92 protein-coding genes are annotated in these 81,418 nt (G+C 56.0%); 50 read left to right on the top strand and 42 right to left on the bottom strand.

What is annotated here, in order from left to right:
• Together P1U45_RS15900 and P1U45_RS15895 are read left to right on the top strand one after the other, a co-directional pair.
• On the top strand, nucleotides 1-528 hold a 528-nt coding region (locus P1U45_RS15900), incomplete at its 5' end, for a VIT1/CCC1 transporter family protein (RefSeq protein WP_301059935.1).
• Nucleotides 529-825: 297 nt separating this feature from the next.
• Nucleotides 826-981: a hypothetical protein gene (locus P1U45_RS15895; RefSeq protein WP_022696001.1), complete on the top strand. Its 156-nt coding sequence runs from the start codon at nucleotides 826-828 to the stop codon at nucleotides 979-981.
• A 3-nt stretch (nucleotides 982-984) separates the two neighbouring features.
• On the opposite strand, the gene P1U45_RS15890 is transcribed toward P1U45_RS15895, so the two are convergent.
• Entirely contained in the window at nucleotides 985-1,170 is a 186-nt protein-coding gene (locus tag P1U45_RS15890) for a hypothetical protein (protein ID WP_022696002.1), read from the bottom strand.
• Between the two features lie 111 nt (nucleotides 1,171-1,281).
• Between P1U45_RS15890 and P1U45_RS15885 the strand changes: the two genes are divergently transcribed.
• Complete coding sequence (locus P1U45_RS15885; RefSeq protein WP_301059934.1) at nucleotides 1,282-2,220, top strand: GNAT family N-acetyltransferase; 939 nt, start codon at nucleotides 1,282-1,284, stop codon at nucleotides 2,218-2,220.
• Here the strand turns inward: P1U45_RS15885 and P1U45_RS15880 are convergent.
• Nucleotides 2,192-2,962, bottom strand: coding sequence for a CPBP family intramembrane glutamic endopeptidase (locus P1U45_RS15880; RefSeq protein WP_301059933.1), 771 nt, complete (start codon nucleotides 2,960-2,962; stop codon nucleotides 2,192-2,194). The genes P1U45_RS15885 and P1U45_RS15880 overlap by 29 nt on opposite strands.
• Nucleotides 2,963-3,031: 69 nt before the next feature.
• Nucleotides 3,032-3,169, bottom strand: a complete 138-nt coding sequence (locus tag P1U45_RS15875) for a hypothetical protein (protein WP_301059932.1) — start codon at nucleotides 3,167-3,169, stop codon at nucleotides 3,032-3,034.
• Between the two features lie 126 nt (nucleotides 3,170-3,295).
• Between P1U45_RS15875 and P1U45_RS15870 the strand changes: the two genes are divergently transcribed.
• Complete coding sequence (locus P1U45_RS15870) at nucleotides 3,296-4,174, top strand: rhamnogalacturonan acetylesterase (RefSeq protein WP_301059931.1); 879 nt, start codon at nucleotides 3,296-3,298, stop codon at nucleotides 4,172-4,174.
• A gap of 6 nt (nucleotides 4,175-4,180) precedes the next feature.
• Here the strand turns inward: P1U45_RS15870 and P1U45_RS15865 are convergent, their stop codons facing one another.
• The gene (locus P1U45_RS15865; protein WP_293608835.1) at nucleotides 4,181-4,561 is read right to left on the bottom strand and encodes a cytochrome c; all 381 of its coding nucleotides are present in this window, start codon (nucleotides 4,559-4,561) and stop codon (nucleotides 4,181-4,183) included.
• A gap of 131 nt (nucleotides 4,562-4,692) precedes the next feature.
• Between P1U45_RS15865 and purD the strand changes: the two genes are divergently transcribed.
• The gene (purD, locus tag P1U45_RS15860; protein ID WP_301059930.1) at nucleotides 4,693-5,976 is read left to right on the top strand and encodes a phosphoribosylamine--glycine ligase; all 1,284 of its coding nucleotides are present in this window, start codon (nucleotides 4,693-4,695) and stop codon (nucleotides 5,974-5,976) included.
• Here the strand turns inward: purD and P1U45_RS15855 are convergent.
• Nucleotides 5,940-6,377 carry a hypothetical protein gene (locus P1U45_RS15855; RefSeq protein WP_293608833.1) on the bottom strand — a complete coding sequence of 146 codons (438 nt, stop codon included), beginning with the start codon at nucleotides 6,375-6,377 and terminating at the stop codon, nucleotides 5,940-5,942. The two genes, purD and P1U45_RS15855, sit on opposite strands and share 37 nt — an antisense overlap.
• Entirely contained in the window at nucleotides 6,374-6,925 is a 552-nt protein-coding gene (locus tag P1U45_RS15850; RefSeq protein ID WP_301059929.1) for a heme NO-binding domain-containing protein, read from the bottom strand. The genes P1U45_RS15855 and P1U45_RS15850 overlap by 4 nt, the downstream gene beginning before the upstream one ends.
• A 180-nt stretch (nucleotides 6,926-7,105) precedes the next feature.
• On the opposite strand from P1U45_RS15850, the gene P1U45_RS15845 reads away from it, so the two are divergent.
• Nucleotides 7,106-8,194, top strand: coding sequence for a phosphotransferase family protein (locus P1U45_RS15845; RefSeq protein WP_301059928.1), 1,089 nt, complete (start codon nucleotides 7,106-7,108; stop codon nucleotides 8,192-8,194).
• A gap of 149 nt (nucleotides 8,195-8,343) precedes the next feature.
• Nucleotides 8,344-9,117 carry a monofunctional biosynthetic peptidoglycan transglycosylase gene (mtgA, locus tag P1U45_RS15840; RefSeq protein ID WP_301059927.1) on the top strand — a complete coding sequence of 258 codons (774 nt, stop codon included), beginning with the start codon at nucleotides 8,344-8,346 and terminating at the stop codon, nucleotides 9,115-9,117.
• Here mtgA and P1U45_RS15835 read toward each other — a convergent pair.
• Entirely contained in the window at nucleotides 9,114-9,908 is a 795-nt protein-coding gene (locus tag P1U45_RS15835; protein WP_301059926.1) for a DUF1206 domain-containing protein, read from the bottom strand. The two genes, mtgA and P1U45_RS15835, sit on opposite strands and share 4 nt — an antisense overlap.
• A gap of 130 nt (nucleotides 9,909-10,038) precedes the next feature.
• On the opposite strand from P1U45_RS15835, the gene P1U45_RS15830 reads away from it, so the two are divergent.
• The 5 genes from P1U45_RS15830 to P1U45_RS15810 all read left to right on the top strand — a co-directional run bounded on the left by P1U45_RS15830 (nucleotide 10,039) and on the right by P1U45_RS15810 (nucleotide 15,139).
• Nucleotides 10,039-10,983 carry a hypothetical protein gene (locus P1U45_RS15830; RefSeq protein ID WP_301059925.1) on the top strand — a complete coding sequence of 315 codons (945 nt, stop codon included), beginning with the start codon at nucleotides 10,039-10,041 and terminating at the stop codon, nucleotides 10,981-10,983.
• A gap of 128 nt (nucleotides 10,984-11,111) precedes the next feature.
• Complete coding sequence (locus P1U45_RS15825) at nucleotides 11,112-11,636, top strand: DUF1993 family protein (protein WP_293608825.1); 525 nt, start codon at nucleotides 11,112-11,114, stop codon at nucleotides 11,634-11,636.
• Nucleotides 11,637-11,746: 110 nt separating this feature from the next.
• Nucleotides 11,747-12,862 carry an FAD-dependent oxidoreductase gene (locus tag P1U45_RS15820; protein ID WP_301059924.1) on the top strand — a complete coding sequence of 372 codons (1,116 nt, stop codon included), beginning with the start codon at nucleotides 11,747-11,749 and terminating at the stop codon, nucleotides 12,860-12,862.
• A gap of 79 nt (nucleotides 12,863-12,941) precedes the next feature.
• Entirely contained in the window at nucleotides 12,942-14,222 is a 1,281-nt protein-coding gene (locus P1U45_RS15815; RefSeq protein ID WP_301059936.1) for an amidohydrolase family protein, read from the top strand.
• Nucleotides 14,223-14,245: 23 nt separating this feature from the next.
• Complete coding sequence (locus P1U45_RS15810; RefSeq protein ID WP_301059923.1) at nucleotides 14,246-15,139, top strand: alpha/beta hydrolase; 894 nt, start codon at nucleotides 14,246-14,248, stop codon at nucleotides 15,137-15,139.
• 3 nt (nucleotides 15,140-15,142) lie between these two features.
• Here P1U45_RS15810 and P1U45_RS15805 read toward each other — a convergent pair whose 3' ends face one another.
• The 3 genes from P1U45_RS15805 to P1U45_RS15795 all read right to left on the bottom strand — a co-directional run bounded on the left by P1U45_RS15805 (nucleotide 15,143) and on the right by P1U45_RS15795 (nucleotide 17,753).
• Nucleotides 15,143-16,243, bottom strand: a complete 1,101-nt coding sequence (locus tag P1U45_RS15805) for a DUF2855 family protein (protein ID WP_301059922.1) — start codon at nucleotides 16,241-16,243, stop codon at nucleotides 15,143-15,145.
• Nucleotides 16,244-16,354: 111 nt separating this feature from the next.
• Nucleotides 16,355-17,290 (bottom strand): pseudouridine synthase, encoded by a 936-nt coding sequence (locus tag P1U45_RS15800; protein ID WP_301059921.1) that lies wholly within the window; start codon nucleotides 17,288-17,290, stop codon nucleotides 16,355-16,357.
• A 52-nt stretch (nucleotides 17,291-17,342) separates the two neighbouring features.
• On the bottom strand, nucleotides 17,343-17,753 hold the full coding sequence (locus P1U45_RS15795) for a DUF4345 family protein (RefSeq protein ID WP_301059920.1): 411 nt from the start codon (nucleotides 17,751-17,753) through the stop codon (nucleotides 17,343-17,345).
• A 134-nt stretch (nucleotides 17,754-17,887) separates the two neighbouring features.
• Here P1U45_RS15795 and P1U45_RS15790 point away from each other — a divergent pair, with 134 nt between their 5' ends.
• The gene (locus tag P1U45_RS15790; protein ID WP_301059919.1) at nucleotides 17,888-18,055 is read left to right on the top strand and encodes a hypothetical protein; all 168 of its coding nucleotides are present in this window, start codon (nucleotides 17,888-17,890) and stop codon (nucleotides 18,053-18,055) included.
• A gap of 15 nt (nucleotides 18,056-18,070) precedes the next feature.
• On the opposite strand, the gene P1U45_RS15785 is transcribed toward P1U45_RS15790, so the two are convergent.
• From P1U45_RS15785 to P1U45_RS15765, 5 genes are read right to left on the bottom strand one after another with little or no spacing between them, the layout of a single operon-like run.
• Complete coding sequence (locus P1U45_RS15785) at nucleotides 18,071-18,550, bottom strand: hemerythrin domain-containing protein (protein ID WP_301059918.1); 480 nt, start codon at nucleotides 18,548-18,550, stop codon at nucleotides 18,071-18,073.
• 56 nt (nucleotides 18,551-18,606) lie between these two features.
• Nucleotides 18,607-19,566, bottom strand: a complete 960-nt coding sequence (locus P1U45_RS15780; protein ID WP_301059917.1) for a lysophospholipid acyltransferase family protein — start codon at nucleotides 19,564-19,566, stop codon at nucleotides 18,607-18,609.
• A complete protein-coding gene (gene lpxK, locus P1U45_RS15775; protein WP_301059916.1) occupies nucleotides 19,563-20,552 on the bottom strand; it encodes a tetraacyldisaccharide 4'-kinase in 990 nt (329 codons plus the stop codon). Before lpxK ends, P1U45_RS15780 begins: the two co-directional genes overlap by 4 nt.
• Nucleotides 20,549-21,826 (bottom strand): glycosyltransferase N-terminal domain-containing protein, encoded by a 1,278-nt coding sequence (locus P1U45_RS15770; protein WP_301059915.1) that lies wholly within the window; start codon nucleotides 21,824-21,826, stop codon nucleotides 20,549-20,551. Before P1U45_RS15770 ends, lpxK begins: the two co-directional genes overlap by 4 nt.
• Complete coding sequence (locus P1U45_RS15765) at nucleotides 21,823-22,566, bottom strand: lysophospholipid acyltransferase family protein (protein WP_301059914.1); 744 nt, start codon at nucleotides 22,564-22,566, stop codon at nucleotides 21,823-21,825. Before P1U45_RS15765 ends, P1U45_RS15770 begins: the two co-directional genes overlap by 4 nt.
• An 87-nt stretch (nucleotides 22,567-22,653) precedes the next feature.
• Between P1U45_RS15765 and P1U45_RS15760 the strand changes: the two genes are divergently transcribed.
• The 6 genes from P1U45_RS15760 (at nucleotide 22,654) to P1U45_RS15735 (ending at nucleotide 28,043) form a co-directional block, all read left to right on the top strand.
• The gene (locus tag P1U45_RS15760) at nucleotides 22,654-23,373 is read left to right on the top strand and encodes a protein tyrosine phosphatase (protein WP_301059913.1); all 720 of its coding nucleotides are present in this window, start codon (nucleotides 22,654-22,656) and stop codon (nucleotides 23,371-23,373) included.
• A gap of 79 nt (nucleotides 23,374-23,452) precedes the next feature.
• Nucleotides 23,453-23,731, top strand: a complete 279-nt coding sequence (locus P1U45_RS15755; RefSeq protein WP_022696031.1) for a hypothetical protein — start codon at nucleotides 23,453-23,455, stop codon at nucleotides 23,729-23,731.
• Between the two features lie 92 nt (nucleotides 23,732-23,823).
• Nucleotides 23,824-25,164 carry a TldD/PmbA family protein gene (locus P1U45_RS15750; RefSeq protein WP_301059912.1) on the top strand — a complete coding sequence of 447 codons (1,341 nt, stop codon included), beginning with the start codon at nucleotides 23,824-23,826 and terminating at the stop codon, nucleotides 25,162-25,164.
• Nucleotides 25,151-25,969 carry a 3'(2'),5'-bisphosphate nucleotidase CysQ gene (locus tag P1U45_RS15745; RefSeq protein ID WP_022696033.1) on the top strand — a complete coding sequence of 273 codons (819 nt, stop codon included), beginning with the start codon at nucleotides 25,151-25,153 and terminating at the stop codon, nucleotides 25,967-25,969. Before P1U45_RS15750 ends, P1U45_RS15745 begins: the two co-directional genes overlap by 14 nt.
• 39 nt (nucleotides 25,970-26,008) lie before the next feature.
• The gene (locus tag P1U45_RS15740) at nucleotides 26,009-26,263 is read left to right on the top strand and encodes a DUF4170 domain-containing protein (protein ID WP_293608810.1); all 255 of its coding nucleotides are present in this window, start codon (nucleotides 26,009-26,011) and stop codon (nucleotides 26,261-26,263) included.
• A 55-nt stretch (nucleotides 26,264-26,318) separates the two neighbouring features.
• Entirely contained in the window at nucleotides 26,319-28,043 is a 1,725-nt protein-coding gene (locus tag P1U45_RS15735) for an ABC transporter ATP-binding protein (protein ID WP_301059911.1), read from the top strand.
• A gap of 778 nt (nucleotides 28,044-28,821) precedes the next feature.
• Here P1U45_RS15735 and P1U45_RS15730 read toward each other — a convergent pair.
• Nucleotides 28,822-29,511 (bottom strand): DsbA family oxidoreductase, encoded by a 690-nt coding sequence (locus tag P1U45_RS15730; RefSeq protein ID WP_301059910.1) that lies wholly within the window; start codon nucleotides 29,509-29,511, stop codon nucleotides 28,822-28,824.
• Between the two features lie 149 nt (nucleotides 29,512-29,660).
• Between P1U45_RS15730 and pyk the strand changes: the two genes are divergently transcribed.
• Both pyk and P1U45_RS15720 read left to right on the top strand, forming a co-directional pair.
• The gene (gene pyk, locus P1U45_RS15725) at nucleotides 29,661-31,088 is read left to right on the top strand and encodes a pyruvate kinase (RefSeq protein WP_301059909.1); all 1,428 of its coding nucleotides are present in this window, start codon (nucleotides 29,661-29,663) and stop codon (nucleotides 31,086-31,088) included.
• Between the two features lie 80 nt (nucleotides 31,089-31,168).
• Nucleotides 31,169-32,401, top strand: coding sequence for a serine hydrolase domain-containing protein (locus P1U45_RS15720; protein ID WP_301059908.1), 1,233 nt, complete (start codon nucleotides 31,169-31,171; stop codon nucleotides 32,399-32,401).
• A 39-nt stretch (nucleotides 32,402-32,440) separates the two neighbouring features.
• Here P1U45_RS15720 and P1U45_RS15715 read toward each other — a convergent pair whose 3' ends face one another.
• Together P1U45_RS15715 and ubiA are read right to left on the bottom strand one after the other, a co-directional pair.
• Nucleotides 32,441-33,400, bottom strand: a complete 960-nt coding sequence (locus P1U45_RS15715; RefSeq protein WP_301059907.1) for a fatty acid desaturase family protein — start codon at nucleotides 33,398-33,400, stop codon at nucleotides 32,441-32,443.
• An 81-nt stretch (nucleotides 33,401-33,481) separates the two neighbouring features.
• Complete coding sequence (gene ubiA / locus P1U45_RS15710; protein ID WP_301059906.1) at nucleotides 33,482-34,414, bottom strand: 4-hydroxybenzoate octaprenyltransferase; 933 nt, start codon at nucleotides 34,412-34,414, stop codon at nucleotides 33,482-33,484.
• 90 nt (nucleotides 34,415-34,504) lie between these two features.
• On the opposite strand from ubiA, the gene P1U45_RS15705 reads away from it, so the two are divergent.
• On the top strand, nucleotides 34,505-35,302 hold the full coding sequence (locus tag P1U45_RS15705; protein ID WP_301059905.1) for a 16S rRNA (uracil(1498)-N(3))-methyltransferase: 798 nt from the start codon (nucleotides 34,505-34,507) through the stop codon (nucleotides 35,300-35,302).
• 46 nt (nucleotides 35,303-35,348) lie between these two features.
• Here P1U45_RS15705 and P1U45_RS15700 read toward each other — a convergent pair whose 3' ends face one another.
• Nucleotides 35,349-36,668: a dicarboxylate/amino acid:cation symporter gene (locus tag P1U45_RS15700; protein WP_301059904.1), complete on the bottom strand. Its 1,320-nt coding sequence runs from the start codon at nucleotides 36,666-36,668 to the stop codon at nucleotides 35,349-35,351.
• 115 nt (nucleotides 36,669-36,783) lie between these two features.
• The gene (gene carA, locus P1U45_RS15695; RefSeq protein WP_301059903.1) at nucleotides 36,784-37,980 is read right to left on the bottom strand and encodes a glutamine-hydrolyzing carbamoyl-phosphate synthase small subunit; all 1,197 of its coding nucleotides are present in this window, start codon (nucleotides 37,978-37,980) and stop codon (nucleotides 36,784-36,786) included.
• A gap of 158 nt (nucleotides 37,981-38,138) precedes the next feature.
• Between carA and P1U45_RS15690 the strand changes: the two genes are divergently transcribed.
• Nucleotides 38,139-38,624 (top strand): GatB/YqeY domain-containing protein, encoded by a 486-nt coding sequence (locus tag P1U45_RS15690; RefSeq protein ID WP_293608800.1) that lies wholly within the window; start codon nucleotides 38,139-38,141, stop codon nucleotides 38,622-38,624.
• A 7-nt stretch (nucleotides 38,625-38,631) separates the two neighbouring features.
• On the opposite strand, the gene P1U45_RS15685 is transcribed toward P1U45_RS15690, so the two are convergent.
• Nucleotides 38,632-39,402: a formyl transferase gene (locus tag P1U45_RS15685; RefSeq protein WP_301059902.1), complete on the bottom strand. Its 771-nt coding sequence runs from the start codon at nucleotides 39,400-39,402 to the stop codon at nucleotides 38,632-38,634.
• Between the two features lie 98 nt (nucleotides 39,403-39,500).
• Nucleotides 39,501-40,439 carry a homoserine O-succinyltransferase gene (metA, locus tag P1U45_RS15680; RefSeq protein WP_301059901.1) on the bottom strand — a complete coding sequence of 313 codons (939 nt, stop codon included), beginning with the start codon at nucleotides 40,437-40,439 and terminating at the stop codon, nucleotides 39,501-39,503.
• Nucleotides 40,440-40,612: 173 nt separating this feature from the next.
• Here metA and P1U45_RS15675 point away from each other — a divergent pair, with 173 nt between their 5' ends.
• Nucleotides 40,613-41,632, top strand: a complete 1,020-nt coding sequence (locus tag P1U45_RS15675) for an adenosine deaminase (RefSeq protein ID WP_301059900.1) — start codon at nucleotides 40,613-40,615, stop codon at nucleotides 41,630-41,632.
• Between the two features lie 2 nt (nucleotides 41,633-41,634).
• Here the strand turns inward: P1U45_RS15675 and P1U45_RS15670 are convergent, their stop codons facing one another.
• Complete coding sequence (locus P1U45_RS15670) at nucleotides 41,635-42,036, bottom strand: VOC family protein (protein WP_301059899.1); 402 nt, start codon at nucleotides 42,034-42,036, stop codon at nucleotides 41,635-41,637.
• Complete coding sequence (locus P1U45_RS15665) at nucleotides 42,033-42,599, bottom strand: pyridoxamine 5'-phosphate oxidase family protein (RefSeq protein WP_301059898.1); 567 nt, start codon at nucleotides 42,597-42,599, stop codon at nucleotides 42,033-42,035. The genes P1U45_RS15670 and P1U45_RS15665 overlap by 4 nt, the downstream gene beginning before the upstream one ends.
• A 168-nt stretch (nucleotides 42,600-42,767) precedes the next feature.
• Between P1U45_RS15665 and P1U45_RS15660 the strand changes: the two genes are divergently transcribed.
• Nucleotides 42,768-43,796, top strand: coding sequence for an acyltransferase (locus P1U45_RS15660; protein ID WP_301059897.1), 1,029 nt, complete (start codon nucleotides 42,768-42,770; stop codon nucleotides 43,794-43,796).
• Nucleotide 43,797: 1 nt separating this feature from the next.
• On the opposite strand, the gene P1U45_RS15655 is transcribed toward P1U45_RS15660, so the two are convergent.
• Nucleotides 43,798-43,941: a hypothetical protein gene (locus P1U45_RS15655; protein ID WP_301059896.1), complete on the bottom strand. Its 144-nt coding sequence runs from the start codon at nucleotides 43,939-43,941 to the stop codon at nucleotides 43,798-43,800.
• 174 nt (nucleotides 43,942-44,115) lie between these two features.
• Between P1U45_RS15655 and dnaG the strand changes: the two genes are divergently transcribed.
• The 8 genes from dnaG (at nucleotide 44,116) to P1U45_RS15615 (ending at nucleotide 53,861) form a co-directional block, all read left to right on the top strand.
• Entirely contained in the window at nucleotides 44,116-45,999 is a 1,884-nt protein-coding gene (gene dnaG, locus P1U45_RS15650) for a DNA primase (protein ID WP_301059895.1), read from the top strand.
• Between the two features lie 51 nt (nucleotides 46,000-46,050).
• Entirely contained in the window at nucleotides 46,051-48,024 is a 1,974-nt protein-coding gene (gene rpoD / locus P1U45_RS15645; protein WP_293608793.1) for an RNA polymerase sigma factor RpoD, read from the top strand.
• 49 nt (nucleotides 48,025-48,073) lie between these two features.
• Nucleotides 48,074-48,754, top strand: a complete 681-nt coding sequence (locus tag P1U45_RS15640) for a hypothetical protein (RefSeq protein WP_301059894.1) — start codon at nucleotides 48,074-48,076, stop codon at nucleotides 48,752-48,754.
• A 157-nt stretch (nucleotides 48,755-48,911) separates the two neighbouring features.
• A complete protein-coding gene (locus P1U45_RS15635) occupies nucleotides 48,912-49,724 on the top strand; it encodes a hypothetical protein (protein WP_301059893.1) in 813 nt (270 codons plus the stop codon).
• Nucleotides 49,725-49,814: 90 nt separating this feature from the next.
• Nucleotides 49,815-50,597: a transglutaminase family protein gene (locus tag P1U45_RS15630; protein ID WP_301059892.1), complete on the top strand. Its 783-nt coding sequence runs from the start codon at nucleotides 49,815-49,817 to the stop codon at nucleotides 50,595-50,597.
• Nucleotides 50,598-50,668: 71 nt separating this feature from the next.
• Nucleotides 50,669-52,099 (top strand): coniferyl aldehyde dehydrogenase, encoded by a 1,431-nt coding sequence (locus tag P1U45_RS15625; RefSeq protein WP_301059891.1) that lies wholly within the window; start codon nucleotides 50,669-50,671, stop codon nucleotides 52,097-52,099.
• Nucleotides 52,100-52,283: 184 nt separating this feature from the next.
• Nucleotides 52,284-53,450: a flagellin gene (locus P1U45_RS15620; RefSeq protein WP_301059890.1), complete on the top strand. Its 1,167-nt coding sequence runs from the start codon at nucleotides 52,284-52,286 to the stop codon at nucleotides 53,448-53,450.
• 45 nt (nucleotides 53,451-53,495) lie between these two features.
• Nucleotides 53,496-53,861: a hypothetical protein gene (locus tag P1U45_RS15615; RefSeq protein WP_301059889.1), complete on the top strand. Its 366-nt coding sequence runs from the start codon at nucleotides 53,496-53,498 to the stop codon at nucleotides 53,859-53,861.
• On the opposite strand, the gene P1U45_RS15610 is transcribed toward P1U45_RS15615, so the two are convergent.
• Complete coding sequence (locus P1U45_RS15610; RefSeq protein WP_301059888.1) at nucleotides 53,858-54,379, bottom strand: thioredoxin family protein; 522 nt, start codon at nucleotides 54,377-54,379, stop codon at nucleotides 53,858-53,860. The genes P1U45_RS15615 and P1U45_RS15610 overlap by 4 nt on opposite strands.
• 158 nt (nucleotides 54,380-54,537) lie before the next feature.
• Between P1U45_RS15610 and P1U45_RS15605 the strand changes: the two genes are divergently transcribed.
• The 3 genes from P1U45_RS15605 to P1U45_RS15595 all read left to right on the top strand — a co-directional run bounded on the left by P1U45_RS15605 (nucleotide 54,538) and on the right by P1U45_RS15595 (nucleotide 56,440).
• Nucleotides 54,538-55,002 (top strand): DUF3775 domain-containing protein, encoded by a 465-nt coding sequence (locus tag P1U45_RS15605; RefSeq protein WP_301059887.1) that lies wholly within the window; start codon nucleotides 54,538-54,540, stop codon nucleotides 55,000-55,002.
• Nucleotides 55,003-55,068: 66 nt separating this feature from the next.
• On the top strand, nucleotides 55,069-55,545 hold the full coding sequence (locus tag P1U45_RS15600) for a DUF3775 domain-containing protein (protein ID WP_301059886.1): 477 nt from the start codon (nucleotides 55,069-55,071) through the stop codon (nucleotides 55,543-55,545).
• Between the two features lie 55 nt (nucleotides 55,546-55,600).
• Nucleotides 55,601-56,440, top strand: coding sequence for an aldo/keto reductase (locus tag P1U45_RS15595; RefSeq protein ID WP_301059885.1), 840 nt, complete (start codon nucleotides 55,601-55,603; stop codon nucleotides 56,438-56,440).
• A 58-nt stretch (nucleotides 56,441-56,498) separates the two neighbouring features.
• On the opposite strand, the gene P1U45_RS15590 is transcribed toward P1U45_RS15595, so the two are convergent.
• Nucleotides 56,499-57,353: a neutral zinc metallopeptidase gene (locus P1U45_RS15590; protein ID WP_293608781.1), complete on the bottom strand. Its 855-nt coding sequence runs from the start codon at nucleotides 57,351-57,353 to the stop codon at nucleotides 56,499-56,501.
• A gap of 194 nt (nucleotides 57,354-57,547) precedes the next feature.
• Here P1U45_RS15590 and pepF point away from each other — a divergent pair, with 194 nt between their 5' ends.
• The gene (gene pepF, locus P1U45_RS15585) at nucleotides 57,548-59,473 is read left to right on the top strand and encodes an oligoendopeptidase F (protein WP_301059884.1); all 1,926 of its coding nucleotides are present in this window, start codon (nucleotides 57,548-57,550) and stop codon (nucleotides 59,471-59,473) included.
• A gap of 41 nt (nucleotides 59,474-59,514) precedes the next feature.
• On the top strand, nucleotides 59,515-59,931 hold the full coding sequence (locus P1U45_RS15580; RefSeq protein ID WP_293608779.1) for a secondary thiamine-phosphate synthase enzyme YjbQ: 417 nt from the start codon (nucleotides 59,515-59,517) through the stop codon (nucleotides 59,929-59,931).
• Here P1U45_RS15580 and P1U45_RS15575 read toward each other — a convergent pair.
• The 3 genes from P1U45_RS15575 to P1U45_RS15565 all read right to left on the bottom strand — a co-directional run bounded on the left by P1U45_RS15575 (nucleotide 59,928) and on the right by P1U45_RS15565 (nucleotide 61,386).
• The gene (locus P1U45_RS15575) at nucleotides 59,928-60,677 is read right to left on the bottom strand and encodes a Sir2 family NAD-dependent protein deacetylase (protein ID WP_301059883.1); all 750 of its coding nucleotides are present in this window, start codon (nucleotides 60,675-60,677) and stop codon (nucleotides 59,928-59,930) included. The genes P1U45_RS15580 and P1U45_RS15575 overlap by 4 nt on opposite strands.
• A gap of 69 nt (nucleotides 60,678-60,746) precedes the next feature.
• Nucleotides 60,747-60,899: a hypothetical protein gene (locus P1U45_RS15570; RefSeq protein ID WP_293608777.1), complete on the bottom strand. Its 153-nt coding sequence runs from the start codon at nucleotides 60,897-60,899 to the stop codon at nucleotides 60,747-60,749.
• Nucleotides 60,900-60,909: 10 nt separating this feature from the next.
• Nucleotides 60,910-61,386: a GAF domain-containing protein gene (locus P1U45_RS15565; RefSeq protein WP_293608776.1), complete on the bottom strand. Its 477-nt coding sequence runs from the start codon at nucleotides 61,384-61,386 to the stop codon at nucleotides 60,910-60,912.
• 268 nt (nucleotides 61,387-61,654) lie between these two features.
• Here P1U45_RS15565 and P1U45_RS15560 point away from each other — a divergent pair, with 268 nt between their 5' ends.
• The 10 genes from P1U45_RS15560 (at nucleotide 61,655) to bla (ending at nucleotide 71,193) form a co-directional block, all read left to right on the top strand.
• On the top strand, nucleotides 61,655-62,191 hold the full coding sequence (locus P1U45_RS15560; protein WP_301059882.1) for an SPOR domain-containing protein: 537 nt from the start codon (nucleotides 61,655-61,657) through the stop codon (nucleotides 62,189-62,191).
• A gap of 155 nt (nucleotides 62,192-62,346) precedes the next feature.
• Entirely contained in the window at nucleotides 62,347-62,997 is a 651-nt protein-coding gene (locus P1U45_RS15555) for a hypothetical protein (protein WP_301059881.1), read from the top strand.
• The gene (locus P1U45_RS15550; protein ID WP_301059880.1) at nucleotides 62,997-64,226 is read left to right on the top strand and encodes a hypothetical protein; all 1,230 of its coding nucleotides are present in this window, start codon (nucleotides 62,997-62,999) and stop codon (nucleotides 64,224-64,226) included. The genes P1U45_RS15555 and P1U45_RS15550 overlap by 1 nt, the downstream gene beginning before the upstream one ends.
• Nucleotides 64,213-65,172 (top strand): MoxR family ATPase, encoded by a 960-nt coding sequence (locus P1U45_RS15545; protein WP_301059879.1) that lies wholly within the window; start codon nucleotides 64,213-64,215, stop codon nucleotides 65,170-65,172. The genes P1U45_RS15550 and P1U45_RS15545 overlap by 14 nt, the downstream gene beginning before the upstream one ends.
• Before the next feature lie 3 nt (nucleotides 65,173-65,175).
• Complete coding sequence (locus P1U45_RS15540; RefSeq protein WP_301059878.1) at nucleotides 65,176-66,483, top strand: DUF58 domain-containing protein; 1,308 nt, start codon at nucleotides 65,176-65,178, stop codon at nucleotides 66,481-66,483.
• 2 nt (nucleotides 66,484-66,485) lie between these two features.
• Entirely contained in the window at nucleotides 66,486-67,478 is a 993-nt protein-coding gene (locus P1U45_RS15535; RefSeq protein WP_301059877.1) for a stage II sporulation protein M, read from the top strand.
• Nucleotides 67,478-68,401: an RDD family protein gene (locus P1U45_RS15530; protein WP_301059876.1), complete on the top strand. Its 924-nt coding sequence runs from the start codon at nucleotides 67,478-67,480 to the stop codon at nucleotides 68,399-68,401. Before P1U45_RS15535 ends, P1U45_RS15530 begins: the two co-directional genes overlap by 1 nt.
• Before the next feature lie 43 nt (nucleotides 68,402-68,444).
• A complete protein-coding gene (locus P1U45_RS15525; protein ID WP_301059875.1) occupies nucleotides 68,445-69,365 on the top strand; it encodes a DMT family transporter in 921 nt (306 codons plus the stop codon).
• Entirely contained in the window at nucleotides 69,362-70,126 is a 765-nt protein-coding gene (locus tag P1U45_RS15520) for an N-acetylmuramoyl-L-alanine amidase (RefSeq protein WP_301059874.1), read from the top strand. Before P1U45_RS15525 ends, P1U45_RS15520 begins: the two co-directional genes overlap by 4 nt.
• A gap of 89 nt (nucleotides 70,127-70,215) precedes the next feature.
• Nucleotides 70,216-71,193: a subclass B3 metallo-beta-lactamase gene (gene bla / locus P1U45_RS15515; RefSeq protein WP_301059873.1), complete on the top strand. Its 978-nt coding sequence runs from the start codon at nucleotides 70,216-70,218 to the stop codon at nucleotides 71,191-71,193.
• Here bla and P1U45_RS15510 read toward each other — a convergent pair.
• The 8 genes from P1U45_RS15510 to P1U45_RS15475 form a co-directional block, all read right to left on the bottom strand.
• Nucleotides 71,190-71,567 (bottom strand): VOC family protein, encoded by a 378-nt coding sequence (locus P1U45_RS15510; RefSeq protein WP_293608765.1) that lies wholly within the window; start codon nucleotides 71,565-71,567, stop codon nucleotides 71,190-71,192. The two genes, bla and P1U45_RS15510, sit on opposite strands and share 4 nt — an antisense overlap.
• A gap of 82 nt (nucleotides 71,568-71,649) precedes the next feature.
• Nucleotides 71,650-72,450, bottom strand: coding sequence for a crotonase/enoyl-CoA hydratase family protein (locus P1U45_RS15505; protein ID WP_301059872.1), 801 nt, complete (start codon nucleotides 72,448-72,450; stop codon nucleotides 71,650-71,652).
• 71 nt (nucleotides 72,451-72,521) lie between these two features.
• Nucleotides 72,522-73,055: a hypothetical protein gene (locus P1U45_RS15500; protein WP_301059871.1), complete on the bottom strand. Its 534-nt coding sequence runs from the start codon at nucleotides 73,053-73,055 to the stop codon at nucleotides 72,522-72,524.
• 11 nt (nucleotides 73,056-73,066) lie between these two features.
• A complete protein-coding gene (locus P1U45_RS15495) occupies nucleotides 73,067-73,711 on the bottom strand; it encodes a hypothetical protein (RefSeq protein WP_301059870.1) in 645 nt (214 codons plus the stop codon).
• Nucleotides 73,712-73,792: 81 nt separating this feature from the next.
• Complete coding sequence (locus P1U45_RS15490) at nucleotides 73,793-74,446, bottom strand: hypothetical protein (RefSeq protein ID WP_301059869.1); 654 nt, start codon at nucleotides 74,444-74,446, stop codon at nucleotides 73,793-73,795.
• Between the two features lie 73 nt (nucleotides 74,447-74,519).
• Entirely contained in the window at nucleotides 74,520-75,677 is a 1,158-nt protein-coding gene (locus P1U45_RS15485; protein WP_293608759.1) for an acyl-CoA dehydrogenase family protein, read from the bottom strand.
• A gap of 59 nt (nucleotides 75,678-75,736) precedes the next feature.
• Nucleotides 75,737-76,927 (bottom strand): acyl-CoA dehydrogenase family protein, encoded by a 1,191-nt coding sequence (locus P1U45_RS15480; RefSeq protein ID WP_293608758.1) that lies wholly within the window; start codon nucleotides 76,925-76,927, stop codon nucleotides 75,737-75,739.
• A gap of 128 nt (nucleotides 76,928-77,055) precedes the next feature.
• Nucleotides 77,056-78,039: a nicotinate-nucleotide--dimethylbenzimidazole phosphoribosyltransferase gene (locus P1U45_RS15475; RefSeq protein WP_301059868.1), complete on the bottom strand. Its 984-nt coding sequence runs from the start codon at nucleotides 78,037-78,039 to the stop codon at nucleotides 77,056-77,058.
• A 157-nt stretch (nucleotides 78,040-78,196) separates the two neighbouring features.
• Here P1U45_RS15475 and P1U45_RS15470 point away from each other — a divergent pair, with 157 nt between their 5' ends.
• On the top strand, nucleotides 78,197-78,394 hold the full coding sequence (locus P1U45_RS15470) for a DUF1289 domain-containing protein (RefSeq protein WP_293608756.1): 198 nt from the start codon (nucleotides 78,197-78,199) through the stop codon (nucleotides 78,392-78,394).
• Between the two features lie 15 nt (nucleotides 78,395-78,409).
• On the top strand, nucleotides 78,410-78,934 hold the full coding sequence (locus P1U45_RS15465) for a TIGR02281 family clan AA aspartic protease (protein ID WP_293608755.1): 525 nt from the start codon (nucleotides 78,410-78,412) through the stop codon (nucleotides 78,932-78,934).
• 7 nt (nucleotides 78,935-78,941) lie between these two features.
• Here the strand turns inward: P1U45_RS15465 and P1U45_RS15460 are convergent, their stop codons facing one another.
• The 4 genes from P1U45_RS15460 to P1U45_RS15445 form a co-directional block, all read right to left on the bottom strand.
• Nucleotides 78,942-79,766 carry a sulfite exporter TauE/SafE family protein gene (locus tag P1U45_RS15460; RefSeq protein ID WP_301059867.1) on the bottom strand — a complete coding sequence of 275 codons (825 nt, stop codon included), beginning with the start codon at nucleotides 79,764-79,766 and terminating at the stop codon, nucleotides 78,942-78,944.
• Between the two features lie 76 nt (nucleotides 79,767-79,842).
• Nucleotides 79,843-80,862 carry a tRNA dihydrouridine(20/20a) synthase DusA gene (gene dusA / locus P1U45_RS15455; protein ID WP_301059866.1) on the bottom strand — a complete coding sequence of 340 codons (1,020 nt, stop codon included), beginning with the start codon at nucleotides 80,860-80,862 and terminating at the stop codon, nucleotides 79,843-79,845.
• Between the two features lie 113 nt (nucleotides 80,863-80,975).
• Nucleotides 80,976-81,164, bottom strand: coding sequence for a YqaE/Pmp3 family membrane protein (locus P1U45_RS15450; protein WP_022696089.1), 189 nt, complete (start codon nucleotides 81,162-81,164; stop codon nucleotides 80,976-80,978).
• A gap of 73 nt (nucleotides 81,165-81,237) precedes the next feature.
• Nucleotides 81,238-81,411, bottom strand: a complete 174-nt coding sequence (locus tag P1U45_RS15445) for a DUF1328 domain-containing protein (RefSeq protein WP_022696090.1) — start codon at nucleotides 81,409-81,411, stop codon at nucleotides 81,238-81,240.
• Nucleotides 81,412-81,418 lie beyond the last annotated feature (7 nt).

Raw genomic sequence — 81,418 nt, 5'->3', positions numbered from 1 at the left:
GGTGCGCTCTCTATGGCGGCGGGCGAGTATGTGTCTGTCGCCTCGCAGGCCGATATTGAAGAGGCCGATCTCGAAATGGAGAAGGAGGCGCTGCGGACTAATCCGGAGGGCGAGCTGCATGAGCTGGCGGCGATCTATGAGGATCGCGGGCTGAAGCCGGAGCTGGCTATGGAGGTCGCCGAGGCGCTGACCGAGCATGACGCGCTGGAGGCGCATACGCGCGACGAGCTGGGCATTGTGGATGTGCATAAGGCGCGCCCTGTGCAGGCGGCTCTGTTTTCAGCTGTCAGCTTTGTTGCGGGCGGCGTGCTGCCAATGCTGGCGGCGCTGTTCTCTCCGGCAGGGCTGGCGAGCCAGGTGGTGGGTGCGTCCACGCTGCTCGGGCTGGTGATTATCGGCTATCTCTCTGCGAAGGCGGGGAATGCGAACCCTGTGAAATCCATCGTGCGTCTGGTGGCGCTGGGCGTGGGCGCGATGGTCGCAACTGGCGTTATTGGCTCCCTCGCTGGCGGGATTAGTTTGCATTAACTTAGCGCTCACGCCGCGCGGCGGCTCCGCGGGGGCGGGCTGACGCCCGTCGGCCAGTCGGCCTCTGGTGTTTCTTGTCATTGTGCTCGGTGATGTTTCTTCGCGTGCCGCTCAGATCACCTGCGCCTGCACAGTCGTTTGTGTGGTGCTCCACACGAGCAACGCGACGGCGCAGGGCGAGTGAGTTTACGAACGACAAGCCCGAGCACACCAACCAAAACAGCGCCGAGCATAAACCATCCTTGACTAATTATCGATAATCAATTATTGTTTAACGATAAATTTAAGGATGATGAAATGCTTCTCTTTTTGCTCTGGTGGCTGGTGGATGACCATCTCGCAGAGGCTCTGAATGCGCCGGGTCTGGGCGAGCTGCCGATCTGGGTGCCCCTGATTATCTCGCTGGCGTTCTCGTGGACGTTTTCGGGCAAGATCCGTGACCGCAGAGGCTAGAGGCTAGCCCGCAATACACCACAATCCCGTGCAGACGCCGAAGATGAGCTGCACAGCGAGGTCTAACAGGCCACCAATCACCAGAATAGGCAGGCCCACCCACAGAAAGACCAGCCAGACCGCCATAAGAGTAATGCGCGGCTCTGGTATGGTTTCACCGGAAATCGTCTGAAGCTTTGACTTGGGCATGTGTCTATATGCTCGCCTTGTGAGGTGTTACCGGTCACGAGCACACTTACTGAAGCTCGCCGATGCGCTCATAAACGAAAAACTAATACTAGCTGCTTAATTCTTTCTTTCATGAGCAAGCACTGGTCCATCTCCGTTGATCAGACACCCCGCGCCCGATGGGATGCGGCGCTGAATGCTGTGCCGGCGCCGTATCAGCAGGACTGGTCCTACGGTGAAGCGCTGGTTCGCACCGGGGCAAAGGTCATCCGCATTGCTCTGAATGATCCGAGCGGCAATATTTGCGGCCTTGCCCAGTTCATCCTGCGCCCGTTCGCCATGATAGCGCGCTTTGCTCTTTGTACGTACGGCCCGGTCTGGGTGCGTCCGATGACCGAGCCGGAAAAGCAGGTCGCGCTGCGAACGCTGCGTCGCGAGCTGAAACTTCGCTGGCCGCGCCTTGTGGCGATCACCGTTGACGAGCCAATGGAGATGCCAGGCTTTAAACGCGTCATGACCGGCGATGCGACGGTGCGGATCGAGCTGACCAAATCCGAAGACGAGCTGCGTGCCGGCCTTGATGGCAAATGGCGTAACCGTCTCGTCGCCGCTGAGAAGTCCGAGCTGAAGTTTACCTCATCGGGCCATAAGCCGGGCCAGTATCAATGGCTGCTGGACGAAGAGCTGAAACAGCGCGCGAAGAAGAAATATCACGGCCTGCCTCCGTCGCTCGTCGAGCGCTGGCAGGAAGACAAGCAACGCGCCAAAGGTGGTGATAAGCGCGGCGGACTGCGGATTTATCGCGCTGATCTCGGCAAAGAGTCCGCCGCTGCGATGATGTTCCTCGCGCATGGCGCTATGGCGACCTACCACATTGGATGGAGTTCGGATGAGGGGCGTAAAGCCGGCGCTCATAACCTGATCCTCTGGAACGCGATGATGCGCCTGAAAGAAGAGGGCTATTCGGTTCTTGACCTTGGCGGTGTGAACACAGCCTCTGGCGCGGGCATTGCCCGCTTCAAGCTTGGCGCAGGCGGCAGCCTTATTCAGCGCCCGGGTGTGTTTGTGTAGCCTCTTCCGGCTTCATCAGACCAAGCCCGATCGGCAGAATAACAAGCCCGCGAATATCGACCAGAACATGGATCAGGACCACGAGCCACAGCTGAGCGGTCAGCACGTAGATCGCGGTCAGCACGAAGCCGATAATTGTTGTCGCGATTATGCCACCAACGCCCTGATAGGCGTGTCCCACCCCGAACATCAACGCTGCAATCACATAGGATAGAATGAAGTTTCCGGTGATGTAGTAGAGCGCAAGCGGCAGCAGCAGGCGAAAGGCGATCTCCTCGACAATGCCTGCATTCAAAGACAGCAGATAGCCCCAGCCAGCTTCCTTCTGGTTACGCGCCATAAGGGCGACCGCGCCGCCTTTCGGCAGGTCTTCGATTTTCTGGATAAAGGGAATTACGGTTGTGGCCGCGAGCGGGATGAAGAATACCGCCGCTACGATCCAGCCTATACGTGCCAGTTCGCCGTGCGTGCTGCCCATGAAGGACAGTGTTTCCATGCGGGCAGCATTCAGCATTTCGGGGTAATTCATCAGCCCGTTCAGGCTGGATAGAGCGGCGAGACCAATAATGGCCGCAACGCCATACTTCATTGAGGACTCCAGCAACATTTTGCCGAAGTATCTGCGCCGTTTGGCGCTGTCGGTTTCCTCAACGAAAGCAGGAAATGTTTTGAAGTCGTCCCATACCTGGTGGGCAAGAAACGCGATGCTGATCAACAAAATGATCCAGCTTGTCAAAACCATAAATATCGCCCCTCAAAATCTATAAAGTATGGTCTTCATGTAGGAGCGATATATCGATTTACAATAAGTCTATGCGGCGGCAACTACGGCCACGCCAATACCAAGCGTGAGAATAGCGATTGCTGTAGAAACCGTCAGAACAAGAAACATCCCTGGCACTCGTTCACCTTGGCGGGCTTCGTTTGTTTCAAGATTTGTGCGGCTCATAATAACTCCTTTTGTCGGTTCATAATGTATACGCACGAAGCACCTCTCCGGTTTCATTTTTCTCCTGAAAACCGATGTTGACACCGGTGTCATTCACGCAATTATAGAGACAAACGGGAGGATTTCATGAAGCTGATGACGTCGCGATATATTCTAGGCGCTCTTATGAGCATGAGTGCAGCTTGTGCGCAGGCCGATGGCCCGGGGCCGGCGTCGCCTATGCCTCAACTTCCGGAGCTTTCCGGGCGTATTATCATTGCCGGCGATTCAACAGCCGCTGACTATCCTCTCGAACGTGCGCCTCAGATCGGCTGGGGGCAGGTGCTTGATTACTATCTGCCAGATGATGTCGAGGTGCTGAATCTGGCCGTGAATGGGCGCAGCACGAAAAGCTATATCGATGAAGGCCGCTGGGACGCGCTGATGGATGAGGTCGGGGCAGGAGATATCGTTCTCATCAGTTTCGGTCATAATGACTCGCGCGATGATGCGCCGGAACGCTACGCCGCGCCTGAGGGAGCGTACCGTGAGAATCTGATCCGGTTTGCAGCCGAGGTGCAGGGCGCTGGTGGCGAGCCCGTTATTCTTTCATCGGCGGCGCGCAGGCTCTGGGAAGGGCCAGCTATGGTCGAAACGCACGGGCTATACCGACAAAATGCGTTCAATGCTGCGATTGAGGCTGGTGTAGATTACATCGATCTGGCCCAGCTTTCCCTAAACTATTTTGAAACGCTGGGCCGCGTCGCCACGAAAGACGATTTTCTCTGGCTCACTGCGGAAGAGGTCGCAGAGCGTCTGCCAGCCTATGTCGAGCGCTATCCAGATGGCATTGAAGACAACACCCATTTCACTGAGACAGGCGCGTGCGGCGTCGCGCGCATTATCGCTGAACGTCTCGGCAATGAGTTTGGCCTGTACGGTGACACGGCGATCAGCGATGAACCTGCTGATGAAGCGGGTCGACCGGCTGATGTGTTGGCGTGTGCAGCTGTAGCCTGGGAGTAGGGATGGTTACTCGGCTGGTACTTCTGTCTGGATAGATTGCAAATAGGCGATCAGCGCTTCCGTCCCCAGCGGGCCGAAATCAAAATCCGGCATGTCCAGCGCGCCAACATGGATTCCTTCGCGGAAATCATCGCCAATGGCTTCAGCATCGAATTCTACAAACACGGTGCGAAGCGGCGGCGCGTCCTGACGCGGGCTGTCACCTTCAGCGCCGATTGCATGGCAGGCTGTACAATTTTCTTCGACGATTGCGCGGCCCTCGGAAATCAGATCGGCACGTTCTTCAGCGATCATTGCGTCAACTGGCGCTGTTGATGTCTCTTCCGATTGCGAACAGGCTGCCAGAGCGATGACGGCGACAGGAAAGAGAAGCGCTGCAGATTTCATATGACCATGCCTTTTGAGGTGAATCTCACTGCAGTCTATCACAGAGGCAATCAGTTCATGCAAGTCAGCAGAATGCGCATCAGGCCTGTAAATCGCTTGACGGGACGTGAGCAGTTTTACATGTGGGGCATATGAATATTCTGGTGATCGGATCGGGCGGCCGCGAACACGCCCTTGCCTGGAAAATCAATCAGTCTCCGCTGGTTGATGAAGTATGGTCTGTGCCCGGTAATCCGGGCATGCACAATGTCGGGCCATGCTTCGACGTGAAGGCGACCGATCTGGATGGTCTTGAGAAGCTCGCAAAACAGCTCGACCCTGATCTGATTATTGTTGGTCCGGAACAACCTCTGGCAGACGGTCTTGCAGATCGCCTTCGAGGCGCTGGCTATGATGTGTTTGGCCCGAGCGCAGCTGCAGCGCAGATTGAAGCGTCCAAAGGTTTCTCCAAAGACCTGATGGCAAAATACGACATTCCGACTGCGCGGTATCAGCGCGTGAAGACGGTCGAAGCGGCTTCAGCCTTCCTCGATACGCTGGAAGCGCCATACGTGCTCAAAGCTGATGGTCTGGCGGCCGGTAAAGGTGTTGTTATCGCCGAGAGCCGCGCGGACGCTGACGAGGCCGTGAAAACCATGCTGGATGGCCAGTTTGGTGATGCGTCTGCTGAGCTCGTCATTGAAGAGTTCATGCAGGGCGAAGAGGCGAGCGTGTTCGCGATCACCGACGGTGAGAACTTCATCTGTCTTCCAGCAGCGCAGGACCACAAGCGTGCCTTTGATGGCGATAAGGGACCGAATACAGGCGGCATGGGGGCTTATGCACCTGCGCCAATCATGACTGATGCGCTCATGGCAGACGTGGAGGAACGTGTGGTCGTTCCATCGCTCAAAGGTCTCGCCGCAGAGGACGCAAAGTTTCAGGGCGTGCTCTATATCGGCCTCATGATCACTGAGGAAGGCCCGAAGGTCGTTGAGTATAACTGCCGCTTCGGTGATCCTGAGTGTCAGGTTCTCATGATGGGCCTTCAGGGCGATATCGTGCCGCTGCTTCTGGCAAGCTCTACGGGTGGATATTCCGCGCGTGATTTTGCTGCGCTCGCCCCGGCAGGCGGATTTGATCCTGCGGTTACGGTGGTCATGGCGACAAAGGGTTATCCGGAAGCCTATGAGAAGGGCTCTGAAATTCAGGGCGTTGAAACGGCTGAACTGCTTGAAGGCGTGAAGGTTTTCCATGCCGGTACGGATGTTGCGCCGGATGGAGCTCTGATTGCCGTTGGCGGACGTGTGCTGAATGTGACCGCGACGGCGCCAACGATCGATGAAGCGTTCAAGCGGGCTTATTCTGGTGTGAATGCGATTGACTGGTCGGAAGGGTTTTACCGCTCTGACATTGGCTGGCGCGTCAGACGTTGAACACCGATCGGCATATCGACGTCCTCGCGTCGGTTTCCAAAGCCCTTTAGCGCGCTTTCGATGAGCGAGGTCATGGTCTGAACGGCGTTTCGGATCTGGCTGCACTTGTCCAGCACCCGATCGCGATTGTCTCCGTCCGCGATTTTTTCGATACGGGCTGCGACGCCGTCAACGACGGTGAGCGGCGTACGGAATTCGTGATTGATGGACGTGATCAGCGCGTACTGAAGCGTGACGAGCTGTTTTTCTTTTTCGAGGGCCGCCGCCAGATTTCTGTTCGCCTCGTATAGCTCACGGCTGCGAGCTTCAAGAAGTTGTTCTGCCTCTTTCCGTGCGGCTTTCTCGCGGTTGTATCGGGTGCGAGATACCGTGTCAGGGATGGCAGACGGCGGTTGGGTCATTTCACCGCCTCCAGCGTGATCGTGAATTCTGAAATCGTCAGATTGCCGTCCTGCGACACCTTGCGAGTGATCGTGCCAGTCTCTCCATAATGGTCGAGCGTGGCTTCGATCAGACCTTCGCAGAAATCGACCAGACCGCGGCGCGAACGGTAGGTGAGGACCATCACGCCGGGTTGCGGAAATGCCGATACAAAAGTCGGCAGGTCGACATCCTGATGCAGCTTTTTGACTTCGACGTGGATTTCTTCTTCCACGGACTCAAGGAGCTCAAAGGCCGTTCGCTTCGTGATGAAGAAATGCGTGTAACTGCTGGAGAAATGTTTCAGCATCCAGTGGCCAAAGGCTTTTTGAAGCGCTTCGACGCTAAGACCGGTTTCGCCGGAGAAACCCTGAACAAGTGCGATGAGATCGGAGCTCGGATAATTGCCAACGGCGCTGTAGGCACCACCGCCAGAGAGCGGGCATCCCGAAATAACGTGATCAACCCGGTCTTCACCGACCGCTTCGTCAGCCATTGCCAGAAGCTCTGTAAAAATGAGTCCTTTCACGGTTCTCTCCGCCTGCTCCTGATGACGTAGAGTAATGTGAAAGCGTTAAAATACTCGCTCTTGTCGTTAGTGAATTCGGGGATGTGATTCAACTATACGCAATGGATTGCGTTAAGCACAGTAATCGCTAAGTTCACGCGCGAAGAATTAAAACAGTCAGTCAGCAGGGGAGACGCGCACATGTCAGTTCATGGCGCATCAGCACAAGAGATGTTCAGCGGCACGAAAGAAGTCGCAGACACGCACAAATTCAACGAAGACAATCTCTATCAGTGGATGACGGAGAATGTTGAAGGCTTTGAAGGCCCGATGGATGTGCGCCAGTTCAAAGGCGGCCAGTCCAACCCGACCTTCAAGCTGATTACTCCGAAAAAAGCTTACGTTATGCGTCGTAAGCCGCCGGGCAAGCTGCTGCCGTCTGCGCACGCAGTTGACCGTGAGTTCCGCGTGATCAATGCACTTTATCCGCTGGGTTTCCCTGTCGCGCGGCCATATGGCCTGTGCGAAGACGAGAGCGTTGTCGGCACAATGTTCTACGTGATGGACAATGTAGACGGTCGCATTCTCTGGGATGGCACGCTGCCGGATTACGAGCCTGCGCAGCGCCGCGCGATCTACGAAGCCAAAGTGAAAACCTTCGCTGACCTCCACAATGTGGACTGGAAAGCGGCAGGTCTGGAAGGCTTCGGCAAGGAAGGCGACTACGTTGCTCGCCAGATCCACCGCTGGACGAAGCAGTATGTCGCGTCTGAAACGGCAACCATTCCGGAAATGAACAAGCTGATCGACTGGCTGCCGAAGAATATTCCGGCTGGCGAGACGACGACGATTGTTCATGGCGACTACCGTCTCGACAATATGATCCTCCACCCGACAGAGCCAAAAGTCATTGCGGTTCTGGACTGGGAGCTGTCCACGCTTGGCGATCCATTGGCAGACTTCACCTATCACCTGATGAACTGGGTGATGCCGAGCTCTGATAGCCGTGGCGCGCTGGCAAACATCGAAGATCTGAACGCGTACGGCATTCCAACGATGGAAGAATATATCGACATGTATTGCGCGCATCGCGGCCTGAACGGCATGCCGGACGTGCACTATTACTTCGCGTATAACGGCTTCCGTCTGGCGGGCATCGTTCAGGGTATTGTCGGCCGGGTGCGTGATGGAACCGCGTCCAACGCTAACGCTGCGCAAATGGAAGAGCGCGTGCCTCTGCTCGCGAAATTCGCATACGGCGAAGCGCAGAAAGCTGGCCTTACCGACTAAGCCCGCGCCACAATCAAAACCTCTGAAGCCCCTCTGCCAGCGCGGAGGGGTTTTGTGTTTCGGGGAACTTTACCGGCCACGCAGGCGTCTTATTTCCGCCCAGATGGCAGCGCATATGCGCGCATCGTTTAATGCGGATGAGGCACGGTTTGAACGGGATTGAAGAGAGCGTGGCGACGTCGCCTGCGCGAACCTCGCAGACAGAATACTGGCAGGACGAAGACTTTGCACGCATGCGGGCAATTGCCTGGCGTTGGGCGAAGCGTATCGGCCTTTGTGTGCTTTCGCTCGGTTTGCTCATCCATTTGTACGCGCTGCTTCTGGCACTCGTCTTGCCGCCCACCACGCTCAATATGACTGGCTCGGCGCTGGTCGGACGCGACGTGCAGCATCGCTCTGTACCGCTCGAGGAAATCTCTCCGCATCTGGTGCGGGCCGTGATCGCTGCGGAGGATTCCCGCTTCTGCAGTCATGGCGGCATCGATATGGACGCCATCAATCAGGCGCTTCGTGAACGTAGTGCAGGTGGACGCCTGCGCGGTGCATCGACCATATCCCAGCAGACCGCTAAAAATGTCTTCTTCTGGAATGGCGGCGGCTATGTCCGTAAAGCCGGTGAGGCGTGGATGACCCTCGTGATCGAGACGATCTGGGGCAAAGAGCGCATTATGGAAACCTATCTCAACATCGCAGAATGGGGGGACGGGATTTACGGCGCCGAGGCTGCCGCGCAGGCGCGCTTCGGAGTGTCGGCAGCTGAGCTGTCACCATATCAGGCAGCGCTTCTGGCGGCGGTTCTGCCCAACCCGAATAGCTGGCGCGTCGACCCGCCGGGCAATTATGTCTCCGGCCGCGCCTCAACCTTGCAGCAGCGTATGGGCACCGTACAGCGCGACGGACTGGCAAGCTGTGTTCTCGATTAAAGGCTAATCTTCATGTATCTCGCTTCGACCAGCGAGTAGAAGCCATAGCTTGCAATAGAGGCCGCACTGAGCGCGTAGAGGATCAGCCCGAAAGGCTGGTCACGCAGCCATCCCAGCAGACCCGCAATGCCGCGCGCTTCATCCGCGTCGCCAACCCATCCTGCCCAGATGAGAAACACGCCGACCAGCATGATCAGCAGTCCGCGTCCGGCAATTGCCGAAGAAACGAGGGCGCAGACGACCTGGCTATCAGATGGCATATTGAGATCGTGCTTCCAGGCATGGGTCACGGCCCGCCAGACCTGCGCTACGCCAATCGCCAGCACGATCAGCCCGCCCAGCATCAATAGGTATTTCCCGAACATCTGAGACAGCGTGTAGCTGGCGAGTGTCTCGGTCGTGCCGCCGCCGCTCTGGTCGTCGCGATCAAGCACGACGAGCAGGGCTGCAAAGCCGACGGTCAGGTAGCTCAGTCCTGACGACATCATCCCGAGTCTGGCGAACCAACCCATAAATTCATCGCCTTTGTCGGACGTGTCGAACACGGCCTGAATGCCGCGCCAGAGGGCGTAGAGGAACAGGCCGGCAGCAATCATGGCCAGCAGCAGAAGGCCGGGCACATGCTGCTCGATCTCGCGGAAGGTGTCGCCCGGAGAATAGCCTTCATCACGTGTGCCCGGCGCGATAATAGCGGCCACCAGCAGGGATGCGATCAACGCATAGACAATCGCACGGGCAAACAGGCCAGCACGCGCCATGATTTCAAATGAGAGGTTGAGACGAGCGTTCATTAAAATGATCAACGCCTGAAGCTCACAGTTTGTTGCACGTGCGAGACGTAGTTTCGTGAACCTGCTTGATCTGGTGGAGTGAGCCAAGTATCGCTGACGCAACGAAATCATGCATAAAAGGATCACGGGGATGTTTGACACGCCAATCACTCAGGACGGAAACGTCATCTCAGGCCCGCTGCGCGCGCCGAAACAAATGCTGGAAGAGCAAAGCTATGACGGCTCCGGCGCTGGCTCTATTCACGATGATTCCATGGCTGAGAAGCTGGGCTTTAAAGCAGGCCCAATTGAAGGCCCGACGCACTTTTCCCTGTTCGATCCGCTGCTCGTAAAAATCTGGGGCAAGGACTGGTTCGAGAAGGGGTGTTTCTCCTCTCACTTCAAAAACATGGTTGTTGAAGGCGAAGAGACGCAAGCCTTTGTTGAGCTGCCATCTGACGAAAACCAGACACGCCTTCGTTGCTGGGCGGAGAAAGCTGACGGCACGCAGGTGCTGGAAGCAAGCGCCACACTGGGAGGCGGTAAAACCCTGCTGGAAGAGCGTCTGGAAAACCTGCGCCCACTCGACCACTTTATCATTCTGGAAGACATGCATGTCGGCATGAAGGGCGCTGTCGATGAGATGGCGACCATGGGGCCGGAGCAGCATATGGGTAAGCTCTACCCGTTCTCTCTGAAGCAAAAGCTGGCCGCCATCACCGAGAATTCACCAGCTTACTCTGATGATGCCGCATCTCCATGGGGCCGCGCGATCATCCCGACAGAGATGATGTCGGTTCTGGCTGAGTATACAGTTCACGACGCGAAGTTCCCGATCAAGCGTCCGGCAATCGGCCTCTTCGCTGACCTTGAAGTGCGCTACATTAACGGGCCGCTTTTTGTTGGAGAAGAGTATCTCATCCGTCGCGAGATCGTCGCTATGTCTGGCAGTAAGCGGACTGAGAGCTATTGGACGCGCTCTCAGATCTTCGACAAGACGGGCACGACCCAGATTGCCGAAACGCTGCTGAACCATGCGGTCATGAAAAACTCTTATCCGGATTACGAAAAAGAGCTGGCGGCGAAAGTCGGCTAGGGGCTGATTTATCTGAAATTTGAGAAGGCTCCGGTTTGTGCCGGGGCCTTTTTTGCATCTGTACGGTTATACCGTTTGCGCTCTCGCAGTTCATGCCCAAGTATGAGTGAGACTTCAGGGAGACACAAATGTCATTCACGCTTTATGATGCCACCATTCCAGGCTTTATCCGCACAGCAGAATCTATTGCCAACGTTCTGAAAAAGGGCCGGGAGCACTATCACCAGCACGCGCTCGATCTGGATGGCGCGGTGAATGAACGCCTTTGCGGCGACATGCTGCCGCTGTCCTTTCAGGTAAAATCTGTGCGCACGCACTCCATCGGTGCGATCGAAGGCATTCGCGCTGGCACATTCAGCCCGATCCCGCCAATGTCCGACCCTGATTATGTCGGCCTCGAAGAGATTGTCGCCAACACGATTTCAGACCTGAAAGCCATGGACGCAGACGAAGTGAATGCGATGGCGGGTAAAGATGTGGTCTTCTCTATGAAGGATGTGACCATCCCATTCGTGGCTGAAGACTTCCTCATGTCGTTCTCCATTCCGAACTTCCATTTCCACGCGACAACGACCTACGACATTCTGCGTATGAAGGGCGTTACGCTCGGCAAGCGGGACTATCTCGGCAAGCTCGCGATCAAGCAGGGCTGATCGAATTTCCTGCATAGAGGCCGGCTTTTAACGCTGGCCTCTATGGCTGCTTGACTGCACCGCGATTTGCGCGCTCCATTTCTTCGGATGCTTTCGGGGAGGAGTGTGACATGCGCAGACGTCAGTTTCTGACCGGATTGGGTGCAGCTTCGCTGGCAGGCTGTTCCGCCAGCGTATCGCTTCAAACCGGCTCCCCCCCGTATTGGGCGGATTTTCCACCTGTTCTGTCCCGCATGGACCGTGTGACGCGTACGGTTGTCGGCCTGCGCCCGTATCGTCCTCAAGGCTATCGCCTCGACTGGGAAACGTTGGGCGATAAGACGGTGGTGCACTCTTACGGACATGGCGGCTGCGGCGTGACAATGTCCTGGGGCACGGCTGTGGTGGCTGCGGACTATGCGAGCGAGGCAGGCCATGAGGATGTGGCTGTGCTCGGTTGCGGAGTGCAGGGGCTGACAGCGGCGCTGACGCTGGCGCGGCGCGGGCATAATGTCACGATTTATGCGGCAGACCTTCCACCTTACACGACGTCCAACATTGCGGGCGTCCTCTGGATGCCGACCACCTATTTTGACCGGCGCGTTGCGACGCCCGATTTTCTTGCATGGGACCGAGAGCTGATACGCAAGGCATGGCTGGGCTTCATTCCATATGTGAACCGGCCGGGCTATGGCGTGTACTGGGCAGACCATCATTCACTCGGCATGCAGCAGCGACGTGACTGGACCGAAGGACTTCCCGGCGGTGATGACATTTATCCCGAACTCACGCGAACCACTGAAGGCAATCTGTTCGGATACGCGTATCAGCAGCGATTTAAGGCGATGATCATCGATCCGGATTATTATCTGGACGCCATCCTGCAGGACGCGCAGCTGGCCAGTGCGCGCATCGTCCAAAGGGAGTTTGCTGACCTCTCCGAGGTGATGGCACTGCCAGAGCAGACCATTGTGAACTGTACCGGCCTTGGGGCAGGGGCGCTGTTTGGCGATGAGGATATCTTTCCGGTACGCGGCCAGCTGACCCATTTGCTGCCGCAGCAAGAGATCAACTACTCCTATGTCGCACCGACGGATAATGGCGTGCTCTACATGTTCCCGCGTAAAACGGGCATCGTGCTTGGCGGAACATCCGATTATCGCGAATGGGATCGCACGCCGAACCCCGCTGAAATCACGCGCATGGTTGAAGGTCATGCCGAGCTGGCAAGGCGGCTTCGTATTTAACTTGCCCCTGTCTTCTGATTGACCAGTATGGGTGGCCATGCTCCAATTCGTGGAAGATCAGGGGAAGAATCCAGTGACCATGAAATCTATCGCCGCTGCGCTGCTGTTTGGCAGTGCGATTGCCGGCGCCGCTCAAGCCGATACAATTTACATTCACGCCGGACATTTGCTTGCAATTCCAGGTGAAGGGTATCTGGAAGAGCAGACAGTGGTCATCGTTGATGACCGGATTGTCGCCATTGAAGACGGCTATGTGACGCCTAATCCGGGCGAGCGACTGATCAATTTGACTGACAGCTATGTCATGCCCGGCCTGATCGATTCTCACGTGCACCTACTGTCTGAGTTCAGCCCGACAGCGCGTCTGAATGCGCTGACTTATTCAGAAGTGGACGAGGCGTTTGATGGTGCCATGCATGCGCGTCGCACTCTGCAGGCTGGTTTCACAACGGTGCAGGATGTGGGCGGCACGCCTGAAGCGATCTTCTCTCTGCGCGATGCGATCATGAATGGCCGCGTTCCTGGCGCACGTATTCGGGCATCAGGTGCCTCTATCACACCGACCGGCGGTCATGGCGATGTGAATGGGTTCTCGCCCGCTCTTATGCAGATTTTCCAGAGCGATTTTGTGTGTGACGGCGCGGATGATTGTCGCCGCGCAACGCGTCTTGCCGTTCGCGGCGGCGCCGATGTCATCAAGATTACGGCGACAGGCGGGGTGCTTTCCAACACCCGTGCGGGTCTCGGCCAGCAGTTGTTCGACGATGAGCTTGTGGCGATTGTGGAAGCTGCCGAAAGCATGGGCCGTCGCGTGACAGCGCACGCGCATGGTGTGGACGGGATTAACGCAGCTCTGCGTGCCGGTGTGCACTCCATTGAACACGGCACCTACCTGAATGACGAGACGATCGAACTTTTCCTCGAGCATGATGCCATTCTGGTGCCGACCGTGATTGCGGGTGTGACCGTGACCGGCTGGACGAATGAAGAATGGTTGCCTGCGCCATCGCGCGAGAAGGCGGCGATTGTCGGTCCGCTGATGATCGACATGCTACGCCGCGCCCATGAGGGCGGTGTGCGCATCGCATTTGGCACAGATACAGGTGTCTCCCGTCACGGGGAGAATGCGCTTGAATTCGTCTATATGATCGAGGCTGGCTTTGAGCCGGAAGAGGCCATTCGCGCGGCGACAGTTATCGCGGCCGAGCATATTCAGCTGGAAGACGAGATTGGCACAATCGAGGCTGGCAAGTCGGCGGATATTATCGCGGTTACCGCAGATCCCCTGTTGAACATTGAGGAATTGCTGGACGTAGATTTTGTCATGGCTCGTGGAGAGGTGTACAGACTTCCTGAATAACAAAAAGAATCAGGGAGCAGTAAATGCCTCACATCACGGCCAACGGGACCGGGATCGAATACGAAGAATTCGGTTCCAAATTCGGTACGCCTTTCCTTCTCATTTCCGGCTATGGCGGCCAGATGATCAACTGGAGCCAGGAATTCGTCGACGGTCTCGTCGATGAAGGCTTCCGTGTCATCCGGTTCGACAATCGTGATATCGGCTTGTCCCAGCAGTTTGACGAGCTGGGCATTCCGGACATGAAGAAAATCTTTGGTGGCCTGAAAGACGGCACGGCAAAGGATCACGCGCCGTATCTTCTGGAAGACATGGCAGCCGATGCGGCAAGCCTTCTGGAAGCGCTCGACGCTAAGCCCGCTATCGTGATGGGTGTCAGCATGGGCGGCATGATCACGCAGTTGCTGGCGCTCAATCACCCGGACGCCGTCAAAGCGATTATACCGACAATGACATGGTCCAGCGATCCTACACTGGAAAGGTCTACGCCGGAGGCGAATGCCGTGCTTACAGAGCGCCCGAACCCGCCATCGCGTGAAAACATCATCCGCAATGCGATCAAAGCCAATCGTGTTATCGGGTCAGGCCCGAGCCTGCAGGCTACTGATGAGGAACTCGCAGAGAAGGCTGGCGCTGCGTATGACCGCGCTTACCGTCCGGCAGGTCTGTCACGACAGTTTGCGGCCATTCAGGCGCAGCCGTTATGGCATGAACGCCTCTCCGAGCTCTCTGTGCCGACACTGGTTGTTCACGGTGAGGTCGATACGCTGATCCTGCCGCAGTGCGGACAGGACGTTGCGAAACGCATGCCAAATGCACGCTATGTCGAGATTGCTGACTGGGGCCATGACATGCCGCCAAAGGCTGTGCCTGTCGTGCTGGCCGAAGTCATCCCATTCGCGAAAGAGCACGCTTAGAGCTCAGACCTCAAAGCTCAGAACGAAACCCTCGCTGGCGAGTGTCTTGCCGGCGAGGACGCGGTCATAGCATTCCTGTACGGCTTCAGAGCCAAGCGCACGCACAGTCTTGATCCAGCGAGAGGCGTGGCCGTAGAACTCCAAAAGCTCCTCTGCCAAATCGACGCGGAGGTCGCGTGCATTGATGCCGAGATCATTATCTTCCAGATAGCGCGACGTCACAAACTCCATCGCTTTAGGTCCGGGCTGCATTTCAGGGGTGGAGGCAGCCATTGCGGCCTTCCAGTCGGTTTCGCCAGCGCGGATGCAATAGGCGAGATTGTCCCCGTAAAAATCGTGTAGCTCCTGACACAGCGCATCACGGCCTGAGAAGTCGATAAGGACTGACGTCTGCTCTGGCTTGAGCGTATCTTTGGCCTCATCGTAAAGTACGACGCCGTCATAATTCTGGCTGTTCTTTGCAAAGGCACGGCCTGCATGAGAGGTGAGGCCAGTTGTCTTAATGCCGCGGCGACGCAGCAGCCATGACAGCGCCATAGCGGTTTTGCACGATGCACTGGAGATGACGATGTGACCTGCGCCGTAGAAATCATTCAGCTCTAAATGTCGTACCAGAAGAAAGGCTGTGAAAAAGAGCGGGCGAAACAAGAGCTGCTGGTTCTCATAGTCCGCGCGATAGGTCGGGTCGGCGCCCAGCCGGTGATACCGATTATAGGTTTCGGGCAGCATATCTCTGTGCGCAGTTCCATCCAGAAAGCCGTTATCGTCGATCTTGTCAGGGGCAAACACCCATTTGCTGGCAGTCGGCACGAAGCCGAAAAAGCGCTCGCCCGGTTCAATGTCGTCGCAGCGGCTTTCTTCTACGGTGAGGAACCCCCAGGCCGGAATGCAGCCCCAGCCGGGGTTCGCGGCGGGAAAGAATTTCCAGTATTTGCGGCTTTCACCATGCAGCGCATACGCGATATTGGAGGCAGTGAAGGCAAAGTTCTCAATGCCCATCAGCACTTCGCCGTCTCGCAATTCTTTGACGGTGCGATCGGATATTCTCGTATGTGCGAGATCGCTTTTATCGACCTCAAGGCACAGAATATGGTCAGACGACATCGCATTAACTCCTGCGGTGCAGAGAACCAAACCTCTTCACCACAATAACTTGGGGTATCCCGTCTGCCAATAAAAGCGAAATTTTATCGATCTGTGCCCGTACCAGGGGAATTAGCGGCGCGGTGGACGCTTTTTCTGACCGCCCGGACGACGCCCTGGACCTCCGCTACGTGGGCCGCCACGAGAGCTGTTCGGGCGCTGACCGCGTTGCGGACGCTCTGGTGCCTGAGACATGCGCTGGGTGCGGATTTCTTCACCGAGAATGCGCGTCAGCTGTTCTGCGGGCACTTCTTCCAGCGTTCCTGATGCCAGTTCAGCCAGTTCAAACGGACCGTATTTAATACGGATCAGGCGGTTTACGGTCAGGCCTACAGACGCGAGCGCCTTACGGACTTCGCGGTTTTTACCCTCGCGCAGAATAACGTGCAGCCAGTTATTCGTGCCGGTGGTGCGTTCCAGCGTGGCATCGATTGAGGCGTATTCAATACCATCGACTATCACGCCTTTCTTCAGCTCTTCGAGGGCTTCAGGTGTGACGCGGCCATGCGCACGGGCGCGGTAGTGGCGCTCCAGACCTGTGGCCGGCAGCTCCATCTTACGCGCCAGCTCACCGTCATTGGTCAGCAGGAGCAGCCCTTCGGTTGTGAGGTCGAGACGACCGACAGTCACGACCCGTGGCAGGGATTTCGGCAAATGGTCGAAAATCGTCGGGCGACCTTCAGGGTCACGCGTCGCTGTGATGAGGCCAGCCGGCTTGTGGTACATCCACATGCGTGTTGCCTCTGGCGGGCGCACGATTTTGCCACGGACTTTGATCTGGTCACGCGCCGTCACTTTGACGGCCGGGCTGTCCAGACGTTCACCATTCACCATGACCTTGCCCTCGGAAATAAGGGTTTCTGCTTCCCGTCGGGAGCAGATGCCAGCATGTGCGAGGTATTTGGCAATGCGTTCGCCGTCTTCCCATTTTGCTTCTGGGGCGGCTTTAGCTTTGTTGCGCGCGGGTCCGATGTTTCGACCCCGGCCCGTCTCCCGACGCTCCGTCATCGCGTATCCTTTCAATATAAGGAGCGCCCAATAGCATGGCGCGCACGAAAGGTCATCCTGTTATGTGGATGAGGCGCAACATCATGACGAATGGCAGAATGATAAGGACGCTGAAGCCAAGCTCGAAGCCGACCCAGATCCAGTTCTGACGGGTGTTGGTGCCTTCATCGCGCCAGATCGAGAGCATACGGCCAATGCCTGAGCCAGCCCATGCCGCGGCGAGCGGGATAACGATGATGGGCGCAATCATCTGGTCGAGATACCAGAGAAGCACCAGCGTGGTCAGATGGCTGAAGAAAAACAGACCTCCCAGTGTGCCGCGAAATTCCGATGCGCCTTCAGCGTGGCCTTCGATTGGTGTCAGCCCGACCGTTCGTGAAATCCAGTCGGGTTTCAGCATGGCAAACAGCCCCATCCAGGCGCCAAAAGCGAGCGTCAGCGAAGAAATGACTTGAGCAATCATGCGGTCCACCCCGTGAAATGATCTTATAAGAGTGGGGCGATACGGTTCAAAGTCAAAACAGACCTGTGTGATCGTGATCTCGCGGGCGGTTTCGACTTGTGGTAGGTTGGTTTCGGGGAAGGAGCCGCAGACTTATGACAGAACGTCAGACGGAGACGACTTCAGCATTAATCAGCACCGAAAAGCCTAAGCTCAGAACGCTGGGGGCGCGCATTGATGCCTATCCGCTTTCGGTGCTTGTGTTTGCAGGGGTGATGGCAGGCGTCGCGTTCGGAACGGCTGGATATTTCCTCTTCCGCTAGGCCTGCCTTCAGAGCTTATTCGTCAGGAGCAGCGTCAGTTTTTTCGTCGACGAGCTCACGTTCGCGATCTTTGCGACGCATGAATTCCTGACCGTATTTGCCGTGTGCGTCCTTGCCGAGCGCTTCTTTAGCCGCCAGGAAGATGTCTTCTTCTTCCTCGTCGATATGGTGCTCATAGCGGTGGCGCATGGTTTTGAATTTTGTCAGCCAACCGGGTGAGCTCATGTCCGTTTCATTCAGCTCGGCCATCATCTCGTCCACCTCATGGTGCTCGGCGACGGAGTGACGGGCATGTGGCTGACCGTCTTCTGTTTTGATGAGAGGTCCGTAGAACGCTTCTTCTTCGGCAGCCGCGTGTGCGCTCACCTCATAGAAGAATTCTTTCCAGGCTTTCTGGCGTGCCTCGCTGTCACCGGACGTGTCAGCAATCTCGTCCATGAGTTTGCGGTGTTTGTCGTGGTCGTTCTTCAGAAGGTCGTAGATTGTCTTGGTCATAAGGTCCTCTTTGCGTTGCTAAACCTACGCAGGAGGAACAGGCCGGTTCCAAGAAATCAGGCGACACCGGCCTCGCGCCAGGCTTCCTTCGGCCAGCGGCGGTGCATCCAGAACCACTGGCCCGGTGTTTCGCGGACGCGCGCTTCCATGAAGGCATTGATCTGCTCAACCGTCGCGTGGATATCCGCTTCCAGATTGCCGGTTTTTTGCGGGACGATAGTGTCGTGAATGGTGACGCGGAAACGGCCAGGGCCTGTGCGTACGGTTGAGAATGGCACAATCGGCACGTCGTATTTGATGGCGAGACGGCTCGGCCCTGGCGCAGTCATGGCCTCAATTCCGAAGAACGGAACGGCGATGCCCTGATTGAATTTCTGATCATTCATCAGGCCGACGGCTTTGTTGTCCTTCAGCGCCTTCATGACTTCGCGCGTACCAATACCCTTTGGCGTCAACACGGCTGTGCCATAGTCATGGCGCACCTTGTTCAGCTTGCGGTCAATGTGCGGATTGTTCAGCGCGCGATAGGTGATGTAGGCATCGTCCACGCGGTTACAGATCGTGGCTGCCATAACTTCCCAATTGGCGAAATGCCCGGACACCATCACGGCGCCCTTATCAGAATCGCGAATGGCGTCGAGGTTCTCAAGGCCGACAATCTCGACGCGGCCATTTTCCTCATAAGGGTCAATCTTCGGCAGGTGAGGGAGTTCGCCAGCCGTGCGGCCAAAGCATTCCCAGGCTTCCATCGCAGTCGCTTCGACTTGCTCTTCACTCCATTCGGGGAAGGCCATGCGCAGGTTCTTCAGTGCGGTCTTATGCGTGCTGGTGAGCGGGCCGAGCTTTTTGAAGAACCAGCCGCCAAAGTTCGAGGCACGGTCTACGCCCATCATTTTGAACGGGCCCCAATAGATCACATCCCATGCAATCGACTCGATTTGCCAGAGCAGCTTCTGGCCGAAGCTTGCGCGGTTCTCGACATCTTTGGAGCGGATATATTGCTGCTCGTTGCTCATGAATCTTTCCTGATGAGCGGCTCAAATAGGCGCTCTAGCGGTGCAAGGTCAAACTCGGCATGAACCGGATGGGTTAAGATGTCGTCTCGCTGCGCTTTTTCCAGACGTACATAATCTTTTTCAGTTGTGATGAGGCGTGCGCCGCGTTCGCTGGCTAGACCATGCAGGAAATCAATGTCGTCCTGCGAGAATGAGTGATGGTCCGGATAAGGCACTTCGTCGACGACATTGCCGCCTTCACGGGTCAGCGTGTCGAAGAATTTAGCGGGGCGTCCAATACCGGCAAATGCGAGAAGCGGGCCATCTGCGACCGGGCCGTTGGAGACGGTGTGGCCCTGAACAACCGGACCTTCGAAGCTTTTAAGTTCGTCGAACAGGCCTTTAAGCTCCCCCATGACGATCACAGCATCAGCGCGTGACAGGCCGCGTTCGACAGGCTCTCGCAGCGGGCCTTTCGGGAAGACAAAGCCATTGCCGCAAGGATTGCCGCCATCGATCACCACAATGGAGAGATCTTTGGTGAGGGTCGGATTTTGATGACCATCATCCATGAGGATGATGGCGACGCCATCGGCGCTCATGGCTTTACCGGCTTCGACCTTGTCCTTGCCAATCCATGCTTCACCGGAACAGGACAGCATCAGCGCTTCATCACCGACATCGATGGCGGTGTGCGCGTTGAAGTCGACCTTTAGCGGGCCTTCCAGCTTGCCCTTATATCCGCGTGAGAGGGAGGCCGCGCGCAGGCCTTGTGCCGAGAAATAGTCGCGAAGCGCGGCAACGATCGGTGTTTTACCTGACCCGCCAAGCGTCAGATTGCCGACACAGATGACCTTGGCAGAGACGACTTCCGGCTCAGTCTTCTCGATGCGGCGCGCACCCGCCCAGCTGTAGAGAGCCGATAGCGGCGTCAGCAAAGCGCGCGTGAGCGGGGCAGCGCTGCGTGCGTATTTGTCTGTCTGGTGCCAGAAGGCGGGTTCTCTCATGACGCAGCTGCGATCTTCAGATGTTTGAGCGCCGCTTCTTTGGCGAGGCGAAGCGGTTTGTCTCCTGAAAGATAGGAGGCAAGCTTGCCGGTGTCAGGTTCAAAAGTGTGCTCACCCTTCAGCCATGGCAGCGCCGCGGCTGCGAGCGACTGTGCGTCGCTGACAAATTCGGCAGCGCCTGCCGCTGTCATGTCCGCGAATTCGGCCTTGAAATTGTCTGTCTCCGGCTCGGAGATGACATAGCGTTCCAGCTTGAGCGCTTCGATCGGGTTATGGCCCAGAATACCAGAGCCCGGCTTGCCGCCGCCCAGAAACACGACGTTTGCAAGCCGCATCCAGAGGCCCAGCTCGCCCAGCGTATCGCAGAGCCATATCTGGTCACCTTCTGACGGCGCGCTCTCCTGGAAGCGGTGATAGAATGGATAGCCGCCAATGACCGGCATAATGTCGCCAGCACGTTCAGGGTGGCGGGGCGCGATGATCAACAGCGCGTCTGGCAATTCCTTGAGGATGTCCTCAAAGGCCGCGACGACCATCTCTTCTTCGCCCGGATGAGTAGACAGCGCCGCGAAGACCGGACGATTCCCGATAACAGCGCGCAGCCGATCAAGCTCTGCCTCGTCTGCGGCGAGTTCTGGTGCGGCGTATTTCAGATTGCCCGCGAGCTTCAGCCGCTTACCGGTGAGGTGGTGCAGCCCGTCCATCGTGCGCTGGTTGGCTGGCAGGATTGGCTCGAACCCGCCCAGAAGTTTTTTGGCAAGTTTGGGATAGCGTTCCCAGCCCTGAAGGCTTTTCTTCGTCATGCGGGCATTCACCAGCATGCGGGGAATACGTTTTTTATCGAGCTTGCTCAGCATGTTCGGCCAGATGTCACCTTCGGCGACTATGGCGAGGTCTGGCTGCCAGTGTTTCAGAAAACGTTCTGTCGCGAATGGCGTATCTATCGGCGCCATCTGATGGACAAGGTCTGGCAGGTCTTTACGCGCGATGAGGCCTGCGGACGTCTGGGTTTGTGTGGTGATGACCGCATGTAAGTCAGGCGCACTTTCTTTCAGCGCTTCATAAAGCAGGGTCAGCACCTGGCTTTCGCCAATGCTCGCGCCATGCATCCAGACGAGCTTTCCGGCCGGACGCTTACGGCTCGCATAGCCGCGTCGTTCCTGCAGGCGGTCCGGATTCTCTTTGCCCTTTTTGACACGGCTGTTGAGAATGAGCGGCAGGAAAGGATCAAGGCCGGCTGTCAGCGTGCGATAGGTGACGAGCCCGAGCGTCATGCTGTTTCCTCGCTCAGCGGCTCCGGTGGCTCATAAGTGCCGCCGACAAGTTCTTCTGCGCGCTGTGTCGCGGCATTGAGCGCATCTTCCATGCGCTGGCGGATGTCTTCAGCTGGAACGCCGCGCGGCGCTTCGATAATGTCGCCAATCACAATCGCGCCCCTGGTGAACGGGAAGGGGATGACGAAACGGTCCCAGCTATTGAGGCGTTTGGCCGGGCTGGCGGCGAGGGCATAAGTCACGATTTTCGCGCCGCGGCGCTGGGCAAGAAGAGCCGCGCCGAGGCTTGCGCGCTGACGCGGGCCGCGCGGGCCGTCAATCGTGATGCAGACAGCGCCGCCTTCTTTCAGGAGTTCGCCGGTCTCACGAATGGCCGCTGCGCCACCTTTGTCCTTGTCTTGCTTCTTCTTGTTGCCGCGCGAGCCACGAATGACTTTCAGGCCCAGCTTTTCAGCCGCACGCGCTACGAATTCACCGTCGCGTGACATGGAGATCATAATCGCGAGCTTGCCATCGCTGCCGGCACGATGACGCATATATCGCGTCCAGCCGACGGGCAGGAGGAGAATACGCGAGTGCCAGCTGGCCGCGATCAGCCCCTGATCACCGTCCCAGAGTGGCTCAACTTTTTCGAGCCCTTCGACATGCCAGCGATTGGTCCGACCGATCAGTGCCATATAGGCCCAGATCAGGAAGGCCAGTGTCGATTGCACGGGGCCTGAACGCAGAATAGATTTCATGGCTTCCGCCTTACTCTGTGTTTCATGTCTGCGCAAATGGGGAAAAGGTAGATTTACGTTGAGAATTCGGTGAGGTAAGGGCCAGTCATGTTTAATAAAACACCCGAACAGAAAGCCCGTCGCCGCGCCCGTGAGGCCGCGAAAGGCCCGATTGATCTCTCAACGGAAAAAGGCCGCAAGCGCGCCAATAACGAACTCTACTGGGGTGACCACGGTTTTCTGCGTTTGCGCTTTCAGAACCTGCACCAGATTTCAGATGAGATGTGGCGCTCTAACCAGCCCTCTCCCAAGCAGGTGGCAGAACATGCCTGTGAACGCGGTATCAAGACAATTCTGAACCTGCGCGGCGAGAGTCCGAAAGGCTATTATCTGCTGGAAAAAGAAGCCTGTGAGGCTAACGGCATCACGCTGGTCGACTTTCAGGTTTTCTCTCGCAATACGCCGACCAAAGAGCGGATTTTTGAGGCGAAGGAACTGTTTGATAGCATCGAGTATCCGGCGCTGATGCACTGTAAGTCAGGTGCGGACCGGGCGGGCGTAATGTCTGTGCTCTACAAACTGCTCCGCGAAGCAACGAGCCTTGAAGAGGCGCGCGATCAGCTCTCTCTTAAATACCTCCATGTGAAGCACGGCAAGACCGGTATTCTGGATGCGGTGTTCGAAATCTACGCCGCCTTCAATGAGCGTCAGCCGACGCCATTCCTTGAATGGGTGGAGAAGTATTACGACCCTGAGGCGATTAAAAAGGCTTTCAAAGAGTCCGGTCGGGGCAATTTGCGAATTGACGAGCTGCTCGGTCGCGAATAGGCGCAGAATTTGCAGGGGCAATTATTGGCTAGTGCCTTAGCTTCGGCTAGGCTCTGTTCTGGGAAGTGGGAGTGGCACAATGAAATACTTCGTAATCAACAGCTTTCGCCTGATGGTCTACCTCGTCTATCCGGCATTTATTCTTTATGCGGGCGCAACCGGCTACATCAATGGCGATGTGTTTGCAGACCGTCTGGGATCTGACATCTTTCTGAACAAATATGTCTCCGCCGGTTTCGGCCTGTTCCTTGGCTGGGTCATTGCAACGCTGGCAGCTGGTCTGATCATCACGCTTCTGGATATCCGCGATGATGTGAACGACATGCTGCGCATCGTCGAGCAACACGAAAAAGAATAATCTGATCTTTCAGACGACAATTTTCTGGCCTCATCTGTTTTTCGCAGGTGGGGTCAGTTGCATTTTGGGGTGACGCAGGTCATCTGAATTCTATGAACGATACGAATTACGAAGAGACACTCAATCGTGTGATTGAGAAAGCGCTGGCCTCTGGTGCCACATCAGCAGATGCCAGCATGGACCGGTCCCGCGGCGTTGATGTCACTGTACGCGAGGGCAAGCTGGAAACGATCGAGCGTGATGAGTCGACCGGTGTGTCGCTCCGCTGCTTCGTTGGTCAGCGTCAGGCGCATGTGTCCGGTTCGGACCTCAGCACTGATGGTCTGGAAGCTCTGGTGGATCGCTGCGTCAGCATGGCGAAGATCGCGCCTGAAGATCAGTATGCAGGCATTGCAGCACCTGAAGAGCTGGCGCACGACCTTCCTGAGATCGAGCTCTGGGGCGATGACCCTGTCGAGCCAGAAGTTCTCGAGGCCGAAGCAATTGAAGCTGAAGCGGCGGCACGCGCTGTTCCCGGCATTAAAGATGTTCCAGGCTCAGGCTCCAGCTGGTCGGCTGGTGAAGTCTGGCTGGCGGCGTCTAACGGTTTCCGCGCGCACAAATCGTCTTCTCTCTCCGGCGTTGGTCTGTCTGCGATTGCAGAACGCGACGGCGTTATGGAGCGCGACTATGAGAGCTACACGTCTCGTCGCCGCATTGACCGCCCGACACCGGCTGAAATCGGCCGCGTTGCGGGCGAGCGCACGATTGCCCGCCTTGGCGCGCAGAAGATCGATAGCCAGAAAGCCGCTGTCTTCTATGACAAGCGCGTTTCGGCCAGCCTGATCGGCGCATTCATCGGCGCGATTTCTGGCGCAGCGATTGCTCGTGGTACGTCCTTCCTGAAGGACAAGCTGGGCGAACAGGTCTTCGCTAATGGCATTGAGCTGATTGACGATCCTTTCCGCGCCTTCGGTATGGGGAGCCGCCGTTTCGATGGCGAAGGCCGTCCGGTTCAGGTGACGAAGATTGTGGAAGACGGACGTCTGACAACATGGCTCTTGAATGGCCCGTCTGCGCGTCAGCTGGGGCTCAAGCCGAACGGGTTTGCGTCTCCGGGCTTTGGTGACCCGCCGAGCATTTCGGTTTCCAACATGCACATGCCTGCGGGCAGCCAGTCACCGGAAGAGCTAATCTCTTCGGTTGGTAAATGCCTTCAGGTCACTGAAATGTTCGGGCCGAGCATCAACCCGAATACGGGCTACTATTCTGTTGGCGTATCGGGCGTCTGGCATGATGGTGAGGGCAACAGCTTCCCTGTGTCTGAAATCACTGTGGCGGACAATCTGATCGAGATGTTTAAACGCCTTGTGCCAGCGAGCGATCTTGAGTTCCGCAATCGTACGAACACGCCCGGCCTGCTTATCGAGGGGATGACGATTGCTGGCCGCTGACCTGCAGGCTGATCTAAATCTCCTGCGGGACGCCGCCCTCGAGGCCGGCAATATCGCCATGACCTATTTTCACTCGGATCTGAAGATCTGGGAGAAAGAGCCCGACCATCCGGTTACGGATGCCGATCTGGCGGTGAATACATTTCTGGAAGAAAAGCTGCGCGGCGCGCGGCCTGATTATGGCTGGCTGTCCGAGGAAACTCAGGACGGCCCGGAACGCCTGAGCCGCGATTGCGTGTTCGTCGTCGATCCGATTGATGGCACGCGTGCCTTCATGGAAGGCAAGCCGCATTTCTGTATCGCGCTGGCCATTCTGGAATTCGGAGAGCCTGTGGCCGCCGTCATTTATGCGCCGGTCTTCAATGAGTTGTTTGTTGCGGGCAAAGGCCTTGGCGCAACGCGCAATGGCGAGACCATCACCTCCAGCCCGAAGCCGGAGCTGGAAAAGGCGCGCATCATTGCCGATCCTCGTATGTTTTCGCCCGATCATTGGGATGTGCCATGGCCCGAACTCGTCTTTCCTGACGTCACGCCGAACGCTACGGCTTACCGGATGGCGCTGGTTGCGGATGGTCGCTGGGACGCTGTTGTCGTTCTCCGCGAGAAGTTCGACTGGGATGTCGCGGCTGCTGCATTGATCATCGCAGAGGCGGGTGGCCGCGTGAGTTGTCATATTGGTGACGATTTTGTGTTTAATCGGAAAGTCGCATCCCAACGGAGCTTGATTGCTGCGGGGCCGGTGGTACACGAACTCATTGTGCAGCGGGTCAATCATCTGGTCCTGCCGGAACCCGGCGACTCGTGATACCGCCGCGAACAGAATTAATGCCTGGAGACAGACACTATGACCGACTCAGCTACTAGCCAGCAACAGCTTCTCCACATCGTAATCGGTGGTGAGCTGAAAAACGTAACCGACATTGAATTCGAAGATCTGTCTCAGATCGATTTCGTCGGTGCTTTCCCGAACTACAAAACAGCGTATGACGCATGGAAATCTGCTGCGCAGCGTACAGTAGACTCTGCTGAAACACGCTACTTCATCCTGCACGCCCACAAGCTGCTCGACCCGGAAACGGGAGCGCACCATAGCGTCTGAGGTAAAAAGAAAGGCGGGTCTGACCCGCCTTTTCCGTGAATTCTTCACCTCTCATATGGGGTGGTTTGTAACCGGTACTCTGGCTGCCGTTGTGACGTCTCTTGCAGGCGTCACGCAGATGGTTCTTGTCAAATTTGTGGGTGATACGCTTCAGGCGCTGATAGGCGCGGAGCTGGACCCGGAGAGCCTGATTTACCGCTTCGGCATGCCGGGCGTATCTCTGATCATCATTCTGACTGCAGGCATCATCATCGCATCCATCCTTCGGGCGGGATCGCTTTACGGGATGACCCTGTTCAACAATACCGGCGTTCAGAAATCGCTGGTGGATGTTCAGAATGCGCAGTTTGCGAGCCTGACGCGCGGCGACTTTGCGCGCCTCAGCTCTGCTGCCAGCGGTGATTTTGTGTCCCGCTTTATCAACGACACCAATGCCATGCGTGATGCAGGCCTTCGCGTTGCCAATAACTTCACCAAAGGTGTGGTGACGGTTATTGGCGCATTCGTGTCTATGCTTCTTATCGACTGGCAACTCACCCTGATTATGCTGGTCGCTTATCCAATCGCTTTTGGCCCTGTCATCGCACTCGGCAATTCCGTGCGCAAACGTGCAAAGCAGGCGCAGAAACAGGTTGGCGAGGTGACCTCGCTTCTTTCTGAAGGGTTTCAGTCTGGCCGCGTGGTGAAAGCCTACGGCCTTGAGGACTATCAGACAGACCGTGTCGGTCGTGGCTTCATGGAACGCGCGGCGCTTTATCTAAAGGTTCTTCGTGATAAGGCGGCTGTTGACCCGATCCTTGAAGTGACGGGCGGCGTTGCGATTGCCGGCGTGCTCGGCTTCTCCGCATGGCGCATCTCCATGGGCGATTCCACGCTCGGTGATTTTATCGGCTTTCTCGGTCTGATTGGTCTGGCAGCTCCTGAAATCCGTGCGCTTGGCACGTTGAATGCTGTCGCTCAGGAAGGCGGCGCAGCGGCTGACCGCGTGTTCGAAGTCCTTGATGACGAAGCTGTGGTTCGTGATGCGCCGGATGCGCGCCATCTGAACGAGGTGAAAGGCGCGATCAGCTTTAACAATGTCGAGTTTGCGTATCCGGATGGGTCGCTGGCGCTTAAGGGCCTGAGCTTTCAAGCTCATCCGGGTGAAACAGTGGCGATTGTGGGTCCGAGTGGCGCAGGTAAGTCGACAGTCTTTAACCTGTTGCTTCGTCTCTATGATGCGAGCGCTGGCGAGGTTCTGATCGATGATGTGCCGGTGACCGCAGTCAAAGGCGCAGACCTTCGCGCCAACATGTCGCTCGTGGCGCAGGATGCTGCGCTGTTTGATGATACGATCGCGGCAAACATTGCGCTGGGGCGTCTTGGCGCGAGCCGTGAAGACATTGAGCGGGCCGCTGCGCTCGCCAATGCAACTGACTTCATCGCGGCGCTTCCGGACGGCTATGAAACGCAGGTTGGCGAGCTGGGGCGTAACCTCTCAGGCGGCCAGCGCCAGCGTATCGCGCTTGCCCGTGCAATACTGCGTGACGCACCAATCCTGATGCTGGACGAGGCGACGTCTGCGCTGGATGCAGATTCTGAAGCCAAGGTTCAGGCAGCGCTTGCGGATTTCTCCAAAGACCGCACCACGCTTGTTATCGCGCATCGTCTTTCAACCGTGCGCAATGCGGATCATATTGTCGTGGTGGAAGATGGCCGCGTCGTTGAAAGTGGCGGCCATGATGAGCTCGTCTCAAGCGGCGGGGTTTATGCCCGCCTTGCAGAGCTTCAGCTGAATTGACATTCTTATTCAACAGTCTCTGCTCGACGTACATATTTGCTCGCAGGAGGTACACTGATGATTGTAAGCGCTGAAGTGGTGCAAAGCCTCGAAGACTCCAATGAATGGATCGTCGAGGCTTTAACCGAAGAAGGTGGTATTCAGAGAACGATTTTCATCGACTCAAGCGCTCGAGAGAGAGCAGAAAATTACGCAGCCATCATGATGTCTCAATATCAACTACATCAACGCAGGTTTGAGGTCGGGAGTGCCGAGGGTCGGTGTGCCATTCCGCTTCGAGTGTTGAAATAGAATCAATGTCTGCGACGAACATGCAGCGCCACTCACCGCCTTGCGGCAGTCCGCTGCTCGAGCCTCCCCCAAACTGGTAGGTAAGAACCTTCTCTTTGTTTTGCTTCCAGCCAATCGTATGAACGCACACTTCTCGAGTATGGCCTTTGTAAAAAAGACTCACAGGCGTTCGATTAGCTACAGCATCGCGTAGCAAGTTATAGTTTGGAGAGTTTTGAAAGCTTGGAACTGTAAGCATAATTGCTAGTTTCCTTAATCAGGCTGGAAAAAGCAATTTGACTCGAGCGTTGAGCTACCAATATATGAGTCATGAAAATTACCTCCATGCCGTATGGTTTGGACTAGAGGGTCGGGTAAGTGTTGGTAGCGCTCCCGACCCTCGCGATTTCGACCTAAATTGATCGACCTAGGGACATTGGGGACGGCGCAGCATCGTTTCAACCGAGTGCGTTCATTATTTCTGTTTAGAAGTAACTTTTTCGTAACTTTATTGAAAGTTCGCCGATTCCAGCGGGTACTCATTCGCCGCGGTACGCAGGAATTTAGCGAGCTTTTCAGCCTCTTCCGCGCCTTGAACGGCAACCTTGCGATTGGCGATGTATGTCGGCACGCCTGAAATTCCCATCTGACGGTAGGCCGCTTCTTCGCGCATGACGTTTTCAAGGTCAGCGTCGCGCGAGAGAAGGTCTATCAGCAAATTGCGATCCATGCCGACGGATGCACCGATATCAGCCAGCACGTCTTTATCACCAATGTCGCGGTGGTCCGTGAAATAGGCGTGGAACAGGGCTTCCTTCATGCCATAGCCAAGGTTCTGGCCCTGAGCCCAACGCAGAAGACGGTGCGCATCCAGCGTGTTCGGTCGCACTTCAATGCCTGAGAATTTGAACGGAATGCCTTCTGCCTCGCCATACTGTTCCAGCATCTGACGCATGGCAGAGAAACGGTCTTTCTGCTCGCTCTTTTCGCTATCGCCTACGCCGCCAAACTTGGCCGCCATATACTCTTTATAGGGCATGCCTTCGCGCGGAACGGTAGGGTCCAGCTGGTAAGGACGGTAGATGACTTCGACAGGGAATTCATCGCCAATCAGCGCGATAGCTTCGTTGAGACGGCGCATGCCGAGCCAGCACCACGGGCAGACAAGGTCTGAGACCATTTCGATTAGTACACTCATGGCGTTAGACTACCTCTGAAAGCTGGCAAGTGTCACGGGCTGTCCGCTTCTGCATAGAGGATATGCATCTGGTAGCGTTATCACTTTACCGTGTGACTGTTATGGTGAGGAATAAGGTTCACCATAAGAGCCGATCGGGAGAAAATTGAATGCACCAGCGTCTCTGCAAGATTGTTTCGACTATTGGACCGGCGACGTCTTCGCCCGACATGCTACGCATGATCCATGAGGCGGGGGTGAATGTCTTCCGACTGAATATGAGCCATGGCCAGCACGATAAGCTGCGCAACGTGGTGAAATCTATCCGTGAAATGCAGGTCGAAACGGGCGTTGCGACGGCGATCTTTGCGGATTTGCAGGGGCCTAAGATCCGCACGGGCACGTTTGAAGACGGCTCGATCCAATTGCGATACGGGCAGGGATACCGGCTGGTGAACGCAGCCTCGACGACCGAAGAGGGCGTTATTCCTGTTCCGCATCAGGAAGTGTTCGATGCGCTGGACGAAGGCGCGGTGATCAAGCTCGATGATGGCAAGCTACAAATGACGGTAACAGGCCGGGATGGTGACGTTTTGCTAGCGCGGGCCGATGCGATGGGCACGCTGTCTGATCGTAAGGGGATTAATATCCCAGACCGCAGCCTGCCTATTTCTGCGCTCACAGAGAAAGACCGCGAAGACCTTGAGTTCGCGCTCTCCATGAAGGTGGATTACATCGCGCTCTCCTTCGTCCAGCGGCCGTCTGACGTTCATGAAGCGCGTGAGCTGATTGGTGACAAAGCGGGCATTATCTCCAAGATCGAAAAGCCTTCCGCGATTGAGCATCTCGATGAGATTATCGAAGCCTCTGACGCCATTATGGTGGCGCGCGGCGATCTGGGCGTTGAGTGTCCGGTCGAGGATGTGCCCATCATGCAGCGCCGCATCATTCGTGCCTGTCGCCGTGTAGGCAAACCGGTCATCGTTGCAACGCATATGCTGGAATCCATGGTGGAATCCAAAGCGCCAACACGGGCAGAAGCCTCTGATATTTCTTCGGCGGTGAACCAGGGCGCTGATGCCGTGATGCTGTCTGCAGAAACGGCGGTAGGCAGCCACCCGCAAACCGCAGTGGCGATTATGGACCGGGTCATCTCAGCGACCGAGCGCGATCCTGAGACAGCCTGTTACGCCATTTTCCATAGTGAAGAAGATCATTCGACCACAGCAGATGCCGTGAGCCTTTCTGCGCGGCGGATTACCGAAGTGCTCGAATGCCGTTTCGCGGTAGCCTACACCAACACAGGCTCAACGGCGCGCCGCCTTGCGCGGGACCGGCCATATGCGCCGATCCTTGCTGCAACGCCGAATGTGGAAGTCGCTCAGTCTCTGTCGCTTTGCTGGGGCGTGACGGCGAAAGTCACCGAAGATATCTCCGACTTTGGCGAAATGATCGCGCGCGCCGATACGCTGGCATCCGAGGCCAGCGGTGAAAATGGCGAACGGATTGTCATCCTGTCCGGCTTCCCGTTCGGCCGGTCGGGTAAGACCAACACGCTGAAGATCAGCCGTATCGGCGCCATTGAGGATGATAGCTAAGGCTAAAATTCAAAACGGGTGATTGCGTTTTTCACTGAGGGTGCGAGGTTACGCGCAGAAAAATACTCAGGGAGAACGCAATGCCATTTGATCAGGTCAGCCAGCCGGAAACGCTAGGCCTTTCAAAAGAGCGACTGGACCGGATACCGGCCTTCTACAAAAAGAACTATCTCGACTCCAAACGCCTGCCGAACATCTCGACCATGGTCGCACGCGGCGGTGAGATCGCGCATCTGTCATGTCAGGGCGTGAAGAACTGGGATACGGGCGAACCGGTTACGGCGGACACGATCTACCGCATCTACTCCATGACCAAGCCGGTGACATGCGTTGCGGCGATGATGTGTTTTGAAGAAGGCCTTTTGCGCCTTGAGCATCCGGTGTCGCGCTACATTCCGAGCTTTGCCAATCTGAAAGTCTGGGCAGGCGAGGGGCAGCTGAAAGACCCTGATCGAGAGATGACTGTGAAGGACCTGTTCCTCCACACATCCGGCCTGACCTACGATTTCCTCGGCCTTCACCCTGTCGAGAAGCAATACATCGACAAAAAGGTCATTCGTCAGAATTACACGCTTGCTGAGATGTGCGAGGTCCTCTCCGAAATTCCACTGGTCTTCTCACCGGGTGACCGCTGGAACTATTCTGTTGCGATTGATGTTCTGGGCCATCTCGTTGAGATCGTATCCGGCATGTCGCTGGACGCATATTTCCAGACGCGCATTTTCGAACCACTCGGCATGGTCGATACCGGTTTCACTATTCCGACAGAAAAGCTGCCACGCTTTGCGGCCTGCTATGCGCGCAATCCTCTGACTAAGGAAATCACGCTGGCGGATAAAGGTGATGGTAGCTCGTCTTACTGTCGTGAGGGTAAAGACCCGCAACGCCTGTTCAGCGGCGGTGGCGGCCTCGTCTCTACGATTTCTGATTACTATAATTTCTGCCGCATGCTCTCGAATGGTGGTGAGCTGAATGGCACCCGCCTGCTCAGCCCTAAGACAGTCGAGTACATGATGATGAACCATCTGCCAGAGGGTAAAACCATGGCCGGTATGGGCGATACCATGTTCTCCGAGAGCAACATGGCTGGCAACGGGTTTGGCCTTGGCGGGGCTGTGACGGTTGATGAGATCCTGATGAACCAGCCATGCTCTGAGGGTACGTTCAGCTGGGGCGGGCTTGCATCCACCTTCTTCTGGATTGATCCAGTAGAAGACATTATCGCGATCCAGATGACGCAGATGATGCCGTCATCATCCTATCCGATCCGGCCGCAATTCCAGCAATTCGTTTATTCGAGCATTATCGAGTAGATACAAAAACGCTCCTTGTTTCAGCAGGGAGCGTTTTTCTTATGAGGCTGTCGCAGCAGGCTTGGAACTGGCGATGGTCAGAACCTGCCAATAGCCTTCTTTCACTTCCATATCCTCAGCAGTACCCTTCTCGGTGAGAATGCGGTGTGCCTCTGCCAGCCTGTAGCAGGGAATGTGCATGAACATGTGGTGCTCGCAGTGATAGGCGACCCAGTAAGGCGCAATGAAGAGGCGTTCCAGGAAGTTGGTGCGCGTCGTACGGGCGACCCGCATCGGATGGTTTGAGCCATCTAGACAGGCATGTTCTGCAATATTGCGAAGTCGCGTGACGAGCTGGTTCCACGTCGCGAGCGGCAGCAGCCAGAGCGCGGGATACGCCCACCAGCCAATTGCCAGCGTCATGACAATCGCGATCAGCGCATTCGAGATCAGAAACGGGATGACAGCTTCACGCGCAGACTGGGCGCGGTTTTCGCGGCCCTTCTGGTTTTTGATGCCGATCCCCATCGCGTTCATGAACTGGTTTGAACGCTGTTTGTAAAAGGTCTGGCCCGTCATATCGCGAAGGATTTTCCGCCAGAGAGATTTCCGCGTAATCGGAAAAGGAGCGGACAAGATAAGGTCCGGATCCTTTTCCGACTGCGCGTACTTATGATGGCTGATGTGGTAATCCCGATAGTTGCGCAGATGCGCGCCCACAGGGGCTGCACAAAGCCACTGACCCACCCAGTCATTAAGCTTGTGATTCGTCGCGAGACCGCCATGGGCTGCCTCGTGCATGAGAATGGCCAGACCAAGCTGGCGCGCGCCGATCAGCATGACTGCGAGAACAAATGTCACCGGGTTCGGCCAGACCGCAAACATCGCCATGGCGGCGATAATAATGGCCCAGGCATGGACGATTGTACCAAGACCCAGAAGGTCCGAGCGTTTGCAGAGGCGCGTCCACTCATCCTGAGTGAACAGCTCCAGCGGCTTCATCTTAATAGGCGTGCTCATGGTGCGAAAATACCAGCGCCCGAAACGCGCCGCAATCGTGACGCGGCGTTAGCTATTTTGCATAGGGTTTTAAGAGGGCGCTCAGCCGAGCATTGAAAGCGTTATGGTGACCACAATCCCGAACACGATGAGAAGGCCCGCATCACGGTTGGATTTGAACAGTTGCAGGGCTACTGCATCACCCTTGGTTTTAAGCATAACCAGCTGCCAGATGAGATGACACATGAAGGCGATAGTGATCATCACGCCGGGCACGCGCGGTCCGCCGTAAGACAGGGCAATGCCGATCAACAGGGCACACAGGCCATAAATGCCAGCAACCGCCGGAAGTGTTTTGTCTCCGAACAGGCGCGCGGTGGATTTGATGCCGACAATCGCATCGTCTTTCACATCCTGACGCGCATAGATGGTGTCATAGCCAATCGTCCATGCGATCAGGCCCAGATAGAATAACGCTGCCCAGAAATAGTCGTTGCCGCCAGCGGTAAAATACCCGACTGGAAAGCCCCAATTAAAGGTGATGCCGAGCCATGCTTGCGGCCACCACGTAATGCGTTTCATGAATGGGTATGCAACCACTAGCGGGATCGAGAGAAGAGCCACGATCTTAGCGGCAAGCGGTAGGAAGAGCAGAAAGACCAGCCCGACAGCCAGTTGCGCCGCTAGCCAGATATAGGCCTGCGTGCGCGTCACTGCGCCGGATGGCAGAGGGCGCTCTGCCGTGCGGGCAACCTGCCGGTCGAGGTCTTCATCAGCCAGATCATTAATGGTGCAGCCTGCGCCGCGCATGGCGATCGCGCCAATACCAAACAGAATGCCATAGAGCAGGTTTGTAGCGCGCCAGCCGACATCAAGCCCAGCAAAGGCAACACCCATCCAGCATGGAATCGCCAGCAGCCAGAAACCGATAGGGCGATCAAATCGCGAAAGACGCGCAAAGCCCTGAAGGGACTGCGGAAGATAGTCCACCCATGATGGTGGCGCGTCTGCTGGTCTTGCGGTCTGTGCGGTCATGCCCATCGAATCCGAAGTGTCTGTGAGTCCCAAATCACACTATAGCTGTTTTTCTTGCCCTTTATGAAGAGGAATGCCAAACCTTCTGCCATGACTACCCGGCCACGACTTTTCGTACCGACTGACCTTGTTCCTGGCGGGCCAGTTGCACTGGATGAAGCGCAATCGAAATACCTCTTCCGTGTAATGCGTCTGGAGGTGGGAAACGAGGTGCGTGTCTTCAATGGGCGGCATGGCGAATGGCTTGCTCGTGTCACTGAAATCCTTGGAAAATCGGCCGGAATTCTGAAAGTTGAAGAGCAATTGCGCGGACAGCACAAGCTGACCGACCTTCAGCTTTTGTTTGCACCGCTCAAGAAAACGCGGACGGATTTCGTCGTTGAAAAAGCGACTGAGCTGGGCGTGGAAGTTATCCAGCCGGTAATTACAGAATTTACCCAGTCGGAACGTGTGCGGACCGACCGTATGGAACGTCTTGCAATGGAGGCTGCGGAGCAGACCGAGCGGCTCAACATGCCGCGCGTATGCGATTCCAAACCTCTCATGCTGGCGCTATCTGATCTACCGGATGACCGCCGCGTGTATTACTGCGATGAACGCGGTGACGATGAGGCGGCTGAATGGGGCGGCGAAGATAATCGTGCGCGTCCGATGGCGGATGTTCTGAACGAACACCATGTCGGCTCGGCGGCTATTCTGATCGGACCTGAGGGCGGGTTCTCACCTAAAGAGCGCGAAATCCTGCGGAAGCTGGATGGCGTTTATCCGGTGTCTCTGGGGCCGCGTATCCTGCGGGCTGAAACGGCGGCAGTTGCAGCGCTGACCCTGTATCAGGCGATTTGTGGGGATTGGCGCGCCGCCGGAGATGGAACCGGTACAGACGAATAGTCTGAAAGGCCCTGTCCGCGACGGCGCTCCTCCCAAGCTTTTTGCCCTAGCGTGTCGCCTCGTGGCGGAACACGTCTTCGTCGAGTTCACCTTCCCATTTTGCAACGGCAGAGGCGACGGCAGCGTCACCAGTGACGTTTGTCATGGTGCGCATCATGTCGAGCAGGCGGTCAAACGGGAAGATCATGGCGATGATCAGCAGGGACTGTTCCTCACTCACGCCGATGGATGAGAGTACGGCCGAGGCAAGCAGGAGGCCCGCGCTTGGGATCGCCGCCGCGCCGATGGAGGTGAGCGTCGCGCCCAGAGCCACGGACAGATACATGGCCGGTGTCATGTCGATACCGAGCGCCTGCGCAGCGAAGAGAGCCACCATGCCAAGATAAATCGCGGTGCCGTCCATATTCACAGTCGCGCCAACCGGCAGCACGGATGCAGCGACAGACTTCTTGATACCGAGGTTTTCAGAAACGTTCTCGATCGTTACCGGCAGTGTGCCCGCGCTGGATGCCGTGGAATAAGCAACGGCCTGAGCATCACGAATACCGCCGAAGAAGCGCATGAACGGAAGGCCCAGCATGCCTTTCACAATACCAAGGCCATAAACCAGAACGATGTGAACAATACATGCCAGGTAGAGACCGATGGTGAGCAGACCTAGATTAGCGAGGATCGCCAGGCCCTTGGTTGCCATAACCCAGCTCATCAGGAAGAAGACGCCGAAAGGCGCAAGTTCCATCACCATCACGGTGACCTTCATCATGACTTCAGCGGCTGATTCGATCATGGACTGAACCGGCTTGGCTTTCTCTTTCGCCATCAGGCAACCAACACCGAAAATGATCGCGAAGAAGATGATGCCCAGGACGTCTTGTGCAGCGAGGGCTTCAGCAGGGTTGGTCGGGATGATTGCCAGAAGTTTGTCCGCAATGCTTGCATCCGCCGCGGACGCTGCCGAAATCCGGTCACTGACAGCGCTCTGAGAGCCTGAATCTGCAAGGATCTCCACGCCATTGCCCGGCTGGAAAATCGTACCCATTAGCAGACCGATTGATACCGCAATAAAGGTAGTTCCCAGATAGAGAGCGATGGCTTTCCCGCCAAGGCTGCCGAGCTTTTTCGGGTCGCCCATCGCCGTGACGCCGGCAACGAGCGTGGTGAAAATCAGCGGAACGACTAGCATTTTAATCAGACGTACAAAGCCGTCGCCGAATGGCTTGAGCCATGTATCAGCGAAATTCGCTACGGCTGCGGAGTTACCCGTCCATTCGCCTGCGGGGTAGTAAAGCAAAAGGCCCACTAACAGGCCGAGCACAAGGCCCAGCATGACCCGTTTCCAGAGTGTGATTTCGAACCAGGCTTTCATCAGTCTACCCCTCAGAAGTTTGAGGGGAGCCTAGAGCGTCTTTTAGCGAAAGCAACTCACTTCAAAGCGAAGTTCGCCCTGATGCGCGCCTTGCCTGTTGATTGGTCCGTTATGCTTAAGCGGTCTCTTTTGCGCCGTGTGAAGACATAAGGTCAGCAAAGCGACGGAAGAGATAGAAGCTGTCCTGTGGGCCAGGAGAGGCTTCAGGGTGGTGCTGAACCGAAATGATCGGCTTGTCCGCAACGCGCAGACCAGAGTTCGTGCCATCGAACAGAGACACGTGAGACTGCTCGACGCCTTCTGGCAGGGTTGCGGGATCAACTGTGAAGCCGTGGTTCATGGAGACGATCTCTACCTTGCCGGTTGAGAGGTCTTTCACCGGATGGTTCGCGCCATGGTGACCCTGAGCCATTTTCATGGTTTTCGCGCCGAGTGCGAGCGCCAGCATCTGGTGACCGAGGCAAATGCCGAGAATCGGAAGGTCTGATGCGATGAGCTTCTGAATTTCCGGCACCGCGTAAACGCCTGTCGCGGCTGGATCGCCCGGGCCGTTAGACAGGACGACGCCGTCCGGCTTGAGCGCCAGAACGTCTTCAGCTGTCGCATTGCCCGGCAGAACCGTGCAGCGTGCGCCGACTTCAGACAGATTGCGCAGAATGTTTTTCTTCACACCGAAGTCGAGCACAACAACGTGGAAGTCACCGCTTTCCAATGCGGTGAAGCCCGAATCCCATTTCCAGTTTTGTTCAGCGTGCGCGTATTCCGCGTCAGGGCCTACGACCTTGGCCAGATCAGCGCCTTCCATGCCTGCAAATCCGGCAAGTTCTGCCTTCAGATCAGCAATTGAGACTGTTTCGTCTGGTGAAATGTGCGCAATAATGCCGTTCACCATGCCTTTTTCGCGGATGAGGCGGGTGATTGAACGCGTGTCCACGCCAGAGAGGCCAACAATGCCTTTCTTGGTCAGCCAGGCATCGAAATGGTCCACAGCGCGCCAGTTTGATGGCGGCGTGATTGTGCCGCGGAAGATTGCGCCGCGCGCAGCTTTCTCTGCATTTACAGAGCTTTCTTCCTGATCCTGATCGTTCGCGCCAACATTACCAATGTGCGGGAAGGTGAAAACAACCATCTGCGAAGCGTAAGACGGGTCCGTCAGGATTTCCTGATATCCGGTGATCGCCGTGTTGAAGCAGACCTCTGCGATGGCTGTTCCAGTCGCGCCATTGCCGCGCCCGAAGTAAACCTCGCCGCTCGCCAGAACCAGCGCGCCGGTCGCTTCAATCTGTTCTTGATTCTCGGTGAGGAAAGGCATAATAGGGCTTCCTTGTTCAAAAGGGGCGGTGAGGACCGCCGGGCAAACGCGCGAGGAAGTATCTTTCGCGGGAACAATCGTCAAGCTGGTAACGTAGTATAATATCAACGAAACTGCCGTTTACTGAGATTGAAAGCCAAGAGAAGCACTGATTCCATATGACGGATCCAAAAACACACACGCCGAAACTGCGCGCACTGTTGGAAGCTGACCTTTCACGCGCCGAAACCGACGATAGTGATTCTGTAGAAGCAGCGACGCTGCGCCTTGCCATGTGCGCGGTTCATGACCGTGACGCGGATGCGCGCGCGCACGACCAGTGCGAAGGCTGCGACGACTCAGTTATCCGCGATGTACTGTCTTTGATGGTCCGCCAGCGTGAAGAATCTGCAGACCGTTATGAAAATGCAGGCCGGATCGAAATGGCCGACCGCGAGCGCGACGAACTCGAAATCCTTCAGCGCTATCTGCCTAAGACCATCGCAGGCGAAGAACTCGAAGAAGTTGTTCAGGATGTGATTGGCGACCTTGAAGCGCGAAGCCTGAAAGACCTCGGTCGCTGCATGACCGAACTCAAATCCCGCTATCCAGACCAGCTCGACAGCTGCGAGGCGGGTCGCAAAGTGCGCGCAGCCCTCGGCTGATAAGCGCCTACCAGACGCCCTTCGTCAGACCATTCCAGATATAGCCGCCAAAGGTTGGCGCGTAATACTGCTTTGACGGCATCTCGACCTTGTAAGGCGTGAGCGTGCCATTCACCGCATCATCCATCGCCTGCATGACAATATCGCGCGATCCCGCAGCGATCCGCCAGATATAGGTGTGGAAGTTGTCATCGGCCTGAGCCTGTACCTGCGACTGATAGAGAATATCGCCCGTATCGACGCCCTCATCGACGATATGGACTGTCGCGCCGAAGTGCTCGGGCTCGCCATTAGCCAGCGCGAAATAGCCTCCAAACATACCGCGATATGCCGGATTAATGCCTGAATGGTAATTGATGAATGGCGCTTTGATGGCGTTCAGCGTTTTCTTCTTCAGCATCCGGCAATTGATGACGAACACGGCTGTCGGGTCAAAACGCTGCAAGGCTTCAATGGCTTCGGCGTCATTGGCGCTGGAGACGCGGATGAGGTTCTCAATCTTCGGCATGGCTGGCTGAAGGTTTTCCTCATCGATCATCCGGTTGATGACGTCATGTGTGCGGCGCTTGGTGAGTTTGATTGGAAGGCGTGCGGCCTGCATGCTGGCAACCGTCATCGGGCCGAGAATGCGGGCGCGTCGTTTCCAGAATGTTTTCGCCGGTTCGCCGTCTTCCAGAATGACGGGAAAGTCCCCGAACTTCTCTCGAAGCGCGTTGATCATAATCCACGCATGTGGGGCATCTGCACATAAAGCGACGATTTTTGGCTGTACGGTCATGGCACATCTCCGGCTGTTCAGGGCCGGAGATGCAGAAACCGTGCAAATTCGTCAGTTATACGGTGCACCTGTGGATAACAAGCGCGTGATCGCGGAGCCTAGTAGCCCGGATCGTGTTCTTCCTGACCGATAAGATCGGTGCTGTATGGCGTGGTCTGGTACATATTGTTGATCCAGTTGCCGAACAGCAAATGCGCGTGAGACCGCCAGCGGTTGAGTGGCGGTTGCTTCGGATCATCATCCGGGAAGTAGTTGTGCGGGATCTGCATATCGATGCCGGCATCAATGTCGCGGAAATACTCTTCCGCGAGCGATGTGGAATCATACTCAATATGGTTGAACACGTAGAGACGGTTACATTTGCGCTCATGCACGATGCAGAGGCCTGTCTCATCTGAATTCATCAGAACTTCCAGCCCGTCGACTTTCTCAACGTCTTCTGCGCGGCACTCGGTCCAGCGTGAGACCGGGATCATGAAGTCGTCAGAGAAGCCGTTCATGTAAGGTGAGGACGGCACCAGATTGTGGTGGCGGTAAACGCCGAACAGCTTCCGGTCGAGCACGTATTTCGGCACGCGATGGAAGTGCCAGATCGCAGCCATGGCGCCCCAGCAAATGTTCAGCGTCGAATGGACGTTGGTGGCTGTCCAGTCGAAGATTTCCTTCATCTCGTCCCAATAGGTGACGTCCTCGAATTCGAGCGTTTCGACCGGTGCGCCGGTGATGATGAAGCCGTCAAACTTCTGGTCCCTGATCTCATCCCAGGTCTGATAAAAGGACAGGAGATGCTCTGCCGAGGTGTTCTTCGGTGTGTGGCCACCAACCCGAACCAGTGTGAATTCGACCTGCAGCGGCGAGGCGCCGATGAGGCGTGCCATCTGAAGTTCGGTGCGGATTTTGTTCGGCATCAGATTCAACAGGCCGATGCGCATAGGTCGGATGTCCTGACGATCGGCAAAGCGTTCAGTCTTAACGCGCACGCCTTCTTGCAGAAGGTGTTCGCGTGCAGGCAGGCCATCAGGAATACGTATTGGCATTTTTTAATCTGGTCCGAACTTAAAAATCTCCGTGCAGGGCACGATGTACTCTTAAATGGTGTGTTTGCCATGAATGCAAACAAAAGCAGGGTGTGCGGCCTCAATTCGCCGCGAGGCCAGACGCTCAAATCTGTGCTAGACTAGGGGCGAGATACGAAAATGGAGGCCTGAACATGAGCGAACTGAAAGAACTGATTGCAGAGCTTCCCAAGGCTGAACTTCACCTTCACCTGGAAGGCTCTCTCGAGCCGGAGATGATGTTCGAGCTGGCAAAGCGGAACGGCGTCACGCTCAAATATGGCTTGGTTGAGGAAATCCGCGCAGCCTATGATTTCTCCAATCTGCAGGACTTTCTGGACCTTTATTATCAGGGCATGGGCGTTCTGCTGAAAGAGCAGGATTTTTACGACCTGACCTCGGCCTATCTGACGAAAGCTGCTGCGGATAATGTGCGCCATGTTGAAGTGTTCTTTGACCCGCAGGCGCATATGGAGCGCGGCATCAGTTTTGAAACAGTCCTTAGCGGCATCACGCGCGCGCTCGAAGACGGACATATCCGTCATGGCATCACCAACAAGCTTATCATGTGCTTCCTGCGCCATCTGAGCGAGGAGGAAGCCTTTGCGCTGCTCGAAGTGGCGACGCCTCATCTGGCAAAGATTGATGGGGTCGGCCTCGATTCTTCAGAGCTTGGGCATCCGCCGAGCAAGTTCGAACGCGTCTTCAAAGAGGCGCAGGCGCTCGGTCTGAAACTTGTCGCGCACGCTGGAGAAGAGGGGCCGCCTGAATATGTCTGGGAGGCGCTCAACCTTCTCAAGATCGACCGGATTGACCATGGCAATGCTGCCGCCCGCGATGATGAGCTGATTGATCATCTGATCGAGACAGGCATGACGCTGACCATGTGCCCGCTCTCCAACCAGCGCCTGTGCGTTACGCCGGACCTGACCGAGAATCCATTGGCGCATCTCCTCCGCTCAGGGGTGCGGGTCACCGTGAATTCTGACGACCCGTCCTATTTCGGCGGCTATGTGAACGACAATTACATAGCGATTGCCGACGCGCTCGACCTTTCTATGCCGGAGATCGTCATGCTCGCGCGAAACAGTTTTATCGGCTCGTTCCTGAGCGACGTCGATAAGGAAGCTGCGCTAGACCAGATTGATGCTGTTTATGAGCAGCACCGGCACTAGCCTCAGGTCGCGGCGGTAAACTCGATGCGGATGCCGCCAGGCATGGCGCAGATGAAATGATTGATTGCCGCGCCTGACACGATCGGTTCTGGCGCAAACTCAATGCTGACATCATCGCGCTCGGCGAGCTGTGAGTGAAGTGCGGTGAGGTGATATTTGTCGGCGACTTTCAATGCCAGATGGTGAAGGCCGATATTCGATTTCCGGTCGAACTGCGTTGCGGTGTTCGGCTCGGCAATCTGCCAGAGTGTGAGCATGGTGGTTCCGTCTGATACAAACACAGACGGGTAATCCGGCTTACCGCCCACTTCTTCAAAGCCGAGAGCTTCTACAAAAAAGCCGGTCGCAGCTTTGAGGTCTGGTACGGAGAGGCCGACATGATGGACGCCAAGTGTTGTGCTCATTCTGAAGTTTCCTTTTGGGCTTTGAGTTCATCCGCCGTCCAGCGCGGCGTGATGTATTGCGGGCAGTTCCAGTCGAAGGCGACGATGTTGATGAGGAAGGCGCCAACGGCTTTGTCGCGGTGTGCGGGCAGGGCGATCTGGGAGACGAAATCCGGGGCATCCTGCGCCGTCACATAGGCGCCGCGTCCGGCAATTTTCAGCCGGCGGCGGTTCGGGTAGTCCATGAGGAAGAGTGAAACTCGATCATTTACGCGCACATTGCCAGCCGACATGAACTGGCGGTTGCCGCGCAGATCCGCAAAGCCGATACGGTTCTGGGATATGACTTGCAGAAAACCGGTCTCCCCGCCGCGATGCTGCACATAGGGCCATCCTTCATCGGTAACGCTGGCCATGTAAAAGCTGTTGCGCTGCATGATGAAGGTTGCCTCTCTGGAGGTAAGGCGATCATCTCCGTTCGTCGCGTTGGCTTCCATGTTGGCATAAAGCTCGCGCGATCCATCAAAGGTCTGAAGGGCGCGTGCGGTCGGGCTGAGCAGGGTTTTGAGATAGTTGGCTGTCATGAGCGACAGATAGCTCTTTAGAAAATTATAGGTAATTCCTAAAAAATGACACTCAGTGTTCCGGAAGATGGAATAATGTATGCGGAGACTATACGGCAGGTGAGTTGCCGATTGCCGCGGCTGTGCTCATAGTTGGCGGATCAGCGGGATGGCGTCTGAGAGGTTAGGGTGCAGAGTAGTTTCAGGTTTCTTCTGGCGTGGCTTGTTGTGTTGGCCCATCTCACAGAAGGCGCGCGATATACCAGCCATACCGGCATTTTCGCCGTGTTCGGCTTCTATCTTCTGTCCGGCTATCTGATCACGCTGATCCTGAATACAACATACGAATTCAGGTTCGCGCCTTTCGCGATCAATCGCTTTTTACGCCTGTTTCCGGTCTACTACATCATAGCGGCGGCGACGCTGATTATGATCTTCCTGCTTCCGGAGGCTGAAACCTGGAAACCTGTCTGGCGGATTAGAGACACGCTTGGTGCGTGGCTCGGAAACCTGTTCATTTTTCCGTTCGAATTTCTGGACCAGCGCTTCCGGCTCGTGCCGCCTGCATGGTCGGTTGGTGTCGAGCTGATCAACTATTTCCTGCTGTGGCTGCTGATTTCACGTTCTGCGCTCTTCACAGCGCTCGGCTTAGCGGCGGGCGTCGGCTATCATGTGTGGACCTTCCTCACCAATCCGGAATGGCTGGCGCGATATGACCCGTTTGTCGCCGCTATTCTGCCGTTCGCGCTGGGCGCTGCGCTTTTTCATGCGAGAGGTTACGTTGAGCGCTTGTCGCCGGTGCAGGCCGTGTTGGCAGCTGGCGCGGGCGGAGTGTTCTGGGTTGGGAATATGATTGCTGCAGGCATCGTGGATGGCCGTTTCGCGGATAATTTCGATCTCTATTTCTATCTGAACCTGCTTTTCATGATCGTGATCATGGTCGGGTTCAGCCATTCGTCTTTGAATACGCGCGCGACCGGCATTAGTAAGATGCTGGGCGATCTCGCCTATCCGATCTTCCTGCTGCACTGGCAGGTCGGGTTTCTGGTCAGCCAGTTTGTGTTTGATGGCAAAGCACGAGGGTTCGACATACTCGCGGTGAGTATCCCGTTCATTCTGATCCTGGCGTTTGGCGTAAACTGGCTGGCGGCACGGTTTATCGAGCCGATCCGGGGAAAAATCAGACCGGGTCGCGCTGTTTCAGAAAACGTCGGGTGATTTAGAGTGTCAGTGGAACGCTGACAGCCACCTGTACAGCGCTCGCTGCAGGGTGACTGTGGTGATGATGTTGCCAGTAAGAAGCGCCTGCCAGAACAGCAAAGCAGAGAACAAGACCGAATGCGTAGCGAATAAGACCGCGCATGGAACACTCCAGGAAGGAAGCGGCAGGAAAACCCCTGTCTGATTTACAGAATATGGGAGGCGTTTTCGGATTGCGGAAGACGAGGCGTATAACTATTTCGCGCATCCACAAAAGAAAGCATTCGTAGGCTGCAAGCTATCTGGATTAACCGCCCATAAACTGTAATATCACGCAATGGTCGGCCATCGCTTCAATGAACAGTTCCTCAACGAGCTGAAATCCCGCATTCGGATTTCGGACGTGGTCGGTCGCAAGGTGAAATTGGTCAAAAAGGGCAAGGAATGGTCCGGCCTTTCGCCCTTCAGCGCCGAGAAGACACCGAGCTTCTACGTCAATGATCAGAAGCAGTTCTTCAAAGACTTCTCCTCCGGCAAATTCGGCGATGTGATCACCTTCCTGCAGGAGACCGAGCGTGTCTCGTTCGCTGAAGCCGTTGAAAAGCTCGCCGCTGAAGCGGGTATGCAGCTGCCGAGTGATACACCGCAGGCCAAAGCAGAACGCTCGCGCCGTGGCCGCCTGATTGATGTATGCGAAGCGGCAACCCGATATTTCGAAGAACAACTGCGTGGTCCGGACGGGGCGCAGGCGCGGTCTTATCTGGAAGGGCGGGGGCTGCAGCCGTCCAGCTGGCAGAAATATCGCCTCGGCTTTGCGCCGGATAGCTGGCGGGCTCTGCAGGAATATCTGGCGAAAACCGGTGCCAGCCAGAAAGATATGCTGGATGCGGGCCTCATCATCCAGCCTGATACAGGCCGCGACCCGTATGATCGGTTCCGCGGGCGCGTCATGTTTCCAATCGAGGACACGACGGGCAAGGTGATCGCCTTTGGCGGCCGTGCCATGGAAAAGGACGCCAAGCCGAAATATCTGAACTCGCCGGAAACAGAACTCTTCCATAAAGGCGCGCAGCTCTACCGTTATAAAGCCGCACGTGAAGCCGCAGCCATGGCCAATGTTGAAGGCCTCGTGGTCTGCGAAGGCTATATGGATGTCATCGCGCTTGGCGAGGCGGGCATTGATTATGCCGTGGCGCCGCTTGGTACCGCGCTGACTGAAGATCAGCTCTCTCTCCTCTGGAAGGTGGGCGGCGAGCCGGTGCTGTGCTTTGACGGCGATGCGGCTGGTGTGCGCGCCGCGCACAAGGCGATTGATCGCGGCTTACCGCATCTGGAGCCGGGCCGGTCACTCTTCTTTGCGCTTCTGCCTGACGGGCTGGATCCGGACGATTTTATCCGCGAGCGCGGCAAGGATGCGATGCACGAAGTTCTGAAGAACGCCAAACCATTGGTCGATCTTCTATGGGGCCGCGAACTGGAGCAGAGCCCGTTAGACACACCAGAACGTAAAGCAGGGTTTGAGCAGCGTCTTGACGATGCGGTTGCCCATATCCAGCATGCTGGTGTGAAGAAGGCGTATGGCCGTGAGCTTCACCAGCGGCTGCGTGATTACCTCTTCCAGATGCGCCGGCCGGGGCGGCAGGGTGGTAAATCACAATTTGGTCCGGGTGGCGGTAAATCCCGGAAACCGGAACTCAATCTTAACCCGCGCGGTGTGAGAATCCTCATCAGAATGATTGATTCGCCGGAACTTTTGAAAGCCGGACTGGAGCGTTTGGCGGTGGCCAGATTCCCCGATCCGGTGGTCGCAGGGCTGCAAGATGCAGTTTTTGACCTATTTGAAAGTGGTGAAGAGGTTGACCGAACGGGCTTGACAAGCCATCTACGTTTATTCGGGAAGGATAAAGCTATCCAACTCCTGCGAACACAACCGGCTGGAATTCCCCTGAACCCCGCATCTCCAGAGGGTCAGGAATGGCTAAGTGCCCTTGAGCGGTTTTGCGCAGTGGATGAACTTTCCCAGGATGAGCAACAGCTTCGGTCTTCTGGAGCTGACTCTAATGTTCTGGAACGCAGGCGGGTTGTTGAAAAACTCCGTCTGAAGACCGATATTCGCGATCTAACGCGCGGGGAGGAAGACTCTGCGCCGGAAGCGAAGTCAGATTTACACGCCGCCATCCGCCGCATGGATGAAGTGGCTAGGAAAAAATGGGGCTCTTAAAATCCCCGGTGACTGGCGTGCGCACCCGGTCACGACCTGGAGAGACACTGCATGAGCAAGGCTGCTGCTGCCAATAAGGAAGAAACTGAGAACGAAACACAGGACGGCCCGGTCCTTGATCTCAGCGACGCCAGCGTCAAGAAATTCATCAAGAAAGCCAAAACCCGCGGCTACATCACGCATGATGAGCTGAACAAGGTTCTGCCTTCCGACGAGGTGAATCCGGACCAGATTGAGGACATCATGTCCCAACTGTCCGAGATGGGCATCTCTGTCGTTGATTCTGAGGAAGAAGGCGAGGAAGAAACCGAGAAAAAGACAGAACTCGCCACGGTAAGCGGTTCTAAAGCGGTTACCACCACCAAAGGTAATGCGCGCGGTTCTGACCGTACGGACGATCCTGTGCGCATGTATCTGCGCGAAATGGGCTCTGTCGAGCTTCTCTCACGTGAAGGCGAGATCGCGATTGCGAAGCGCATTGAGGCGGGTCGCGATGCGATGATCCGTGGCCTCTGCGAAAGCCCGCTCACGTTTGAAGCTATGATGGTCTGGCGCGACGAGCTTGTTCACGAGCGCGTTCTTCTGCGTGACATTATCGACCTTGAAGCGACTTATGGCGCGGAAAACCCGCCGCCAGAGCCGGAAGAGGAAGAAGAGGACGAGGAAGAAGAAGAGTCTGAAAATTCTGAAGACGGCGAAGAAGGCGAGGACGGTGAAAACCGCCGCCGCGACGACGATGACGATGATGATGAAGGCGCGGCTATGTCCATGTCTGCCATGGAGGCTGAACTCCGTGACGGCGTCACATCCAAGCTCGACGAGATCGCCCGTGAGTTCAAAACCTTCCAGGCCCTTCAGGAAAAGCTCATTGGTCTTCGTATGGAAGGCAAAGAGCTCTCGAACAAGGATCAGGAGAAACTAAGCTCCATCCAGAACGAGATCATCGAAAACCTGAAAACCATGCACCTCAACAATGCGCGTATCGAAGCGCTGGTTGAGCAGCTCTATGCCATTAACAAGCGCCTGATGGGCCTTGAAGGCAAGCTGATGCGTCTGGCTGACGCGCATGGCGTTCCGCGTCGTGATTTCCTTGAATCCTATCTCGGCCACGAACTCGACCCTGATTGGTCTGAGGATGTGCGCGGCAAGTCCAAGAAGTGGGAACGCTTCGTGGCGGCTGAAGCCGAAAAGGTTGAAAATCTGCGCGGCGAGATTTCTGACACGGCTCAGGAAATCGGTATCCCGATTGATGACTTCCGCCGTATCGTCTCCACCGTTCAGAAAGGTGAGCGCGAGGCGCGCATTGCGAAGAAAGAGATGGTCGAGGCAAACCTGCGTCTCGTGATCTCCATCGCGAAGAAGTACACGAACCGCGGCCTGCAATTCCTCGACCTCATTCAGGAAGGCAATATCGGCCTGATGAAAGCGGTTGATAAGTTCGAGTATCGCCGCGGCTATAAATTCTCCACTTATGCGACATGGTGGATCCGTCAGGCGATCACACGGTCTATCGCCGACCAGGCGCGGACAATCCGTATTCCGGTGCACATGATCGAGACGATCAACAAAATCGTCCGGACACAGCGCCAGATGCTGCACGAGATTGGTCGTGAGCCGACACCGGAAGAGCTGGCTGAAAAGCTTGGTCTGCCGCTTGAGAAAATCCGTAAGGTTCTCAAGATCGCGAAAGAGCCGATTTCTCTCGAAACGCCGATTGGCGACGACGAGGATTCAAACCTTGGCGACTTCATCGAGGACAAGGCGGCGCTTCTGCCTGTGGATGCGGCGATCCAGTCTAACCTGCGTGAAACAACCACGCGCGTTCTGGCGTCACTCACACCTCGCGAAGAGCGTGTCCTGCGTATGCGTTTCGGTATCGGTATGAACACCGACCACACGCTGGAAGAAGTTGGTCAGCAGTTCTCGGTCACTCGTGAGCGTATTCGTCAGATTGAGGCGAAAGCGCTTCGCAAGCTCAAGCATCCGAGCCGCTCGCGCAAACTGCGCAGCTTCCTCGATACCTAAGAGATTTTGAAAAAGGCGGCCTTCGGGTCGCCTTTTTTTGTGGGGGCATGTGGGCTACGAAATCTATATTCATAGAAAGCCCAATTACTGGGATGAGCAGGACTTCGGCGCGATTACGCTCGAAGACTTGTGTGAAATTCATGCTCGCCACCTCGAGCTTGAGTTTATGGACGGGGTAGATGCGTCCCCTCGTGTTGTTACAAATCCGGAGACAGGTGAGGAAATCCGACTAGCTGCTAACGGGTTTCCCTGGATCGAAGGCTTCTGGTTGTCCGAGGATGGCGTGCTTCGCGCAAAATATCGCGACGATCAGACCATAATTGATGCGTTGCGATTAGCGGTTCTACTGGATGCACGTGTTCAAGGGGATGATGGTGAGTTTTATGACACGCTGGCTGATCTTTCCGTTGGTGAAGAACCTCAGCAACCGGAGGCTAGGGCGAGATCATTCTGGCTTTCGCCTCCAAAATCAGAAGGTTTCCGCGTCGTCTGGTTTGGTTTGATCATTGCCCTCTGGACGCCGCCGTTGATCGCGTGTGCGCTTATCTTCATGCTGCTTCATCAGGCGCCGGACGGTGAAAACCTTTCAAACGATCTGATGCTCAAGGTGCTGACGGTGTCTGCGTTGCTGGCGCTATATATTGCGGCGATGTTCATTTTGAAATTCGGAGACAAAGTGCTGGTCTCCGTATGGAGGTATATCTCTGGCGAGGACATTGAGAATCCATGAGAAAATACTGCGTGCGCAATATCTCGCAGGGCTTCTGAATGCCAAAGTGCAGGATGATGGGGGCAAGTTCTATCGCGCTGGCGCAGATAGCGTGGAGCATTTCAAGGTATAACCACTCCAGCTTGCAGCTAGATCGAGGCTGTGCAAGCATGCCGACATGACGACGGGCGGGCCTTCGGGAAACAATTTGATCTACATGCCGGCATGGGTGCGTATCAGCACACTGCTCGGCTTTCTTTTTTTCATTGTACTTGGACTATGGCTGATCGCAGATGCTGTTATCTGGCAGGTGGTGATCGATAGTCCTGCCGTACCGCTTTCCTTTCTGAGCCTTGTTGTTCCCGCATTCTTTGCTTTTCTCGTGGCGGCATTTGGACGCCGCTTCATGCCGGAAATTCAGATCGCCAAGCGCGTCGAACGCTTTTTCACGGTAGAACTGCCAAACGAGTTCAAGATTAATTTTCCATATCAGATGGAGGGGATCGGAAAGGCGGTCGACTACAAGGAATACAATCTGCGTCCGCAGAAACGCGGCGCTGAATACTGCCTCAGCGACGGCGAACGCCAAACATGGATCAATATCTGGTATGATCTGGTGGATATGCACGTGCTGTTCCGGATTTGTAAGGCGCCGGATGTGGAGGCGGAAGCTTTTCGCGAGGAGCTGGAGAGCGCTCTTGATGACTGGCGGCAACGTTTCGACGAGAAAAGCTGGCGCTGGCGCTGTAAAACCGTTCCGAACAGAGCCGATCCGGACAGGCAGATGGTCGAAATCTGGTTTACTAAACCCATGCAGCAGAGCTGGATTTATGACACCTATTTGCAGACGGTCACCAAGCAGGAGATCGGTCAGATTGCGCTAACGTTCATGCAGGAAATGAAGCGTTGGGGCGGTGACTGGTGTGTGCAGCCATTCTGGCTTCAAGGGAAGGGAAAGACTGCTCCTGACGCGGCTGATTTACCCTCTTAGTCGAACTATGGTTGCGTGTTGCACCATAACGTGTTGATAGCGCGGGAGTAGATTTCCCGAACTTAATGCAAACTCTGTCTGGAGCTATCCATGCGTGTGTCGATTGCGGCAGACCTCGATTATTTTTTTCCTGAACCAGCCGATGTGTTGCTGGCGGTGGAAGCCATTCCGATGAAAGATCAGAAGCTTGTCCGGGACAAGTTGATGGTTGCCGGAGAAGCGACCCCGCTGCGTAGCTTTCAGGAGCATGGCACGCCGGGGCGCAGCCAATGGACTGAAGCGAACGATCGGGTTCAGATCCGATACGAAGCGCTGGTCGATGTAGAACGCCCGCCGCTTTCCATAGCGGGCCTGGATGTGCCGCCGCGCCGTGAGCTGCCGCCGGATGTTGTCCATTATCTGTTTCCGAGCCGCTATTGCGAATCCGACAAGCTGGAAACCTATGCGATGAGCAAGTTCGGCCATCGCAGCGGCGGGGACCTCGTGCTGGAAATGACCGACTGGATCCGTCACAATTTTGAATATGTGCCGGGTTCGTCTGATAATTCCACAACGGCAACAGACAGTTTTCTACGGCGACAGGGCGTCTGCCGCGACTATTCTCACGTGCTGATCACACTCGCCCGTGCGATGGGTGTGCCTGCGCGCATGGTGTCTGTTTATGCGCCGGGGCTGAACCCGCCTGATTTTCATGCGGTTGTTGAAGTCTGGCTGGATGGGAACTGGCACCTGATCGATCCGGCAGGCATGGCTGCTGAAGAAAGCCTTGTGCGTATTACCTATGGCCGTGACGCGACGGATATCAGCTTCATGACAATTTTCGGCTATGCCGAGCTTCAGAGCCAGTCTGTGCTGGTGGCTGAGGTCGCCTGACCTAGCGTCATACTTTTGCTGACGCCTGCGTCAGGTTAAGCTCTCTCCAAAAGATCATGGGAGAGAGACAAATGGCTTCAGGAAATCCAGCGCGGATGCGCGAAATCCTCGATAAGCAGAAGGCCGCGCACATTCGTGAGGGCGCGCCATCTGCCGAATTACGTATGGACCGGATCGACCGCTGCATCAGTCAGCTCATCAAATACAAGGATGAGATAGCTGATGCGCTTTGTGAGGATTTCGGTCATCGCTCTAAAGACCAGACGACCTTTACTGATGTCGTGTCCTCTCTCGGGCCGCTCAAGCATTCCAAAGCAAACCTACGCAAATGGATGAAGCCGGAAAAGCGGAAGGTGGAAGCGCCGCTGAACCTGCTTGGTGCAAAAGCGCGGCTTGAATATCAGCCGAAGGGCACTGTTGGCGTCATCTCGCCATGGAACTTCCCTGTGCAGCTCACCTTTGCACCACTGGCGAACATCCTGGCAGCGGGCAACCGTGCCATGATCAAGCCCTCCGAGTTCACTGAGGCGACCTCTGCGCTGATGGAGAAGATGTTCTCTGAAGTGTTCGACGAGGAAGAGATTACCGTGATTACCGGTGGGCCGGAAGTTGGCGGCGAATTCTGCGCTCTGCCGTTTGACCATATCATCTTCACAGGCGCGACCTCGATTGCCCATCACGTTATGCGTGCGGCAGCTGATAACCTGGTGCCACTGACGCTGGAGCTAGGCGGTAAATCACCCGTCATTATCGGCCGTTCGGCAGATATGGAGAAAACGGCTGCGCGAGTCATGAATGGCAAGGCGCTGAATGCGGGCCAGATATGTCTGGCGCCAGACTATGTGTTCACGCCGGAAGAGAGCGTGGGTGCATTTGTTGATGCCTCGCAAAAGGCTGTCGCGAAGATGTTCCCGACCGGTCTGAAAGACAATGACGATTACACCTCGGTCATCAACCAGCGTCACTATGATCGCCTTCAGGGCTATCTTGAGGATGCTAAAGCCAAGGGCGGCGAGATTGTCGAGATCAATCCGGCGGGCGAGAACTTCTCCCAGCAGCCGCACCATAAAATCCCGCCAACGCTGGTTTTGAACCCGTCCGACGATATGGACATAATGAAGGACGAGATTTTCGGTCCTCTGCTGCCGGTGAAAACCTATAAGGGCGTTGAGGATGCGGTGTCCTACGTGAATGCGCATGACCGTCCGCTAGGGCTTTACTATTTCGGCGCCGACAAGGCTGAAGAAGCCAAAGTGCTGAACAGCACGACCTCTGGCGGCGTCACCGTGAATGACGTTATTTTCCACGTCGCGCAGGAAGATCTGCCGTTTGGTGGGGTGGGGCCATCTGGCATGGGCTCTTACCATGGCCATGACGGCTTTAAGGAATTCTCGCACAAGAAATCGGTCTACACGCAGACCGGAAATGAAATTCTGGCGATGTTCCGTCCACCCTACGGCGATACCTTCCGCAAGCAGCTTGCGGGGCGTCTGAAAGGCTAGGTTTTTAAAACCGAAATGAATTCAGCAGACTGAACAAATTCAGAGATCGATGAAATTTTATCGATCTCTGGAACACAGAGTAAAATTCTTGGTCTTATAGGTGAGAGTAGGGGGGGACTCTAATTGGGTTCTCAGGACAATTTTTGCACGTTCCAAAACGGAACGTGGTTAAGGGCGAGGCAGAATGCTGAGCGTAAACACCAATTACGGTGCCATGACGGCACTGCAGAATCTATCTGCGACGTCTGCGGAGAAATCCCAGATACAAAGCCGGATTAATACCGGGCTTGCCGTGGCAAGCGCGAAGGACAACGGCGCAATCTACGCTATCGCGAAAGGCCTCGATGCCGACATGGTTTCCGCCAGTGTCGAGCAGTCCCAGCTGGACCGTGTTTCCTCAACACTCGATGTGACCCTGTCTGCGATTGATAGCATTTCCGATCTCATGATCGATATGAAGGAAAAAGCGCTCGCCATGACCGATGAGTCTATGACGTATGAGCAGCTGAAGGCCTTCAACGAAGATTTCAACGCGCTGTTTGATCAGGCGCAAACGGTTGCGCGCAATGCAGCTTTTAACGACATTAATCTGCTGGACGGTTCAACACTGACGCTGGAAACGACGTCGCTCAGCGTCATTGAAGGCTTCGACCTAGCTGACATTCTGGAGAATGGCATCACGCGCACCGGTGATTTCACCGGGGTGGTGAACTCTAACCACAGCGGAACGGTTACGGGTAACTTTTCAGGCGTCGTAAACGGCAGTTTCAGCGGAACGACCTATGGCGACATGACCGGCGTCGTGAATGGTGACTATAATGGTGACATCTATGGTGACTTCAACGGTGTTGTGAACGGCAACATAAACGGCACGATTTACGGCTCGAATAATGGCTCGGTAAACGGAAGCGTGACGGGATCTGTACATAACGGCTCGGTCACACCGCCTCAGGAAGTGACAATTGAAGCGGCGGATGAAACGGCGGCGGATTATCTCGGCCGGACATATGGCGGCGTGAAGGGCTATGAAGAAGATATGTTCTCCTTCGATCCGAAGCAGGACCTTCATTACCATTATACGGGCATGGTCGCCTCCATCGAGAACACGATTTCAGGCCTAGCAAATTACTCGTCCAAGCTCGGCTCGCTTGCCAAAGCTGCCGACATTCAGAACAATTTTCTGCAGATCAAGAATGACGTTCTGATGAAGACAAAAGGCAATATGGTCGATGCGGATATGGCCCGCGAGAGTGCGCGTCTTTCTGCGATCCAGACCAAAGAACAGCTTGGTGTTCAGGCGCTCTCAATCGCCAATCAGGCTCCAAACATGGTGCTCCGTCTGTTCGGCTAATCAAATCAGATTGACCGGCTCACCAAATACGCTTATCGTTTATCGATGACAAACAAGTATGATCTCGAGCCGGGTGACGTCGTCTCCGTGCGATTTGCGGTTGTTCTGCGCCATTATGGCGTCGTCACCTTTGGTGGCCGCATCGTATCCAATAATGGCGAACGCGGCGGGGTGATTTCTCAGACATTCGAAGAGTTTGCGCAGGGGCGTGAGGTTCAGGTCGATCCGCGGCGCAGCTCTGCGGACGGGTACCATGCCCATCACAACGCTCATCGCAGGTTAGGCCATGATTATCATCTGGCCGGTTCAAACTGTATCGACTTTGCGCGTCACGCAACGCGCCGCTCACCGACTGTCAGCCAGTACGCGCGCGGCACGTTCGAGACGTTGAAGGATATGTTCCGGCGTTAGGCGATTTCGCAATACTGGTTCGCGAATGAGACCATAGCCTCTTCGTTATAGCCGCGGCCTTCTTCCAGTTCGCCTGTGCCATGTGAAGCGACGAGCTCGCCTTGCGCATCCAAAACGAAGAAGTGTGGATAGCCCTGACGTTCAGGGTATGCCGAGAGGAATTCCTCATTCTCGTTCTCGTCTGAATAATTCACTTTCAGAACCACGAAAGCGCAGGCGAAGGCTTCATGCGTCGGCTGGTTGGTTTCGATGTAGGCATCGATCAGATGGCACCAGGAGCACCATTCGCCGCCAACATCCATGAGGATGTATTTACCTTCAGCCTGAGCAAGCTCCATCGCCTCTGCTAGATCTGCGACCGGATCATCTTCCGGGCTGAAGTCCTCATTAATGTGGGTGATCGGCGTCGGCGTATACGCGGCCTCTGCTGACGTCTCCGCAGGCGTATCCGAACCGCCGCAAGCCGCGATCATGAATAGCGGCGCGATGAGGGCGGAAAGAAGTGTTAGTCGACGCATGATAGCTCTCCGAAAATTCTACAGCCAATCAGTACGATGTGCGCGGCCATGAAGGGAAGGGCATTCTAAAATTAATGGGGGCTGCGACCAAATACGCCATGAAGATAGGCGCTGAATGGGTGTTATTGTATAGTCACAATAAAAGAAAGGAGACTGCCGTGAAGACGATTGATACCGGACCTAAGGTCGAGGAGCTGGGCGTCTCGGAGAATACGCTGGCTGCAATCATTCTTGAGGCCCGCACATTCGATGCGACCATGCCTGAGGTAGATGAGGATGAGGGCTCTAACGATGTCGATGATGACGAGATTTCTGTCCTTGAGGATCAGGACGACAATCCTGCCCTTCAGGTGCTGATGGAAGCTATTAAGAGCCTCTCTATGGAAGAGCAGGAAACGCTGGTTGCGCTTGTCTGGCTGGGACGTGGTGACTTCGACGCGGATGAGTGGGATGAGGCACGCGCTATGGCCGCTGAACGCGATAATGGCGATGTCGCAGGCTATCTGGCGGGCATTCCCATGCTCGGCGATTATCTGGAGGCTGGCGCCGATGCGCTGGGCATAAACCTATCGGAGACAGAAGCGCAGACCATGTCGCATCCTCAGAAGCGTGCCGAATTTTAGGCGCTGTCCTGAAACAATTTTTGCTCCTGCACGTTGGTTTCGCAGACGACAAAGCAGGAGCAAATTATGAAAACCATTGAAACCGGCCCTTTGATTGATGACCTCGCGATTTCTGAAGACGCGCTGGCCGGTATCATTCTCAGAGCCAAATCCTTTGGCGCGATTGTACCGGAAAGTGATCCGCGCGAGTCGTCTAACGGGTCTGATGACCGCATGATTGATGCGCTGGAAGACCAGCCAGACAATCCGGCACGCATGTCACTTGAGAAGACGATCAATAATCTGAGTGACGAGCAGCGAAACACCCTCGTAGCGCTTACCTGGGTAGGTCGCGGTGATTATTCTGCCGCTGAGTGGAAAGAAGCGCTGAGCATTGCTCAGGACCGCGATGGCACGGCAACGTCGCATTATCTTTCCGAAATTCCGATGCTGGCGGACCATCTTGAAAACGGCGCTGCCGAGCTCGGCATCAATGTGACCGATGCGAAAGCTGAAATCCTGACACACGATCAGAACCCGGACCCGATGCGCGCTGTAAAATAGGCTGCGCATCGAAATCCGCATCCCCCCAATTATTCAGACAGAAAGGAACGTGTTTATGACACTGACCACGAAACATTTTGACGTTGAAATTCCATCCATTGGCTTTGGTACCTGGCAGCTGAAAGGCGACACGGCGACTGAAGCTGTGAAGACTGCGCTGGAAACAGGCTACCGCCACATCGATACAGCGCAGGCTTATGAAAACGAGAAAGCTGTCGGCGATGGCATCCAGGCCGCAGGCACGGCGCGTGAAGATTTCTTCCTGACGACCAAGGTCTGGACCGACCAGTTTAAAGACGGCGACCTCCAGTCTTCGACCAAGGAAAGCCTGAAACGCCTTGGTGTGAACGAAGTCGATCTTCTTCTGCTGCATTGGCCAAATGATGATGTGCCAATGGAGGAAACAATTGGCGCGCTGAACGATGCACGCAAGCAGGGCCTGACGAAGAATATCGGCGTCTCAAACTTCACCAAGGATCAGTTTGATAGGGCCGTGGAGCTGTCTGACGCGCCAATTCTGGTCAATCAGGTTGAGTATCACCCGTTCATCGACCAGACGAAGCTTCTGGCCGAAGCAGGCCATAAAGGCAGCGCGCTGACGGCGTATTGCCCACTGGCGCAGGGACGTGTCTTCAAGAATGAGACGATCAAGATGATTGCTGAGCGCTACGGCGTGACACCTGCGCAAATCGTGCTGCGCTGGTTTGTGCAGCAGCCGGGCGTTGTCGCCATTCCGCGGTCTTCAAATCCGGAACACATCCGCCAGAATTTCGCAATCGATGAAATTCACTTGGACGGCGATGAGATGGCGCGTATCTCGGCGCTGCGTATGCACCATGACCGTATTGTCGATCCGGACTTCGCGCCGGTCTGGGACAATCCGCTCGCCGCTTAGTCTGCATAGACGACGACAAGAAAAAGCCTCCCATTTGGGAGGCTTTTTTTGTGTGAGCTTAGAGCTCCGAGAAGGTGTCACACTGGTTTGGATCACCCGAGTTGTAGCCTCGCATCAGCCATTCCTGACGCTGCGCCGAGGTGCCGTGCGTGAAGGCTTCGGGCGTGACGCGCTGGCCTGCATTGCGCTGGAGTGTATCGTCGCCAATGGCATTGGCTGTTTGCAGGCCTTCTTGCAGGTCACCGCGTTCCAGCGCGACATTGCCATTCGAAACACGTGAGGCGTTCGCCGCCCAGACACCAGCATAACAATCAGCCTGTAGCTCCAGCATGACGAGATACTGGTTGGACTCCGCCTCGCTGCGAGCATTCTGCTGGGCCTGACGTACCCGCTGTGATGCGCCGGTCAGCGTCTGAACATGGTGGCCAAATTCGTGAGCAATCACATAGGCGCGGGCAAAGTCTGCGCCCGATGCGCCGAGACGCGTTTCCATTTCCTGCCAGAAGGAGAGGTCGAGATAGACCGTCTGGTCAGCTGGGCAGTAGAAGGGACCCATAGCCGCCTGACCATAGCCACAGCCGGTATTGGTGCCTTGCGTATAGAGCACCGTGTTTGGCGGCTGGTAGTCGGACAGGAAGAGCTGCCAGACATCATTCGCGTTGGTGCCGACGACATCTACAAACATGCCAGCATCGTCCTCAGGTGTTCCGCTTGTGCCTTGCTGCTGTTCTGAGGAGCCTGCGCCACCGAACTGGCTGGCCATCTGCATGGTCTGTTCCGGGCTGATACCGAAAACGAAATAACCGATCAATGCGATGGCGATCACGCCAATACCGCCGCCCGCTGCTGCGCCGCCGCGCATGCCTCGCCGGTCTTCAACCCGACCGCTCGTCCGTCCATCTTTCCAGCGCATATCCCGCTCCCACTGCTCACATGCCGTCTGGGATATAGTTAGCGGAGCTTCTGAGTGTGGTCACCAAGGAAATACCGGTGCCCGTCAGATGACCGAAAATATTAAACTGAAGACAGGTTGGCGTTCTGCGCTTGGCAGGAAATTCCATTCATGGTGAAAAGATTTATTGAATAACGGAAAGTTGGGGCTTTCGAATGGCTGATTTCAAAAACTTACTGAAAATGGGTGTCTGCTCAGTCGCGGTGTTCGCGGTTGCCGGACTGTCTGGTGTGTCTCACGCAGAACCGCTTCCTCAGGACGAGGGCGCAGCGGCGGAAACGACCGAAACATCTGAAACATATGTCTGGGATCTGACGGACCTGTATGAGTCGCCAGAAGCCTGGGATGACGAGTTCACAGCGATGCAGGCGCAGGTCGCGACACTGAGCGAGCTTCAGGGCACGCTGGGCGAGAGCCCGCAAAGCCTCGCACATGCGATGCGCTCTATGTCGGACACCGCTAAAGAAGTTATCCGCCTTTACGTCTATTCGTCGCTGAGCCGCGATGAAGACCAGCGTGTGCCGGAAAACCTTGAGCGTTTTGGCCGTGCGATGTCGCTCTATCAGGCCTTCTCCGAGGCGATAAGCTGGCTATCACCTGAAATCCTCTCTATCGGTGAGGAGCGCATCCGCGAGTTCATGGCGGCAGAACCTGCGCTCGAGCCGTTCCATTTCCAGCTGGAAGACACGCTGCGTCAGGCACCGCATACGCTCGATGAAGATGGTGAAGCACTTCTCGCGCTTGCTGGCCTCGCGCTGTCCCAGCCGAACGAAATCTACAGCCTGTTTGCGAACGCCTCTATCCAGTGGCCGATGGTGACCCTCTCTGATGGCACCGAAGTGCGCCTCAATCAGGCAGCTTATTCGCGCTATCGCTCCCACCCGAACCGCGAAGACCGTCAGTTGGTCTTCGACACATTCTGGGGCGCATGGAATGACTATGAAGCGGGTATGGGCGCTACGCTGAACTCGCAGGTTCTGTCCTCTGTCTTCCGTGCACGTGCCCGTAATTTCGATAGCGTGCTCGAGCGCAATATGTTCGACGACGCGCTGCCGCCTGAAATCTACACAGAACTCGTAGATCAGGTGAACGCGGCGCTGCCAGTCTTCCACCGTTATCTGGAACTGCGCGGACGTATGCTCGGCGTGGACGACCTTCGTTATTACGACATTTATCCGCCAATCATCGAAGCTGACACTGGCGTGTTCGACCTCGCACGATCTGAAGAGATCACATTCGAGTCTCTGCGCCCGTTCGGTGAGGAATATCTGAGCCTGCTGCGTGAAGGCCTTGATGGCGACTGGATGCACTCTCACCCGCAGGAAGGCAAAGAGACGGGCGCTTACATGTCCGGTTCAGCCTATGACGTGCACCCGTACGTGTTGTTGAACCATAATGACGACTTCAACTCGCTCTCCACATTCTCTCACGAATGGGGGCATGCGGTTCACACCCAGCTGGCGCGTCAGAACCAGCCGTTTGAAACAGCGGGATACTCGACATTCATCGCGGAGATGGCATCCACGATCAACGAAATCCTGCTTCAGGAATACATGATTGAGAATGCAGAGACCCGCGAAGAAAAGCTCTTCTATCTCGGTCAGGCACTGGAGAGCCTGCGCGGTACCTTCTTCCGTCAGACCATGTTTGGTGAGTTCGAACTCGCAATTCACGAAGCTGCAGAGGCGGGCGAACCGCTGACGGGTGCACGCTTCTCTGAAATCTATCTCGACCTTCTGCGCCGGTATCACGGCGAGGAACAAGGCGTGATGACGATTGACGAGCCATACGGCATTGAGTGGGCCTACATTCCGCACTTCTATTATGAGTTCTATGTCTACCAGTATGCGACATCGATTTCGGGAGCTGTCTGGTTTGCAGAGCAGTTCCTTGCTGGCGATGATCAGGTGCGTGAGAACTTCCTGAATGTCATGCGTGCCGGTGGCTCTGATTATCCGCACCAGATCCTGCTCAACGAAGCTGGTCTCGATATGACCCAGCCTGACCCGTATGAAGCCGTTGTGCGCCGTATGAACGATATTATGGATCGCATGGACGCGCTTCTGGCTGAAGAAGACTAAGAGCGTTTCGCGATCATAAGGCCCGGTGTTAGACAGATTGCATGCAGACTGTTCTGACCCTTCCGACCCGTGGACCGGGCCTTTATGAGTTTACCGATCAGGCGGCCGTTTTCCTGCGTGGGCAGGGCGACGGCCTTCTGACACTGTTTTGCCAGCATACTTCGGCCTCGCTGACTATTCAGGAAAATGCCGATCCGGATGTGATCCGCGATCTGAATGCCTTTTTCGAGCGGCTCGTGCCGGATGCCGATCACCCTCAGATGAGTTTCTTACGTCACCGCGCCGAGGGGCCTGATGATATGCCAGCGCATATCAAATCGGCGCTCACGCAGGTGAACCTCTCTATTCCTGTACAGTCCGGCAGGATGATGCTGGGCACCTGGCAGGGCATTTATCTGTTCGAGCATCGCAACGCGCCGCATACCCGCCGCGTGATCGCTCATTTCCGCGAAGACTAGGCTTCCAGAAGCTCAATGACCTCTGACAGAAGCGGGCCGATCTCGGTATTCAGAACGAGGTCGGCATACGGGTCCTGATCGGTGGGTTCGCGATTGATGATCGCGTATTGCGCGCCCGTCTGCTTGGCGATGATCGGAATATTCGCCGCTGGATAGACGACCAGGGATGAGCCGATAGCCAGACACAGATCTGCGACTTCAGCTTCGGCTTCGGCGAGCGCCATTTTCTCTTCCGGCATGGCCTGACCGAATGAAATGGTCGCCGATTTCAACAGCCCCTCGCAGAATAGACATGTGAGGTCTTCATCAGCCTCATGGCGCGGTTTCAGAGCATCAAACTCATAGCGTTTGCCGCAATTGAGGCACTTGGCGTAGCTGGCATTGCCGTGAATTTCGATGACCTTGTCATCATCAATGCCTGCATGCTGATGCAGATTGTCGACATTCTGCGTCACGACGCATGAGACCTTGCCCATATCCACCAGTTTGGCGACGGCGTAGTGGCCGGTATTCGGTTTGGCGCCGGTCCAGCCTGCGGTCTTGTTGAAGACACGTCTCCAGGATTCGCGGCGCTGATCGCGTGAGGCGACAAAGTCCTGAAAATAGATCGGAGTCATCTTGCTCCACACACCGCCGGGGCTTCTGAAATCTGGAATACCGCTTTCCGTGGAAATGCCAGCGCCCGTGAAGATGAGAACGCGGTTCGCGCTTTTGATCATTTCAGCGAGTCGGGCAGCATCTGACATACAAGGCTCCTTCGACGTTGAACGCCTTTAAGTGTGTCAGCGAGTAGGGCGGGCACGCAAGGGCGCAGCCTATTTCTTTTTACGCGGCTGGTGTTCGATCGTGTTTGGATCGTCGAGGCGGCCGTTCAGCTTTCTCTGCTTTTCTTTCCAGCGTTCACGCCGGCCCATCTGGTAGAAGAACCAGCCGATAATGAGCGCAGGAAGAACGATGACGAGCAGCATGGCCTGATCTTTACGCGGTCAGGAGACCGGCGCAAATCGCTTCCAGACCCGCCTTGTCGATTTCGTCAAATGCGTCAGGCTGTTCAGAGTCGACGTCGAGCACGGCTGCAAGCGTGCCATCTGAGTTGAAGACGGGAACAACGATTTCAGAATTCGTGCGGCTGTCGCATGCAATATGGCCCGGGAAAGCATGCACGTCTGGCACAAGCTGGGTCTCGCCGCTTGCAGCACATGCGCCGCAAACTCCGCGCGTAAATGGAATGCGTAGGCAGCCAAGCGTGCCAACATAAGGGCCGACGACCAGCTCTTCAGATTTCAGCGGATCGACCACATAAAAACCCGTCCAGAAAAAGCGTGGACGGAAGGCCTCAGCCAACAGGCAGGAGGCTGTTGCAAGGCGCGCAGGCAGATAGGTTTCGCCAGAAACGACAGCGAAGATTTCTTCGCGAAGTTGCTCATAGCGTGTCTGGCGTTCCTGATCGGTCATAGCGGGCCTTCCTGAGTTATCGCGTGCATTTGTATCGAAACGCGGCGCGCTTCAAGGGGCAGATGTATTTGCATGCGATTTTGTGAGCGGAAGATGCATCATGGCATCATTCCGCAATGTTGAATGAAGGGTTTAAAACCGACCGCCCAATTTGAACGACCACCTAAACGGCGCTATTAACCTAAAACAGCTATCACGGTGTGGAGGTGAGAGCGCACGGAGTATGCGCTTCATGTGATAGCTCAGAAGGGTGGGAGGCTTATCTGCCATGAAGATTTTAGCCATGAGTGTGTGCGTTGCTGTTTCAGGCTTAGCGATGACGGCATCAGCCCAACGCGCCGAGATTGAGTACCGTGATCTGCCAGAGGCTGTTGAACTGGCGGATGCCCAGTCGGTGATGGGCCAGCGCTATGACTCCTATATTTCCGAGCTTCCGCGCCGCGCTGCACCGCGCGCAATGCCGACATCTTCGCTGACGTCCACCGGCGTTGTCAGCGAGCCGTCTCCGGCAGCACCTGTGCGAGAGACGCAAATGGCGGCTTATGCACCAGCTCCCGCTGCACCTGCACCGGTGAGCATGGCGTATACCATTCAGGCGGGCGCGTTCTCTTCCTATTCGAATGCAGACTTGCAGGCGGTTGCTCTGCGCCGCTTTGGCGAAACCCGCATTGTTGAAGGTGTCACGAATGGTCGTTCGATCTACAGGGTGATGCTGGGTGGCTGGGTTAGCCGTGAACAGGCGGCCCCTATGCTGGACCTCATCAAGGCCCGCGGATTTGACGGCTTTGTCACGCGCGCCAGCTAGGCGCATCTTACCAGTCCGGTTTTATATAAGGCCATGCCTTCTGGGTGTGGCCTTTCGTGTTTTCCGCGGTACGAAAAGTTTGCGCAATATTGCCTTGCTTTGAGGTTGCTTTTCGCCGTTTTCCACGCTCAAACTGAATCCGCTGGGGAGACTATATGCCGGACGAAACCGAAAGCTTTGACGAAGCCTATGCTGCGATGCGCAGTGATGGCGGCTATCAGTTCGAGCTTCCCGTTGATCCGATAGATGTGACGCCTGAAGCAGTCGACCCGGACCGAAACTCGGGCTGGCGCTTTTTCGATGCTATCGGAGACATGATTGCCGCGCTCGGTCCGCTTTGGCGGGTGCTGTTGATCGGCGCTGCCGTTTTGCTGGTGGCCTACATCATCTATTCTATTGTAAAAGGCGTCATGGACCGCCGCCAGACCATTGGCGACAGGAAACCGGCCAATGCGCGTGATGAACTCGCCGATGTGGATTTGCGTCCTGATGAGTCGTTCTCGTCTGACCTTCTGAAACGAGCGGATGCATTGGCTGATACAGGCGATTTCGATGCAGCTGTAAGGCTCATGCTGCACTCATCCTTTCAGGAGATGCAGAAGCGTGTACGTGACCGGATTGGCAAGTCGCTGACGGGGCGGGAAATCGGTGAACTGGGCCAGATGCCCGAGCCATCACGCCATGCTTTGAGGCGACTAATTCTCTCGGTAGAGCGCAGTGCATTTGCCGGTCAGCATCTCACGTCGGAAGACTATCAAGCCGCCCGTCAGGACTATGACGTCTTCGCACAGAGAGCAGCATCCTGATGAGTTCGGCTTCAGATAACGCCACGCCGATTATTTCCGCGAAAACGGCGCTTATTGCCGTGCTCATCGCGGCGATCAGCTTTGCGTCAGTGATCGTTCTGTCTGCGTTCGCGCCCGAATTCCGGGACCGCCGCGCAGCTGGCCTGCATGCGTATTCTACCTCCGCGCTGGGCTATAACTTCGCTTCAGAGCTGCTAGCGCGCGAGGGCTATGACGTCGATATCAGCCGCGATACCGGCGTTCTCAGGGGCGGAGCGCGTGAAGGGCTTCTCATTCTGACGCCGGCCAGCGTTTATGACGCGAGTGACCTTGATGAAGTAGAGTTCGACCGTAATGGCGAACCCACCCTTGTCGTTTTGCCGAAGAGAAACGGCCTGCGTGACCGGTCAAACCCGCGGCATTACCGGCAGACATTCCCCCTGCCAGTCGATCGCCTTGTCGGCCTGCTGGCACCATTGTCCGGGGATATCAGTCTTGAGCGTATAGACGCGCCGGACGAAGTTGAGATGATGGGATCAACTCTGCCCGTGGTTTTCTCGGACACTGTTCAAGTTTTGCATCCCCAGGGCCTCGAGCCGGTCATCACGCTTGATGGCGGCGTTCTTTTGGGGCGTGTGCCCAGCACGCGAATATACCTTTTATCTGATCCTGAACTCATGAACACGCACGGCCTCGCACACCGCGAAAATGCCGAAGTATTCGTTCGGATGATCGCGCATTTCTCTACCAAGTCCGACCTGCGCACCGTGATTTTTGATACAACGATCCACGGTTTCCAGCGCTCGCGCGATCTGCTGCGCCTGATCTTCGAGCCGCCGCTGCTCGGTGCAACACTGTTCGCAATTGCGACGATGATCCTGCTGGGATGGGCCGCGTTTATGCGCTTTGGCAGGCCACAGGCTGAGCCACCCGTTGCGGCGACAGGGCGGCAGTCGCTGATTGAGAGCACGGCGGGGCTGTTCCGTCAGACAAATCGCGAGCCGGCTCTGGCGGGCGATTATGAAAAGCTTGCACGGCGTATGATCATCCGTGAGCTCGGTTATCCGGAAGACCTGCCGATAGAAGAGATGGATCGCATCCTCAAACAAAGAGAGGCGCGCGTGCGGGCTAAGCACGCGGAAGCGCCGCCATGGCCGGATCCGGCCAAAGTCAGAACACACAGTCAGTTGATGAACTTCGTGAAGGATTTTCACGTCTGGAAAAGGGAAATGAGCGATGAACGCGAATGATATCCAAGCGCTTGGCGAAAAGCTGAAAGCCGAAATCGGCCGCGGGATTGTCGGTCAGTCGGATGCGGTCGACCTCATGTTGATAGCGCTATTCTCTAAAGGTCACCTTCTTCTGGAAGGGCCGCCTGGTACGGCGAAAACCTTCCTTGCGCGGTGTTTTTCGGCCTGTCTGGCGTTGGATTACGGACGCATCCAGTTCACGCCAGACCTGATGCCGGGCGATGTGCTCGGTACAAACTTCTTCAACTTCCAGACCAGCCAGTTCCTGCTCACAAAAGGACCGATCTTTACGGAAGTTCTGCTCGCAGACGAGATCAACCGGACACCGCCAAAGACACAGGCGGCCTTGCTGGAAGCCATGCAGGAGCGCCGCGTTACTATCGATGGCGAAACCCACCTTCTAAGCGACCACTTCATGGTGGTGGCGACGCAAAACCCGATTGAACAACAGGGCACTTATCCGCTGCCGGAAGCCCAGCTCGACCGTTTCCTGTTCAAGCATGAAATGGCGTATCCGAGCGCGGAGGAAGAAATTCGTATTGTTCAATCTCACGCCAAAGGCGTTGGCATGCCGACCATGGAAGAGCTTGGCATCAAGCAGGTGGTCACCAAGGAGGAACTCAGTGCGGCATCAGCCTATATCGGCTCGGTTACGCTCTCCGATGAAATCATTGAGTACACTGTCCGTCTTGTACGCGCGTCGCGTGAGCGACCAAACCTGCTGGATGTCGGCGTCTCGCCGCGCGCTGCGGTGAACCTTGCGGTGGCGTCACGTGCGAAGGCGGCTCTGGCAGGGCGCGATTATGTCATTCCGGATGATGTGAAACAGCTCGCCGCGCCTGCCATGTGTCACCGCGTCGTGCTGTCTGCATCTGCCGAGATTGAGGGGCGAACAGCTAAGAGCGTGATTTCCGACATCGTCTCAGAGACAGAGGCGCCGCGCTAATCCATGGCAAGCATTCGTCCATCCCAGCTGGCAATCATGCTGACGGGCGCGGGTATCCCGCTGCTCCTGATCATTGCGTGGCTTGCGCCAGCACTGTGGGTGGTGAGCTTTGCCGGCATTACGGCGATCGTGTTGCTCATTTCGATTGATGCTATGGCGGCACGTTCGTCTCGTGCACTAAATGTGGAAACGAATGTTCCGCCCGTCTTCTTTGTGGGCACAGGTAATCCGTTTGCACTGAAGATCAGCGATCCGAAGCGTGACTATCTGCCTTCAATTCAGGTGCGTCCTGAATTCAATGAAGCGGTCTTTCAACCGGAAACGGTGATGCTGAGTGCAGAGGGGCTGGCCGAGTTCGAATTACATATGCTGAGGCGCGGTGAGGCACGGCTGGATGGTCTCTGGATGCGCTGGTCTGGCCCGCTCGGGCTGGCGTGGAAACAAATGAGATTGCCTGCCGAGCTGGCCCGGCCAATCAATCCGGATATTCGTACGCTGCAGTCCGATGCCCTTCGCTGGATTGCCCGCGAAGCTGATTTTGGGATCAAGGCGCAGTTTGATCGCGGTGATGGCTCCGAGTTTGACGCCATGCGCGAGTTCGTGCCGGGCATGGACCGGCGTAGCGTGGACTGGAAAGCATCGGCCCGTCACATGGCGCTGATGGCGAAAGAATACCGCACGGAACGTAACCACAATATTGTTCTGGCGTATGACACCGGCCGTTTGATGTGTGAACCGTTGGGCGACATTTCTCGCCTCGATCACGCTGTTCATGCGGGAATGCTGCTCTCGTACGCATCACTGCGCGGAGGTGATCGCGTTGGCGTTTACGGATTCGATACGCAGCCACGCGTGATGACAGGACTGGTGCGCGGCAATGCAGCGTTCAGCAAGCTTCAGTCGGAAATGGCGCGGCTCAGCTATTCTACGCTGGATGCGAACTACACGCTGGGGCTTACGCGTCTTTCTGCGGGGTTAAATCGTCGTTCGCTCATCGTGCTGTTCACCGATTTCATCGATACGGCGCAGGCCGAACTCATGGTCGAGAATGCAGCGCGTCTGGCTAAGCGCCACCTTGTGGTATTCGCCGTATTCAAGGATGAAGACCTTGAAGCGCTCGCGGTGAAAGAACCTGAAACGCCTGAAGATGTGACCCGCGCGGTGATCGCAGACAATCTCATTCAGGAGCGGCGTACCGTTATCAAGCGCCTGTCCCGTCTCGGCATTGATGTACTGGAAGCACCGGCTCACCAGTTCTCGTCTGCGCTGCTGAACCGGTATCTCACTATTCTGCAACAGGAGCGGATCTGACCATGTCCGAGCTTGATCTCAAGAGCTATCGCTTCCGTGCAGAAAGAGAAGACGACTGGCGCGCACTGGAAGGCCTTCTGGAGCGTATTCAGAACTCTGGCGTGAACGCGCTGAAGCCTGACGAACTGGTGGCTCTGCCGCAATTGTATCGTACCGCGGTGTCCTCGCTCTCGACGGCGCGGGCGGTCTCACTGGACCGGAACCTTATCACCTATCTGGAGACGCTCTGTACGCGCGGCTATCTCTTCATGTATGGGCCGCGCGTTTCCTTCTGGGAGCGGTTTAGCAGTTTCTTCCGGCGGGACTGGCCTGATGCGGTGCGCAGCATGGTCGGCGCGACCATTCTCTCAGCGGCGATCATGTTCGGCTTCGCGCTCATCGTCATGCTGCTCGTGCTGTCGGACTCAGAGTGGTTCTACCCGTTTGCTGCATTCCTCGATGAACGCACCCCCGAGGCTTCGCAGGAAACGCTACGTGCCACCCTCTATACCGAGGATGAGGACATAGCGGGCATGTTGAGTGTGTTCGCCTCTCAGCTGTTCACGCATAACACGATGGTGGCGCTGTTATGCTTTGCGCTTGGCTTTATGGTCGGCATACCGACAGCCATTTTGCTCGCCTATAATGGCTGTATTCTGGGGGCATATGTCGGGCTCTATGTGAGCAAAGGGCTTGGCTTCGAGATTATAGGCTGGCTCATGATCCATGGCGTGACTGAGCTGTTTGCGATTATTCTGGCGGCTGCTGCGGGTTTCGTTATTGGCAAAACGCTTGCCTTTCCCGGCGAGAAGCGACGCGTGGACGCGATGGCAGACGCCGGTAAACGCGCGGGCAATGTCGGCATGGGCGTTGTCGTTATGCTGTTCCTCGCCGCCTTGCTTGAAGGCTTTGGGCGGCAGCTGATCAATGATGACCTGACGCGCTATATGGTGGCTGGTGTCTCGCTTCTGAGCTGGCTCAGCTATTTCTACCTACGTCCGGGGGCGAAACGCTGATGGCGACAGCGAAGGCAGAGAAAGCCCGGCCGCAGGGTTATCAGACGAATGCGCATGACGCCCGTATGTGGCGTGAGGTGACGACCCCGGAAGGCGCCGTTATTCGTCTTCGGCTTGCTGACGCCGGCGAGCGGGCAGGGGCGCTGTTCATTGATGCGGGCATCATGCTCGTTACGCTGATCGTCGGCGGCCTGATCCTCGCCTTTGGCGTTCCAGACGGCTATTTCGGCGACTGGTCCGAAGTAGGGCAGATCCTGTTCAACCTCTTCTTTTTCATTCTGCGGGCCTTCTATTTCACCATTTTCGAAATGGGCCGGCGCGCCGCGACGCCGGGAAAGCGCATTATGAAGCTGCGCGTGGTGGCGCGTGAAGGTCGCCAGCTGACCGCGAATGCCATTTTTGCCCGCAATGTGATGCGCGAGCTGGAAGTCTTTCTGCCGTTCACCTTCCTGCTGACAGGAATGGGAGGCGATACACTCAATGGCATGATGACCTTGCTTGTTCTCGTCTGGCTTGGCGTGTTTGTCTTCATGCCGGTGTTTAACCGCGACAAACTTCGTGGAGGTGATCTCGTCGCTGGGACATGGGTTATCCGCAATCCGAAACCGGAGCTGGCGAAGGATGTGACTTCTACAAGCGCGAATGCAGACGACGAAGCCTTTGTCTTCACGCAGGAGCAGTTGCAGACCTATGGCGAGCACGAATTGCAGGTGCTGGAAGACGTTTTGCGCAGTGGAACAGGCGAGGTGAAAGCTGCCGTAGCGTCACGTATTCGCGCACGCATCGGATGGGAAGCGGCACCCCTGGAAAGAGACGGTCCGTTTCTGGAAGCCTTCTATAAACAATTGCGTAAAACGCTTGAGACGCGCATGCTGTTCGGGAATCGCAAAAAAGATAAATACGACACCGGCGAGTCTTCCTGACCTCAATTTTCACTCAGTCGGTAGCTTCTGGAGATGATCAGACATGCCGATCCGTGATTTCGGACTGCTCTTCCTTGTGTGCATGGTCTGGGGACTGAATGTCATCGTCACGCGATGGGTGTTCCTGAATTCTGATGTACAGCCGGTGTTCTATGCGGCGCTTCGCTTCGGCCTTATCGCTTTGGTTTTGCTGCCAATTCTGTTCAGGCGCGTGCCCAAAAATCTGGGTAAGCTGTTCCTGATCGCGACATGTATGGGCTCGGCCCATTTTGCGTTGCTATTTATAGGCCTCGCCAATGCAAGCGGAAGTGCGGCTGCGGTTGTCGGTCAGCTGGGTGTCCCGTTTACGACCATTCTGTCTATCATTTTCCTCAGCGAGAAAGTCCGCTGGAGACGTGGGCTCGGTATCGCACTGGCCTTCCTCGGAGTGATTGTCATCACGGTCGATCCGGCGAGCTTCAATATGGAAGTCGGTCTGTTCTTTGTGATTGGATCAGCATTTGTTGGCGCTATGGGTGCGATCATGATGAAGCAGATCACACCGATGCCGGCGATCCATATGCAGGCATGGATGGGCGCAATGTCCTGTTTGCCTCTATTGGTTGTTTCAGCCTTGCTCAATGGCTTTGAGGGCGGGGTCACAGGCCAGTTTCAGGCCTTTATGGATGGTGGCCTTCTGATCTGGCTGGCGACGCTGTTCGCCGTATTTGGCGTGTCTATCTTCGGGCACGGCTCTTTCTACTGGCTCATCACCCGCCATGAAATGACGCTTCTCTCGCCACTTACGCTCATGACGCCGATCTGGGGCGTGGCCTTTGGTGTTCTGATCCTTGGAGAGACAATCACTGTCAAATTTCTGATCGGCGGTGTGGTTTCCCTGCTGGGTGTTCTGATCATTGCCTTGCGCCCGAACAGCAAATTCCCTTTAGCTTCGGTAGCTAAGAAACTACTGAGTGGCACATGAAGATCATCGAGGCTCCGTCACCCAACCAGAATAAGCGCCGCTTTCCGGTGGATATGCTGGTGCTGCACTATACCGGCATGGAGGATGGCCCGTCCGCACTTGATCGTATGCGGGACGAGAAGGCGCAGGTTTCCGCGCACTATATGGTGGATGTGGACGGGTTTATCTATCAGCTCGTGCCGGAGGATATGCGTGCATGGCATGCGGGCGTGTCGAACTGGCAGGGCGATGGGGACCTCAATTCGCGCTCCGTGGGGATCGAGATCGTCAATGGTGGTCATAATGTGAAACTACCAGATGGCAGCCTTCAGCCTTATTCGCGCGTGCAGATCGAAGCGGTGATCGAACTCAGCCGCGCCATCATCGAGCGCCATAAGATTCCGATGAACCGCGTCGTCGGCCATTCCGACATTGCGCCTGACCGCAAGGATGATCCGGGCGAGCATTTCCCGTGGGAAGAATTCGCGGCACGCGGCGTAGGCTTCTGGCCTGAGCTGCCGAAAGAGGGGGAGCCGACAAAGCTTTCAGAGAAAGACGCGCCGATAAAGCTCGGCGCCAAGGGTAAGGGCGTGACGGGTCTCCAGGAGGACTTGCTGGCGATTGGTTATCCGATCGAGGTGTCTGGCGCATTTGATGAGCAGACGGAGAAGGTCGTAATGGCGTTCCAGCGTCGCTGGAACCAGGGCGATGTGTCCGGCGTGGTCTACCCGCTCACATTCGAGCTCATTCGCCGTGTTGCGGCATTGGCATCAGCGCGCTGATTGCCTGAAAACAACCTTTGAGCCGGCGGAATACGAACAACAAAAAGTCCGCATTCAGGCTGCATATGCGCAAAACGGAGGACGCATATATGAATCGGATTTCTATACTGGCGCTGGCCATGATGATGGCTGCCTGCGCGCAGGACGCACCCGAGCCACAGCCTGTCGAAGATGCTGAGATTCTGGTCCCGATATCTGAAGGTGAGGGCGATGATCTCGCGCCTCTGGCTTCACCGGACGAAATCGAGTTTGCCATCCAGTCACCTGTGCTTGATGCGATGCGCGTATTCGCGCCACCGCACGCGCCGTTCACCGTGATCGACAATATCCATCACGTGGGCGGAGCCAGCGTGAGTGCTTATCTCATCACGACAGATGAGGGGCACTTTCTGATCGATGGAATTTTGCCGCAAAGTCCGCCAATGATCCTCCAGAACATTGCTGCGCTTGGCTATGACATCGCCGATGTTCGCTATCTTCTGAACAGCCATGCCCATATTGACCATGCAGGCGGCCTTGCGGCTCTGCAGCAGGCTTCGGATGCAGTAATGGTCGCCAGCGAAAAAGACGCGCCAATCCTTGAAGCGGGCGCTATCGATTTCGGGCCAACTTCCACAATGCCATTTCCGCCCGTTCGTGTGGATCAAATCATTCAGGACGGCGATCAGCTAACGCTCGGTGATACAACGCTGACGGCTGTTGTCATGCCGGGGCATTCGCCGGGCTGTACCTCATGGCTGATGGATGTGACCGATGAAGACGGAAACCCGCACACGGCATTCTTCCACTGCAGCACCAGCCTTGGTGGGCAGCGCATCGCGCCGGAAAGCTATCCGGGCATGGTTGATGACTATCGCGCTTCGTTCGAGCGGGTGCGTAGCATTGATGCTGATGTGTTTCTTGCGTTCCACTCAGGCATGTTCGGCATGCTGGACCGTTATGAGCGCCTGTTAGCAGGCGAAGAGCTTGCCTTCGTCGAAGCGGGCGCGCTGCAGCGCTTCAATGCTGCGTCGGAGGCTCAGTTCAATGCTGCCCTGAGCCACCAACAGGAAGAGCAGGGCGGTTAAACCGTCTGAACGAAAGCGTTCAGCTTATTGCCATCAAGATCGCGAAAATATGCGGCATAGAAATTGTCGCCGCGTGGTCCGGGCTTGCCTTCGCAGCTTCCGCCCTGAGCGATGGCAATGTCATACAGTCGGTCGACTTGCGCCGGATCTTTGGCGGCCAGCGCGATCATCATTCCATTGCCCACAGTCTGTGGCTCACCGTTATAGGGCAGGGTGATGCCGATACCCGGTTCATGGTTCGGACCGACCCATGCAATGAAGGAATCGTCCAGAGAGCCCAGAAAATGTTGGGCCTCAAGCTCGTCCGCGAGTGCCTGGTAAAACGGGTAAGCGCGCTTCAGGTCAGATACGCCGATGGTTGCGTAGGCGATCATGTGATGTCCTCCTCTGTATGATCTACAGAGGAGGTTTAGCGCGAGACTGCTGACAGCATTCTGTCAGTAGCGTGTCAGGAAATCAGTTCCCGGTGAAGTTTGGCGCACGCTTTTCAAGAAGCGCTGTAACACCTTCAATATGGTCGTCTGTATGGTGCTGCAGCGCCTGCTGGGCGGCCGACATTTCCATAATGGTCGCATAATCTGCGTTCTGCGCCTTGCGGAGCAGCATTTTTGCAGCGCGCAGCGCCATAGGTGGCTGCGCAGCGACTTTCTCTGCCAGCTCCATAGCTGCGTCCATCAGAGCTTCGTTGGAGACTTTCTGCGATGCCCAGCCCCATTCGATCGCGGTATCAGCATCGTACATTGTGCCGGTGAAGATCATCTCAGACGCACGGGACAGGCCAACAATACGTGGCATCAGCCAAGAGCCGCCATCACCCGGGATCAGGTTGATACGAAGGAAAGACATGCCGAAACGAGCGCTGTCAGCAATGATGCGCATGTCCGCCATACAGGCAACGTCGCAGCCAAGGCCAACAGCAGGGCCGTTTACCGCCGCGATGAGGGGCAGTTCGAAGTTCCAGAGCGAGTTCACGATCTTGTGGATGTTGCCGGTATAGCCTTCTTTGACTTCAGCCGGTGTGCCACCAAATGCGCCTGTGCGCTCTTTCATGGCTTTCAGGTCGCCGCCCGCTGAAAAGGCACGGCCCGCGCCAGTGAGAATGCAGCAGCGCAGCTCTTTGTCAGCTGCCAGTTCCTTAGTGACTTCCACAAAAGCATCGCCGTCGCCCGCTTTGCCTAAAGGGTTCAGCTGGTCCGGACGGTTGATTGTGATGATGGCAATTTTGCCGCGCTTCTCGACTGTAAGCAGGTCCTGCATGTTTCACTCCCAATTATGCTGGCTTGGTTCTGCCCGACTGGGCGCAAAATGCAATATGTAGCGGGCTTACATTATTTGTTTTCGATTTTGACATAGCGCCCGGTGAACCAGACAGCCCAGTCCTCGGTGTCGGGATTGTATTGTTCAAAATGCTGGGTAACGGAGCCGTCTTCATTCGGTGTCCATTCGCCGGTGAAGGGGAAGCTCGTGCTATTACCGTGATAGGTGATCGTGCCCTCAAGCTTCATAGAGCCAGTTTCAGTCAGGCCACCGGTATAATCGATGATTGAGCCGGCACTGACCCAGACCTGACGCCAGAGGCCTGTATCCGGGTTGTAGAAGTTCAGGCTCTGGCCCGTGCCACCGGCCGTGTTCACCCAGTTTTCGGTGATGAGACAGCCATTTTCAGCGCGTTCAATCGTATTGTGGCCAGCCAGATTTCCGTTCGGGCCGGAAACCTCCCATTCGCCGAGCCAGAAATCGAACTGGTGATAGGCTTCATCTGTGCAGGGCGGGGGCGGCGTACTGCCGGTGGACTGCGCCAAAGCAGGCACTGAGATAGCGAGTGATGTCGCTGCGATGGCGAGGCATGTATTGAATCGCATGTGAATGATCCTCAGTCGTCCGAGTAATAGTCGATGAGTACAGGACAAAGCTCCATCACCCGTTGTCTAGATAGCGGTGGTGCAGGCGTCGCAGCGATGCTGAAGCTGGTGAGCACGTCCTTCTCGCCTTCGCCCCAGTCGATTTCCAAGCCGACACCGCCATCAGTGGCGTAGGTGAAGCCTGTATCGAAGCTTTCCCCTTCTTCCTCATAAGTAATTACGATCTTCTGCGCAGCGAATGTCTGACCGGGGAAAAAGCTGGAAGTATATTCAACTGGACCTATTTGGCGCACTGCTTCTGTTCCAGCCGCTCTAGTCATGACGTCACCTTCTGGCAGCGTGGCCAGATTTCTTAGATCTGAGGCCAAGTCTTCGGGCGATGTGATGAGTTGGCCTGCACAATCGACGTAGTCGAGGCCATAAACCGGCTCAGCGTAATAGTCCGTGTCACCATAGCTGCTGCGACGCATGTAGACGTTCCAGGGGCCCACCGAACCGAGGTACAGTAGGAAGAAGCTGGAGTTCTCAAAGTCAGGGCTAATGCTGTCATAATGATAGGTACTGCCCGGAACAAGCGTTGGCACCGCGTCCTGAGCCAGTGCTGGTGTTGCGAGTCCGGTCATCCCCGCAATGAGCATCGCCCGAAGTGCTGACATGATTGCATTCCCCCTGTGAAACGTCTTTCAGGGGAGAGGATGACAGGCTGGCGGGATTTTACAAGCTGGTGGGCTCCGCGCTTACTCGGTGCTCTCTCGCACGGTGAAAACCGGTGGGCAGACCGATTGGAGGTCTTCTGCGCTAAAGGCTTCCAGTGCGGCTGCGTCGTCTGGTTCCAGCTCTACCAGCTTGTCGAAATAGCCTTCTGTCCACTGTGCGCGATAGACGATGCCGGTTTCGGAATCCGCCGTGTAGATGATCGGCGTGTCGTATTCGGAATGAGTGACGGTGATAGTCCGCGCGCTGGTCGGCTCTGTCTCCAGGCTGGTTGGATCAAACGGAAAGGCTTCGGAGACTTCTACACGTTGCGTGGTGCCATCAATTGTGAAATCGAGCGCATCTGCAGCCTCAAGATCACGAATGGTCTGCTGTGTTGAAGCAATGCGTTCGTCTGTTGGCAGTTCAGGGTGGAGGCAATCCGAAGAGAAGAGGCCGAACGCCGTCTCTGCATAGTAGAATTCATGGCCGCCCGGATCGCCGAGATAAATCGTCCACAGGCCTTGCGCGCCGATCACTTGAAGTTCGATCCGGTCTGACACCGAATTTGCTTCGGTGACCTCATACGCGAGGCGCGTACCGACAGGCAGGTTCGGCGCGTTCTCAGCCCATGCGGTTCCGACGGTGCAGGCAAAGGCTGCAAGCATGGCTGTGGCTGAACTGAACTTGCTGAACATGAATGACTCCCGGCAGAAAAACGCCCACCTCAACGAAGTCGAGGTGGGCATTTAAATCAAGATGCGAGTGCAGTTATTCTGCAGCTGCCTTCACAACGCCTTCAGCGAGGTTCGCATAGCGACGCAGGTGGTAATCAACGTTACCAAACTGGGTGTCGATAAGCGTCAGACGCTTGAAGTAGTGACCGAGGCGAAGCTCGTCAGTTACGCCCATACCGCCATGGATCTGGGTCGCAGCCTGACCGATGAAGCGGCCAGAGTTACCGATCTGAACTTTCGTCGCAGATGCAGCTTTCTTACGAGTCGCTTCGTCTTCTTCAAGGCGCAGCGTGACCTGATAGGTCATGGACATGGACTGCTGCTGTTCAATGAACATGTCGACCATGCGGTGCTGGAGAACCTGGAAAGAGGCAATCGGCACGTTGAACTGCTTACGCTGGCGCGCATAGTCGAGCGTGTCAGCGTTCGCGATTTCCATTGCGCCACATGCTTCCGCAGAGATCGCCGCGATGCCTTCGTCACAGACTTTCTCGATGAGTGGCAGAGCAGAACCTTCTGCGCCGATCATATCGTCGCCGGAAACTTCAACATTCTCGAAGTAGACTTCTGACGCGCGGTAACCGTCCATTGTCGGGTAGTCGCGCGTAGAAATGCCAGCTGCGTCTTTCGGTACGATGAAGAGCGAAATGCCGTTGTCATCGAAACGGTCGCCTGATGTACGTGCAGACACGATCAGGTGCGTTGCCCAAGGTGCGCCGAGAACGACAGATTTCTGACCGTTCAGGACGTAGTTAGAGCCGTTTGCACGAGCTGTTGTCGTGACATCGTTCAGGTTGAAGCGTGATGTTGGTTCTGCGTAAGCGAATGCCAGAACAACTTCGCCGCCCATCATTGGTGCGAGGAAGTTTTCTTTCTGCGCTGTAGAACCAGCATGCTTCAGAAAGCCGCCGCCGAGAACGACAGACGGGACGTAAGGCTCGACCACGAGGCCTTTACCGAACTCTTCCATAACAACCATAACGTCGACCGCGTTACCGCCGAGGCCGCCATCTTCTTCGGAGAATGGAGCCATCAGAATGCCGAGTTCAGCGAACTGAGCCCACATTTCCGGACGCCAGCCGCTCTCAGATGTGATGACCTTGTTGCGTGTTTCCCAGTCGTACTGGTCTTTGATGAGGCGGGACAGAGAGTCCCGGATCATGTTCTGTTCTTCTGTGAAGCTAAAATCCACGAGTATATCTCCCCAAAATCGGGTTTATTTTTGTATCTGTTGCGAAGCTGCCGGGGCGCTTAAAGCCCCAGAACAGCCTTTGCGATGATGTTACGCTGAATTTCGTTAGAACCGCCGTAGATGGAGGTCTTACGCATGTTCAGGTATTCCGGCAGCGCGTGGTGCGCGTAATCCGGCCCGATTGGGAAACGGTTGCCTCCTTCTTCCGGGAAACCACGGAAGTATGGAGCCGCATAATTGCCAACAGCTTCGATTGTGAGCTCTGTCAGACGCTGCTGAACCTCGGTGCCTTTAATCTTCAGGAGGGAAGATTCAGGTCCTGGTGGTTTACCAGCTGCGACAGCTGCAAGGCCGCGAAGTTCTGTGAACTCGAGTGCTGTGAGGTCGATTTCCAGTTTCGAGATTTTCTCTGCGAAGTCTGGATTTTCGATCAGTGGCTTGCCGTTGTCGTATTCTGTAGATGCGATCTCGCGGAGACGCTCAATGCCACGCTTGGAGCGAGCAACGCCTGCGATACCTGTACGCTCGTGAGCGAGCAGGAACTTCGCGTAAGTCCAGCCTTTATTTTCTTCGCCAACGAGGTTGTCGACAGGAACGCGAACGTCTGTAAGCCAGACTTCGTTCACTTCGTGGCCGCCGTCCGTCATGATGATCGGGCGAACTTCAACGCCTGGAGTGTCCATTTTGACGAGGATGAAGGAAATACCTTCCTGCTTCTTCACGTCTGGGTTTGTGCGGCAGAGGAAGAAGCCCCAGTCAGCGTGCTGACCAAGTGTCGTCCATGTTTTCTGGCCGTTGATAACCCACTCGTCGCCGTCGCGTACAGCTGTTGTTTTCAGACCAGCAAGGTCGGAACCAGCGCCCGGCTCGGAGAAGCCCTGGCACCACCATGTTGTGCCATCGACGATACCCGGAAGGAAACGGTCTTTATGTTCCTGGCTGCCGAATGTGTAGATTACCGGACCTACCATTGAGACTGCGAATGGCAGCGGCATGATTGTGTCCGCGCGCGCATTCTCTTCTGACCAGATGTATTTCTGTGTCGGTGTCCAGCCAGTACCGCCGTACTGAGTCGGCCAGGATGGTACAGACCAGCCTTTTTTGCCGAGAATCTGGTGCCACGACAGGAACTGCTCTTTTGTCAGTTCTTCGCGGTGCTTACCCTTGATGTCCTCAGGGTAGTTCTCTTCGATAAAGGTTCTTACCTCTTCGCGAAAGGCAATGTCCTCAGGTGAAAAATCGAGGTTCATATGTGTTTCTCCCATGACGTCTCAGTGCGTCATAATATGTCGAAGTCTTATGCCTTCAAGATGCCGCAGGGGGAAGGCCTTAATTCGAGGGAGATTAGGACAAATCGTCTGATTATGCCCGTAGGTTATCAGCTTTCTGTTTTACCGGAATTCGCAACGATGCTAGCGGCCTGTAATAACGGCATTGCGAGCATTCCACCCATGCCTTCGCCAGCCTGCATTTTCAGATCGAGCAGCGGTTCCATTTCCAGACGATCAAGAATCGCCTGGTGAGCGGGACGATTTGTCGCCTGACCGGCAATGACATGTGTGATCGCGCGCGGCTCGATGGCGTGAACAACGCCCGCAGCAACAGCTGTGGCAAAGCCGTCGAGAATCACTGGAATGCCCTGATGGCGCGCGGCGATAATTGCGCCGACACAGGCTGCCAGTTCGCGGCCGCCAAGGTGCTGGAGAATTTCGAGCGGTGAGTTCAGATGATGACGGTGCGCCTGAAGCGCTTTCTGGATGACATCTGCGCGGGCCACATTCACTTCTTCCGGAACGCCCTGACCAGCACGGACCCAGTATTGCGGATCGCCGCCATAGAGTCCGTTTGCGACAGCTGCCGCGGCTGTACCACCGCCGACGCCCAGCACGCCAATAGCAAGCACGTCAGGTGTTTCAGCAATTGCTTCCATGCCAAAGGCAATTGTGGACGCACATTCCTGCGCAGACATGGCAGGCGCTTCTGCGATGTCTTTCGTTGGCAATTCCAGCGCAAGTTCGAACACGCGCAGCGCAGAATTCGACATGGCAGCCAGACCGTTTGCCGCCAGCTTGCCTTCCTGAAGTGCTTTTACGCGGGCTTCTGTCGCGCCTGAATCGGAGACAGAGACACCATGCTTAGCGAGGCCGTGTGTGCCGGCAAACAGCGCAATGGTGGATTTCTCGAGCTTTGGCTTCTCGCGGCGCTGGCATGCCGCCATCCATTCACCAAGACGTTCGATGCGGCCATATTTGGAACGGCGCATACTACCATCGGAGTTATAGTCCTTAGGCAGGTCTACAACGGGATGGTTCAGAACAAGGTCACGAACGTCTTCGAGTGGTGTAGGAATATCGCCGGTCATTGATACACTTCTGGTCTGTTTGGTGCCGTTATGGAGGATATGACTGCGAATGCAACGGTTGCATCGGCTGGTCCGGCCTTAAATATAGTCTGTGACATTCCTGTTACGAGCTGAAACATACTTGCGGGAAAACGCGCCATAGGCGAAAACTGCCCGCATGAGTGTCACTCCAGTAAAATCCCCGTGCATCAAAGTTTGCGTCATTGATGGTCCGACAGGCTGGTGTCTTGGCTGCGCCCGGACTCTGAAAGAGATAAGTCAATGGACGAAATATACCGATCAGCAACGAGATGCCGTTATAGATGAGTCTGAAGCGCGTTTGGAAACACTGCGCGAAATGGGCAAACTCGGGTAAGGACACTCTGAAATCATGATGAAAGTTGCGATCCCCGTCTTCATCGTTGTCTGTGTTAGCGTTGCGGTTGCGATACGCGCAAACAACCAGATCGAAGCGAGTGAAAGCGCTGCTGTGGCTGAAGCTGCAGAAGAAGAGCGCCGCGCGTCTTTCCGTCCCGAGGCGCCTGGCCCGAATGCGGCAGTGCTACGCAAGGGCGATGACAATCACTTCTGGGCAGATACGAATATCAACGGTACCCGCGTCCGCTTTATGGTTGATACCGGTGCCAGCATGGTCGCGTTGACGCGGAATGATGCGCGTCGCATCGGTGTAGATCTGGACGAGCTGGATTATCAGTATGAAGTCCGCACGGCTGGCGGTGGCACGCGAGGCGCATTCGTGCTGCTCGACGAAATCCGGGTCGGCAATGTCGAAGTTGAAGACGTGGAAGCGCTGGTACTGGAATCAGATCTTCAGCAGTCACTGCTCGGCATGAGCTTCATGGGCAAGCTTCACAGCTATGAAGTGAGGTCCAGCTCGATGATTATCCGCGAATAAGCATCCGCTAGAAGCCGAGTGCGATCCGCACCATATTCAGCGCAACGAGGATCATGACGCATCCAAAGACGCGGCGGAGTGTCTTCGCGTTGAGCTTGTGCGCGAGCATGGCACCTACTGGCGCAAGGCTGGTTGTCATCAATGCGATCACCAAAATAGCCGGGATATTCAGATATCCGATTGAGAGGGGTGGTCGGCCGTCTACGCCGAAACCGGTGAAGCCGTAGCCAATAGCGGCTGGCAGACCAATTGCGGCACCGAAGGCCGCCGCTGTGCCGACAGCACGGTGAACTGAATGGCCACACAACGTCATCAGGGTGACGCCGAACACACCGCCGCCAATGCCCATAATGCCTGACAGCGCGCCGAGGCCGCTGGCGATTGAAAAACGGCCAATACCCGTTGGCAGGCTGTCTCTCAGCTTCCAGTCCGGACGACCCAGAATAAATTGCAGCGACACCAGAAGCAGGATGGCGCCGAATATGCCGCGCAGGGCAGGGCCCGGCAGATAACCCGCAATGGCGGCACCGGCGACCGCGCCAACCATGATCCAAGGCACCCAGCCTTTGACCACATCCATATCGACGGCGCCGCGCTTATGGTGAGACATGGCCGAGCGGATGGAGGTCGCAACAATAGTCGCAAGCGAACAGCCAATGGCAGCGTGCATGGCGACGCTTTCATAGCCTAGCTGGGTGAAGACAAAGGCGAGCGTCGGGACGATCACAACGCCGCCACCAATTCCGAACAGACCGGCAATCAGACCAGCAAACGCACCGGCCGCGACAAGGGCTGCCAGCATTGGCAGATAAGGAGTAAGCGCTTCAATCATGCGCTCTATTTGCAGCGTGCGCAGGCTTAGGCAAGCTTAGAGTTGATCAAGCTTCGGAGAGCTCGCGTGGTGTTGATCAGGCCGATCGTGCCTCTTGCGCGGCTTCTGCGCGGGCTCTCTGTTCTTCCACGATAGCGAGGGCTTCATCGAAGACCTGAATGTCTGCTTCGCGTCGCGGAGCGTTCTCGGAGAGGTGACGACGCCAGAGGCGCGCGCCTGGGCGGCCATTGAATGCACCAAGGATGTGGCGGGTAATGGCGTGCAGCGGAGTGTTCTTCGCAAGCTCGGAGACGATGTAAGCGCGATAGGCTTTCAGTGCATCCAGCATGTCGTCATGTCGGGTCGGTGCGCCATAGATTGCGCTGTCGACCTGCAAAAGAATGGTCGGATCATGATAGGCGGCGCGGCCAAGCATCACCCCATCAAGATGATCAAGGTGGGGCAGGCTTTGTTCTACAGTTTCCAGACCGCCATTCAGAGTAATCAGAAGATCGGGATAAGCCGTCTTCAGCTCATGGACGAGGTCGTAATCCAGTGGCGGAATTTCGCGGTTCTCTTTCGGAGAGAGGCCCTTCAGCCAGGCTTTGCGAGCGTGAACATGAAACACAGTGCAGGGCGAATTTTTCGATACGGTCTCGACAAACCCGAACAGGCGCTCGCGCGGTTCGTCCTCATCGACGCCAATCCGGTGTTTGACTGTAACTGGGATTTTGACGGCGTCCTGCATGGCGGCCAGACAGTCGGCCACCAGCTGCGGTTCACGCATCAGACACGCGCCAAAGGCTCCGGACTGGACCCGATCAGACGGGCAGCCGCAGTTCAGATTAACTTCGTCATAGCCGAAGTCTTCTGCAATTTTTGAAGCTTCAGCGAGCTTAGCCGGTTCGTTGCCGCCAAGCTGCAGCGCCAGTGGATGTTCAACATCGGAATAGCCGATCAGTCGCTCGCGCTCGCCATGAATAACGGCATCGGCGGTGACCATTTCAGAATAGAGCAGGGCGCAGGCTGACAATTCGCGATGGAAGGCGCGGCAATGCCGGTCGGTCCAGTCCATCATCGGGGCAACCGAGAAACGATAGGTGTCGCGTGTCAGCATGTTTTCAAGAAGGTCCGGTCGGTCATGCGCAAAGGTTTTTCGACGCCTATAGCTGAACCGGTCTTACAACGCAAAAAGCGCGCCGGAGCGCGCTTGTTGGATCGGTCTGGTGTTTATCGCCGCGCGATGACCCAGACGGCATGAATGATGCCAGGAATGTAACCGAGAATGGTCAGGATGAGGTTCAGAACGAATGCGCCACCGATACCGCGGGCGAGTGCAACGCCGACAGGCGGAAGCAGGATGGCGATAATGATCAGAAGAAGGTCTGAACTCGAATTTGAAGATTGAATGTCGGACATGATGTGTTCCCTTTGCTTTGTAAAAGAGGCTCCGAAAAGGAGCCTCAATTAAAGTGCGTCTGGTTTGCGTACTCTATAGTACGCTTCGACCCCGGACCGCGCGGGCAACAAATGTAATCACGAGAAGCGCGAGGAATACGAAGAAGAGAAGTTGTGCGATACCTGCGGAAGCGCCCGCAATACCACCAAAACCGAATGCAGCGGCGATAATCGCCAGAATGAAAAATCCAAGTGCCCAACCGAGCATGATGTGT

It is taken from the genome of Ponticaulis sp., assembly GCF_029210165.1.
Classification (GTDB): domain Bacteria; phylum Pseudomonadota; class Alphaproteobacteria; order Caulobacterales; family Hyphomonadaceae; genus Ponticaulis.
The sequence above is the reverse complement of the archived record's forward strand: the minus strand, read 5'-3'. Positions and strand labels throughout refer to the sequence as shown.

Excerpts from the sequence above, each read along its gene's own strand:
- P1U45_RS15895 (WP_022696001.1), top strand. The coding sequence starts at position 826 with ATGCTTCTCTTTTTGCTCTGGTGGCTGGTGGATGACCATCTCGCAGAG.
- P1U45_RS15890 (WP_022696002.1), bottom strand. The coding sequence starts at position 1,170 with ATGCCCAAGTCAAAGCTTCAGACGATTTCCGGTGAAACCATACCAGAG.
- P1U45_RS15885 (WP_301059934.1), top strand. The coding sequence starts at position 1,282 with ATGAGCAAGCACTGGTCCATCTCCGTTGATCAGACACCCCGCGCCCGA.
- P1U45_RS15880 (WP_301059933.1), bottom strand. The coding sequence starts at position 2,962 with ATGGTTTTGACAAGCTGGATCATTTTGTTGATCAGCATCGCGTTTCTT.
- P1U45_RS15875 (WP_301059932.1), bottom strand. The coding sequence starts at position 3,169 with ATGAGCCGCACAAATCTTGAAACAAACGAAGCCCGCCAAGGTGAACGA.
- P1U45_RS15870 (WP_301059931.1), top strand. The coding sequence starts at position 3,296 with ATGAAGCTGATGACGTCGCGATATATTCTAGGCGCTCTTATGAGCATG.
- P1U45_RS15865 (WP_293608835.1), bottom strand. The coding sequence starts at position 4,561 with ATGAAATCTGCAGCGCTTCTCTTTCCTGTCGCCGTCATCGCTCTGGCA.
- purD (WP_301059930.1), top strand. The coding sequence starts at position 4,693 with ATGAATATTCTGGTGATCGGATCGGGCGGCCGCGAACACGCCCTTGCC.
- P1U45_RS15855 (WP_293608833.1), bottom strand. The coding sequence starts at position 6,377 with ATGACCCAACCGCCGTCTGCCATCCCTGACACGGTATCTCGCACCCGA.
- P1U45_RS15845 (WP_301059928.1), top strand. The coding sequence starts at position 7,106 with ATGTCAGTTCATGGCGCATCAGCACAAGAGATGTTCAGCGGCACGAAA.
- P1U45_RS15835 (WP_301059926.1), bottom strand. The coding sequence starts at position 9,908 with ATGAACGCTCGTCTCAACCTCTCATTTGAAATCATGGCGCGTGCTGGC.
- P1U45_RS15830 (WP_301059925.1), top strand. The coding sequence starts at position 10,039 with ATGTTTGACACGCCAATCACTCAGGACGGAAACGTCATCTCAGGCCCG.
- P1U45_RS15825 (WP_293608825.1), top strand. The coding sequence starts at position 11,112 with ATGTCATTCACGCTTTATGATGCCACCATTCCAGGCTTTATCCGCACA.
- P1U45_RS15820 (WP_301059924.1), top strand. The coding sequence starts at position 11,747 with ATGCGCAGACGTCAGTTTCTGACCGGATTGGGTGCAGCTTCGCTGGCA.
- P1U45_RS15815 (WP_301059936.1), top strand. The coding sequence starts at position 12,942 with ATGAAATCTATCGCCGCTGCGCTGCTGTTTGGCAGTGCGATTGCCGGC.
- P1U45_RS15810 (WP_301059923.1), top strand. The coding sequence starts at position 14,246 with ATGCCTCACATCACGGCCAACGGGACCGGGATCGAATACGAAGAATTC.
- P1U45_RS15805 (WP_301059922.1), bottom strand. The coding sequence starts at position 16,243 with ATGTCGTCTGACCATATTCTGTGCCTTGAGGTCGATAAAAGCGATCTC.
- P1U45_RS15800 (WP_301059921.1), bottom strand. The coding sequence starts at position 17,290 with ATGACGGAGCGTCGGGAGACGGGCCGGGGTCGAAACATCGGACCCGCG.
- P1U45_RS15795 (WP_301059920.1), bottom strand. The coding sequence starts at position 17,753 with ATGATTGCTCAAGTCATTTCTTCGCTGACGCTCGCTTTTGGCGCCTGG.
- P1U45_RS15790 (WP_301059919.1), top strand. The coding sequence starts at position 17,888 with ATGACAGAACGTCAGACGGAGACGACTTCAGCATTAATCAGCACCGAA.
- P1U45_RS15785 (WP_301059918.1), bottom strand. The coding sequence starts at position 18,550 with ATGACCAAGACAATCTACGACCTTCTGAAGAACGACCACGACAAACAC.
- P1U45_RS15780 (WP_301059917.1), bottom strand. The coding sequence starts at position 19,566 with ATGAGCAACGAGCAGCAATATATCCGCTCCAAAGATGTCGAGAACCGC.
- lpxK (WP_301059916.1), bottom strand. The coding sequence starts at position 20,552 with ATGAGAGAACCCGCCTTCTGGCACCAGACAGACAAATACGCACGCAGC.
- P1U45_RS15770 (WP_301059915.1), bottom strand. The coding sequence starts at position 21,826 with ATGACGCTCGGGCTCGTCACCTATCGCACGCTGACAGCCGGCCTTGAT.
- P1U45_RS15765 (WP_301059914.1), bottom strand. The coding sequence starts at position 22,566 with ATGAAATCTATTCTGCGTTCAGGCCCCGTGCAATCGACACTGGCCTTC.
- P1U45_RS15760 (WP_301059913.1), top strand. The coding sequence starts at position 22,654 with ATGTTTAATAAAACACCCGAACAGAAAGCCCGTCGCCGCGCCCGTGAG.
- P1U45_RS15755 (WP_022696031.1), top strand. The coding sequence starts at position 23,453 with ATGAAATACTTCGTAATCAACAGCTTTCGCCTGATGGTCTACCTCGTC.
- P1U45_RS15750 (WP_301059912.1), top strand. The coding sequence starts at position 23,824 with ATGAACGATACGAATTACGAAGAGACACTCAATCGTGTGATTGAGAAA.
- P1U45_RS15740 (WP_293608810.1), top strand. The coding sequence starts at position 26,009 with ATGACCGACTCAGCTACTAGCCAGCAACAGCTTCTCCACATCGTAATC.
- P1U45_RS15735 (WP_301059911.1), top strand. The coding sequence starts at position 26,319 with ATGGGGTGGTTTGTAACCGGTACTCTGGCTGCCGTTGTGACGTCTCTT.
- P1U45_RS15730 (WP_301059910.1), bottom strand. The coding sequence starts at position 29,511 with ATGAGTGTACTAATCGAAATGGTCTCAGACCTTGTCTGCCCGTGGTGC.
- pyk (WP_301059909.1), top strand. The coding sequence starts at position 29,661 with ATGCACCAGCGTCTCTGCAAGATTGTTTCGACTATTGGACCGGCGACG.
- P1U45_RS15720 (WP_301059908.1), top strand. The coding sequence starts at position 31,169 with ATGCCATTTGATCAGGTCAGCCAGCCGGAAACGCTAGGCCTTTCAAAA.
- P1U45_RS15715 (WP_301059907.1), bottom strand. The coding sequence starts at position 33,400 with ATGAGCACGCCTATTAAGATGAAGCCGCTGGAGCTGTTCACTCAGGAT.
- ubiA (WP_301059906.1), bottom strand. The coding sequence starts at position 34,414 with ATGACCGCACAGACCGCAAGACCAGCAGACGCGCCACCATCATGGGTG.
- P1U45_RS15705 (WP_301059905.1), top strand. The coding sequence starts at position 34,505 with ATGACTACCCGGCCACGACTTTTCGTACCGACTGACCTTGTTCCTGGC.
- P1U45_RS15700 (WP_301059904.1), bottom strand. The coding sequence starts at position 36,668 with ATGAAAGCCTGGTTCGAAATCACACTCTGGAAACGGGTCATGCTGGGC.
- carA (WP_301059903.1), bottom strand. The coding sequence starts at position 37,980 with ATGCCTTTCCTCACCGAGAATCAAGAACAGATTGAAGCGACCGGCGCG.
- P1U45_RS15690 (WP_293608800.1), top strand. The coding sequence starts at position 38,139 with ATGACGGATCCAAAAACACACACGCCGAAACTGCGCGCACTGTTGGAA.
- P1U45_RS15685 (WP_301059902.1), bottom strand. The coding sequence starts at position 39,402 with ATGACCGTACAGCCAAAAATCGTCGCTTTATGTGCAGATGCCCCACAT.
- metA (WP_301059901.1), bottom strand. The coding sequence starts at position 40,439 with ATGCCAATACGTATTCCTGATGGCCTGCCTGCACGCGAACACCTTCTG.
- P1U45_RS15675 (WP_301059900.1), top strand. The coding sequence starts at position 40,613 with ATGAGCGAACTGAAAGAACTGATTGCAGAGCTTCCCAAGGCTGAACTT.
- P1U45_RS15670 (WP_301059899.1), bottom strand. The coding sequence starts at position 42,036 with ATGAGCACAACACTTGGCGTCCATCATGTCGGCCTCTCCGTACCAGAC.
- P1U45_RS15665 (WP_301059898.1), bottom strand. The coding sequence starts at position 42,599 with ATGACAGCCAACTATCTCAAAACCCTGCTCAGCCCGACCGCACGCGCC.
- P1U45_RS15655 (WP_301059896.1), bottom strand. The coding sequence starts at position 43,941 with ATGCGCGGTCTTATTCGCTACGCATTCGGTCTTGTTCTCTGCTTTGCT.
- dnaG (WP_301059895.1), top strand. The coding sequence starts at position 44,116 with ATGGTCGGCCATCGCTTCAATGAACAGTTCCTCAACGAGCTGAAATCC.
- rpoD (WP_293608793.1), top strand. The coding sequence starts at position 46,051 with ATGAGCAAGGCTGCTGCTGCCAATAAGGAAGAAACTGAGAACGAAACA.
- P1U45_RS15635 (WP_301059893.1), top strand. The coding sequence starts at position 48,912 with ATGACGACGGGCGGGCCTTCGGGAAACAATTTGATCTACATGCCGGCA.
- P1U45_RS15630 (WP_301059892.1), top strand. The coding sequence starts at position 49,815 with ATGCGTGTGTCGATTGCGGCAGACCTCGATTATTTTTTTCCTGAACCA.
- P1U45_RS15625 (WP_301059891.1), top strand. The coding sequence starts at position 50,669 with ATGGCTTCAGGAAATCCAGCGCGGATGCGCGAAATCCTCGATAAGCAG.
- P1U45_RS15620 (WP_301059890.1), top strand. The coding sequence starts at position 52,284 with ATGCTGAGCGTAAACACCAATTACGGTGCCATGACGGCACTGCAGAAT.
- P1U45_RS15615 (WP_301059889.1), top strand. The coding sequence starts at position 53,496 with ATGACAAACAAGTATGATCTCGAGCCGGGTGACGTCGTCTCCGTGCGA.
- P1U45_RS15610 (WP_301059888.1), bottom strand. The coding sequence starts at position 54,379 with ATGCGTCGACTAACACTTCTTTCCGCCCTCATCGCGCCGCTATTCATG.
- P1U45_RS15600 (WP_301059886.1), top strand. The coding sequence starts at position 55,069 with ATGAAAACCATTGAAACCGGCCCTTTGATTGATGACCTCGCGATTTCT.
- P1U45_RS15595 (WP_301059885.1), top strand. The coding sequence starts at position 55,601 with ATGACACTGACCACGAAACATTTTGACGTTGAAATTCCATCCATTGGC.
- P1U45_RS15590 (WP_293608781.1), bottom strand. The coding sequence starts at position 57,353 with ATGCGCTGGAAAGATGGACGGACGAGCGGTCGGGTTGAAGACCGGCGA.
- pepF (WP_301059884.1), top strand. The coding sequence starts at position 57,548 with ATGGCTGATTTCAAAAACTTACTGAAAATGGGTGTCTGCTCAGTCGCG.
- P1U45_RS15580 (WP_293608779.1), top strand. The coding sequence starts at position 59,515 with ATGCAGACTGTTCTGACCCTTCCGACCCGTGGACCGGGCCTTTATGAG.
- P1U45_RS15575 (WP_301059883.1), bottom strand. The coding sequence starts at position 60,677 with ATGTCAGATGCTGCCCGACTCGCTGAAATGATCAAAAGCGCGAACCGC.
- P1U45_RS15570 (WP_293608777.1), bottom strand. The coding sequence starts at position 60,899 with ATGCTGCTCGTCATCGTTCTTCCTGCGCTCATTATCGGCTGGTTCTTC.
- P1U45_RS15565 (WP_293608776.1), bottom strand. The coding sequence starts at position 61,386 with ATGACCGATCAGGAACGCCAGACACGCTATGAGCAACTTCGCGAAGAA.
- P1U45_RS15560 (WP_301059882.1), top strand. The coding sequence starts at position 61,655 with ATGAAGATTTTAGCCATGAGTGTGTGCGTTGCTGTTTCAGGCTTAGCG.
- P1U45_RS15555 (WP_301059881.1), top strand. The coding sequence starts at position 62,347 with ATGCCGGACGAAACCGAAAGCTTTGACGAAGCCTATGCTGCGATGCGC.
- P1U45_RS15550 (WP_301059880.1), top strand. The coding sequence starts at position 62,997 with ATGAGTTCGGCTTCAGATAACGCCACGCCGATTATTTCCGCGAAAACG.
- P1U45_RS15545 (WP_301059879.1), top strand. The coding sequence starts at position 64,213 with ATGAACGCGAATGATATCCAAGCGCTTGGCGAAAAGCTGAAAGCCGAA.
- P1U45_RS15540 (WP_301059878.1), top strand. The coding sequence starts at position 65,176 with ATGGCAAGCATTCGTCCATCCCAGCTGGCAATCATGCTGACGGGCGCG.
- P1U45_RS15535 (WP_301059877.1), top strand. The coding sequence starts at position 66,486 with ATGTCCGAGCTTGATCTCAAGAGCTATCGCTTCCGTGCAGAAAGAGAA.
- P1U45_RS15530 (WP_301059876.1), top strand. The coding sequence starts at position 67,478 with ATGGCGACAGCGAAGGCAGAGAAAGCCCGGCCGCAGGGTTATCAGACG.
- P1U45_RS15525 (WP_301059875.1), top strand. The coding sequence starts at position 68,445 with ATGCCGATCCGTGATTTCGGACTGCTCTTCCTTGTGTGCATGGTCTGG.
- P1U45_RS15520 (WP_301059874.1), top strand. The coding sequence starts at position 69,362 with ATGAAGATCATCGAGGCTCCGTCACCCAACCAGAATAAGCGCCGCTTT.
- bla (WP_301059873.1), top strand. The coding sequence starts at position 70,216 with ATGAATCGGATTTCTATACTGGCGCTGGCCATGATGATGGCTGCCTGC.
- P1U45_RS15510 (WP_293608765.1), bottom strand. The coding sequence starts at position 71,567 with ATGATCGCCTACGCAACCATCGGCGTATCTGACCTGAAGCGCGCTTAC.
- P1U45_RS15505 (WP_301059872.1), bottom strand. The coding sequence starts at position 72,450 with ATGCAGGACCTGCTTACAGTCGAGAAGCGCGGCAAAATTGCCATCATC.
- P1U45_RS15500 (WP_301059871.1), bottom strand. The coding sequence starts at position 73,055 with ATGCGATTCAATACATGCCTCGCCATCGCAGCGACATCACTCGCTATC.
- P1U45_RS15495 (WP_301059870.1), bottom strand. The coding sequence starts at position 73,711 with ATGTCAGCACTTCGGGCGATGCTCATTGCGGGGATGACCGGACTCGCA.
- P1U45_RS15490 (WP_301059869.1), bottom strand. The coding sequence starts at position 74,446 with ATGTTCAGCAAGTTCAGTTCAGCCACAGCCATGCTTGCAGCCTTTGCC.
- P1U45_RS15480 (WP_293608758.1), bottom strand. The coding sequence starts at position 76,927 with ATGAACCTCGATTTTTCACCTGAGGACATTGCCTTTCGCGAAGAGGTA.
- P1U45_RS15475 (WP_301059868.1), bottom strand. The coding sequence starts at position 78,039 with ATGACCGGCGATATTCCTACACCACTCGAAGACGTTCGTGACCTTGTT.
- P1U45_RS15470 (WP_293608756.1), top strand. The coding sequence starts at position 78,197 with ATGAGTGTCACTCCAGTAAAATCCCCGTGCATCAAAGTTTGCGTCATT.
- P1U45_RS15465 (WP_293608755.1), top strand. The coding sequence starts at position 78,410 with ATGATGAAAGTTGCGATCCCCGTCTTCATCGTTGTCTGTGTTAGCGTT.
- P1U45_RS15460 (WP_301059867.1), bottom strand. The coding sequence starts at position 79,766 with ATGATTGAAGCGCTTACTCCTTATCTGCCAATGCTGGCAGCCCTTGTC.
- dusA (WP_301059866.1), bottom strand. The coding sequence starts at position 80,862 with ATGCTGACACGCGACACCTATCGTTTCTCGGTTGCCCCGATGATGGAC.
- P1U45_RS15450 (WP_022696089.1), bottom strand. The coding sequence starts at position 81,164 with ATGTCCGACATTCAATCTTCAAATTCGAGTTCAGACCTTCTTCTGATC.
- P1U45_RS15445 (WP_022696090.1), bottom strand. The coding sequence starts at position 81,411 with ATGCTCGGTTGGGCACTTGGATTTTTCATTCTGGCGATTATCGCCGCT.